This window comes from Klebsiella sp. Q2, assembly GCF_009900705.1.
Lineage (GTDB): Bacteria > Pseudomonadota > Gammaproteobacteria > Enterobacterales > Enterobacteriaceae > Klebsiella > Klebsiella quasipneumoniae.
On sequence record NZ_JAAABE010000001.1, the window covers coordinates 561,506 to 675,949 of the forward strand.

Genomic DNA, 114,444 nt, shown 5'->3' on the forward strand with positions numbered 1-114,444 from the left:
GTGAAGAGGATCAACCCTCCCACCAATGGATGCGCCAGAATTTCTCGCTCTTCCGCATCCAGTTCATACCCTTCAACATCCAACATCACTGGGCCCACACTGACCTCTCTTATCCTTTGCGTTCGTTGTCTAACTGACACCATGTTTCATCTGCCAGCATGATAAATTGCCGATCCCCGCTCTGCCGCCAGCGCATTTCATACCAGCCCGCCATGAGCAGCAGTACCCACGGACGCCAGCGCGCCACCTGCCGCCATAGCTGCTGCGCGTCGATAGCCGCCCGTCGGGCATATGCCGCCACCAGCTGGCGGCGCTCGTCCGGGGCGATCCACACGGCGGCCAGCTCCAGCGCGATATCGCCATCGCCGGCATATTCCCAGTCAATCAGCTTCAGACCGGCGTCGCTGTGGATAATATTGCCGGCATGGACATCCATATGCAGCGGCGCCAGCCGCAGAGGACGAGGCTCTCCCCGGCGGCACAGCCGCTGATGCCAACGTAGCCAGCGCGGCGTGCGCCGGGCCGGATCGCTCCTCTGCCAGTACTGCGCCAGCAGCGGCCCGAGACTAACACGCCAGCCGAACCGCGGTTGCTGATGCAAATCATACAATAAGCCAGACAGTTGCGGGCAGTCAGGTAACTCGCTTTTCACCTCACCCGCGCAATACTCCACCACCATCCAGCAGGGCGAGTAAAACAGAGGATTGGGCGCCAGCCTGGCAGGCAGCCGGCGCAGCGCACGATACTGACGGCGAAAATAACAGGCAGCGGCAGACGGGTCGTGCGGCTGACGCAGCACTCGTCGCTGGTCGCCATCGCTGATAATCACACTGCAGCCGCTGAGGCCGGTCTGGCTCAGCGAGGCGACAGGATGATTGTGGGGAAAGAAGCGCGACAAGAGCTCGTCGCGCGTTAGCTTATTGTTGCTGAACCGCACCTTTACCTGACCAGATAATCTCGCCGGTTTGCACCAGCATCAACTGCATCTTTAGCTCGGGCGCGTTGACGTTGCCAGTGGCATTGGAATAAAGCACATACTGCGCGCCCACGTTGCGGGCGATGCCCATGGCTTTGCTGCGGCTGCCGAGGCTGTCCTGCGGCGACAGGCCCAGCTGCTGCTTGGCGACCGCCAGCTGCTGCGGTGAAACAAGGGTAAATTTGCCGTTGCCCGCCAGCGCGTTACGTAACGCGGTGGTGGCTTCTCCGGCATTCAGCGAACCGTTGGTGCGGTTGTTCACGCTGTCAACCAGCAGAATACTGCCGGCATTGACCCCGCCCGCCTGCAGCATCTGTCCCACCATCGGCTGCACCGCGCCGTTCCAGTCATAATGACGCACGCGCGGCGCCGGCTGACCCGACTGCTGATCCTGATGCTCAATCGGTCCTGGCTGCGACGGGACGGAGGGCACCGCCGGTACCGTCGGCACCGTGGGCTGCGGCTGCGCAGGCTGCTGCGGCTGCGGTTTGGCCTCTTCTACCGGCGCGGGCTGCTCACGCAGCCCCGCACAGCCTGCGAGGAATATCGCCAGTGCTGTGATTAACGCATAGCGACACATTTTCATCATTATAATTACCCCTTACAGATAAAGATAAAGGCGGGCCTTATGCGCCCCCAGGATATTGGCGCTGCCATACAACGTCACCGAGGAGCGAGCCGGGACCACGATGGTGCGCGGCGCCTCCAGGGGGTGCATCTCCAGCCCTCGGGCGTCATACCAGAAAAAACGATAATGCACGGTGACCGGCTGTTGGCGCTCGTTATACAGCGTAGAGGAGGCGGTGGCCTGGATCTCCGTCGCCACGACGACAGGCTCGCTGGCGCTGATCCCGGCGGCCAGCACGCTCGACTCCATCACCAGCGCCTGCTGGTCAGAAACCGGGATCTCCGGGTGTGAACTACATCCGGCCAGCAGCCCCGCCGCCAGACACGCGCCCAAAAGGGTCCTTAGCATGGCGTTAGCCTTTGTGCGCCAGCATCGGACCCAGCGGACGACCGCCCAGCAGATGCATATGGATATGGTAAACTTCCTGGCCGCCGTGGCGGTTGCAGTTGACGATCAACCGGTAGCCATCGTCGGCGAGGCCTTCATCGCGGGCAATCTTCGCCGCGACGGTCATCATCCGGCCCAGGGCCAGTTCATGTTCGGTGGTGACGTCATTTACGGTAGGAATCAGAACGTTCGGGACAATCAGAATGTGGGTGGGCGCCTGCGGGGAGATGTCGCGAAAAGCGGTCACAAGCTCATCCTGATAAACAATATCCGACGGGATCTCCCGGCGAATGATTTTGCTGAAAATCGTTTCTTCTGCCATGACTGATTCCTTATTAGTTTTATCCCGTACGCTGGCCTGCTTCTGCAGATAAACGCAGACGCACAGGTTCCGGTAAGAGTATGAGCGACATCCTCCCTCTCTTTCAACCTGAAAGCTCTTTTTCTTATTCAACTATAGACTTAGCTGCTGAGGGAATAAGCATTTGGCGGACAGTTAGCAGGGTTATCGACTCTGGAAGGCCGATCTTGTCACGTAAAAAAGGCAGCCAGTTGGCTGCCTTAGTCTCCCCGATACTACGTCTTAACTGTTACGGATGTACTCATCCATTTCAGTTTTCAGGTTATCGGACTTGGTACCGAAGATGGCCTGTACGCCAGAACCTGCCACTACCACGCCAGCGGCGCCCAGTTTTTTCAGGCCAGCCTGGTCAACTTTCGCTACATCCGCCACGCTAACACGCAGACGAGTAATACATGCGTCGAGGTTGGTGATGTTCTCTTTACCGCCGAAAGCGGCGATCAGAGCCGGAGCCATCTCGCTGGTTGCGCCAGCTTTGCTCTCTTCGGTGGTATCTTCACGACCCGGTGTTTTCAGATCCAGGGCTTTAATCAGCACGCGGAAAATGACGTAGTACACGATCGCATAGCAGATACCGACGATCGGGAACAGCCACAGCTTGCTGCTGTTACCGGACAGCACGATAAAGTCGATCAGGCCGTGAGAGAACGAAGTACCGTCACGCATACCCAGCAGGATACAGATCGGGAACGCCAGACCCGCCAGGATGGCATGGATAACGTACAGGATCGGCGCCACGAACATGAACGAGAACTCGATCGGCTCGGTGATACCGGTCAGGAACGAGGTCAGCGCGGCGGAGATCATGATACCGCCCACTTTGGCGCGGTTTTCCGGTTTAGCAGAGTGCCAAATCGCGATAGCCGCTGCCGGCAGACCGTACATTTTGAACAGGAAGCCGCCAGACAGTTTGCCCGCGGTCGGGTCGCCTGCCATGTAGCGCGGGATATCGCCGTGGAATACCTGACCAGCCGCGTTGGTGTATTCGCCGATCTGCATCTGGAAAGGAACGTTCCAGATGTGGTGCAGACCAAACGGCACCAGGCAACGCTCGATGAAACCGTAGATACCAAACGCCACCACCGGGTTCTGATAAGCAGCCCACTGGGAGAAGGTCTGGATCGCGGAACCGATCGGCGGCCAAATGAAGGAGAGGATCACGCCGGTGAAGATAGCGGCCAGACCAGAGATAATCGGTACAAAGCGCTTGCCCGCAAAGAAGCCGAGATATTCTGGCAGCTTAATGCGATAGAAGCGGTTAAACATGTACGCGGCGATAGCACCGGAAATAATACCGCCAAGCACGCCGGTATCAGCCAGGTGTTTTGCCGCAATCTCGTCAGCAGGTAAATGCAGCACCAGCGGCGCAACCACCGCCATGGTTTTCACCATGATGCCGTAAGCTACCACTGCAGCCAGTGCGGATACACCGTCGTTATTGGTGAAGCCGAGGGCCACACCGATAGCGAAGATCAGCGGCATGTTGGCGAAAACTGAACCGCCTGCTTCTGCCATAACGTGGGAGACCACGGCTGGCAGCCAGCTGAAGTTTGCGGAACCGACGCCCAGCAGGATACCTGCGATAGGCAGTACGGATACCGGCAGCATCAGCGATTTACCGACCTTCTGCAGGTTAGCAAATGCATTCTTAAACATAATTGAGAGTGCTCCTGAGTATTTGGTACTTTTTTACGTTTTCACGCATTGGCCCGGGGGGAGAACCGCGCCGTGGACAGGACATCTAAGCGCCCTTTATTTATTACACAGAGTAAAATAATTAACGGGATGATTGTTTGACGGCTATCACGTTTCAATCAGCCTTCCGGTAAAAATTTACATCAGCTTACATAAGTTGTATCCAGATGTTGCCAAAAAACCTTCACCGCCACTTTTGTGGCGGTGAACTTTACTCGCTTTGGCTATTAATTACGAGCCTTAAAATAATAGGCAGATCAAGCAGGTTGCAAGCGGGCGGGGTCAATGTGGAACAGCGTGGCAAAATTGTCGGTGGTCTGCTGAGCCAGTTGCTCCAGCGACACACCCTTCAGTACCGCCATGTATTCAGCAACGTCACGCACCAGCGCCGGCTGGTTCTCTTTGCCGCGATGGGGTACCGGCGCCAGGTATGGCGAATCGGTCTCCACCAGCAGACGATCCAGCGGAACATAGCGCGCCGCATCGCGCAGCTGCTCGGCGTTACGGAAAGTGACGATACCGGAAAACGAGATATAGAACCCCATGTCGAGCAGCTTACCCGCCGTCTCCCTGTCCTCAGTGAAACAGTGTAGTACGCCTCCGCAATCCGTCACCTTTTCTTCGCGTAAAATGGCCAGGGTATCGGCGCGAGCGTCGCGGGTATGCACGATCACGGGCTTGTTCAGCTCCCGGCCGATGCGGATATGGTCACGGAACGAAGTTTGCTGCTGGACTTTGGTTTCCGGGGTATAAAAATAGTCCAGTCCGGTCTCTCCCATCGCGACGACGCCCTCTTCCGCCGCCAGCGTGCGCAGCGTCTCCACCTCGTAGGGCTCATCCTGGTTTAACGGGTGCACGCCGCAGGAGAAGACGACGTTGTCACGCCTTCCTACCAGCTCGCGCATACTGCGGTAGCCAGGTAGCGTCGTGGCGACCGCCAGGCAAAATTTCACATCGCGCGCGGCCGCTTTTGCCAGTACGTCATCGACGTTTTTGTGCAGGGTTTGATAATCCAGACCATCAAGATGGCAGTGGGAGTCGACTAAAAACATAATGTCTCACTCAGAGGTGGGAGACGGGTAAAACCGTCCCGGGTTGCAGGTAATGTTCCCAGCGCAGCAGGCGCTCGGTGAGCAGCAGTTCGCGGTTGACGCCGACGACGTTCAGCAATTGCTCGCGGCAGGTACAGACGTCATGGGCAATCGCCTGCAGCCGGGCGGCGGGCAGACTGTGCGCCAGCCGCTCCAGCAGCGGCCAGACATCCGGGTTACTCACCAGGGCAATTCCCTGCTGTCGTTTTTGCGCATCGACCAGCAGCGATGCCAGCCAGTGCAGGCGAACCGCCGCCTGTTCATGATTGAGTATCGGCAGCAGCGCCAGCCAGTCACCGCTCGCCAGTGTGGTCGCCAGCGCCTGACACAGCTGCTGTCGCGCCGTCCACTGCGGCTCTTTAAGCAGTTCGAGCGCGGCGGCCGGCGCGCTGGCGCACAGACGTAACGCGGTCAGCAGCGCCTCCTGCGGCAGGTTCACCTCACGCTCCAGCCAGGCCAGGGCATAAGATTCCGTCGGCGGCGACAGGTGGTGCAGGCGGCAGCGACTGCGCAGGGTGGTCAGCAGACGCGCCGGCTCCTCGCAGGCGAGGAAGAACCAGGTATTTTCCGGCGGCTCCTCCAGCGTTTTCAGCAACGCGTTGGCGGCAGCATCGGTCAGCAAGGCGGCATCGCTAATCCATACCACCTTCGCCCCACCGAGGCGCGCGCGCTCATAGAGCTTGTCGTTGACATCGCGCACCGCGTCAATACCCAGCGCGCTCTTGCCTTTCTCAGGGCTCAGCGGATAGTAATCGGGGTGCGTACCGGCCTGCATCAGCTGGCAGCTGTGGCAGTGACCGCAGCTTTTATGCCCTTCAGGCTGGCGGCACATCAGGAAGCGGCACAGCGCATAAATCAACGCCTCGCCGCCCATCCCGCTCAGAGACTGTAACAGTAAGGCGTGGTGGCCACGTCCGGCCTGATAGCTACCGACCAGTTGCTCGAACGAGGGGCGCAGCCACGGATACCATTTCATGCGTGTTGCTCCGCCATCCACTGGGCGATCGTGGCGCGAATATCGCGCGCGACGGCATCCAGCGGCTGCGTCGCGTCCACCGTGCGGATAGAAGGATCTGCCGCAGCCAGCTCAAGGTAGCGCGCGCGGGTACGATTGAAGAAGTTCATCGACTCCTGCTCAATGCGATCCAGTTCGCCGCGGGCGCGGGCGCGCTGCAGCCCCACTTCCGGCGTAACGTCGAGGTACAGCGTCAAATCGGGACGAAAATCGCCGAGAACGGCGTCGCGCAGCGTCGCCAGCATCGTGCGGTCAATGCCCCTGCCGCCGCCCTGATAGGCCTGGGTGGAGAGATCGTGACGATCGCCGATCACCCACTGGCCGCGAGCCAGAGCAGGCTTAATCACCGTCTCCACCAGCTGGACGCGCGCCGCGTAAAACATCAGCACTTCCGCTTTATCGTTAATCACTTCATCGCCCGTGGACTGGATATCCAGCACCAGGCTACGCAGTTTTTCAGCAAGGATTGTGCCCCCCGGCTCACGGGTAAACACCATATCGTGAATACCTGCCGACTGCAGCGTCTCCACCACCAGTTGACGTGCGGTGGTCTTCCCGGCGCCCTCCAGCCCCTCGATGACGATATAGTTACTGCGCATTTTTTTCCTTAAGTACTTTCAGATAGTCCTGCACCGCGCGGTTATGGCTGACCAGGTTTGTGGTAAACGTATGGCCCCCTTTCCCGTCGGCGACAAAATAGAGGTATGGTGTTTTCGCCGGATGGGCGGCCGCCTTCAGCGACGCTTCGCCCGGCACCGCGATAGGGCCTGGCGGCAGGCCGCTGATGGTATAGGTATTGTACGCGGTCGGCGTCTCCAGATCCTTACGCGTTAACTTTCCATTATACCCTTCGCCCATCCCGTAGATCACCGTTGGGTCGGTCTGTAAGCGCATGCCGATGCGCAGGCGGTTGATAAATACCGACGCGACGCGATCGCGCTCTTCCGCCACCGCGGTCTCTTTCTCAATAATCGAGGCCATGGTCAACAGCTGATTCTGATCGGCATAGGGCAGATTATCCATCCGTCCTTCCCAAATCTTCGCCACTTCAGTGACCATTTTCTGATGCGCGCGCTTGAGGATGGCGATGTCGCTAGTATTGGCGGTGTACATCCAGGTGTCCGGCCAGAACCAGCCTTCCACCCAGTCGGCATGGTCAAGACCTAACGCCTTAGCCACCGTCGCGTAGCTATCGTCTTCAAGCGTGTGCTTCACGTAGGGAGCATCGCGCAGCTGACGAAGGTAGTCGCTGACGCGCATGCCTTCGACAAAGCGCAGCGGAAACTGCGCCTCTTTGCCGCTGGCCAGCAGCTGCAGCATCTCGCGCACCGTCATTTGCGGCGTGAGGCGATAGGTCCCGGCCTTGAAGTGAGACAGCTCAGGCTCCATCCGCAGCAGCCACTGGAACACGCGCGGGCGATTGATCACCTTCTCGCGATAGAGATCCTGCCCCAGCGCCAGCCGGCCGGTGCCGGCTTCGAGGGTAAAGATGGTCTCTTCTTTAATCAGCAGCTTGCTGTCCGCCAGCTGGCGTACCTTCCACATTCCTGCCGCCGCGGCGATGCCCAACAGCACCACCAGCAACAGGATAAAACGTAACATTTTCTTCATACTAACCAGACAGCTCACACAAAGGGGCTAAAAAATGGTAAAGCTCGCGCGAGGACCAGACGGTCTCATCCCAGCGACGAACCGGCACCAGCGGCATCAGCGCATTGCAGATCAGCACTTCATCGGCCTCCCGCAACGCCTCGGGACGCGCTATCACTTCGACAACGCGAAACGTCGATGGTGCCAGCTGCGCGATACAGCGCTGCCGCATTATGCCGTTGACCCCGGCATAATCGAGTCGCGGAGTAAATACATCCCGTCCCTGACGCCAGAATAAATTCGCGGCACAGCATTCCGTAAGCCACCCGTCACTGTCAAGGACCAGCGCCTCATCGGCGTCCGTCTGTTCAAGATGAGAGCGAATCAGCACCTGCTCCAGACGATTAAGATGCTTCAGGCCAGCCAGCCAGGGGTTGCGCCCCAGGGTCACCGGGCTCCGGGTCAGGGTAATGCCCTCCTCCCGCCAGCGCGCGTAGTGCGCCGGAAGCGGAGAGACGCTCAGAATACGGGTGGGCGACGCACAGCCCGCCGTGCTGTATCCCCTTCCCCCAACGCCGCGGGTAAGGGTCACCTTAAGCACGCCCTGCGCGTGCGGTCGAGCCAGACGCTGCATCTCGTCGCTTAGCGTCAGCCAGTCGTCAAACGGGATGCGTAATTTTTCGCAGGTTGTCTGCAAACGCTGCAGATGGGTGTCCAGTAACGCAACCTGTCCATGCTGTATACGGGCAGTGGTAAAACAACCGTCGCCAAACTGGACGGCGCGATCGTTCGCCGCCAGCGTGTCCTGTTCAACGCCATTTATCAAGAACATAAAGGACTCCTTTTCACTGGTCGGTGAGTGTCTCAGGACACGGAGCAGAGGACAAGCGGAGAAAGCCGAATAAAAAAGGCCCGACAATCGGGCCTTTTGTTAAAGCAGTACCGGGGCAAGCCCTGTCACACTTTTTTGAAGATCAGCGAACCGTTAGTGCCGCCAAAGCCGAAGGAGTTGCACAGGGTGTACTCCATACCGGAAACCTGACGCGCTTCGTGCGGAACGAAGTCGAGGTCGCAGCCCTCATCCGGGTTGTCGAGGTTGATCGTCGGCGGAACCGCCTGATCGCGCAGCGCCAGGATAGAGTAAATCGACTCTACCGCCCCTGCCGCGCCCAGCAGATGCCCGGTCATGGATTTGGTGGAGCTCACCAGTACGCGGCTCGCCGCATCGCCGAAGACAGACTTAACCGCCTGCGCTTCCGCTTTATCGCCAGCCGGCGTCGAGGTGCCATGGGCATTGACGTAGCCGATCTGGCCCGGTTCGATGCCCGCATCGCGAATGGCATTCACCATCGCCAGCGCGGCGCCCGCGCCATCTTCCGGCGGTGATGTCATATGGTAAGCATCGCTGCTCATGCCGAAGCCGACGATCTCGGCGTAGATTTTCGCGCCGCGTTTTTTTGCGTGCTCGTACTCTTCCAGCACCACCATGCCCGCGCCGTCGCCCAGCACGAAGCCGTCGCGATCTTTATCCCACGGACGGCTTGCCGCCTGCGGGTTGTCATTGCGCGTGGAGAGCGCCCGCGCTGCGCCAAAGCCGCCCACGCCAAGCGGGGTACTGGCTTTTTCCGCACCGCCTGCCACCATCGCATCGGCATCGCCATAGGCGATGATGCGCGCAGCCTGACCGATGTTGTGCACGCCTGAAGTACAGGCGGTCGCGATGGAGATACTTGGTCCACGCAGACCAAACATGATGGTCAGATGGCCGGCCACCATGTTAACAATTGTGGAGGGAACGAAGAATGGGCTGATTTTACGCGGTCCGCCGTTGACCAGCGAACTGTGGTTTTCTTCGATCAAGCCGAGACCGCCAATACCAGAGCCGATTGCGGCGCCAATACGGGTAGCATTCTCTTCCGTCACTTCAAGGCCAGAATCCTGCATGGCCTGAACGCCAGCGACAATTCCATATTGAATGAAGGCATCCATCTTGCGCTGCTCTTTGCGCGAGATGATGTCATCACAGTTAAAATCCTTTACTAAGCCAGCAAATTTCGTTGCATAGGCGCTAGTATCGAAATGGTCGATCAGGCTGATGCCACTCTGACCGGCAAGGAGAGCTTTCCAGGTAGACTCTACGGTATTGCCGACAGGAGACAACATGCCCAGTCCGGTCACAACTACACGACGCTTAGACACGTTTGTCCTCCAGGGAGGGAAAATAGATTCTTGTGGGACAAATAAAGATAAAACTCAGGCGGTCGAATGACCGCCTGGAGATGTTCACTTACGCCTGGTGGCCGTTGATGTAATCAATGGCAGCCTGAACGGTGGTGATTTTCTCAGCTTCTTCGTCCGGAATCTCAGTATCAAACTCTTCTTCCAGAGCCATTACCAGCTCAACGGTGTCAAGAGAATCAGCGCCCAGGTCTTCAACGAAGGAAGCATTGTTGGTAACTTCTTCCTGCTTAACGCCCAGCTGCTCGCCGATAATTTTCTTAACGCGTTCTTCGATAGTGCTCATACTCTTAAATTTCCTATCAAAACTCGCTTTCGCGATGGTTTTCGTAGTGTATAAAATGTTGAAAAATTTGCAACTAAATCCCGGCAGGTCTTACCACGATTTTGCGCTATTTTGAGGCCGTTTGCCCTAAGAACGCAAATCTTTTCGCACAAAACCGCACAGAGAACCGTGCGAAGTGCGCGGTTCCTGAACGTTTTGCACAAATCTCGGTCAGACCATGTACATTCCGCCGTTGACGTGCAGGGTTTCACCAGTGATGTAACTTGCTTCGTCAGAGGCTAAAAATGCAACCGCGCTGGCGATTTCATTTGGGGTGCCAAGGCGCCCCGCAGGAACTGCCGCCAGCGTACCCGCACGCTGCTCATCGGTCAGCGCACGCGTCATGTCCGTTTCAATAAAGCCCGGAGCAACAACGTTTACAGTAATACCGCGGGACGCAACTTCACGCGCCAGTGATTTACTGAAGCCGATCAGACCCGCTTTCGCCGCAGCGTAGTTGGCCTGACCCGCATTTCCCATGGTACCAACCACAGAACCGATAGTGATAATACGTCCATGACGCTTTTTCATCATAGCGCGCATTACCGCTTTTGACAGACGGAAAACCGATGACAGGTTGGTTTCGATGATATCGTTCCACTCGTCATCTTTCATGCGCATTAACAGGTTGTCGCGAGTGATCCCGGCATTATTCACCAGGATATCCACTTCGCCAAACTCTGCGCGCACATTTTCCAGAACAGATTCAATAGATGCCGGGTCGGTCACATTCAACATCAGACCTTTACCGTTGGCGCCTAAATAGTCGCTGATCGCCTGCGCGCCGCTTTCGCTGGTCGCAGTACCGATAACTTTCGCGCCGCGGGCGACGAGCGTTTCAGCGATGGCGCGGCCAATACCGCGGCTTGCACCGGTAACCAGCGCGATTTTTCCTTCAAAACTCATGGTTTTCCTCTTTTATTGCTCAAGCGCCGCAGACATCGCCGCCGGCTCGTTAAGCGCGGAAGCGGTCAGGGTGTCAACAATACGTTTGGTCAGGCCGGTGAGGACTTTACCCGGGCCAACCTCATACAGATGCGTTACGCCCTGAGCAGCCATAAACTCAACGGTTTTAGTCCACTGAACCGGACTATACAGCTGGCGTACCAGCGCGTCGCGAATGGCGTCAGGCGCGGTTTCGCACTTCACGTCGACGTTATTTACCACCGGGATCGTCGGCGCGTTGAAGGTGATTTTCTGCAGCTCAAGCGCCAGTTTCTCCGCAGCTGGCTTCATCAGCGCACAGTGAGACGGCACGCTCACCGGCAACGGCAGCGCCCGTTTAGCGCCCGCGGCCTTACAGGCGGCGCCTGCGCGTTCAACGGCCTCTTTGTGACCGGCGATAACCACCTGGCCCGGGGAATTGTAGTTCACCGGAGAGACGACCTGCCCTTCGGCCGATTCTTCACAGGCTTTGGCAATAGCCGCGTCGTCCAGACCGATAATCGCTGACATGGCGCCAGTACCTTCCGGTACAGCTTCCTGCATGAATTTGCCGCGCAGTTCAACCAGGCGAACGGCATCAGCGAAAGCGATAACGCCCGCGCAAACCAGCGCGGAGTATTCGCCGAGGCTGTGGCCAGCCAGCAGCGCCGGCGCTTTGCCGCCCTGCTGCTGCCAGACGCGGTACAGCGCCACGGAGGCGGTCAGCAGCGCTGGCTGGGTCTGCCAGGTCTTATTCAGTTCTTCTGCCGGGCCCTGTTGCGTCAGCGCCCACAGATCGTAACCCAACGCTGCGGAAGCTTCACCGAAGGTCTCTTCAATGACCGGCCAGGTCGCCGCCATATCGGCCAGCATGCCTACGGCCTGCGAGCCCTGTCCCGGGAACACAAAAGCAAATTGCGTCATGTTTAAATCCTTATACTAAAAACGAACCAGCGCGGAACCCCAGGTGAAACCGCCACCAAAGGCTTCCAGCAAAATCAGCTGCCCACGTTGAATGCGGCCATCGCGGACGGCCTCATCCAGCGCGCAAGGGACTGACGCCGCGGAGGTGTTGCCATGGCGGTCGAGGGTCACTACGACGTTATCCATCGACATGCCCAGTTTCTTCGCCGTCGCGCTGATGATCCGCAGGTTTGCCTGGTGCGGCACCAGCCAGTCCAGCGCTGAACGTTCGAGATTATTCGCGGCCAGCGTCTCATCAACGATGTGCGCTAACTCGGTGACCGCCACTTTGAAGACTTCATTGCCGGCCATCGTCAGATAGATCGGATTTTCCGGATCGACGCGATCGGCGTTCGGCAGGGTCAGCAGTTCGCCATAGCTACCGTCAGCATGCAGATGCGTCGAGATAATGCCAGGCTCTTCGGAGGCGCCCAGCACCACCGCCCCGGCGCCATCGCCGAAAATAATAATCGTCCCGCGATCGGCCGGATCGCAGGTGCGCGCCAGCACATCAGCGCCGACGACCAGCGCATAGTCCACCGCGCCGTTCTTGACATACTGATCGGCGACGCTCAGCGCATAGGTGAAACCGGCGCAGGCGGCCGCGACGTCAAACGCCGGGCAGCCCTTGACGCCCAGCATAGACTGAATCTGGCATGCCGAACTCGGAAACGCGTGCGTGCCGGAGGTGGTCGCAACGATGATCAGACCAATTTGCTCCGCGGACACGCCCGCCATCGCCAGCGCCTGCTTTGCGGCTTCAAAGCCCATCGTAGCAACTGTTTCATGCGCTGCGGCAATACGACGCTCACGGATACCTGTGCGGGTGACAATCCACTCGTCAGAGGTCTCTACCATTTTTTCCAGGTCGGCGTTTGTACGCACTTGCTCGGGCAGATAGCTGCCGGTACCAATAATCTTCGTATACATGTACGCTCAGTCACTCTTGGGTAATATACCCGCCTCGTTCAACCGCCGCGGCGTCAGTGGTGTCCATTCGTCCCGCTTTGCTGTCGGGCGTTCACGTCACTGTCGCTTTCCGGCAGCTCGAAACCAGCTGGGTATAAAGATTCCAGGCGCGCGGCGATCCGTTGGGGAATTTGCCGCTGCACCGCCTGCACTGCCTGCTCTATCGCGACGCTAAAGGCGCGTTGATTGGCAGCACCATGACTCTTGATCACGGAACCGCGCAATCCTAACAGACAGGCGCCATTATACTGGTCGGGGTTGAGGTGACTGAATCGCCTCGCCAGGCTTTTTTGTAACCAACGTTTTAGTAACAGCAGCCACCACGACCGTTTTTTGCCCTCTCCCTGAGATTTCAGCAGTGAAAGGAACATTCTGACAACACCTTCCATGGTTTTTAATGTGACGTTGCCCGTGAATCCATCACAAACCAGCACATCGGTTTTTCCGGTCAACAGTTCATTGGCTTCAAGATAGCCGATGTAGTTGAGGGAAGGCAGCGTTCTGAGCACTGCGGCAGCATCGCGGATGCTGCTGAGGCCTTTCATCTCTTCTTCGCCGATGTTCAGCAAGGCGACGCGAGGATTGGCAATGCCAACCACCTCTTCCGCCAGCACTGACCCCATCACCGCGAACTGCACCAGCATCGTGCTGTCGCAATCGACGTTGGCGCCGAGATCCAGCACCACGGTTTTGCCCTTCTGCTGGTGCGGCAGCACCGTCACCAGCGCCGGCCGCTCAATACCTTCAATCGGTTTGAGCAGCAGTTTCGCCAGGCCCATCAGCGCGCCGGTGTTGCCGGCGCTGACGCAGGCTTCCGCCCGCCCTTCTTTCACAAGCTCCAGCGCCACGCGCATTGAGCTTCCGCGACTGCTGCGGATAGCCTGTGCGGGTCGCGCATCACTGGCAATAACTGACTGCGCAGGAATAATCTGCAGACGCGAACGTTGTTCGAAGTCAGCTTTGGCGAGTAATGGCGTGATGGCGTCGGGATCGCCGACTAAAAGAAGTGTGAGTTGCGAATTAGAGTTCAGTGCCTGCAGTGCTGCAGGCACTGTCACGGATGGGCCGAAATCGCCCCCCATGACATCTAACGCCAGGGTTAGACGTGTCAAGGTATCGTCGCTGCCCGGTTCGGTGATTCCCCAGTTGCCCGGGGAGTCCTCACTAAGCTTCATCACGCTGGCACCCGCGAATTTTCACGCTGCAGACGCAACAATCCGGGCATTGACGCCTCTGGTTATCGGGTTAACCGAGTGCCCAGGTACGTACAAACCCGCCATGGCCTGCAACGGGAAATCCTGCGAGTATCGCGTGATTACTTAGCGATAACCTTGCGACCGCGGTAGAAACCGTCGGCAGTGATGTGGTGACGCAGGTGTTTCTCACCAGAAGTTTTGTCTACAGACAGGCTGGTGACTGCGGTCAGCGCGTCATGGGAACGACGCATGCCACGTTTGGAACGGGTTGGTTTATTCTGTTGTACGGCCATGGACCTTACTCCTCAATTACTTACGCTTTAAGCTGGCTAATACGGCAAATGGGTTTGGTTTTTGTGCCTCTTCAGGCAGTTCGCCAAAGACCATGTCCGCGTCGGACACTTCACAGTGTTCAGAATCATGCACCGGAACTACGGGCAGGGAGAGGATAATTTCATCCTCGACCATTGCCTGCAGGTCGATTTCACCGAATTCGTTAACCTCAATCGGCTCATACGCTTCCGGTAGTGCTTCGGCCTGTTCGTCATTTCTGACGGGGCTAAAACAATACGTGGTGTGGACGTGATGGGAGAACGGTTTCCCGCAACGCTGGCATTCGAGGGTTACCGTCACCTTCGCATCGCCTGTAATAACGGCGAGACGCTGGTTATCGATAGCGAACGACATGCTGCATTCCACATCGCTGTCCACGCTGACTACAGAATCGGCTACACGTTCAACCTGATCGCGGGCATAGATGCCTTCGTAATCAAGGCGTTTTTGAGCCGTGCGTACCGGATCAAGAGTCAGGGGTAATTTTACCTTTTGCATAGGGCGCGCATATTAACTTTGTAATGTCATAGAGTCAAAGAAAAAGGCAGCCTCAGGTTGCCTTTTGCCATTTATTCGCACACATTGCGGCGCATAGTTTAAGATGATGCTCTGCGAAGCGCTATATGTGGATGAAAAAATATGTCTCAACTTATCCTGGCGTCAACCTCTCCCTGGCGGCGCATGCTGCTGGAAAAACTGGGGTTACCATTTGAATGTGCGGCGCCTGACGTCGACGAAACGCCCCGCCCTGAAGAATCCGCGCGTCAGCTTGTTACCCGGCTGGCGCAGGCCAAAGCGCAGAGCCTGGCTTCGCGCTACCCCAATCACCTTATTATAGGCTCCGATCAGGTTTGCGTATTGGACGGTGAGATCACCGGCAAACCGCACACCGAGGAAAATGCCCGCAGGCAGTTGAGAAAGGCGAGCGGGTCGATCATCACCTTTTATACCGGCCTCGCGCTGTACAACTCCGCCAGCGGTCATCTGCAAACCGAATGCGAGCCCTTTGACGTCCACTTCCGGCATCTCAGCGATAAAGAGATCGAAGGCTATGTGCGTAAAGAGAACCCGCTGCAGTGCGCCGGGAGTTTTAAGAGCGAGGGGTTAGGTATTACGCTGTTCGAACGGCTGGAAGGCCGCGATCCGAATACGCTGGTCGGTTTACCTTTGATCGCGCTCTGTCAGATGCTGCGCCGCGAAAATTACAACCCGCTGTTAGGCTGAGGTAAAAAAACGGCGGAACTGATTCCGCCGTTGCACTTATTTGCTCTTCCGTAGCACCTGTAGACAGTGCTTCAGCTGGTTATCCAGCGGCGCCTCAACGCGCATCACCTCCCCGCTCCCTGGGTGGGTAAACTTCAGCGCAGCAGCGTGGAGGAACAGGCGGTTTAAGCCGGTACCAGAGAGTTGCTTGTCAAATTCGCGGTCGCCATAGCGGTCGTCAAAGGCGATAGGATGGCCGGCATACTGGGTATGAACGCGAATTTGATGCGTGCGTCCGGTGACCGGACTGCAGCGCACCAGAGTGGCGAATTCATAACGCTCTTCCACTTTGAAGCGCGTCTCTGACGGCTTGCCTTCCTGACTCACGCGGACGATTCTCTCGCCGCTCTGCAGAATGTTCTTCAACAGCGGGGCCTGCACCACTTTGGTATGCGACTGCCACTGGCCGCGCACCAGCGCCAGATAGTCTTTCTGCATGCCTTTATCACGCAGCTGCTCGTGCAGCGAACGCAGCGCCGAGCGCTTTTTCGCCACCAGCAGCACGCCAGAGGTATCGCGGTCGAGCCGATGTACCAGCTCAAGGAAGCGCGCCTCCGGGCGCAGGGCGCGCAGCCCTTCAATCACGCCGAAGCTCAGGCCGCTGCCGCCATGTACCGCGGTACCGGATGGCTTATTGAGGACCAGAATATGATCGTCTTCATAGAGGATCACCTCAGAGAGCGCCGCCACTTTCTGCAGATGCGGCGATACCGCCTCTTCTTCACGTTCCGCCACACGCACCGGCGGGATACGGACTTCATCGCCCGCTTCCAGCTTATACTCCGGCTTCACGCGTTTTTTATTCACCCGCACCTCGCCTTTACGCAGGATGCGATAAATCATGCTCTTCGGTACGCCTTTCAATTGGGTACGCAAAAAGTTGTCGATACGTTGCCCCGCTTCATCAGCAGCAATGGCAACCATTTTTACGGTTGGGGTCTCAGTTTTCATGGTGCGCGATTCTAAATAGCCGGACGCATTAGCGCCACTCATTTTTATATGCTTATATTTATCATTATCCTGTTTTCACGGTTTGCCTGACCGCCATATTGTTTGTTATTAGAACAATCTGTATGGGCAGGTGATAAAACTGTGAGTAACCGGGTGATAAAAGGTGAAAGTCAACTTGCTATAACAAGGTTAGCAATGGAATAATGAGACCGTTTTCCGTATTGCATCTTGTTAGAACGAGACATTAGCGGAATGACCAGTTTTGTCTGACCGATCGCCCACGCAGCAATGGCGTAAGACGTTGTGATCTTTCAGACAGTTAGCGGGCTGCGGGTTGCAGTCCTTACCGGTACAGGCTCTATGGATTTCAAGTCGCAGGAAGGCGTCAACTCCGGGACTCCCGGGAGCTCATCTGGATCCGCTGATCGAGGTGAGCAGGTTAAGCCATCATGCCTGCAACGCGAAAGACGACGAGTATAAATGGAATATTCTCTGGTGATACATCCCAGGCTGTTCCCCTGAATAATTGCGCTGTGTTTCCGTTTGAAACACAGGCGACCGACACTCTGCGCCTCTTAAGCGCGCGACAACCGTGAGGTTGGCGACGTGAACCAGACACGAGGCCATCGGTTTTCCCCCGGAAAGGCATTACTCTGCCCGCAGCTTAGTCGTCAATGTAAGAATAATGAGTAAGTTACGATGAAAAGAATGTTAATCAACGCAACTCAGCAGGAAGAGTTGCGCGTCGCCCTTGTTGATGGGCAGCGCCTGTACGACCTGGATATCGAAAGCCCCGGGCACGAACAGAAAAAAGCGAACATCTACAAAGGCAAAATCACCCGCATTGAACCCAGCCTTGAAGCCGCGTTTGTTGATTACGGCGCCGAGCGTCATGGTTTCCTCCCCCTCAAAGAAATCGCCCGCGAATACTTCCCCGCCAACTACAATGCGCACGGCCGTCCTAATATCAAAGACGTACTGCGTGAAGGTCAGGAAGTTATCGTGCAGATTGATAAAGAAGAACGCGGCAACAAAGGCGCTGCGCTCACCACCTTTATCAGCCTGGCGGGCAGCTATCTGGTATTGATGCCGAACAACCCGCGCGCGGGGGGAATTTCACGCCGTATCGAGGGCGATGACCGTACCGAACTGAAAGAAGCGCTGGCGAGCCTGGAGCTTCCGGACGGCATGGGCCTTATCGTTCGCACCGCTGGCGTCGGCAAATCTGCCGAAGCCTTGCAGTGGGACCTGAGCTTCCGTCTGAAACACTGGGAAGCGATTCAGAAAGCCGCGGAAAGCCGTCCGGCGCCGTTCCTTATCCACCAGGAAAGCAACGTCATTGTCCGCGCCTTCCGTGACTATCTGCGCCAGGATATCGGCGAAATCCTGATCGATAATCCGAAAGTGCTCGAGCTGGCGCGCCAGCATATCGCCGCGCTGGGTCGTCCGGATTTCAGCAGCAAAATCAAACTGTACACCGGTGAAATCCCGCTGTTCAGCCACTACCAGATCGAATCCCAGATTGAATCCGCCTTCCAACGTGAAGTGCGTCTGCCGTCCGGTGGCTCTATCGTCATCGACAGCACTGAAGCGCTGACCGCGATCGATATCAACTCCGCCCGCGCCACCCGCGGCGGCGATATCGAAGAGACGGCGTTCAACACCAACCTCGAAGCGGCTGACGAGATTGCCCGCCAGCTGCGTCTGCGCGACCTCGGCGGCCTGATCGTTATCGACTTTATCGATATGACTCCGGTTCGCCACCAGCGCGCTGTGGAGAACCGTCTGCGCGAAGCCGTCCGTCAGGACCGGGCGCGCATTCAGATCAGCCATATCTCGCGCTTCGGCCTGCTGGAGATGTCCCGCCAGCGCCTGAGCCCGTCGCTGGGCGAATCCAGCCACCACGTCTGCCCGCGCTGCTCCGGCACCGGCACCGTGCGTGATAACGAATCGCTGTCGCTCTCTATTCTGCGTCTGATCGAAGAAGAAGCGCTGAAAGAGAACACCAAAGAAGTGCACGCCATCGTTCCGGTACCGATCGCCTCCTATCTGCTGAACGAAAAACGTGCCGCGGTGAGCGCTATCGAATCCCGTCAGGGCGATGTGCGCGTTATTATCGTGCCAAACGACGAAATGCAGACGCCGCACTACTCCGTCCTGCGCGTGCGCAAAGGTGAAGAGACCTCAACGCTGAGCTACCTGCTGCCGAAGCTGCATGAAGAAGAGATGGCGCTGCCGGGCGACGATGAGCCGGCAGAACGGAAACGTCCGGAACAGCCGGCCCTGGCCGCTTTTGTCATGCCTGACGCGCCGCCAGCCCCGATGCTTGAAGAGCCTGTCGCCGCTCCTGTCGCCGCAGCGGCACCGGTCGCGGCCACCGCACCGGCGCAGCCTGGCCTGCTCTCACGCTTCTTCAGCGCGCTGAAGAATATCTTCTCTGGCGCCGAAGAGGCCAAACCGGCTGAGGTTAAGGTCGAGAAGAAAGCGGAAGAAAAACCGGAGCGTCAGCAGGAGCGCCGTAAACCGCGCGCCAACAACCGCCGCGATCGCAACGACCGCCGTGAAAACCGCGACAATCGTGACAACCGCGATAACCGTGACAATCGTGACACTCGTGCGGACAATGCCGAGGGCCGTGAACCGCGCGAATCGCGTGAAGAGAACCGTCGCAACCGTCGTGAGAAGCCGTCGCAGAATGTGGAAGCCCGTGATGTTCGCCAGACCTCAGGCGACGACGCGGAGAAAGCGAAATCCCGTGACGAGCAGCAGCCGCGCCGCGAACGCACCCGCCGCCGCAATGACGACAAACGTCAGGCGCAGCAGGAAGCCAAAGCGCAGACTCGCGAAGAGCCGGTAGCGCAGGAGACGGAGCAGGAAGAGCGTGTGCAGACCCTGCCGCGTCGTAAACCGCGCCAGCTGGCACAGAAAGTACGCGTTGAGTCCGCTGTCGTTGAGCAGGTTGCCGAGATCGTGCCAGAAGCCGTAGTGGCGGAAGTTATCGCTCCGCGCAGCGAGCCGGTGAAAGCCGAGCTGCCAGCAGTAGTGGAGAGCGTGGCGGACCAGGACGAAAATGGCGAATCCCGTGAAGCGAACGGTATGCCGCGTCGCTCACGTCGTTCCCCGCGTCACCTGCGCGTCAGCGGTCAGCGTCGTCGTCGCTATCGTGACGAACGCTATCCGACCCAGTCGCCAATGCCGCTGACCGTGGCCTGCGCATCGCCGGAGATGGCTTCCGGTAAAGTCTGGATCCGCTACCCGGTGGTTCGTCCGCAGGATCAGCAGTCGGAAGAGGTTCAGGTTCAGAACGACAACCTCGTGGAAACCGTCGCGGCCGTCGCGACCCCGGTTGCCGTCGTTGAAACCGTTACCGCTGCCCCGGTCACCGTCGAGCCGGCTACCATGGAGCCGGTTACCGCCGAGCCTGTGGTCGTCGAGCCGGTCGTAGCCGCCGAGCCGGTGGTGGTTGATGCTGCGGAAGGTATCGCGCCAGCAGCCGTCGAGCCAGCGCCGCAGGAGCTGGTCACCGAAGCGCCGGCTGTCGAAGCGCCTCAGGCTATCGCGCCAGCGACGCTCGACGCCGAGCCGGTGGTGGTAGAACCTGAAGTGGTGGAAACGGCGCCTGTCGTTGAAGCGCCAGTGGAAACCATCGCGCCGGCGGCGGAAACCGCAGTTGAAGCACCGGTTGTCGAAGCCGCGCCTGTCGAGCCGGTCAAAGTCGAGCCTCCGGTGAGCAAGCCGGTAGTGGTGGCGGGTCATCGCCATGCCACCGCGCCAATGACCCGTGCGCCAGCGCCGGACTATGTCCCGGAAGCGCCGCGCCACAGCACCTGGGTGCGCCCGCCATTCGCTTTTGAAGGCAAAGGCGCCGCCGGCGGTCATAGCGCCACCCATAAAGCCACCGCTGAACCGACCCGCCCACAGCCCGTCGAGTAAGCGTGCTAAATAAAAAACCGGCCTCCTGGCCGGTTTTTTTATGCGCTTTGCGGAGGCTGCATGCCGGCGAGGTCCGGCATGATCTCCCGCATCAGGTCGAGGAATTTACGCAGCCGCGTCGGATAATAGCGCGCCCAGGGATAGACCAGGTGGACCGGCAGCGAGGCGGGACGCCACTGCGGGAACAGCTCTGTCAACCTTCCGGCAGCAAGATCCTCCGCCACAGCCCAGCTGGACACCATCGCCACCCCCAGCCCCGCCAGCGCAGTGTTACGCGCGACGTAAAGGCTGTCGGTGCTCAGACAGGGGGTGATCGCCGTGGAGACGAGCTGCCCGCTGACCTGATGTCGGAGCCGCACCTCATGCTGATAAAAGGTGTTAATGGCGATCCACGGCAGGCCGGATAACGCCTCCAGCGAGGTTAACGGCGGGTACTTCGCCAGCAGTTCAGGGGAGGCCACCACGCAGCGCGGCACTTCCGCCAGCAGCACGGAGACCGTGGCCGGATCCACCTCCGCCCCCACGCGGATGGCGCAGTCGATATTATCGCTGAGAAAGTCGACAGTATTATCATTCAGCATCCACTCCACCGACAGTTGCGGGTGGCGCTGGAGAAAGGCGACCAGCGGCCCCAGCAGCTGCTGCTGGCCAAAAGCGTGCGGCGCCCTCACCCGCAGCACCCCCACCGGCCGATCGTCGGCAATACGCAGGTCATCTTCCAGCGCCAGCCAGGCATCCACCAGCTGGCGGGCGTGACGGTAGCAGCGTTCGCCATCGTCAGTGAGCTTCATCGCATGGGTGGTACGCAGGATCAGCTTGACTCCCAGCAGCCCTTCAAGGGACTGCAGGCGGCGGCTGACGGTCGCCTGGGTGGTCTCCATCTGCCCCGCCGCGGCGGAGAGCGACCCTGCCTCTATAATACGAATATAGGTGCGCATCAGCTCAATGCGATCTATACGCTCCTGTCTTTTCATTTTTCTTTTGCCTATACGTGCTACGTATAACCGTTTTACCACCAGCCCGGCTACCGCGCCAGCCGCATTCAGGGAAAAATAGCCCCATCGCATTCACGAGGTATTGATCATGACACCGACTTCCCTTTCCACCCGCGACGCAGGCTGGATTATCTTCATTCTCGCGCTCGGCGCCGGCTTTAGCGTCGCCTCTATCTACTACGCGCAGCCGCTGCTGCCGTTGATGGGCGCCAACCTCCACCTGACGGTAGAAGGTATGGGTCTGGTCCCTACTCTGACGCAGGCGGGTTATGCGCTCGGCATTCTGTTCCTGCTCCCGCTCGGCGACCGCCACGATCGCCGCCGGCTGATTTTGGTGAAAAGCGCGCTGCTGGCGCTCCTGCTGCTCCTGTGCAGCCTCACCGGCCAGCTCAGCTCACTGCTGGTGGTCAGTCTGCTGATCGGTATGGCGGCGACCATGGCGCAGGATATCGTCCCTGCGGCGGCGATCCTCGCCCCGGCGGGCAAGCAGGGAAAAATGGTGGGCACGGTGATGACCGGGCTGCTGCTGGGGATCCTGCTTTCCCGGACGGTCAGCGGCGTGGTGGGCGCAGTGTTCGGCTGGCGGGTGATGTATCAGGCGGCGGCGGTCAGCGTGGCGCTGATTGGCCTGGTGATGTGGCGGGTGCTGCCGCGCTTCGCCATTCACTCGACGCTGAGCTATCCGCAGCTGATGGCCTCAATGGCGCATCTGTGGCAGCGCTACCCGGCGCTACGCCGCGCTGCGCTGGCTCAGGGGGCGCTCTCTGTCGCCTTCAGCGCCTTCTGGTCGACGCTGGCGGTGATGCTCTCCGAACACTATCACATGGGCAGTGCGGTAGCGGGCGGCTTTGGTATCGCCGGGGCTGCCGGGGCGCTGGCCGCGCCGCTGGCCGGCGGACTGGCCGATAAATTTGGCGCCGGTAAAGTGACTCAAATGGGGGCGGCGCTGGTCACCGTCTCCTTCGCCCTGATGTTTATACTGCCGCTGCTGCCACTGCATGGCCAGCTGGCGCTGATTGCCCTGTCGGCGATTGGCTTCGACCTTGGCCTGCAGTCAAGCCTGGTGGCGCATCAGAACCTGGTGTATGGCCTCGAGCCGCAGGCCCGCGGCCGCCTTAACGCCCTGCTGTTTACCGTGGTCTTCATCGGGATGTCGCTGGGGTCGGTGCTGGGTAGCAAGCTGTACGTGCTGGCCGGCTGGAACGGGGTGGTTACCCTGGCGGTGGTCAGCGGGGCGATCGCCCTGGCAATCCGCCTGCTGGAGAATGCCCGTATCGTCGCTGCCGAACGCCGCGCATCATAAAAAAACCCGCTTCGCCTGAGGCGAAGCGGGTTCATCCATTCCCGCACAACCGCTTAGGCTGTACGTCGGGCAAACTCTTTCACGCGGAAGCCCAACAGCAGCAGTGTGGCGAAATAGGCCACCACCCCGGCGACAACCACCACCAGCAGGCGCATCAGACGGAACGGCATCGTCCCCAGCGACCACTCCGGCATGATATGCATGACGCCCAGCAGCGCCGCAGCCATAACCAGCACCGCAGCAATCAGACGCAGCAGGAAGGCCAGCCAGCCCGGTTGCGGGGTAAAGATCTTCTGTTTACGCAACTGCCAGTAAAGCAGCGCGGCGTTCAGGCAGGCCGCCAGGCCAATGGACAGCGATAGACCCGCATGCTTCAGCGGGCCGATAAACGCCAGGTTCATCACCTGGGTCATAATCAGGGTGACAATAGCAATCTTGACCGGGGTCTTGATGTCCTGGCGGGAATAGAAGCCCGGCGCCAGCACCTTCACCACGATAAGCCCCATTAGTCCCACGGAATAGGCCACCAGCGCGCGCTGGGTCATTGCCGCATCAAAAGCGCTAAATTTGCCGTACTGGAACAGGGCCACGGTCAGCGGTTTGGCGAGGATCCCCAGCGCCACCGCGCTCGGCAGCGCCAGCAGGAAGCAGAGACGCAGCCCCCAGTCCATCAGCCGGCAATACTCGTCATGATTACCGCTGGCGAAGCTTTTTGACAGCGATGGCAGCAGGATAGTGCCGAGCGCCACTCCCAGGACACCGGACGGAAACTCCATCAGACGGTCGGCGTAGTACATCCAAGACACCGATCCCGACACGAGAAACGAAGCGAAGATAGTATTGATAATAAGGGAGATCTGGCTTACCGACACGCCAAGGATCGCCGGCCCCATCTGCTTCACCACCCGCATCGCGCCGGCATCTTTCAGATTGATGCGCGGCAGGACCAGCATGCCAATTTTCTTCAGGTGCGGCAGCTGGTAGGCCAGCTGTAGCACGCCGCCGACCGTGACCGCCCAGGCCAGGGCCAGCACCGGCGGATGAAAGTACGGTGCGGCAAACAGCGCAAAGCCAATCATGCTGACGTTGAGGAACGTCGGCGCAAAGGCCGGCACCGAGAAGCGGTTCCAGGTATTAAGGATCGCCCCCACCAGCGAGGCGAGGGAGATCAGCAAAATATAGGGGAAGGTAATGCGCAGCAATTGGGTAGTCAGCGCAAATTTATCGGCGGTATCAGCAAACCCGGGGGCGGTGATGGTGATCACCCACGGCGCCGCCAGCATCCCGATAACGGTGACGATCGCCAGGGCCAGGGTCAGCAATCCGGAGACATACGAGACAAACACCCGGGTGGCATCTTCGCCCTGCTTGCTTTTATATTCGGCAAGGATCGGCACAAACGCCTGAGAGAAGGCGCCTTCGGCAAAAATACGCCGCAGCAGATTAGGCAGTTTAAAGGCGACGAAAAAGGCGTCGGTCGCCATCCCGGCGCCAAAAATGCGCGCCACAATCGCATCGCGGGCAAAGCCCAGCACGCGCGAAAACATGGTCATCGAACTGACGGCCGCCAGTGATTTTAAAAGGTTCATTACGCTGTTATTCCAAACCCTGGAGTAAAACGCCCGCAAATGCGGGCGCTGGAAAGTGGCGATAGTCTACCGGGTTCAACATGAATTACTACTGTCAGTTGTTACAACGGATTATTCGCTGATGGCGTCGCGCCAAAGTTTGTCGACCACCCGCTGAGCCAGCAGCGCCTGTTCGCCTGCGGTTTCAGGAACCGTCTGATTTTGCACGCATTCGATAAAATGGCGCGCGCAGCCGACAAAGCCGCGCTGCTCAAGGGTGGTTTGCCAGCTGGCGACCGGGCGCTGGACCACGCCGTGACCGCACTCCTCCTGCCATTCGCGCATCTCGCTGACGGCATATAGCCCGCCATCCGTAACCGCCTGCACCCACTCGCGCTGGCTGCCTGCGCGGCGGTGCATGCTGGTGGTGACCTGCAGCCGGGGCGAACTGAACTGGTGTTCGGCATACAGCATCTCGCCCTGCGGAGTGATCTGTAGCGCGCCACCGCGCAGACGCGCCTGACCGTCGGCCAGCCATAGCGCGGTATCCACCACGTGCAGATAGTCATCAAGCAGGGTAAAGCGCAGATCGTTGCCCACGCTATCGCTGCGGTGCTTATCCATCCGCAGCGAGGCCGCCTCGCCCAGCCGCCCCTTTAGCTCCCGATAGAGCGGTGCGAAGCGACGATTGAAACCGACCATCAGCGTCAGACGACGCCGCGCCGCCAGCTCGACCAGCGTCTCCGCCTCACTCAGCTTGTCCGCCAGCGGTTTATCTACGCAAACATGAACCCCGGCATTCAGCAAATGATTCACCACTTCATAATGTGAAGCCGTCGACGTATGAACAAAGACCGCATCGCACTGCGCCGCCAGGGCATCCAGCGATTCAGCGTATGGCATCCGCCAGGTTTCGCAAACCCGCAGCGCCTTCTCTTTTCCCGGCGACCAGGCCGCCTGCAGCGTCCAGCTTTCCGCCGCCCCCAGAACCGGCAGCCACGCTTTCTGCGCAATACCGCCCAGGCCAACCACCCCGATGCGCAATCTTGTCCCCACGTTTAGTCCCCCAGATGGTGTAACAGCGAATCGAGGCGCGCTTTCAGCTCCGCCACCTCGCCTTCCAGCGCTTCAACCCTGGCACGCAGATCGTCTTCCTCTTCCAGCGGCGAGAGTGCTTCCACTGTCGTGATCAGTGTGTCCATGTCGTCGCAAAACAGATGCATATAGCGGCTTTCCCGTTTCCCCGGCTCCCGGGGCAGACGGGCGACAAAGGGACCATCTTCGCGGGTCGCCAGCCCTTCCAGCACGCTTTCCACTTCCGCCATATCGCTGAACTCATGCATCCGCTGCGCCCGACTGCGTAATTCACCCGGCGTCTGGGCGCCGCGCAGCAGCAGCGTCGTCACCACCGCCACCTCGCCGGCGCTGAGCTTCAGATCGCCAAATTCGGAGTTGCAAAAGCGCTGCTCATACTTAGTGACCCGATTGCCGAAGCCACTGACCGTACGCAGATAATGGCGTTTCACCAGGGTATCCAGCAGAGCCTGGACTTCGCCTTCGCTCAGCGACATCACCGGCTCGCGGTTGGTTTTCTGATTGCAGGCGGTCACTACGGCGTTCACCGACAGCGGATACTGCTCAGGCGTGGTGACCTGCTTTTCCAGCAGACAGCCAATGACGCGCGCTTCGTGCGCGGTTAACTGATATTTCATCCTCTCTCCTTAACGTCCCGCTGACCAGTCCGGCGTCGTTAGCGCCGTCAATACATGGTCACGCCACTGCCCGTCAATCAGCAGGTAATCTTTGGCGTAACCCTCTTTTTCAAACCCCAACCGCGCCAGCAGCGCGCCGCTGCGCTGATTATGCGGCATATAGTTGGCCATAATGCGATGAATATGCTGCGTACGCTGCATATAGCGAATCGCCGACGTCAGCGCTTCAAACATCAGTCCCTGCCCCTGCCACTTCTCGCCAATAGAGTAGCCGAGATAACAGGCATGGAATGACCCGCGCACCACGTTGGAAAAATTCGCCACGCCGACGATCTCCTTTTCCTCCGGATCGAGTAGCGCGAAATAAAAAGCAGACCCCTGCTTATGAAACTCGGCGATCATCGACAGACGCGCCTGCCATCCGGAAGGATAGCAGTGGCTGTCGTCACGAACCGGCTCCCAGGGTTTTAAGAACGCCTTATTCTCGGCGTAATAATCGGCCAGACGCCAGGCGTCACGATCGTGAACCAGGCGCACCACCAGCCGGTCCGTCGTCAAACGCACCTTCGGCACGTTACTGCGATAGCCAAACATTTCCTTTTCAGTCCCCCTGACTTCATTCTTGCTGCCTTCACTATACCTGTCCTGCGCGACGGTGTGAAAACAGCAACATACCATTTTCTGCGCCATCTCCTCTTTTCGATGAATAGCCTCAATCGAACTTGCATTTTGATAAAAAAATATTGTCGCAAGGGCGCTGGGAAAAGCAGCAGATTGCCCGCAGAATATCCACGCTTATCTCTATTTTTCCCTGGAGGGGAAATGTCCCGCGTCTCGCAGGCAAGGAGCCTGGGTAAATATTTCCTGTTAGTCGATAACATGCTGGTCGTGCTGGGCTTTTTTGTCGTCTTCCCGCTGATTTCCATCCGCTTTGTCGATCAGATGGGCTGGGCGGCGCTGATGGTCGGCATCGCGCTCGGCCTGCGCCAGCTCGTGCAGCAGGGATTAGGTATCTTTGGCGGCGCCATCGCCGACCGCTTTGGTGCCAAACCGATGATCGTCACCGGTATGCTGATGCGCGCCGGCGGCTTCGCGGCGATGGCCGTCGCCCATGAGCCGTGGGTGCTGTGGTTCTCATGCATACTTTCCGGGCTCGGCGGCACGCTGTTCGACCCGCCGCGGGCGGCGCTGGTGGTTAAGCTGGTGCGCCCGCATCAGCGCGGCCGCTTTTTCTCCATCCTGATGATGCAGGATAGCGCCGGCGCGGTGATTGGCGCGCTGCTGGGCAGCTGGCTGCTGCAGTATGATTTCCGCCTGGTGTGCAGCGCCGGCGCCGCGCTGTTTATCGCCTGCGCGGCGTTTAACGCCTGGTATCTGCCGGCATGGAAGCTCTCGACGGTAAAAACGCCGATCCGCGAGGGGCTGGGCCGGGTGCTGCGGGACAAGCGCTTCGTCACCTATGTCCTGACGCTGACGGGCTATTACATGCTGGCGGTGCAGGTGATGCTGATGCTGCCGATCATGGTGAATGACATCGCCGGCTCGCCGGCCGCCGTAAAGTGGATGTACGCCATCGAAGCCACCATTTCGCTGACCCTGCTCTATCCCATTGCCCGCTGGAGCGAAAAACGTTTTCGCCTTGAGCACCGGCTGATGGCCGGTCTGCTGGTGATGACCCTGGCCATGCTCCCCATTGGCATGACCAGCAGTATGCAGCAGCTGTTTACCCTGATCTGCCTGTTTTACATCGGTTCCATCATTGCTGAACCTGCCCGGGAGACGCTGGGCGCCTCGCTGGCGGACGCCCGGGCGCGCGGCAGCTATATGGGCTTCAGCCGCCAGGGGCTCGCCTTTGGCGGCGCGCTGGGATATGCGGGCGGCGGCTGGCTGTTTGATGCTGGTAAAGCCGCCGGCCAGCCCGAGCTGCCGTGGCTGATGCTCGGGGCCATCGGGGTTATCACCTTTCTGGCGCTGTGGTGGCAGTTTAGTCCGAAACGCTCTGCCTCCGGCATGCTGGAGCCGCGGACCTGATGCGCGCGGCGGCGGTTTCTCCTGCTTTCAGCCTATTCTGCTGGTATCGAGGATGCTGACAGGTCATGATGCTTTGTGTCAGGATGAATGAAGGTATGAGCCAGAGGAACCCCATGAAAAAGATTTTGATCGCCGCCGCGTTGATTGTCAGCGGCCTGCTGAGCGGCTGTAATCAGCTGACCCAATACACGGTAAGCGAGCAGGAGATTAACCAGGCCCTGCAGAAGCGAAACCATTTTGCCAAAGATATTGGTCTTAAAGGCGTTGCCGACGCCCATATCGAACTGCAGAATCTCACCAGCGCCATCGGGCGCGAGGAGCCGGGCAAAGTCACGCTGACCGGGATCGCTAACGTTGACCTGAACTCCCTGTTCGGCACGCAGAAAGCGACGATCGATCTGAAGCTCAAAGCGCTGCCAACCTTTGACAGAGAGAAAGGCGCCATCTTCCTGCAGGAAATGGAGGTGGTGGATGCCAAAGTGGCGCCCGAGAAGCTGCAGTCGGTCATTCAGGCCCTGCTCCCCTACCTGAATCAGTCGCTGCGCAGTTACTTCAGCCAGCAGCCGGCCTATGTCCTGCGTGAGGACGCCAGCACCGGTGAAGCGCTGGCGAAGAAATACGCCAAAGGCATTGAGGTGAAGCCGGGCGAGATTGTCATCCCCTTTACCAATTAATCTCCAGGGCGCCGCGGCGCCCTCAATTTTTTACGGAAATGAGTGCAAAGGAAAACGTTTACGCTTATCCTTAGTGCCCGGCAAAAAACAGCCCTGATGACTGAACCTATTAGCCGGAGCCTTCCATGACAGCACAATCCCAGGTATTGAAAATCCGCCGCCCAGACGACTGGCATATCCATCTACGTGATGACGATATGCTGAAAACCGTCGTGCCTTATACCAGTGAGTTTTATGGCCGGGCGATCGTGATGCCGAATCTGGTGCCGCCTGTCACCACCGTCGCGGCGGCTATCGCCTATCGCCAGCGCATTATGGACGCCGTCCCGGCCGGGCATGATTTTACCCCGCTGATGACCTGCTATCTGACAGACTCCCTCGACCCGGCGGAGCTGGAGCGCGGCTTTAACGAAGGCGTATTCACCGCCGCCAAGCTCTACCCGGCCAACGCCACCACCAACTCCAGCCACGGCGTCACCAGCACCGACGCCATTATGCCGGTGCTGGAGCGGATGGAAAAACTGGGGATGCCGCTGCTGGTACATGGGGAAGTCACCCACGCCGAGATTGATATATTCGATCGCGAAGCGCGCTTTATTGAAACCGTGATGGAGCCGCTGCGCCAGCGCCTGCCCGGACTGAAGGTGGTCTTTGAGCATATCACCACCAAAGATGCCGCCGAGTATGTGCGTGACGGCAATGAACTGCTGGCGGCCACTATCACCCCGCAGCATCTGATGTTCAACCGTAACCATATGCTGGTCGGCGGTATTCGTCCTCACTTATACTGCCTGCCGGTACTTAAACGCAATATTCATCAGCAGGCTCTGCGGGAGCTGGTCGCCAGCGGCTTCAGCCGCGCCTTCCTCGGCACCGACTCCGCACCGCATGCCCGCCACCGTAAGGAGGCCAGCTGCGGCTGCGCCGGCTGCTTCAACGCCCCGACCGCCCTCGGCAGCTACGCCACGGTGTTTGAAGAAATGAACGCTCTGCAGCACTTTGAGGCTTTCTGCTCGCTGAATGGCCCGCGCTTCTACGGTCTGCCGGTCAATGAGAGCTACGTTGAACTGGTGCGTGAAGAGACGACCGTTGTGGACAGCATTTCCCTGCCTGATGACACCCTGGTGCCTTTCCTGGCAGGTGAAACCGTTCGCTGGACCGTGAAGAAATAAAAACGTAGCCCCCTGTTGTCAACGCCAACCGGATACTGTATAAATAACCAGTATCGAACACAGGGGGCAATTATGCGCATTGAAGTGTCTATCGCCAAAACTACCGCCTTACCCAACGGCGCGCTGGAAGCGCTGAATAACGAACTCTCTCGCCGTATCGCCGAGCAATTCCCGGCCATCGACAGCCAGGTGAGCGTCCGCTACGCCACCGGCAATCAGCTCTCGGTGTTTGGCGCCCTGAAAGAAGACAAAGACCGGATAAGCGAAATCCTGCAGGAAACATGGGAAAGCGCGGACGACTGGTTTGTCCACGATCTCTCCTGAAGCATGGCGGGATCCAGTTACTCTGGTTTGCTCCCTCATTGTGCTTTTTTTTGCCGGGTCGCCCCGGCTTTTTTTAGCCCCTCTTCTGTTCAGAATAGTCCTGATTATTCTGCTCAATATCGACTAAAGTGGCCATTTTACGCGCTTATCTTGAATAAAAAAGCGGCAAAAGAAGAAAATCATGCTGCCTTTCATTTAATTTCTCGAGTTTATTCTTGATCCCTGATATAATTAACTTGCTTCAAAAAATATGCATTAAACCTCGAGAATTGTTGTCTTTTAACATATGAATAAGGGGTTATGATGGAAAAAAATAATGAAGTCATTCAGACCCATCCCCTCGTTGGATGGGACATCAGCACCGTTGATAGCTACGATGCGCTGATGTTGCGCCTGCACTACCAGAACCCCACTCAAGAAAACAGTAATGATGCTGAGATCGGCCAGACGCTATGGCTAACGACGGACGTCGCACGTCAGTTTATTTCAATCCTGGAAGCAGGCATTGCGAAGATTGAATCTGGCGAATACCAGGAAAACGAGTACCGCCGACATTAACGCGGCTTGCGAATGACTTAACATTAAACTTAACAGGCACCTGCGGGTGCCTGAATTATTTTCGGGCTTGTATAAGCACAGGGAGTTAATTACCCTGCTAACAAGGCAATTACCCGGAACTCACCATGCAATACGATCTTATCATTATTGGCAGCGGCTCCGTCGGCGCCGCCGCTGGCTATTATGCGCGCCGTGCCGGACTCAATGTTCTGATGACCGACGCCCATCAACCTCCCCACCAGGAAGGCAGCCATCACGGCAGCAGCCGTCTTATCCGTCACGCCTATGGCGAAGGTGAGAAATATGTTCCGCTGGTGTTGCGTGCCCAGCAGCTATGGGATGAACTGGCAGAGATCAGTGGCGAAGCCGTGTTTGAACGCACCGGCGTCATTAACCTCGGCCCCGCCAGCTCCGCTTTTCTCGCCAACGTCGCCGCCAGCGCCCGTGCGTTCAAGCTTGAGGTGGAAGAGCTGGATGCCCAGGCCGTGATGCAGCGCTGGCCAGAGATACGCCTCCCCGAGGACTATCGGGCGATTTTCGAACCCGCTTCCGGCGTACTGCGCAGCGAGCTGGCCGTCGAAACCTGGATCCGTCTGGCGCGGGAAGCAGGCTGCGCGCAGCTATTCAACTGTCCGGTCTCGGCTATTCATCACCATGCTGACGGGATCACCATCGATACCCTCGACGGTGAATATCATGGTAAAAAGCTGCTGGTCAGCGCCGGGACCTGGGTCACCCGCCTGCTCCCGGACCTCCCCATCCAGCCGGTACGTAAGGTGTTTGCTTGGTACCAGGCCGATGGCCGTTACAGCAGCAAGAATCACTTTCCGGCCTTCACCGGCGAGTTGCCCAACGGCGATCAATACTACGGTTTCCCGGCAGAAGATAACGAGCTGAAGATTGGCAAGCATAACGGCGGTCAACCGATCTCCATGCCGCAGGAGCGAGTGGCATTTGGCGCTGTCGCCAGCGATGGCTCCGAATCGTTTCCTTTTTTGCGCAACGTCCTGCCAGGGATCGGCGGCTGCCTGCACGGCGCCTCCTGTACTTATGACAATACCGTCGATGAAGATTTTATTATCGATACGTTACCCGGCAGACCAGACACGTTGCTAATCACCGGTCTGAGCGGGCATGGCTTTAAGTTTGCCCCGGTGTTGGGGGAAATTGCCGGTCAGTTTGCTCAGGGCGAAGCATCGAGCTTCAACCTGGCGCCCTTCTCGCTGGCGCGCTTTAACGCGTAATGGAATGCGGCACTTTTGCCGTCGGGCAAAAAAAAACGGCCTCTGTCGAGGCCGTTAGTCATTGAGAGCGATTATGCGTCGCCTGTTTAATTTGCTGGTCAATAACGTCCGCGAGCACTTTATGATCTACCTGGCGCTTTGGCTGCTGCTGGCGATCATCGATCTCGTCTGGTTATGGTTTTTCTGATGGCTCAGGATCGAGGATCCCGAGTTTGGTGTTCAGCCGACCACGCGATTTATTAAAGATTTTATTGCCGTTTTCACGCCCGGCGCGCAGCTTACGCTGCTCCTCTTCCGGTAGCTTATGCTCTTCCATGCAGGCTTCGCTACAGCAGCCGGCAAACTTCTCGGCGCAGCTCGGGCACTGGATAAACAGCAGATGGCAACCATCGTTCAGGCAGTTGGTATGGGTGTCGCACGGCACGCCGCACTGATGACAGTGCGCGATAACGTCATTGGAGATCCGCTCGCCCATCCGTTCATCAAAGACAAAGTTTTTGCCAATGAAACGCACAGGCAGCCCCTGCTCACGGGCGCGGCGGGCGTACTCGATGATGCCACCCTCGATGTGCCAGACCTTATTGAAGCCGTTATGCTTCATCCAGGCGCTGGCTTTTTCACAGCGAATACCGCCGGTGCAATACATGACAATTTTCTTGTCTTTATGGTCCTGCATCATTTCCACGGCTTTCGGCAATTGGTCGCGGAAGGTATCCGCCGGGATCTCCAGCGCGTTTTCGAAATGGCCCACCTCATATTCATAGTGGTTGCGCATATCGATAAACACGGCATCTGGATCGTCAAGCATCGCGTTGACCTCAGCCGCCTTGAGATAGTCTCCGACGTTGGAGGCGTCGAAGGAGGGATCGTCGATGCCGTCGGCAACGATGCGGTCACGCACTTTCAGGCGTAGTACCCAGAACGATTTACCGTCGTCCTCGAGAGCGATATTGAAACGCAGCCCCGCCAGCGCCGGATCGAAGCCATAGAGAAACTCACGCAGGGCTTCAACGTTGCTTTGCGGCACGCTGATTTGCGCGTTGATCCCTTCCCGGGCCAGATAGATGCGGCCAAAGACTTTCAGCTGGGTTAAGGCAACCCACAGCGCATCGCGGGTCGCCTGCGGATCGACAATGGTGAAATATTTATAGAACGAGATCGTCGTGCGCGGCTCGGTTTCAGCCAGCATTTGCGCCTTTAACGTCTCATTTGAAATGCGGTTGTGTAACACTGGCATGGTGTACCTGCTCGACATAGAAATGAGGAAATAAACGGCGGGCATGATATAGCAAAGCTTATTAATTTACATCCCTACATTTTACGCTACATTTTTCTCACCCGGTCGCCCCCCACTTAACAAAACAATGTGGCTGTCGCCGCCTTTGGCTGGCCGGTAAAAAAATGCGATAATATAAGATGTTGCTTACTGATACGGGTATGAAATGACTCATTTGCCTAAATTTTCTCCGGCGCTGCTGCATCCGCGCTATTGGCTGCTGTGGCTGGGTATCGGCCTGCTGTGGCTGGTTGTCCAACTGCCCTACCCGCTGATCTACCGCATCGGGAACGCCATCGGCCGCCTGGCCATGCGCTTTATGAAGCGCCGGGCGAAGATCGCCTATCGCAACCTTGAGCTCTGCTTCCCCGAGAAAAGCGAGCAGGAACGTCACCGGATGGTGGTGATGAACTTCGAATCGGTTGGCATGGGGCTGATGGAGACCGGTATGGCCTGGTTCTGGCCAGTTCGCCGAATCGCCCGCTGGACCGACACCATCGGCTTTGAGCATATTCGCGATGTGCAGGCGCAGCAGCGCGGCATTCTGCTGATCGGCATTCATTTCCTGACACTGGAAATGGGCGCGCGAATGTTCGGCATGAACGAGCCGGGGATTGGCGTCTATCGTCCCAACGATAACCCGGTCATCGACTGGCTGCAGACCTGGGGCCGGCTGCGCTCCAACAAGGACATGATCGACCGCAAGGATGTGAAAGGTATGATCCGCGCGCTGAAAAAAGGTGAGGTGGTGTGGTACGCGCCGGATCATGATTACGGCCCGACCGCCAGCGTCTTTGCCCCACTGTTTGCCGTTGACCAGGCGGCGACCACCTCCGGCACCTGGATGCTGGCGAAAATGTCCAAAGCCTGCATCGTGCCCTTTGTTCCACGCCGTAAACCGGACGGTAAAGGTTATGAACTGATTATCCTGCCGCCAGAGTGCTCCCCGCCGCTGGACGACGCGGAAACCACCGCCGCGTGGATGAACAAGATCGTAGAGCAGTGCATTATGATGGCCCCGGAACAATATATGTGGCTCCATCGCCGCTTTAAAACCCGTCCCGAGGGGACGCCCTCCCGCTACTGATCCCCTTTCCCGGCCGCGCGCCTCCCGGCCGGGAATCCCCACCGCTCAGGCTTTACGCTCTGCTTTAGCTTTAAAAGCTCTCCTCCATTGCGGCATTTATTTCCCAGGCGCATAATTAGCAGGCTCATATTTTCTCTTAATTTGACCTGCTGCGCAGGCCAGTGGAACCCTATGTCGTCTGCTGATACCCCCATCAACTGGAAACGAAACCTGACCGTCACCTGGCTTGGCTGCTTTTTAACCGGCGCCGCCTTCAGCCTGGTCATGCCCTTTCTGCCGCTTTATGTCGAACAACTCGGCGTCACCGGCCATAGCGCCCTGAACATGTGGTCCGGGCTGGTCTTTAGCATTACCTTTCTCTTCTCCGCCATCGCCTCGCCGTTCTGGGGCGGACTTGCTGACCGCAAGGGACGTAAAATCATGCTGCTGCGTTCAGCCCTCGGGATGGCCATCGTCATGATGTTGATGGGGATGGCGCAGAATATCTGGCAGTTTCTGCTGCTGCGCGCGCTGCTCGGCCTGCTGGGCGGCTTTATTCCCAACGCCAACGCCCTGATCGCCACCCAGATCCCACGCCATAAAAGCGGCTGGGCGCTGGGCACGCTGTCAACCGGCGCGGTAAGCGGCGCCCTGCTCGGCCCGCTGGCGGGTGGTTTCCTGGCAGACCACTGGGGCCTGCGTACCGTCTTCTTTATGACCGCCGCGGTGCTGTTTATCTGCTTTCTGTTTACCCTGTTTTTAATCCGTGAAAATTTTGTCCCAATTGCTAAAAAAGAGATGCTCAGCGCGAAGGCGGTATTCTCCTCTCTGCAGAATCCGAAACTGGTGCTCAGTCTGTTTGTCACCTCGCTGATCATCCAGGTCGCCACCGGCTCCATTGCGCCGATCCTGACGCTTTACGTGCGCGATCTGGCGGGTAATGTCAGCAATATCGCCTTTATCAGCGGGATGATCGCCTCAGTGCCGGGCATTGCCGCCCTGATGAGCGCCCCCCGTCTGGGCAAACTGGGGGATCGTATCGGACCGGAAAAAATCCTCATCGTGGCGCTGATTATCTCGGTGCTGTTGCTGATCCCGATGGCGTTCGTCCAGACCCCGCTGCAGTTAGGTATCTTGCGGTTCCTGCTCGGCGCCGCGGACGGCGCGCTGCTGCCGGCAGTGCAAACCCTGCTGGTGTATAACTCCACCAGCCAGATCTCCGGGTGGATCTTCAGCTATAACCAGTCATTTCGTGATATTGGCAACGTCACCGGCCCCCTGATCGGCGCCTCGGTTTCCGCCAACTACGGCTTTCGCGCCGTCTTCCTTGTCACCGCAGGAGTGGTATTGTTTAACGCGATCTATTCGACCCTTAGCCTGCGCCGACCAGCCGCGGACGCCTCGCAGCCCGACCGCCATTCAGTAAATTAACGTCCAGAGGGGCTCAGCCCCTTGACGCCTTGCCAAGCGCCTTCTATAGATTGAATCGTGTTCAATTCATATTCTTCTCAGGAGATTCGCTATGCCAAAGGATTCGATGTTCTATGCCACGCTCGAAGAAGCTATTGATGCAGCACGTGAAGAATTTCTCGCCAACAACCCTGACAGCGATGAAGAGAGCGCTAACGTTGAGCAGCTCAATATTCAAAAGTATGTGCTGCAGGATGGCGATATCGCCTGGCAGGCCGAATTTTTTGCTGACGAAGAGGAACAAGGCGAATGCTTACCGATGCTTAGCGGCGAAGCCGCGCAGAGCGTCTTCGATGGGGATTATGATGAGATAGAGCTCCGTCAAGAGTGGCTGGAGGAAAATACGCTTCATGAGTGGGATGAAGGTGAATTCCAGCTCGAACCCTCTCTGGACACCGAAGAGGGACAGACGGCGGCCGACGAGTGGGACGAGCGTTAATCAGTTATAGGGCCCATGGCTGGCGTCCAGCGGCAGCAGAAGCGTATCGAATACCAGCGAGAACGGCAGGTCCAGAATGGTGAGATAGCGCCATCCTGAATCGCGAACGTCCCACTGCACGCCCGGGTAATATTGATTGCCATGCCCCTGCCCGGGCACCGTCCGGCTGATAATGCTGCCGCAGCCGCTGAGCAGCAGCGCCATGGCAATGATCGGTAGTATTCGCATCCACAACCTCGTCTTTCAGATAAAAAAATACCGGCATCGCTGCCGGTATTTTCATTAACGTACGGCTTATTTTGTTTTCAGCGCCAGCGGGTTAAGCGCCAGCTGCTGATAGGCGTTCACCCACGAGGAGTATTTCTCCGGCGCGGCCCATACGCGATAGTGCAGACGCGACATGGTTACCGGGTCGCTCAACAGCACCAGTCGACGATCGCGGTTCAGCTTATCCGGCGTTTCATTCAGCGCCTGCTCGACATGACGCTCGCGGGCGATCTCCAGGATATGACCCTGACGGTGCCGCGCGGTGGCCATCGCGGTGGCAAGGGCGTTAAACGACGGGTTAAACACCGCGTGCATAAAGCCATCGTCCAGCGAACGCTGACGGTTCAGCGTCAGGTACGCATCGGTATCCTTGAGCACCTGCGGCGGCGAATACTCTTCCGGAATCAGGAACAGCTTCCAGCGCTTGGTGCGCAGGCCCACGGTCGCCCGGCTGGAGATAGCCGACACGAACGGCGACAGAATCAGCGATACGACAATCGGCGCCAGCCAGAACAGGAAGCGCAGATCCAGCCATGCCATTCCGACCGCCCATACCAGCCCCAGCAGCAGCTGCGAGCCGTGGCGCATAAAGGCTTCCCCCCACGGCGTGGAGTCATCATCACGCTGCGGCGAATTCCATACCACCTCCCAGCCGAGGAAGGCGCTGACCACGAAGACGGTGTGGAACAGCATACGGACCGGCGCCAGCAGGACCGAGAACAGGACCTCCAGCAGCAGTGAAAGCGTGACGCGGATAAATCCGCCGTACTCTTTCGGCCCTTTACACCACACCAGAATAATACTCAGCAGCTTCGGCAGGAACAGCAGCACCATGGTCGAGGCGAACAGCGCGATGGCCAGCTCAGGCCGCCACTGCGGCCACACCGGGAACAGCTGACGCGGCTGCAGGAAGTACTGCGGTTCGGTCAGGGCATGCACCACCTGCAACGCCGTCGACAGGGCAAGGAACATAAACCACAGCGGCGCCGACAGGTAGGACATCACGCCGGTAAGGAACACCGCCCGGTGAACCGGGTGCATCCCTCTGACTAGGAACAGGCGGAAGTTCATCAGGTTGCCCTGACACCAGCGACGGTCGCGTTTCAGCTCGTCCAGCAGGTTCGGCGGCAGCTCCTCATAGGAGCCCGGCAGATCGTAGGCAATCCACACCCCCCAGCCGGCACGGCGCATCAGCGCGGCTTCGACGAAGTCGTGCGACAGGATCGACCCGGCAAAGTTACCCTCGCCCGGCAGCGGCGCCAGCGCGCAGTGCTCAATGAACGGCTTCACGCGGATAATGGCGTTGTGGCCCCAGTAGTGGGACTCCCCCAACTGCCAGAAGTGCAGACCCGCCGTAAACAGCGGACCGTACACCCGGGTGGCAAACTGCTGGCAACGCGCATACAGCGTGTCCATGCCCGAGGCGCGCGGGGAAGACTGAATGATCCCGGCATTCGGGTTCGCTTCCATCAGGCGCACCAGGCTGCTCAGACACTCACCGGTCATCACCGAGTCAGCGTCCAGCACCACCATATAGCTATACTGGCTGCCCCAGCGGCGGCAGAAGTCATCGATGTTGCCGCTCTTACGCTTCACTCGACGACGACGGCGGCGGTAGAAGATCTGCCCTTCGCCCTGCACTTCGGCAATCAGCTCCATCCACGCCTTTTGCTCAGCCACACAGATATCGGGGTTATAGCTATCGCTGAGGATATAGACGTCGAAATGAGCGGCGTTACCGGTCGCTTTCACCGACTCCCAGGTCGCCCGCAGGCCGGCGAAAACGCGGTCAACGTCTTCGTTACAGATCGGCATTATCAGCGCCGTACGGTGCGCCGGGTTCAACGGTTCGTCACCGACCGTCGAGGCGGAAATACTGTACTTATCGCGGCCGATCAATAGCTGCAGGAAGCCCATTAACGCGGTCCAGAAGCCGGCGGAAACCCAGCAGAACAGCACCGCGAAGAGGATCAGAATGCCGCTCTGCAACACGTACGGCAGCAGCTGCATGAACGAGATCCACAGGTTCTGCCCCACCATGTCGGCCGGGTTGATCAGCGCCCAGCCCTGATAAGGCAGAATGGTTTTCATATACCAGGTGGCCACTACGGTCTGCGACAGCGTCAGCAGCAGCAGGATATAGCGACGAATGGTGCCGACGGTACGCCATTTTTGCTCGCTCTCGCGCTCTTCTTGCGTCAGGCGGGAGAGATAGCGCGGCGTGACATCGCGTCCGCGCAGACGGTCCCAGAAGCGGCCAACCGGGTTGGTACGCCACGGGTCCGGGATCATCGAGGAGCGCTTGGCTTTCGGCATCGCATGCAGCTGGGTGCGGCCTTCATCATCCTTCACCAGCTGATCGCCAGACAGCGAATCCGGCCAGCTGTGCGCCAGCCGCGCCTTTACCGACCCCAGCGGGGAGTCGTCTTCGCGGGCGAAGGTCTGATGTTCGTCATCCAGGGCCTGATGAACGGCCTGCAGGCTGGTGTCCGGCAGCGCCGATTTCTCGGCGTCCGACAGCGGCAATGCGTCAATGTACTTCGTTATCTTATTCATTGGCAGGCAGCTGATAGCTCCAGGTTTCGCTCAACGTGTCATCACCGTTAACCAGTGCGGCGCGCATTTCCGTCGTTTTCTTCGGATCTTTCACCTTCAAACGCAGGATCATACGCCAGCCTTTGGTCACCGGATTGTAACGCACGGTATTTTCAACGATTTCAGCGTTATCGCCGGTGCTCGCCTGGGCGGCGACCGGGGTATCCGCTGGCAGTTTTTTCATATCGGCGCCGGTAAAGTCGACAATGAAAGCAATGGTGCCGTCCGGCTGGCGGATCAGGTTCGACTGCTTCACGTCGCCGGTAGAGCGCCGGGTCTGCATAACGTACGCGTTATCGGGCGCATGCAGCTTGTCTTCATCGCGGCTGAAGGTGATGGTGTACTTGAAGTTCATCTCCTTGCCCGGCTCCGGCAGCTGATCCGGCGTCCAGTAAGTCACGATGTTATCGTTGGTTTCATCGTTGGTCGGGATTTCGACCAGTTCGATTTTCCCTTTGCCCCACTCCCCTTTCGGGGTGATCCAGGCGCTCGGGCGCAGGTCATAACGATCGTCAAGGTCCTCGAAGCGCGAGAACTGACGGCCGCGCTGCAGCAGGCCGAACCCTTGAGGGTTTTCCATCGCATAGCTGCTAACGGCCAGGTGTTTCGGGTTGTTCAGCGGACGCCAGATCCACTCGCCGTTGCCCGCCAGGATCGACAGACCATTGGAGTCGTGCAGCGCCGGACGATAGTTGAGCGCCGGAGAAGGCTGGTTGGAACCGAACAGGAACATGCTGGTCAGCGGCGCCACGCCCAGTTTGCCCACTTTGTCACGCAGGTAAACTTTGGACTGGACATCCACCACGGTGTCGCGTCCCGGCATGATCACAAAGCGATAGGCGCCGGTTGCCCGCGGCGAATCCAGCAGCGCATAGATAGTCAGACGCTTGTCGGTGGCTTTTGGTCGCTCGATCCAGAACTCACGAAAACGCGGGAACTCTTCGCCGGAAGGCAGCGCGGTATCGATAGCCAGACCGCGCGCGGACAGACCGTATACCTGACCCTGACCCAGCACGCGGAAGTAGCTGGCACCGAGCATGCTGACGATTTCATCGTTCTTATCTTTGCTGTTGATCGGATACAGTACTTTGAAGCCGGCGAAACCAAGGTCTTTCACCGTGTCTTTATCGTGCTGAACGTTACCAAAGTTAAAATAGTCCGGGCTATATTTAATTTTGCGCACGCTGGTGGCCGTCACTTCATTGATGGTGACCGGCGTGTCGAAGTACATACCCTGATGGTAAAATTCAAGCTTGAATGGGGTTTTCTGGTTATTCCAGTAAGCTTTATCGTGATTAAACTGAATTTGCTGGTAGTCCGCGTATTTCATATCGCGGAAAGCGGAGGGCAGGTTACTCTTTGGCGCTTCATAGCCTTTCCCGGCTAACGTTTTGGCCTCTTTTGCAACGTCATCAATGCTAAATGCCCATGCAGATGAAGTACACAGGGACAACATTACGGCTGCGCTTAACCAACGCATTTTCATCATCTGTGGTTTATGTTTCATATAAGTAAGCACTTCCCCCTTTGTGTGCTTAAATCGATCCGATCTATTTTAATGGAAACTCAGGCAATCCGACAACATAATCCCTGCTTTGTTCAGCGTAGCGGCGCAGGGAATAAACAGTTCGCAGTCCCGTTTGCACTTTGCGTGCTTATCCTGGAGACAGGTACCCCGAGTTCATGTAGGGTTGCTGATAATGTAAGCGTTATCATCTTGAGTGATAAGACGAATTATCTGAGATTGTCGTGAATCGTATGAATAATACTCCGGTACAGCGTGAATATTTTTTCGACAGCATCCGCGCCTGGCTGATGCTGCTGGGGATCCCTTTTCACATTTCGCTGATTTATTCCAGCCACAGCTGGCATGTCAACAGCGCTGAGCCCTCGTGGTGGCTGACGCTGTTTAATGATTTCATTCATGCCTTCCGCATGCAGGTCTTCTTCGTCATCTCCGGCTATTTTTCCTATATGCTATTCCTGCGCTACCCGCTGAAAAAGTGGTGGAAAGTGCGCGTCGAACGGGTCGGCATTCCGATGCTGACCGCCATCCCGCTGCTGACGCTGCCTCAGTTTATTATGCTGCAGTACGTCAACGGCAAGGCGGAAAACTGGCACACCCTTTCCGGGTACGACAAATTCAACACCCTGGCGTGGGAGCTCATTTCCCACCTGTGGTTTTTGCTGGTCCTGGTGGTGCTGACTTCGCTGGGCGTGGTGCTGTTCAAATGGCTGACGCGCCGCCCGGCAGGAGGTGCTCACGCTTTCGGTGACACTGTCACTATGGGCCAGCTGACGATGATTTTCCTTGCGCTAGGGGTGCTTTACGCGCTGATTCGTCGGTCATTGTTCGTGATCTATCCGCCCCTGCTAAGCAATGGTCTGTTTAACTTTGTGGTCATGCAGACGCTGTTCTATCTGCCCTTCTTTGTGCTGGGGGCGCAGACCTTTATTAATCCGCGCTTAAAGGCGATGTTCACCACTCCGTCGCCATGGTGCTGCGCGGCAGCGCTGCTGGGATTTATCGCCTATCGGCTGAACCAGCAGTACGGCTCCGGCGACGGCTGGATGTATGAAACGGAATCGGTGATCACCATGGTGCTGGGGCTGTGGATGGTCAATGTCGTCTTTTCGCTCGGCCATCGCCTGCTGAACTTCCAGTCGGCGCGGGTGACCTATTTCGTCAATGCTTCGCTGTTTATTTACCTGGTGCACCATCCGCTGACGCTGTTGTACGGGGCGTGGATCACCCCGGCCATCAAGTCAAATACCTTAGGCTTTATTGGCGGGTTGGTTTTTGTGGTGGGTATTGCCCTGATCCTGTACGAAATTCACCTGCGTATTCCGCTGCTGCGTTTCCTGTTCTCCGGTAAACCGATGAACAAACCGGCCAAAACCCCGGCCTCGGCCAGTTAACCTTTAGCTTTTGCGGCACGCCTGGCGTGCCGCGCTACGCTTGCTCCTCAAACAGCCGGTCGAAGATCATGTTATACAGGGCTTCTAAATCCGCTTTATCGACCGGGGTGGAGGCGCTCAGCTCACAGCGGTAGGCTGCCCCCTCCGTCAGAACGGCGATGAGCTCTGAAGCGGCATTGCGTCGCGCATCGCTGAGCCCGGGATGATAACGCTGCGACAAACGCCCGCCCTCCTCTTTCAACCGCCGGTCGGCCTGCACCAGGATCTCGCGCAAGCGTGGGTTGCGCGAGGCTTCGGCGTTAATTTCCATCAACAGATAATTGTCGCTTTTGGTGGCTGCCGAAGTCGGGATCCTGCCCGCCAGCACCGCCGCTTTTCGCGCCAGATTGTGGTTTTCATCGATCATCTCGCCGACTCTGGCGTTGACGATTTCGCTGACAATCGCTTCGATGATCGCTTCCTTGCTGGCAAAAATGCGATACAGCTGACCGACGCTCAGACCCGCCTCGCGGGCGATATCCGCGACAGAGGCGCCATGCAATCCCTTCGCCGCGAAACATCTTTGGGCAGCGGCAACGATCTCCGCGCGGCGCGCCTGCTGCTTCTGCTGTACTTTTCCTTCTGACACCCTGCTCCCTCCTGCAATCCATCATTCCTGTCAATATCGGCGGTTATCATAGCCTATTCTGCTGAATCAGGGGCATGCCGCCAGCAGGCGACGATAGATAGCTGCCGTTTCCCCGTCGAAACAGACGAACAGGACCCGTTCAAGCGGGTTATAGCGGGTGAGAAACGCGGTCACGGTGCGCACGGCGATCGCCGCCGCTTCCTCTTTCGGATAGCCATACACGCCGGTGCTGATCGCCGGAAACGCAATGGAGCGATAGTTGTTTGCCGCCGCCAGCTGCAGGCTGTTTTTGTAGGCATCGGCCAGGGTTTGCGCCTCCATGCGGTCGCCGCCGTGCCAGACCGGACCCACGGTATGGATCACCGCGCTGGCGGGAAGATCGCCCGCCATCGTGATCACCGCATGCCCAGGGGGACATTCGCCCTGCTGCTGCAACACCTGCTTGCAGGCCGCCAGCAGCGCGGGACCGGCCGCCCGGTGGATCGCGCCATCCACCCCGCCGCCGCCCAACAGCGAGGGGTTTGCCGCATTCACAATCACATCGACATCAAGCGTCGTAATATCGCCGAGAATTACTTCAGGTTGAACAGCCATTTCTCCTCCTGTCGGCATAGCGCGTGGGTACGGCTTTCTGCCGATACTAGGGCATACCCGCCCCCGGGAGCAAGATTATCCCGCAGCGCCGGCGACAAGATGGTAAAAAAAACAGGACCCTGAGGGTCCTGTTGATATCATCGTCCCGCCGTTCAGGCGTTGTCGTTGACGAACGATTTTTGCTTTTCCGCACGGGCCGCCAGCCACAGGCCACTATTCTTCATGGCATAGCCAAAGACCAAGCCCAGCGCCAGGGAAGGGATCACCAGACGCCAGTCGCCATCTGCCGCGAAGGTCGCGCAGGCGCCGATAAAGGTGCCGGGGACAAACGACAGCAGCGTCTGTCGCGCCTGGATGCACATCAGAAAGGCCACGACGCCGGTCATCATATAGCTGAGGATCTGCAGCTGTGGGGCCAGCGCGCTACCGTGGATAATCACCAACGCCCAGGCAACGCCGCTCATTACCGTGCAGGAGGAGATGGCCAGGCCTTTCAGACCGCCCTGCGGGCAGGCGAAATAGGCCGTACAGCCGAGGAAACCGGCCCAGCTCAGCAGGCCGAGGGCGACGGCCACCCATCCCCAAATCCCGGAGAGAATGCCCGTCGTTAATGCGATTGCGAAGAGTATGTTCATGGCGCGTATCCTAGCAGATACGCACCGAAAGAATGCGATCTAAAACACACTAAATGAATGAACTTGATTTCAGTTGCATTATAATAGTGACTTAAATCACATTTTATTGCTCATCTTCTTCCTGAAGCTCGTCCCACATCGCAGCGATGGCGTCGCGGGTTAACGGCGCCATGGTGCGCCAGAACGGTGTGTGCGCATGCGCTTCGACTTTCCCCAGCATCGTCCCGCACCACGGCAGGATATAGTCGGCAAACAGGAGCTCCAGCGTCTCGCTCTGCGCTTCTGTGGCATGATCCTCCAGCCAGGAGGCGGCCAGCAGCAGCGATCCGAGATGATCCGCCGGACCTTCTCCTGTCGGGATGCCGTGATTGCTCAGAAAAGACCGGACCTCCGCTTCAGAGGAACCCTCCACCCACGCGCTACGGTACGGCGGAACGCTGCAGGCTTCACCGACGAACAGCGCATTATAGTCCGTCGCCAGGGACTGCATTTCACAGCTTTTCTGCAGACGCGCCAGCAGCTCGTCCTGCTCAAGCGGCCAGCTGGCGGCCAGTTTGCCCTCGCGGATCAGGGTAAACAACGGCACCAGCAGCGGGTCCTGCGGTTGACGGTAATACAGCGAACCCAGCACGCGGCAGAGGATTGAAAACTCGTTCATTCAGTTATTCCAGTTATACAAATTAAAGGTCAGCAAATTCCGGGATCGCCGGCATACCACGCGACTCGAGGAAGTCGAGCAGGCGACGCGGAGAAACGTTGAGGATCCTCTCCTCCGGGAAATCGACAGCATCGAGGATCTTGCGGCACTCGGTAAACTCTCCGAGGGTAAACGCCGTATGAGAGTCCGAGCCCAGCGCCACCCACCCTCCCGCGTCGCGCACCGCGGCGGCGATAGCACGGCAGTTATCTTCACTGCCCACGCGCGATGAAACGAAAGAGGAGTTATTGATCTCCAGCGCCACCTGGTAACGGGCCGCCGCTTCGGCAATGGCCGGGATATCCACCGGGAATTTCGGATTACCGGGATGGCTAATCATATGCACTTTACCGCTGGCCATCGCGGCAATCATCGCCTGCGTATGGGTGGCGCTATCCTGCGGCGGAAACACCGGCTCGTGGAATCCGGCGATGATCAAATCGAGCGACGTCAACATCGGCCCGGAGCAGTCGATCTCACCTTCGATATTTTTAATATTCGACTCAATACCGCGCAGGATCCCCACCCCGTCTACCAGGCGGGGCCAAATGCGCATATTAACGAAGTGCCAGTAGTGCGGGGCATCCGCCATATCCGGGCCATGGTCGGTGATGGCGAAGAGTTTGATCCCTTTACGCTTTGCTTCCGCAATATAATCGTGCAGGGTGCTGTAGGCGTGGGTGCTGGCGACGGTATGCATGTGCAGGTCAACGGGATACATCACATTCTCCTCTTCTGTTTGCCGCAAGAATAGCAGGAAACCGGGCTATTGATTAGCAAAAACCCCGCCGTGGCGGGGTTCGCTTATCTTAATAACCGCGCTGACGATCGACCTGACCGCTAACCGATTCCCCTCGCTCCAGCCGGCTAATGGTCCCGGCGATATAGGCAATTGCCTCCATCGGGCGGGTGACTGCCGCCACGTGGGGAGTCATAGCCACCCGCGGGTGCGCCCATAGCGGACTCTCCTGCGGCAGCGGTTCGCGACTGAAGACATCGAGCATCGCGCCTTTGAGCTTACCGTTGTTCAGTGCCGCCAGCAGATCCTCTTCTACGACATGCACGCCGCGGGCAAGGTTGAGGAGATAACTCTCATCAGGCAGCTGCGCCAAAAGCGTCTGGTTGATAATACCGACGGTTTCGGCGGTATTCGGCAGCAGGTTGATCAGGACGCGAGTCCCCTGCAGGAATCCACCCAGCTCGGCCTGGCCGGCAAAGCTCTGTACCTGCGGCCAGGATTTACGGCTACGGCTCCAGACGCGAAGCGGGAATCCCCAGGGTTGCAGGCTTTCCGCAACCTTCGCCCCCAGCACGCCGGCGCCCATAATCCCGATGGTGAATTCGTCGGCGCGGTACTCGGGCAGCGGCTGCCAGCGGGAAGCCAACTTCAACGCCTGATAGTCATCGAACCGGCGGAACCAGTGGAGCACCTTGCTCACGGCATACTCCTGCATCTGCCGTCCCATACCGGTATCTTCGAGACGAAACAGCGGGATCGACAAGGGCAACATATCCGGATGATCGCGCAGCTTACTAAGGATCGAATCCACCCCCGCCCCAAGGGCGAACACGGCCTTCAGCGCCCTGCCTTGCAGCATCTCTACCGGTGGATGCCAGACCAGGGCATAGTCCGCCGGCTGGTTATCGCCCGCTTTCCATTCGCGTACTCGCGCGCCGGGTAACTGCTTTTCCAGCTCTCGGATCCAGTATTGGGTATCAAAGGTCGGATGGTAAAAAATAATCTCCATAGGGGCTCCTGATAGCAGACGCCCGGAGCAGGTTAATGCAGGCGTCTTATTTTACTCATTGTTTTCTATTGGTTTGCCAGCATAACAAATTTCCCCTTGTCGCAAAGTGAAAAGGGAGTGGCGACAAAAAAAACGGATTTCGCACGTTTAAGGAGCAAGTTGTTCGAAGTTTGTCTAAACGCGCTGATTTTGCAAAAAGTTGATTGACGGGCGATACGTATTTCCCTACATTAGCGCCCGTTCCCGACAACAACGGGAAAGACAATATGGTGAGGTGTCCGAGTGGCTGAAGGAGCACGCCTGGAAAGTGTGTATACGGCAACGTATCGGGGGTTCGAATCCCCCCCTCACCGCCATATTCGAGATGAGAGCCTGTACGCAAGTACGGGCTCTTTTCTTTTATATTCTCCGCTGGGGGGGATGAGAACCCCCGACCGGGGTCCGACAACTGGCGCAGCCAGTTGGACAGACCGCGAGCCCGCGAGCGGGCTGCCCCGCAGGGGCGAGCGAAGCGAGTCAATCCCCCCCTCACCGCCATATTTTAAGAAGAGCTCGTACGAAAGTACGGGCTTTTTTTTCGCATGTGGCACCTACCGGGGGGGGTAGAGAACCCCCGACCGGGGTTCGACAACTGGCAACGCCAGTTGGACAGACCGCGAGCCCGCGAGCGGGCTGCCCCGCAGGGGCGAGCGAAGCGAGTCAATCCCCCCCTCACCGCCATATTCGAGATGAGAGCCTGTACGCAAGCACGGGCTCTTTTCTTTTATATTCTCCGCCGGGGGGAGCCCCCGAGAAAAGCCAATCCCGAAGCTAATCCTCTTCCATTCGCTGATACTCTTCGCTGAGGTAATCCACCAGCGCCCTGACGGAGGGCAGCAGCCCGCGCCGTGAGGCAAATACCGCATGGATCACTTCCCGCCGCGGCTGCCACTCATCCAGTACCACCTCTAACTCCCCTGACGCCAGCTGATCGCGCACCATTAACAAAGGAAGCTGCACAACCCCTACGCCGGCCATCGCCGCCTCGCGCAGCGCCAGCATATCGGTGGTCACCATTCGCGGCGTGAAATACACCTCCGCCCTTGCCCCCTCAGGCCCGGTAAGCTGCCATTTATGCTGATGCTTGTTCGCCCCCAGGCTGAGCCCAGGCCAGGCGCTCAGCTCAGACGGCGCCTGCGGACGTCCGAGCCGGGAAATCAGCTCCGGACTGGCCACCAGCCGGTGCCCTCGGTCCGCCAGCACACGCATCACCAAATCGCTGTCCTCGATAGGCCGGGGCCGGACGCGGATCGCCACATCAATGCCCTCCCCGACCACATCCACCCGGCGGTTGGTCGCCTCAAGATGCAAAGTGACCCCGGGATAGCGCGCCATAAATCGCGCCAGCATCGGTCCGATATGGACATGCAGCAAGGTGACCGGACAAGTGATCCTGACGCTGCCGCGCGGCTCGGCGCGCAGCGTGTCGACCGCCTGCTGCGCCGCCTCGGCCTCTATCAGCATCGCTTTGCAATGCTGGTAAAAGGTCTGCCCGACCTCGGTAACCGCGAACTGGCGAGTGGTTCGCTGAATCAAACGCACGCCCAGCCGCTCCTCGAGTTGCGCAATGCGACGGCTGAGCTTGGATTTCGGCTGGTCAAGCGCTCGCCCTGCCGCGGCGAAACCGCCATGGTCCACGACCTGGACAAACCAGGCGAAGTCATTGAGATCCTGCATCCTTCCTCCATTGTTCCATTTTTGGAACAGTATAGGCCATTTTTGCTTACTACCGCACATGTCGTCCCGGATATAAGCTTATTCACATCAGATACCGATACACAGGAGAAAGCCATGAAACAGATTACAGGAGTCTACACCGCGCCCGCGCAGCATTGGGTAGGCGACGGCTTCCCGGTTCGTTCGATGTTTTCCTATCAGACGCACGGCCAGCAGCTGAGCCCCTTCTTACTGCTCGACTATGCCGGGCCGTACACCTTCCCGGCGGGCAGCGATAAACGCGGCGTCGGTGAGCATCCGCATCGCGGATTCGAAACCGTCACCATCGTCTACGCCGGAGAGGTAGAACATCGTGACTCCACCGGCCGTGGCGGGGTGATTGGTCCAGGCGACGTGCAGTGGATGACGGCGGGCGCCGGGATCCTGCACGAAGAGTTCCACTCGGAGGCCTTCACCCGCAGCGGCGGCGAGCTGAAGATGATCCAGCTGTGGGTCAACCTGCCCGCCAAAGACAAAATGGCGCCCCCCGGCTACCAGAGCATTACCGCCGGGACGATCCCCACCGTCGCGCTGGCGAATGGCGCCGGACAGGTTCGGGTTATTGCCGGCCAGTATGACGACGTCAGCGGCCCGGCCCATACCTTCTCACCGCTTAACGTGTGGGATATGCAGCTGAATCAGGGGCGCGACCTCACGCTGCGCCAGCCGGAAGGCTGGAGTACCGCGCTGGTGGTACTGGAAGGGGAAGTGATCATCAACGGTTCCGAATCCGCCCGCGAAGGACAGCTCGCCGTCCTGAGCCAGGCAGGAGAGACACTGCATCTGGAGGCGACCGCCCTGGCAAAAGTTCTGCTGATGGCCGGCGAACCGCTGCAGGAGCCGATTGTGGGCTATGGCCCCTTTGTCATGAATAACAAAACGCAGATCGTAGAAGCCGTTCGCGATTTTAACAGCGGCCGCTTTGGCCAAATCTAACTGATTGAGGTGAATACTATGTCTACTCCCGCTAATTTTAACGGTGCTCGTCCGGTGATTGATGTCAACGATACCGCAATGCTGTTGATTGACCACCAGAGCGGCCTGTTCCAGACCGTCGGCGATATGCCGATGCCAGAGCTGCGCGCTCGCGCCGCCGCGCTGGCGAAGATGGCCTCGCTTGCCGGGATCCCGGTGATCACCACCGCCTCCGTGCCGCAGGGGCCGAACGGTCCGCTGATCCCGGAGATTCATGAGAACGCGCCGCATGCGAAATACATCGCCCGTAAAGGCGAGATCAACGCCTGGGATAACCCGGAATTCGTCGCCGCGGTGAAAGCGACCGGTCGCAAAACGCTGATTATCGCCGGGACCATCACCAGCGTCTGCATGGCCTTCCCGGCGATTGCCGCCGTCGCCGACGGTTATAAAGTGTTTGCCGTGATTGACGCTTCCGGCACCTACAGCAAAATGGCGCAGGAGATCACCCTGGCTCGCGTGGTACAGGCTGGCGTAGTGCCGATGGATACCGCCGCCGTCGCCTCTGAGCTGCAGCGCACCTGGAATCGCCCGGACGCAGCAGAATGGGCGGAGGTGTACACCAAAGTCTTCCCGGCCTACCAGCTGCTGATTGAAAGCTACAGCAAAGCGCAGGACGTGGTGAAGAATAACGAACAGCTTGATTCCCAGCGCTAAAACACCCGCCCCACTGCGTCGCAGCGGGGCATTGTTCATTGCGTGAGCGGTCGGTAAAGAAAGAAGAAAATATGCTTGACCGTTTTAACGCAACTCCCTATAGTAGCGCCCCGTTGCCCACCCAAGGTGAGCAGCAAGACAATATGGTGAGGTGTCCGAGTGGCTGAAGGAGCACGCCTGGAAAGTGTGTATACGGCAACGTATCGGGGGTTCGAATCCCCCCCTCACCGCCATATTTTAAGAAGAGCTCGTACGCAAGTACGGGCTTTTTTTTCGCATGTGGCACCCACCGGGGGGATGAGAACCCCCGACCGGGGTTCGACTACTGGCAACGCCAGTAGGACAGACCGCGAGCCTGCGAGCGGGCTGCCCCGCAGGGGCGAGCGAAGCGAGTCAATCCCCCCCTCACCGCCATATTCGAGATGAGAGCCTGTACGCAAGTACGGGCTCTTTTCTTTTATATTCTCCGCCGGGGGGGATGAGACCCCCCGACCGGGGTTCGACAACTGGCATAGCCAGTTGGACAGACCGCGAGCCTGCGAGCGGGCTGCCCCGACAAAAACGCCGGGAGCGTTTTTGAACAACGCCTGCGTTGGCCCCGCAGGGGCGAGGCCCATGGATGGGCCGAGTAACGGCGAGCGAAGCGAGTCAATCCCCCCCTCACCGCCATATTTTAAGAAGAGCTCGTACGCAAGTACGGGCTTTTTTTTCGCATGTGGCACCCACCGGGGGGGATGAGAACCCCCGACCGGGGTTCGACAACTGGCGCAGCCAGTTGGACAGACCGCGAGCCCGCGAGCGGGCTGCCCCGCAGGGGCGAGCGAAGCGAGTCAATCCCCCCCTCACCGCCATATTCGAGATGAGAGCCTGTACGCAAGTACGGGCTCTTTTCTTTTATATTCTCCGCCGGGGGGGATGAGACCCCCCGACCGGGGTTCGACAACTGGCATAGCCAGTTGGACAGACCGCGAGCCTGCGAGCGGGCTGCCCCGACAAAAACGCCGGGAGCGTTTTTGAACAACGCCTGCGTTGGCCCCGCAGGGGCGAGGCCCATGGATGGGCCGAGTAACGGCGAGCGAAGCGAGTCAATCCCCCCCCTCGCCGCCATATTTTAAGAAGAGCTCGTACGCAAGTACGGGCTTTTTTTCGCATGTGGCACCGCAGACATCCCCGGGGTCGGCATCAATGCCTCTCCCGGGCTACCAGACCGTATCCGCCAGGTAGCCCGCTATGCGCAGCGCCGCCGGGAGGCCCCCAAAAACAACAAAGCCCGGGCTCGCCCGGGCCTTGCTCACTGTATGACGATTAATAATAGGCTTTCAGCGTCCGCTGGCAGAGGGCCGAGCGCACGCAGTCATCGGTGGTGAAACGCACGATGCCGATCATCTCGTCTTCCTCAAAACGCGCCAGCGCATCGCTCAGGCCGGACCGCACCCCTGAGGGCAAGTCGCACTGGGTGATATCGCCATTGACGATGACCGTCACGTTCTCCCCGAGGCGGGTTAAAAACATCTTCATTTGCGCTGCGGTCACGTTCTGGGCCTCGTCCAGAATCACCACCGCATTTTCAAAAGTACGTCCGCGCATATAGGCGAACGGCGCGATTTCCACCTTGCCGATTTCCGGACGCAGGCAGTACTGCATAAAGGAAGCCCCCAACCTTTTCACCAGCACGTCGTAAACCGGTCGGAAATAGGGCGCGAACTTCTCGGCGATATCTCCCGGTAAGAAGCCGAGATCTTCGTCGGCCTGCAGAACGGGACGGGTAACAATAATTCTGTCCACATCCTTATGGATCAGCGCTTCAGCTGCCTTCGCCGCACTGATCCAGGTCTTGCCGCATCCGGCTTCGCCGGTGGCGAAAATCAGCTGTTTATTGTCGATGGCATTCAGATAATGCGCCTGAGCCTCATTGCGCGCCTCAATTGGGGAAGTATCACGGCTGTCCCGCGCCATGCCAATTGCTTCTACGCCACTCATTTGCACAAGCGATGTGACCGATTCTTCTTCACGCTGCTTATGGCTGCGTGAATCCCGTCTCAGCACACGTTTTGCTTCACGACGAGCTTTGATCACTGCTTTTTGTCTTCCCATGGATAGCACCTTGCGTTGTAGGTTTACATCACACGCGTCAACATCGACGCGACTATGCGCACGAACGATTGAGGTTTGGCTTCCTTGTAAGCCATTGCTTGCCGGTAGAACTGACAACGAGTCGCGGCTACGCGCACCGCGTACCCTGCCAAGGTGGTAATAATTCGAAGCGGAGGGAGAAAGAGTGAGAAAATCGCTGCCGGAAGCGGGGCTTCCGTGCTGAAGAGTACGGTCTGTGGTTTTACGTTGTCCGGTACGGGACCTTACCATTCGCGATCTCCATAGTGAAACGTCACACTGCCGGGAACTACCGCGTATGTAATAAGTACATCAAAAAAGATTCTTAATGCAACTTATTTTTCACAATGACGCAACAAATAGTTCTTAAGCAAGTGTAGGAGACTATCGGTCATTTGTATTACAGAAATATAACACATGGCAGGAAATATAATAAAAAAGAGAAAAACAGCAGAAAACGCCCTGCCCTTGCGGACAGGGTCGGTATCAGGCCTGCAGCAGCGTCTGTCCCAGGTAGTGCTTATCATCCACCACGCCGGGTAAAACAAAGAAATAGCCCCCGCCGATGGGTTTGACGTACTCCTCCAGCGCCTCGCCGTTAAGCCGTTTCTGCACCGTCAGAAAACCCTTTTCCAGGTCGTGCTGATAGCAAACGAACAACAGCCCCATATCCAGCTGCCCGGCATTAGTGACTCCCAGCGAATAGCTGTAGCCGCGGCGCATCATCAGGCTGGACTGGGTTTCCGGCGTGCGAGGGTTGGCCAGACGAATATGGCTATCCAGCGCGATCGTCTCGCCGTTAGGATCTTTACTGTAATCCGGGGTATCGTGTTCGTTTTTCATCCCCAGCGGCGCACCGGTGTGCTTGTCGCGGCCGAAGATGGTCTGCTGCTCCTTGAGCGGCGTCCGGTCCCAGAACTCGACGTGGAACTGGATGATGCGCGCCGCCTGATAGCTGCCGCCCACCGCCCAGGCCGGCTCGTCCTGATCCGCCGTGACCCACACGACCTGATCCATCAGCGCGCTGTCATGGCTCGCCGGGTTAGCGGTACCGTCCTTGAAACCCAGCAGGTTGATGGGGGTTTCTTTGCCTTTGCTGCGCGCCGCGCTATCGGAGATAAATCCTTCCCGCTTCCAGCGCACGCTGAGCAAATCCGGCGTATGTTTGATGACATCGCGCAGGGCGTGGATCACCGTGTCCTGAGTATTGGCGCAGATCTGCAGCAGCAGGTCGCCATGGCACAGGGCGGCATCCAGTGAATCATTGGGGAAGCGAGTCATCGGCTGCAGCTTTTTCGGCGCTTTATCCGCGAGACCAAAGCGCTCATCAAACAGCGAATGGCCGACCGAGACGGTGATGGTCAGATTATCCGGGGCAATCCACGGCCCTAAGATGCCGGAATCCATCGGCGGCAGACGCGGATTAGGCGTATCCGGCGCGGGGCCGCCCTGGGTTAAAAAGGCGATACGCTGGGTCAGCAGCCGAAACAGACGCTCGAGGTCGGCTTTATCTGACGCCAGCACATCGAACGCCACCAGCATCATCGAGGCCTGCTGCGGCGTCAGAATACCCGCCTGATGCGGGCCATAGAATGGCTGTTTTTCCTGGCGCGCGTCAGGTGTGAGCGTCCCGGGGGAACTTTCCGCTTTTGCCGCATGCGCTACCGGGCAGCCGCCGGTGATGGCCAGCGCGCCGCCAAGCGCGCCGATCCCTTTCAGTAAGCGACGACGTGACGGCTCGTTCACGTCGTGTGGTTTCTGTTGTGCCATCGACTTAGTCCAGACCCAGGATCCCGCGCAGCTGAGCCAGATCTTCCGCCAGGGTGGTGATCGGCCCTTTCAGCGCATTACGGTCAGCGGTGGTCAGCTTATCGTAAGTTTCGAAACCCTCTTTGGTGCGGTATTTGCTGAGGATACTGTCCACTTTCTTAAAGTTGGCGTCCACTTTAGCCAGCAGTGCGCTGTTCTCTTTTTGCAGCTGCGGGCGCAGCAGATCGACAATTTTCTGCGCGCCGTCAATATTGGCCTGGAAGTCCCACAGGTCGGTATGGCTGTAGCGATCTTCTTCACCGCTGATCTTGCTGGCTGCGACTTCTTCAATTAATCCTGCCGCCCCGCCCACGACTTTTGACGGTGGGAACGCCAGCTCGCTGATGCGCTTTTGCAGCTCCAGCACATCGCTGTTCAGCTGATCGGCATATTTTTCCATGCCCTTGACGCTGTTATCGCCAAACAGCGCCTTTTCCAGACGGTGGAATCCGGTGAATTTCGGATCTTCCGCTTTTTTCTCGAAATCGTCTTCGCGGGCGTCGATGCTGCCGTCAAGGTCAGAGAACAGCTCAGCAATCGGCTCAATGCGCTCGTAATGCTGGCGCGTCGGGGCGTACAGCGCTTTCGCTTTTTCGATGTCGCCAGCTTTCACCGCGTCGGTAAAGGCTTTGGTGCCGCTGACCAGCTGCGCGGTTTCCGCCGTCACATAGGCTTTATAAGCGGTGATCGCTTCGCCGAGGCTCAGCACCGCATCCGCTTTCGCCGCGTCTTTGGTGGCGGCGCCGGTGACGATCAGTTTGCCTTTCGGGTTGGTGAGCAGACCGCAGGTCATGTCATATTCGCCCGGCTGCAGGTTTGCGGTGAGCTTCTGGGTAAAGCCCGGCGCGATGTTTTCGCGCTCTTCCACCACCATCACCCCTTTCAAAATCTCCCACTCCAGCGCTTTCTGGCTGTGGTTCTGAATAATAAACTGGGTTTTACCCGCGTTAACGGTCACCTGCATCGGCTCGCACTGTTTGTCGTTGACGGTGACTTTGACCTGCGGGATATCCGCAGCCTGAGCACCGAATGCAGAGCTGAGCAGCGCGGCCACGGTCACCCGCAGCGCATTACGGCGAAAATGAATCATCATGATCATCCCTTTCGGTAAGTAGAGTGTCGCTTATAAGCTCGCAGCGCCTGGTCAGGCAGCCCGCGAGGCAGTCGTATTATTTCGCGGCGGCAGCGCAAACAGCACCAGCGCCGGGATCAGATAAAGCAGATAGACAGCCACTTCGCTGACGCTTGGCGTCTCCTGGTAGCCGAAGATCCCTTCCAGCAGCGTGCCGAACAGCGTATGCGTCGACAGCACAGTGCTCAGATCGAAGGCGGTCTCCTGGAACAGGTTCCACAGGCCCGCCTCGTGGAAGGCGCGGATCGCCCCCGCCGCCAGGCCAGCGGCCACCAGCAGGATAAACAGGCTGGTCCATTTGAAGAACACGCCAAGGTTGAGACGGATACCGCCCCAGTAGAGGAGGAAACCCAGCACGATTGCCGTGGCCAGCCCCAGCATCGCCCCCAGCGGCGGCCAGATGCCAACGTCCTGCTGGAATGCCGCCAGCAGGAAGAAGACCGACTCCAGCCCCTCACGGGCGACCGCGAAAAAGACCATCATCACCAGCGCCCAGCCGTGGTGATTGCCGCGCTGTAGCGCCTTATCCACGGCCTGCTCCAGCTGCTGCTTGACGTTGCGTGAGACATTGCGCATCCAGAAGACCATCCACGTCAGGATCACCACCGCAATGACCGCGACGATCCCTTCGAACAGCTCCTGTTCGCGCTGAGGAAATTCCCCGGTGGTTTCGTTGATAAAGATGCCTAAGCCAAGACACAGCGCCGCTGCGAGGATCACGCCAATCCACATCACGCCAATCCAGTTGCCGCGCTGGGTGCGTTTCAGATAGCTGGCGATCAGGCTGACAATCAGCGCCGCCTCCAGGCCTTCGCGTAACATAATGAGAAATGGGACAAACATGCCAATACCCTTAAATGTAAAGCACCGTCAACGAATGCAAAAACAGGTAATATTTATGATAGTGATTATCATTACAATACTCAGAAACACAAGCGAAATGTTTAGAGAATGATGACTATCTGTAAATAAATCGCTGGCAAATAATGACTTATGAAAATATTCGCCTGTTATGAGGGAAAAGAATAAGCAAAGGATTTTTCACGCCAGATATTTACCCGTCGCGGCGGCTATGGCTAAATGGCGGCCTTATTGACCTGCGAAAAGAACAACATGACTGCATTTTTTCATTTCCTGCTGGCGCTGGCGGTGATCCTCGCCCTGGCCTGGCTTGTCAGCTACGACAGACAAAAAATTCGTATTCGTTATATTCTCCAGTTGATTATTATAGAAATAGCGCTCGCTTTCTTTTTCCTGCACGCCGAAAGCGGCCTGTGGCTGGTAAAAAATATTTCCGGCTTTTTTGCTTCGCTGTTAGGCTTTGCCGCCGAAGGGACCAATTTCGTCTTTGGCGGCATGAGCGAAAAAGGCTTAGCCTTTATTTTTCTTGGCGTCCTGTGTCCGATTGTGTTTATTTCCGCGCTGATTGGTATTCTCCAGCACTGGCGGATCCTGCCGATTTTTATTCGCGTGATTGGCACCCTGCTGTCGAAGGTCAACGGCATGGGTAAGCTGGAATCTTTTAACGCCGTCAGCTCCCTGATCCTCGGCCAGTCGGAAAACTTCATCGCCTACAAAGGCGTACTGGGCGACCTCTCCTCACGGCGTCTGTTCACCATGGCGGCGACGGCCATGTCGACCGTATCGCTGTCGATCGTCGGCGCCTATATGACCATGCTGGACGCCAAATATGTCGTCGCGGCGCTGATCCTGAATATGTTCAGCACCTTTATCGTGCTGTCGGTGATTAACCCGACGCGGCCGGGCAGCGAGCAGGAAATAAAGCTGGAGAAGCTGCATGAATCACAGAGTTTCTTTGAAATGCTCGGGGAATATATTCTGGCCGGCTTTAAAGTGGCGATGATTATTCTGGCGATGCTGATCGGCTTTATCGCCCTGATCAGCGCCATTAACGCGCTGTTCGCTACCCTGTTTGGCCTCAGCTTCCAGCAGATCCTCGGCTACGTCTTCTATCCGTTAGCCTGGCTTATCGGCATTCCGCTGAGCGATGCGCTGAACGCCGGCAGCATCATGGCCACCAAGCTGGTCGCTAACGAATTTGTGGCGATGATTGAGCTGCAAAAGATTGCCGCCAGCATGACGCCGCGCGGGCTCGGCATTCTCTCGGTCTTCCTGGTGTCGTTTGCTAACTTTGCTTCAATCGGCATTATCGCCGGGGCGATCAAAGGCCTGAATGAACCGCAGGGCAATATCGTCTCCCGCTTCGGCCTGCGGCTGGTGTTTAGCGCCACGCTGGTGAGCCTGCTTTCCGCCAGCTTCGCCGGGCTGGTGCTGTAAGACAAACGGCGGGGCTGCCCCCGCCGTTTACTCAGAACTGCACGCAGACCGGCTGGTCGACACGCATCACCGACTCCTGCGCGAAGCGCGATTTATAGCCCTCGCGCAGGGCCTCAATACCGGTCTCGCTCTGCGCGTCGTGGCCATGGATCACCATCAGCGCCTTGCTCTGCTCCCGCACCACCTGACCATTCTGGCCAAGCCACTGGCCGTGGGCATCAAACACCGTCAGCCCGTCGCGAAAGCGCGGCGTGACGTCGCGGTCGACAAACTGTTGCCACTCTTCAGCGGTGATGTCTTTCCCCGCCGGGCGGCTCAGACCGAAGTAAAGCGTGGTTTGCACCATGGACTGATCCGCCGGGCAGGCGCCGGGCTTCGGCGCGCTGGTCGATGAACTTCCACCCGCCGCGCAGCCGCTGAGTAACCCTGCCAGCACCAGCGCCATTACACCCTGTCTGAACGTCATCTTTGCTATCCTCATTGTTATTAGTCAGGAAATATCAGCGGATTTTCAAATAATTAGCAAGGGTTATAATATTCCGGCCCGGCAACAGGCAATAAAAAGCCCGCCAGCGGCGGGCTCGTGAGCGTCAGATGAGCTTACTCAGCCGTGGCGCGTACCGGCGGCGGCGTATGGTAGTGGGCATCCGCTTCAGCGAAGCGCTGCTGCATGCTGGCTGACGGCGCTTTATCCAGCAGGCTAAAGACCACAATCCCGATGCTGCCGAAGACAAAGCCCGGAATAATTTCATACAGGCCCAGCCAGCCAAACTGCTTCCAGACGATCACGGTCAGGGCGCCAATCACCATCCCGGCCAGCGCGCCGTTACGGGTCATACGCGACCACATCACCGAGAACAGCACCACCGGGCCAAAGGCGGCGCCGAAACCGGCCCAGGCATAGCTCACCAGACCCAGCACGCGGTTCTCCGGGTTGGCCGCCAGGGCAATGGCCACCAGGGCAACCACCAGCACCATCATACGGCCCACCCAGACCAGCTCTTTCTGACCGGCGTTTTTGCGCAGGAAGGCTTTATACAGATCTTCAGTAATCGCGCTGGAGCAAACCAGCAGCTGACAGCTCAGGGTGGACATCACCGCCGCCAGAATCGCCGACAGCAGGATCCCGGCAATCCACGGGTTAAACAGGATTTGCGCCAGCTCGATAAACACGCGTTCGGCGTTCTGGTTAACCGCGCCCGCCAGGCTCGGGTTGTTATTGAAGTAAGCGATGCCAAAGAAGCCGACGGCCACCGCCCCGCCGAGGCAGAGGATCATCCAGGTCATACTAATGCGACGCGCGTGGACGATGCTGTGGTGCGAATCCGCCGCCATAAAGCGCGCCAGAATATGCGGCTGACCGAAATAGCCCAGTCCCCAGCCCATCAGCGAAATAATCGCCACGAAGTTCAGCCCTTTCAGCATGTCGATATTTTCGATGCTCTTCTGCTTAATGACTTCCAGCGAATCGCCAAAACCGCCGACGGATATAATCACGATTACCGGGGTAAGGATCAGCGCGAAAATCATCAGGCTGGCCTGCACGGTATCCGTCCAGCTGACGGCGAGGAAGCCGCCGACAAAGGTATAGATAATTGTCGCCGCCGCGCCGGCCCACAGCGCGGTTTCATAACTCATGCCAAAGGTGCTTTCAAACAGACGCGCCCCCGCCACAATTCCCGAGGCGCAATAGATAGTAAAGAACAGCAGAATAACCAGCGCCGAAATAATTCTCAGCACCCGGCTTTTATCTTCAAAACGGCCGGTAAAATAATCAGGCAGCGTCAGGGCGTTATTATTCACCTCGGTATGCACGCGCAGGCGCCCGGCGACCAGCTTCCAGTTAATCCACGCCCCCAACGTTAAGCCGATGGCAATCCAGCTTTCGGAAATCCCGGAGAGGAAAATGGCACCCGGCAGGCCCATCAGCAGCCAACCGCTCATGTCCGAGGCGCCGGCGGAAAGCGCGGTCACAAATGGCCCCAGACTCCGCCCCCCGAGAATATAATCATCAAAGTTTTTGGTCGAACGCCAGGCAATAAACCCTATCAATACCATACCAAAAATATAAACAATAAATGTCACCAGCATCGGTGTGCTAATAGCCATGCAAAGTCTCCAGAATTTTTATCGACAGCGTCCAACTTCGTCGTTTTTTTCCACTACCGGAACGGGGTAATGGCGCATTGTTTAATTGGGCGACCGTATCCTGACGGAAGCTTCGGTTTTTCACAAACGATTTAACACAGCATTTACACGAAAATCCGACGGCGCAAAACGTCAATTTGCGAGAGGTTGCACTCTCTCACGTTTTTAAAGGTTGCACCAAACAAAAGTGTTAACTCACGCATACAAATACCCTATGAGCCCGGGGTTAAAATTCTGCTATTTTAGGCATTATTTTTAACAAATCCGCCATTTCACGGCTTTCGTCACAAGCCATAATTAACATGGTTGCACAAAGTTGCAACATAGTGGATATTTCCATGCAACCGCATAAGCTAACGATAAATGACAGGAGTTTTGAGCATGGGCACCACCACCATGGGTGTTAAGCTTGACGACGCAACCCGCGAGCGCATTAAGTCCGCCGCGAGCCGCATTGACCGCACGCCGCACTGGCTGATTAAGCAGGCCATCTTCAATTATCTGGAAAAACTGGAGAACGATGAGACGCTGCCCGAGCTACCGGCGCTGCTCTCCGGGGCCGCCAACGAAAGCGATGACGCCAGCGTATTAACGGAAGAGCCGTATCAGCCGTTCCTCGAATTCGCCGAGCAGATCCTGCCGCAGTCGGTAAGCCGCGCGGCGATCACCGCCGCCTGGCGTCGCCCGGAAACCGACGCGGTGCCGATGCTGCTGGAGCAGGCCCGACTGCCGCAGCCGCTGGGCGAGCAGGCGCATAAGCTGGCGTATCAACTGGCGGAAAAACTACGCAACCAGAAGACCGCCAGCGGCCGCGCCGGCATGGTGCAGAGTCTGCTGCAGGAGTTCTCCCTCTCCTCACAGGAAGGGGTGGCGCTGATGTGTCTGGCGGAAGCCCTGCTGCGTATTCCGGATAAAGCCACCCGCGATGCGCTAATCCGCGACAAAATCAGCAACGGCAACTGGCAGTCGCACATCGGCCGCAGCCCGTCGCTGTTCGTCAACGCCGCCACCTGGGGGCTGCTGTTCACCGGCAAACTGGTCTCCACCCACAACGAAACCAGCCTCTCCCGCTCGCTGAACCGCATCATCGGCAAGAGCGGCGAACCGCTGATCCGCAAGGGCGTGGATATGGCGATGCGACTGATGGGCGAACAGTTCGTCACCGGGGAAACCATCGCCGAAGCGCTGGCCAACGCCCGCAAGCTGGAAGATAAAGGTTTCCGTTACTCTTACGACATGCTAGGCGAAGCGGCCCTGACCGCCGCCGACGCCCAGGCCTATATGGTCTCTTATCAGCAGGCGATCCACGCCATCGGTAAAGCCTCTAACGGCCGCGGCATTTATGAAGGGCCGGGCATATCCATTAAGCTGTCGGCTCTGCACCCACGCTACAGCCGCGCCCAGTATGACCGGGTGATGGAAGAGCTCTACCCGCGTCTGAAATCGCTGACCCTGCTGGCGCGCCAGTATGACATCGGCATTAACATCGACGCCGAAGAGGCGGACCGTCTGGAGATCTCTCTCGACCTGCTGGAAAAACTGTGCTTCGAGCCGGAGCTGGCGGGCTGGAACGGGATTGGCTTCGTGATTCAGGCCTACCAGAAGCGCTGTCCGTTTGTCATTGATTACCTGATTGACCTCGCCACCCGCAGCCGCCGTCGCCTGATGATCCGTCTGGTGAAAGGCGCCTACTGGGACAGCGAAATCAAACGCGCGCAGATGGAAGGTCTCGAAGGCTATCCGGTCTACACCCGCAAGGTTTACACCGACGTCTCCTATCTCGCCTGCGCGAAAAAGCTGCTGGCGGTGCCGAACCTGATTTATCCGCAGTTCGCCACCCACAACGCCCATACCCTGGCGGCTATCTACCAGCTGGCGGGCCAGAACTACTACCCTGGCCAGTATGAGTTCCAGTGCCTGCACGGCATGGGCGAACCGCTGTACGAGCAGGTGGTGGGCAAAGTCGCCGACGGCAAACTGAACCGGCCGTGCCGGATCTACGCCCCGGTGGGCACCCACGAGACGCTGCTGGCGTATCTGGTGCGTCGTCTGCTGGAGAACGGCGCCAATACCTCCTTCGTCAACCGTATCGCGGACAATACCCTGCCGCTGGACGAGCTGGTGGCCGACCCGGTCAGCGCGGTAGAAAAACTGGCGCAGCAGGAAGGCCAGGCCGGCCTGCCGCATCCGAAAATCCCGCTGCCGCGCGATCTCTACGGCAGCGGCCGGAGCAACTCCGCCGGTCTGGATCTGGCTAACGAGCATCGTCTGGCCTCCCTCTCCTCTTCCCTGCTCAACAGCGCCCTGCATAAATGGCAGGCATTGCCGATGCTGGAGCAGCCGGTAGCCGAAGGCGAGATGCAGCCGGTAGTCAACCCGGCTGAGCCAAAGGACATTGTCGGCTACGTCCGCGAAGCCAGCGATGACGAAGTGCAGCAGGCGCTGACCAGCGCTATCAACAACGCGCCAATCTGGTTCGCCACCCCGCCGCAGGAGCGCGCCGCCATTCTCGAGCGCGCCGCGGTGCTGATGGAAAGCCAGATGCCGACCCTGATGGGGATCCTGGTGCGCGAAGCGGGTAAAACCTTCAGCAACGCCATCGCCGAAGTGCGCGAAGCCGTTGACTTCCTCCACTACTATGCCGGCCAGGTGCGCGACGATTTCGATAATGAAACCCACCGTCCGCTGGGTCCGGTGGTCTGTATCAGCCCGTGGAACTTCCCGCTGGCGATCTTCACCGGGCAGATTGCCGCCGCGCTGGCGGCCGGCAACAGCGTGCTGGCGAAACCGGCCGAGCAGACGCCGCTGATCGCCGCCCAGGGCGTGGCGATCCTGCTGGAAGCCGGCGTGCCGCCAGGGGTGATCCAACTGCTGCCGGGCCGCGGGGAAACCGTCGGCGCCGCGCTGACATCCGATGAGCGCGTGCGCGGCGTGATGTTCACCGGCTCCACCGAAGTGGCCACCCTGCTGCAACGCAATATCGCCAGCCGCCTTGACGCTCAGGGACGCCCGACGCCGCTGATCGCCGAAACCGGCGGGATGAACGCGATGATCGTCGACTCGTCGGCGCTCACCGAGCAGGTGGTGATCGACATCCTGGCCTCCGCATTCGACAGCGCCGGCCAGCGCTGCTCCGCCCTGCGCGTCCTCTGCCTGCAGGAAGAGGTAGCCGACCACACCTTAACCATGCTGCGCGGCGCGATGAGCGAGTGTCGGATGGGCAATCCGGGCCGCCTGACCACCGATATCGGTCCGGTTATCGATGCAGAAGCGAAAGAGAATATCGAACGCCATATTCAGACGATGCGCGCCAAAGGCCGCACCGTCTATCAGGCGGTGCGCGAGAATAGCGAAGACGCCCGCGAATGGAACCACGGGACCTTCGTGCCGCCGACGCTTATCGAACTCGACAGCTTTGACGAGCTGAAAAAAGAGGTTTTCGGCCCGGTGCTGCACGTGGTGCGCTATAACCGTAACGAGCTGGATAAACTGGTGGAGCAGATTAACGCCTCCGGTTACGGCCTGACCCTCGGCGTGCATACCCGCATCGACGAGACCATCGCCCAGGTCACCGGCAGCGCGAAGGTGGGCAACCTGTACGTCAACCGCAATATGGTTGGCGCCGTGGTCGGCGTGCAGCCGTTCGGCGGCGAAGGGTTGTCCGGTACCGGTCCGAAAGCCGGCGGCCCGCTGTACCTTTACCGTCTGCTTTCCAGCCGTCCGCAGGGCGCCGTTGGCGTGACCTTCGCCCGCCAGGATGCAGAGCGTCCGCTGGACGCCCAGCTGAAAACGCTGCTGGAAAAACCACTGCAGGCGCTGCAGCAGTGGGCGGCGGGCCGACCTGAGCTGCAGGCGCTGTGCCAGCAGTACAGCGAGCAGGCGCAAAGCGGCACCCAACGCCTGCTGCCGGGGCCAACCGGCGAGCGCAACACCCTGACGCTGATGCCCCGCGAGCGCGTGCTGTGCGTGGCGGATAATGAGCAGGATGCGCTGATCCAGCTGGCGGCTGTGCTGGCGGTCGGTTGTGAAGTGCTGTGGCCGGACAGCGCCCTGCAGCGCGATCTGGCGAAGAAACTGCCGCGGGACGTCAGCGAGCGGATCCGTTTTGCCAAAGCGGATCAGTTGCCCGGTCAGGCCTTCGACGCGGTTATCTATCACGGCGATTCCGACCAGCTGCGCGAGCTGTGCGAGCAGGTGGCGGCGCGCGACGGGGCGATTGTCTCCGTGCAGGGCTTCGCCCGCGGCGAAACCAATCTGCTGCTGGAGCGGCTGTATATCGAGCGTTCGCTGAGCGTCAACACCGCGGCGGCAGGCGGTAACGCCAGCCTGATGACCATCGGCTAACCCGGGCCCCCCGGTGGCGCTGTGTTACCGGGGCTACATAACACCGTAAAGGGTAGCCCGGATAAGGCGTTGTGCGCCGCCATCCGGGAGAGCGGCGCTGTGATCATCCCCGGTGGCGCTGCGCTTACCGGGGCTACCTGTCTCATGGCACGGGGGGCGGCCAGTATTGTAGGTCGGGTAAGCGTAGCGCCACCCGACAACATAACAATACAACGAGGTAGCCCGGATAAGGCGCTGTGCGCCGCCATTCGGGCAATCAATCTGCGATGCGATCAGCTAATGACAGCCGACGTCAGCTGTGCTTAATTAGGGCTCCCTGACGGGAGCCTTTTTTATGGGAGCAGAACAATGAAACGCATGTTATTTGCCGTGGCGGCCCTGCTGGCCAGCGGCGCGGCGCTGGCGGACGAGTGCAGCAACGCCAACACCCAAACCGAAATGAATCAGTGCGCGGCCGCGCAGTTTCAGGCGGCCGACAAAAAACTGAACGACACCTGGCAGCAGGCTCTGCAGCGGGCGGTGGGTAAACAGCAAACATTACTGAAGCAGGCGCAGCAGGCATGGATCGCCCTGCGCGACGCCGACTGCGCCTTCCTCGCGTCCGGCGCCGAAGGCGGCAGCATGCAGCCGATGCTGCTGAGCCAGTGCATGACCGATAAGAGCGTGGAGCGGGAATCTTTCCTCGCCTCGCTGCTGCAGTGCGAGGACGGCGATCAAAGCTGCCCGCTGCCGCCGGCCAATTAACTAACGGACGCGAATGCCTTCGATAATCATCCGCTGGACATTATCGACCGTTTGCTCAAAAAAGGCCGCGTCCTGCAGCGTGGCGCCGGTGACCGCCTCTACCTGGGTGGCGAAGTCGGCGTAATGCTGGGTAGTGGCCCAGATCATAAAGATTAAATGCTGCGGATCGACCGGCGCCAGCTTGCCGCGGTCGATCCAGCCGGAGACAATCGCCGATTTCTCATCGACCAGCGCTTTCAGATCCCCGGTCAGCTCACCCATCAGCAGCGGCGCGCCCTGCAGCATCTCAAGGCAGAAGAGCTTCGAGGCCTGGGGGTGATCGCGGGACACCTCCAGCTTCAGGCGAATATACTCGCGGATCGCCACCAGCGGGCTGATATCCTCGCGAAAGGCCTTCAGCGGCGCCAGCCAGATGGCGAGGATCTGCTGCAGAACGGCCACGTACAGCGCCTCTTTCGAAGGGTAGTAATAAAGCAGATTGGTTTTCGACACCCCGGCGCGCTCAGCTACCTGCTCCAGCCGCGTACCGTGAATACCAAATTGCGAAAATGCCTCCAGCGCGGCGGCCAGGATGGCCTCCTTTTTGGCGCTGACCGCTTGTGAACGTTTGCCGTTTTTCTTCACCGCGCCCTGTGCCATACATCCTCTCCTTCAGTTGACGCCACCAGCATAGCAAAAGCCCTTCGCCGACACGACCCCATGCACCCTGATTGCGCATGACTGCCGTTTTTTCGTGCACTGATTTTGACCATCCAGTCCACTTTTTTATCGTCCTTTTTAGCAACCCAATAGCAACACATTAATAACATTAACATTTATAAAACTGGCATCGCGTTTGCTTTACCTGTTCTGCGAGGTGGTCCAGGGAGAGGCAGGATGCCGCACCACCGCAACCCATCTTCCATGACTGTAGAGAGGTAGGTATGAAAATTGGTGTTTTCGTTCCCATTGGCAACAACGGCTGGCTGATCTCCACCCATGCTCCGCAGTATATGCCGACCTTCGAACTGAATAAGGCTATCGTGCAGAAAGCCGAGCACTACCATTTCGACTTCGCGCTCTCCATGATCAAGCTGCGCGGCTTCGGCGGGAAAACAGAATTTTGGGATCACAACCTGGAGTCCTTCACCCTGATGGCCGGCCTGGCCGCGGTGACCTCGAAGATCCAGATCTACGCCACCGCCGCCACCCTTACGCTGCCGCCGGCGATCGTCGCCCGGATGGCCTCCACCATCGATTCCATCTCCGGCGGCCGGTTTGGCGTCAATCTGGTGACCGGCTGGCAAAAACCGGAATATGACCAGATGGGCATGTGGCCGGGGGATGACTATTTCGCCAGCCGCTATGACTATCTCACCGAATACGTTCAGGTGCTACGCGACCTGTGGGGCACCGGGCGCAGCGATTTCAAAGGCGATTACTTCACCATGAACGACTGCCGGGTCAGCCCGCGCCCTTCGCAGCCGATGAAGGTGATCTGCGCCGGGCAGAGCGACGCCGGGATGGCCTTCTCCGCCCAGCACGCGGACTACAACTTCTGCTTTGGCAAAGGGGTCAACACGCCGACGGCCTTCGCGCCGACCGCCGCACGCATGATGCAGGCGGCGGAAAAAACCGGCCGTGACGTAGGCTCCTATGTGCTGTTCATGGTGATCGCCGACGAAACCGACGAAGCGGCGCGCGCCAAATGGGAGCACTACAAAGCGGGCGCCGATGAAGAAGCGCTGGCGTGGCTCACCGAGCAGAGTCAGAAAGACACCCGCTCCGGCAGCGATACCAACGTGCGCCAGATGGCCGACCCAACCTCGGCGGTCAATATCAACATGGGCACCCTTGTCGGATCGTATGCCAGCGTCGCCCGTATGCTTGATGAAGTAGCGAGCGTGCCCGGCACCGACGGCGTGCTGCTGACCTTTGATGATTTTCTTGCCGGCATCGACGCCTTTGGCGAACGCATTCAGCCGCTGATGCGCTGCCGGGACCACATTGCTCCTGTTACCCGTGAGGTGGCCTGATGATTACCCTTCCCGCTCGCCCGGAATCCCTGACCTTCGCGCCGCAGCAGAGCGCGCTGATTGTTGTCGATATGCAGAACGCCTACGCCAGCCAGGGCGGCTATCTGGATCTTGCCGGCTTTGACGTCTCCGCCACCCGGCCGGTTATCGACAATATTAATACCGCCGTCGCCGCCGCCCGCGCCGCGGGCATGCTGATTATCTGGTTCCAGAATGGCTGGGATGACCAGTATGTTGAAGCCGGCGGCCCGGGCTCGCCGAACTACCACAAGTCCAATGCGCTGAAAACGATGCGTCAGCGCCCGGAGCTGCAGGGCAAGCTGTTGGCGAAAGGCGGCTGGGATTATCAGCTGGTGGACGAACTGACGCCGCAGGAAGGCGACATCGTGTTGCCGAAACCGCGCTACAGCGGCTTCTTTAACACCCCGCTCGACAGCATTTTGCGCAGCCGCGGTATACGCCACCTGGTGTTCACCGGGATCGCCACCAACGTCTGCGTCGAATCGACGCTGCGCGACGGCTTCTTCCTCGAATACTTCGGCGTGGTGCTGGAGGATGCCACCCATCAGGCCGGCCCGGCCTTCGCCCAGCAGGCGGCACTGTTCAATATTGAAACCTTTTTCGGCTGGGTCAGCGACGTTGAGAGCTTCTGCCGCGCGCTATCCCCTGCCACCCCGCTGTCTTTAGCCAAGGAGAAACGTTATGCCTAAACAGGTGATCATTCCGCCAGGCACCACCACGCCGATTGCCCCCTTTGTTCCGGGGACGCTCGCCGATGGCGTGGTCTACGTCTCCGGCACTCTGCCGTTTGATAAGCAAAATAATGTGGTGCACATCGGCGACCCAAAGGCGCAAACCCGCCACGTGCTGGAGACCATCAAGAGCGTTATCGAAACGGCGGGCGGGAGTATGGCGGATGTGACTTTCAACAGCATCTTTATCACCGACTGGACAAATTACGCCGCGATTAACGAGGTTTACGCCGAGTTTTTCCCCGGCGATAAACCCGCGCGCTTCTGCATTCAGTGCGGTCTGGTGAAGCCCGATGCGCTGGTGGAAATCGCCAGCGTCGCCCATATCGGCCCCCCGACATGATGAGGCTCAATATTGCTCCAGCCCCATGGCCCGGCGCGCCGGTGGTGGTCCTCAGCGCCGGTCTGGGCGGCGGCGGCGGCTACTGGCTGGCGCAGCGCGCGGCGCTGGAGGAACAGTATCAGCTGGTGAGTTATGACCATAACGGGACCGGGGAGAACGCCGGTCCGCTGCCCGCCGACTACAGCATGGCGACGATGGCCGGAGAGCTGTTCAGCGCTCTGCAGGCGGCGGGGATCGCCCGCTTCGCGCTGGTGGGCCACGCGCTGGGGGCGCTAATTGGCCTGCAGCTGGCGCTCGATCGCCCCGAGGCGGTAAGCGCCCTGGTGCTGGTCAACGGCTGGCTGTCGCTGTCGCCGCACACCCGCCGCTGCTTCCTGGTGCGCGAGCGTCTGCTGCATGCCGGCGGCGCGCAGGCGTGGGTCGAAGCACAGCCGCTGTTTCTCTACCCGGCGGAATGGATGGCCGCGCGCCTGCCGCGCCTCGAAGCGGAAGATGCGCTTGCCATCAGCCATTTTCAGGGCAAGGAGAACCTGCTGAAGCGGCTGCAGGCCTTGAAGCAGGCTGATTTTTCGCGTCGCGCGGCGGCCATCGCCTGCCCGACGCTGATTATCAGCGCCGCTGACGATCTGCTGGTCCCGGCCTCCTGCTCCCGCGTGCTGCAGACGGCTATCTCCGGCAGCCAGCACGTGGAAATGCCATGGGGCGGCCATGCCTGTAACGTCACCGACGCCGATACCTTTAATACCATTTTACGCGACGGGCTGGCCGCTATGCTGCCGGTCGCCACGGAGACCCGATGAACGACGCGATAAACCAGACGGCCTGCGAGACGCTGTTTACCCAGGCCCGAACCCACAACGGCTGGCTGGATAAGCCAGTGAGCGATGCGCAGCTGCAGGCAGTCTGGGACCTGATGAAAATGGGGCCGACTTCCGCCAACTGTTCGCCGGCGCGCATCGTGTTTGTGCGCAGCGCGGAAGGCAAAGAGAAACTTCGCCCGACGCTCTCCAGCGGCAATCTGCAAAAAACCATGCAGGCGCCGGTGACCGCCATCGTGGCGTGGGACAGCGCCTTTTACGACCGGCTACCGACCCTCTTTCCCCACGGTGACGCCCGCAGCTGGTTCACCTCCAGCCCGCAGCTGGCGGAGGAGACCGCGTTTCGCAACAGCTCCCTGCAGGCGGCATATCTGATTTTCGCCTGCCGGGCGCTGGGTCTCGACACCGGGCCAATGTCCGGCTTCGACCGGGAAAAAGTCGATGCGGCGTTTTTCGCCGACAACGGCTGGAAAAGCAACCTGCTGGTGAACATCGGCTATGGCGACCCCGGCAAACTGTACGGCCGCCTGCCGCGTCTGTCCTTTGATGAAGCCTGCCTGCTGGCATAAGGAGTTTACGATGGAGTTAGCGGACAAAGCGAGTTTCCGTGACGCCATGGCCCACGTCGGCGCCGCGGTTAACATTATTACCACCGATGGCCCGGCGGGCCGGGCGGGATTTACCGCCAGCGCGGTCTGCAGCGTTACCGACACGCCGCCGACCCTGCTGGTCTGCCTGAACCGCTCGGCCTCGGTGTGGCCGGTGTTCAGCGAACATCACACGCTGTGCGTCAATACCCTGGCGGCGGGACAGGAGGCGCTGTCGACGCTGTTTGGCGGAAAAACGGCGATGGACGAGCGCTTTGCTGCCGCCGACTGGCAGACCGGCGCCACCGGCTGCCCGCGGCTGGAGGCGGCGCTGGTCAGTTTTGACTGCCGCATCGACCAGCGCGTCAGCGTCGGCACGCACGACATCCTGTTTTGTCACGTCGTGGCCATTACCCGTCACCCGGAACCCCGGGGTCTGATGTGGTTTGACCGCGGCTATCACACGCTTATGCGACCCGCTTGTTAACCTCTAACCCGGGATATCATCATGGCACTCTTCGATTTTCCTCGCTGGAAGCTGACCTCCCCCGCCGCCGAATCCGGCGTCGTCGCGCCCGATGAACGCTTATCGGCCGGGCAAACGCTGGTGATGGGCGTGCAGCACGCCGTTGCGATGTTCGGCGCGACGGTGCTGATGCCGTTGCTGATGGGGCTCGACCCTAACCTGTCGATACTGATGTCGGGAGTCGGCACCCTGCTGTTCTTTGTCGTCACCGGCGGACGGGTGCCGAGCTATCTCGGCTCGAGCGCCGCCTTTGTCGGGGTGGTGATCGCCATTACCGGCTTTAATGGCCAGGGGCTGAACCCTCATCTAAGCGTCGCCCTTGGCGGGATCATCGCCTGCGGGCTGGTCTACACCCTGATCGGTCTGGTGGTGATGAAGATCGGCACCCGCTGGATCGAGCGCCTGATGCCGCCGGTGGTGACCGGGGCGGTGGTGATGGCTATCGGCCTGAACCTGGCGCCGATTGCTGTGCGCAGCGTGTCCGCCAGCGCCTTCGACAGCTGGATGGCGGTGTTGACCGTGCTCTGTATCGGCATAGTCGCGGTATTTACCCGCGGGATGCTGCAGCGTCTGCTGATCCTGGTCGGCCTGATCGTCGCCTGCGCGCTGTACGCCCTGCTGGCTAACGGCTTTGGCCTCGGCAAACCGCTGGACTTCTCCCCCCTCGCCCAGGCGGCGTGGTTCGGGCTGCCGCACTTTACCCCCCCATCCTTTAACGGCCAGGCGATGATGTTGATTGCCCCGGTCGCGGTGATCCTGGTGGCCGAGAACCTCGGGCACCTGAAAGCCGTCGCCGGGATGACCGGGCGCAATATGGACCCGTACATGGGGCGCGCCTTCGTCGGCGACGGTCTGGCGACCATGCTCTCCGGCTCGGTGGGCGGCAGCGGGGTCACGACCTATGCGGAGAACATCGGCGTCATGGCGGTGACCAAGGTCTACTCGACGCTGGTGTTTGTCGCCGCGGCGCTGATTGCCATGCTGCTGGGCTTCTCGCCTAAATTCGGCGCATTAATCCACACCATTCCCGGGCCGGTGATCGGCGGCGCCTCGATCGTGGTCTTTGGCCTGATCGCCGTCGCCGGGGCGCGGATCTGGGTGCAAAACCGCGTCGACCTCAGCCAGAACAGCAATCTGATCATGGTGTCTGTGACCCTGGTGCTGGGCGCCGGCGATTTCGCGCTGTCGCTGGGCGGCTTTACGCTGGGCGGGATTGGTACCGCCACCTTCGGGGCGATCCTGCTGCACGCGCTGCTTCATCGCGGGACGCGGGAGGCGAAGGAGGCCAGAGTAACGCCGGTTTAAGCTACATTAGCGCGGCGTTGGCGCAGGGAGCGGGTGGGCCGGATAAGGCATTTATACCGCCATCCGGCCTGCCGGGAACGTCTCAGCGATGTTGAGGCCGTCAGCACCGGCAGTTTCAGCAACAATGGTGAATAAATTAACGACAGGTCGTACGAACGTAGGCCGGGTAAGGCGCAGCCGCCACCCGGCGAAATAACGGTACAACCGAATATTTCCCTGCTCGCGCTGCGCTTAGCAGGGCTACAACTTCTATGTTAATGCCGGGCAGATTGCGCTCCCGGTTAATTTTTCTGCACTCTGTTTTCCATAGCGCAGGGAGCGCACAGGGGGCGGCCAGTCGCCACCGCCCCCTGTACCCCCGGGCTCCGGCCAGCAACATCGCCACTGCGTGGTACCTTCGACTTATCCCTGCAGGCTGCGGGTCGGGCCGAGGCAGCGTCCATGCAAAACACGGCCCTCAGCCCGCATCCATGCGGGCTGCCCCGGCCTTCCGGGAACGTCTCAGCGATTTTGAGGCCGTCAGCACCGGCAGTTTCAGTCACGCAAGTGGTTAAATTAATAACAGGTCGTACGAACGTAGGCCGGGTAAGGCGCAGCCGCCACCCGGCATAAAAACGACGCCGTGCCTGATGCTATCGCCCGGCGGCGCTGCGCTTGCGCGGGCCTGGAGACGATCAGAGCCGGACGAGTAGGCCAGCCAGGATAAGCGCCGCTGTAGGATCAGAAGCGTAAAATTACGGCTCGCGACGATCGGCCAGGTCCGGGAGCGGCTGCGCATCGTCATTCGTTGACAACTTCGGCGGCGGTTTGCGCTTCCACTTCAGCTCGCTCACCAGCACTCCCGCGAGGATAAAGAAGCAGCCAAGGAGGGCCAGCAGCGGCAGACGCTCGCCGGCCAGCCGGCCAAAAATACCGGCCCATACCGGTTCGCCGGTATAGATCAGCGTGGCCCGCGTCGGCGAGACGCTGCGCTGCGCCCAGTTCATGGTCACCTGAATGATCGCGCTGAAAATGCCCAGCCCCAACGCCACGCCGAGCAGCGTCGGCGTCAACGGCGGCACCGACTCACCGGCCGGCTTCATGGCAGCGAAAGCCACCAGCGACGCGGTCGCCAGCTGCACCACCGTCACCCGTCGGACATCCACTTTTCCGGCCCAGGCGCTGATAAGGATAATCTCCGCGGCGATCGCCAGCGCACTCGCCAGAGTGATCATCTCCCCCACGCCAAGCGCCAACAGATTGTTTTCCGGCCCGGCCAGCAGGATCAAACCGATAAAGGCCAGCACAATCCCCACGCAGGACATCACCCCCGGCATACGCCCCAGGCACAGCCACTGCAGCAGCGGCACCAGCGGCACATACATCGCCGTGATAAAGGCAGACTTGCTGCTGGAGATCGACTGCAGCCCCCAGGTCTGCAGGCCATACCCCAGCGCAATCGCCACGCCAATCGCCACCCCCGCCTTCACCTCCAGCCACGTCAGGCCGCGCAGGGTGCGGAGCGAGAGCAGGCCCACCGCCAGCGCGGCGGTCGCGAAACGCAGGCCGACAAAAAACAGCGGCCCACTGAGGCTGACCGCATACTGTACGGCAAGGAAAGTCCCTCCCCAGAACATGGTGATCATGATAAGGAGCGCTTCCTGGCGGCTAACGGAGAATTTTAACGAAGACATAAGACAGCCATGACGATAAACGGGCGACCAGTGTGCAATCGGCCCGGCGGGAGCGCAACCTCCGACAGCTAAAAAAAACCGCCGGCAGATGCCGGCGGCGAGGGCGATGCGGTTGGGTCGGGGAGATTAACACCGCATCAAAGAGAACAGTGCCAGTCGCGCGTTAACTCTCACGACTTCCATGACTGTTTTTACCCCCTTTTTTGCCAGCCTCAGAGGCGCGCTGAGGGTCATTTTTAAAATTCCCCCCGCTATGCTGGCCACCTTTACGTCCTGCTTCTGATGCTCTTTCACGGTCTTCAGCAAAGTTGCCAGAACCGCCACGATGGTTTGCCATTACTGACCTCCATTAGGTTAGACATCATAGTGCATTACGCGGGAGCGGCGACGCCGCTGTTCTGCCGCGTATCTATAAGGTTAGTGAATGACTGCCGCTGACGATGGCAAATGTCACATTCAGAAACAAAGCCTGGCCAAAAAAATCCCCTCGCGCCGCCTGATGGCGCTAACCTGCTCTGCTGCCGAAGAAAAAATAGTCAGCAAAAAATGTATCCTGATGCTACATCCTCGCCGCACCGGCCAGTATAACGGAGGCATCGCTTCCCGCTTCTCAGCCGCTCAGGCCGCGCTGCGCAAGGAAAAGTAAATAATGTTTTGTCATTTTGTTATAAATCAAATAAATGCCCGTTGGATTTGCACTCTTCGGCAGAGGCTTTATCTTTAAAGGTACCAGCTATTTGGCTGGCTTATAATGCAACCGAGGAGTGATGGAAATGGCTAAAATTCTGGTGCTTTATTATTCCATGTATGGACACATTGAAACCATGGCTCACGCCGTCGCCGATGGGGCGAACCGGGTGGACGGCGTTGAGGTGGTTGTGAAGCGCGTGCCGGAAACCATGCAGGCAGAAGCGTTTGCCAAAGCAGGCGGGAAAACGCAAAACGCGCCTGTCGCCACGCCGCAGGAGCTGGCTGAGTATGACGCCATCATCTTTGGTACCCCGACTCGTTTCGGCAATATGTCCGGACAAATGCGCACCTTCCTCGATCAGACCGGCGGCCTGTGGGCATCCGGCGCGCTGTACGGTAAGATCGCCAGCGTATTCAGCTCAACCGGCACAGGTGGCGGCCAGGAACAAACCATTACCTCCACCTGGACGACGCTGGCCCACCACGGGATGATCATCGTCCCAATCGGCTACGGCGCACAGGAGCTGTTCGACATCTCCCAGGTCCGCGGCGGGACGCCTTATGGCGCCACCACTATTGCCGGCGGCGACGGTTCGCGTCAGCCAAGCGAGGAAGAGTTAGCCATCGCCCGCTATCAGGGTGAACATGTCGCCAAACTGGCCGTTAAACTGCACGGCTAATCTTCCGCAGGAGGAGCACTATGCCAACTCAAGAAGCAAAAGCACATCGCGTCGGCGAATGGGCAAGTTTACGTAACACCTCGCCGGAGATCGCCGAGGCGATTTTCGAAGTTGCCCACTACGATGAAAAACTGGCTGAGCAAATTTGGGAGGAAGGCAGCGACGAAGTGCTGGCACTGGCCTTTGCCAAAACCGATAAAGATGCGCTGTTCTGGGGTGAACAGACGATTGAGCGTAAAAACGTATAGGGTGTTTATCCCTGCTGAGTCTCACCCTAACCTGCTAAAAACCCGGATTGCTCCGGGTTTTTTCATTATTTCGCCGCCTCGTTGATCACCTTTTTAAAGGTCTCCATCGGGCAGAATCCCTGGTCATCGACCGGGCAGCCGTTAAGCGCCAGCGTGACCCGCTGCGGCGGGGTCTGTAACGTCAATGGGTCGGCATTACGCAGCTGCTCAGTGCTCTGATAGACATACTCAATCTTCATCAGATCGCGGTTGCTGCCGCTGTCGTGCCAGCGCTGAAACAGCAGTTTGCCGCCGATAGGCGTGCGCTCGTACTGGCCAGGAAGTTGATAGGGCTTAAAGTCCAGCGCCGTCAGCAGCGAGGCGATATTCGAGTCGTGTCCCACCAGCAGGGTGACTTTCGCCTTGCTGGCTCCCTCGCCCACCAGCGCGTTATCGATATATTTAACCAGCGGTTTGGCCACGTTTTGCGCCACTGCCGTCGAGGTGAACAGACTATCCTGGTAGCCGTTTTTCAGCTTCGACAGCACCTGCCACTGCTTATCGCTGGTGATTTCCCCCCACGCCACCTGATCTTTCGGGAAGCCTTCATAGTATTGCAGGGTGAAGGCGTCTACCAGCGAGTTGCCCACCTTCAACGATCCGGACACTCCCGGCTCCTGCTGATAACCGGCGCTAAAGGTATCTTTACCCTCGCTCAGGGAACAGACCTGCTTCTCTTTGCAGGAGGGCGAGTTGCGGTAATCGATCATCGTCTCCAGCAGCTTGTAGCTCTCGGTCAACTGCATCCCCTGGCGCTCTTTTTCCATCGCCTGCAGCGCTTTCTCGCGAAACGCCGGGGAGTCGTCGGTGATAACCGGGTTGAAGGTCGGGTCCATGGTGCCCATCTGCGGCTGATGATGCACCGCAATGCCGCAGCCCGGGAACGCGCCGGTGATAAAGAACTGCGCAGTGGCGACGGTGCGCTGCAGGCTGTTAGCGTAGGCGTAAACGGCGTTTTCCGGCGGGCACTCCCCGCTGGTCACCAGCTTCTGTTGCGCCAGCCATTCGCGCATATAGTGGCCCATATACACCTCCAGCACGCCTCCCTTGGTGGTCAGCTGGCCGCCCGGCACATCCCACTGCGGCCAGGCTTTGGCGGTGGACTGCTCCAGCACGCTGCCGTTATTGGCCAGCGGCGCGCGAAGGTTGTGACGACTCATGATCAGCACCTGCTGCAGCTGATACCCCTCTGGGGCGGCCGTGTCCTGCGCCTGGGCGCCAGCGGATAACATGACCGCGCCGGCTACGGCGGCGGCGAGTAGACATATTTTCATCCCTTCATCCTTAGTCATTTATTATCATCGGGTTAATTGTGACGGATTTAGGCCATTTTTCCTGGCATTCGCTCGCAAACTTAGACCGGAGCCGAAAATTTCCTCTGCCGACCAAATAGTTTTATAATGAAACAACTAACCTGGAGGCTTTCGTGAAACGTACCCGTCTGGAAAACAGCTGCTGTCCTGTCGCCCGCTCCCTCGACGTTATCGGCGACTGGTGGTCGCTGCTTATCGTCCGTGATGCCCTCCGCGGGGTACGCCGTTTTAGCGAATTCCAGAAAAACCTCGGCATTGCCAAAAATATGCTCGCCGGACGCCTGAAAATGCTGGTGGATGAAGGCATCCTGCATTTGCAGCCGGCCTCCGACGGCAGCGCCTGGCAGGAGTATGTCCTGACGGATAAGGGCCGCGCCCTGCAGACCGTGCTGGTCGCCCTCTCCCAGTGGGCGGACGACTATCTGTTCGACCCGGACGAACCGGCGACGCGGCTCATTGACCGCCAGCAGCGCCAGCCCCTGCGTAAGCTGGTCCTGCAGGCGGCGGATGGCCGTGAGCTGGCCCCGACGGATATCACCATCGCCGTTCCGCTGAACGACTAAACGCGGCCCGCGGTAGGCAAAAATAAAAAAAGTCCGGCAAAATGGTTGCATTATTAAACCAAGTATCTCATGCTGAATTTGGTTTAATCATGCAACCTTTTAAGAGGCAATACTCATGTCCCAGTCATCGCACACTGCTTTTATCACCGGCGCTTCCTCAGGTATCGGCGCGATCTATGCCGAACGACTCGCCTCCCGCGGCTACGATCTGATCCTCGCCGCCCGTCGTGAAGATCGGCTGCAGGCGCTCGCCGGGCAACTGCAGGCGCGCTACGCCATCCGGGCCAGCATCCTCAAGGCCGACCTGAGCGAGGAGCAAGGCATTGAAGCCGTAGAGCAACGTCTGCAGCAGGATCCCGCCGTTGACCTGTTCATCAACAACGCCGGAACGGCAAAAATGGCGGGCTTTCTCGCCAGCACGTCGCGCGAGCACCAGGCGATTCATACGCTCAACACCACCGCGCTTCTGCGCCTGAGCTATGCCGCACTGGCCGCTTTCGCTCCCCGGGGCCGCGGAACGCTGATCAATATTGCCTCTATTCTTGCGCTGCATACGCTGCCGGGCAGCGCGGTCTACAGCGCCAGCAAAGCCTGGGTGTTGAGCTTTACCCGTGGCCTGCAGGATGAGTTCGCCGACAGCGGCGTGCGTATTCAGGCAGTATTGCCGGCGGCGACCGCCACCGATCTGTGGCCGACCTCCGGCGTGGCGCTCGACGCCCTGCCCACCGGTACGGTAATGACCACCGAGGATCTGGTTGACGCCGCTCTCAGGGGACTCGAAATGGGGGAAAAGGTCACCTTACCGCCAGTGCATGATCTGGGACTGTGGGAGGCTTTCGAGCAGACGCGACTGGCGCTGTTTACCAGCGCGCGAACCGGGCAACCGGCGCCGCGGTATCGCTAACTCGCCCCGGCGGCGGGCATTATTCCGGCAGCGGAACCGCCGCCAGGGTACAGATCGCCTCGTGCTCCCCGCCGCGGCGATCGGTGATCACTACCTTATCGCCCGCTTTTTTGCCTTCACAGGGTTTCAGGACCTGCTCCACGATCCGCTCGCGGCTCGCCTGACGTTCATTTTCAGCCTGACTGGCGAAGGCCGTCAGCGCCAGCGCCACGCCCAGCAGGCTGAGGGTTGTCTTATACATGTCTTACTCTCAGATCATTCTTATTCGCGGTCAGCGTAACCCGTTGCTGGCCGCACTTCTGTAAAATCACTTAACGGAGTGTTACGCCATTTCAGCTGAAAGCCAGGCTGTCACATTCCTGCGGGAAATATTTTATCACAACCCCGACAGCAGATATTCTCGCGATGAGGCGTCATCTTTCAGACATATCCCGATGTTATCTTCACACAGAGCCCTGTATCTTTTTCCCTTTCTAAACAGAATATTAGGTTGGTCTATGTCGGGTCTTATTCTCTTTATCGTCGCGGTGGCGCTGCTGGGCGTCGCCATCTACAGCCTGGTGTCGTACCTCAAAGAGCGGCGCGCCAGTCAGTTACCTGTCCATAAAAAGAAGAAATAATACCTTCCGTTCTCCGCCGTTTTCTGCTGATTGCTTTACCATCCTGTACTGTCCCTTACCGAACCAAAAACAAAGGCAGGCCTGCGGGCCTGCCTTCGTTCGGTTTCAGCGTCAGGTTCTAGGACTCCCAGGCCTGCTCCGCCTTGGCGGCATCGAACTGCGGCGGCGGTTTACGGAAGCGTCGGGTCAGATAAGCCAGATACAGAAGACCAAGCGCCGCCCACACCAGGCCGAGCGTCAGGGAAGTGGCCTCGAGGTTGATCCACAGCACCCCTACCGTCAACGCCCCGACCATCGGCAGCAGCAGATAGTGCAGTCGATCCTTCCAGGTTTTGTTGTATCCCTTGCGCCGCCAGAAGTGGTTGAACACCGACAGGTTAACGAAGGTGAAGGCCACCAGCGCGCCGAAGTTAATCAACGCGGTGGCAGTCACCAGGTCGAAGAACAGCGCCGACAGCGCGACAATACCCACCATAATCACGTTCAACGCCGGGGTGCGCCATTTCGGATGCACATAGCCGAAAATGCGCTCCGGGAAGACGTTATCGCGACCCATCACGTACAGCAGACGGGAGACGCTGGCATGGGACGCCAGGCCGGACGCCAGGGTGTTAACAAAGGTGGTGCAGAGGAATATTGACTGGAACAGCTTGCCGCCCACGTACAGCGCAATCTCCGGCAGCGCGGCGTCCGGGTCTTTAAAGCGATGAATATCCGGGAAAAACAGCTGCATAAAGAACGACGCGACGATGAAAATAATGCCGCCGTACATCGCGGTGAGAAAAATAGCCTTCGGGATCACCCGCGCGGCGTCAGGCGTCTCTTCCGACAGCGTGGTCACGGCGTCGAAGCCAAGAAACGAGAAGCAGACGATGGTCGCCCCGGTAATAATCGGGATCAGATGCGCATTCTGACTGATAAACGGCTGCAGCGACCAGACGGTCCCTACCCCCTCGCCTTTGTGCAGCCCCTGAACCACCAGAATGACGAATACCACCATAATCGAGATCTGCACCAGCACGAACAGGGTGTTGAAGTTGGCCACCAGGTTAACGCTTTTCAGGTTTGCGGCGGTCAGAATGGCGACAAAGGTCACCACCCACACCCATGGCGGCACCTCAGGGAACAGCGCCGAGAGATAGATCTTCGCCAACAGGACGTTGATCATCGGCAGGAACAGATAATCCAGCAGCGAGGACCAGCCGACCATAAAGCCGACGTGCGGACTGATGGATTTTTGCGCGTAGGTGTAGGCGGAGCCGGCTTCCGGGAACTGGCGCACCAGTTTGCCGTAGCTGATGGCGGTGAACAGCACGCCAGCCAGCGCCAGCAAATACGACGCCGGGACGTGGCCGTTGCTGATACCGGAGACGATGCCGAAGGTATCAAACACCGTCATCGGCGTCAGATAGGCCAGCCCCATCATCACCACTTGCCAGAGTTTGAGGGATTTACGCAGACGCGGTCTGCCCGCCTGAGCGGCGTTATGCGCAGGAAGATTAATAGCCATCGCCCATTCCCCCCTTGCGGATAACAGTTTGCGGACACAACGTTCGCGTGACAAACCTGCTTAGCAAGGGGATAAGGCATAAATAAAAGGGTAAGACGGACCGGTGAGCGGTTGCTGGCTGGCATCCAATGCGGCCTGAGCGGCCTCCCTCTCCCTGCGGATATTTGAACATCTGCATCATCTCATTTCCTCGTCACACACTGTGTCGTTAACTGAAGCCCCGTTGCCGCCTGCGCTCCTTAACGCGACATCCGGGAAATGGCTGGGCTCCCAGCAAAAAGGACGACCAGGCTCCGCTCAGGCCGTATGATGCTACTCATGACTCAACTCATGCGCCCCTTGCGGGGCGACCATCAGGCGTTTTTCAACATCCACTCAATTTCAGTTTCTGTGATAAGACGCTCAAACTGCAGTAATTCATCATGCTTGCAGGCATGGAAAACGTGGCAGAAACGCTCGCCGAGACGCTCACGCAGGTGATCGTTCTGCATAAACTCCCACAGCGCATCGCTCTGGCGGATCGGGAACGGCAGACCCTCTTGTTCCAGGCCGTTACCTTCCACCTCTTCCTGCAAAGGCAGCTGAGGGTTATCCAGCCCGTGCAGAATGCCGGCGAAAATCGCCGCCATCACCAGATACGGGTTGGCGTCCGCCCCCGCCACGCGATACTCCACGCGGTGGTTCTGCCGCTCGCCGCACGGGATCCGCAGCGCCACGGTACGGTTGTTATGCCCCCAGGAAGCCTGCGTCGGGACATACATCCCCGGCTGGAAGCGGCGATACGAGTTCACGTTCGGCGCCAGCAGCGCCATCGAGGCCGGCATCAGATCGATCATCCCGGCCAGCGCGCGTTTAAGCAGCGCGGAGTCTTCCCCGTCGCCGTCCACCAGCACGTTTTCCCCTTTATTGTTCAGCATGCTGATGTGGATATGCATTCCGCTGCCCGCATGCTCTTCATAAGGCTTAGCCATAAAAGTGGCGTGCATCTTATGCTTCTCCGCCATTAAACGCACGAGACGTTTTAACGCCAGCGCATCATCGCAGGCGTCCAGCACGTTATCGGTATGGTGGAGGTTGATTTCAAACTGGCCCGGCGAGGCTTCGGCCACCGCGCCGTCGGCGGGGATCAGCTGCAGTTTCGCCAGCTCGTCGATGTCGTTGAGCACGTCGGCAAAGTGGTTCAGGTTATCGACCGAGTAGACCTGGCTTTGGGTGTTGCGATCGTCGGTGCCCGGCGCGCACGGCGGCTGCAGGTAGCCTTCGGCATCGCGTTTGCGGTCCAGTAAATAGAACTCCAGCTCTACCGCTACCACGGGGAACAGCCCGCGCTGGCGCAACTGCTGCCAGAGGCGGTTGAGTACGTTCCGCGGCTCAACGTCAAAGGGAGCGCCATCTTCATCAACCATGGTCAACTGTACCTGGGCTATCGACTGCGGATCGGCCGCTGAAGGCGTTAAGGTGCCGGGCACCGGAATGCAGCTGCGATCCGGCTCGCCCATCTCCTGGCCCAGACCGGCCTCTTCCACGACGTTGCCGAGAATATCCATCGCAAACACCGAGGCCGGGAAATAACAGCCTTTCTCCAGCTTGCTCAGGCCGGCAACCGGGATGCGCTTGCCGCGGAAGCAGCCGTTCAGGTCAGTGAGGAGGACATCGACATATTGGGTATCAGGGTAGGTTTCGAGGTAGCGCTTCACTTCTTTCGCGAACGCGCTGACCCGTCTCTCTTCCGTTTGCTGAACAAAATTCTCAACTTCTACGATATTGGTTTCCATGATTCACCGCCGTTGGTTTGGTTTCGGTCCTGCACTCAGACCGTTAAATATAATGTCCACCCCATCGACTGTGTATGCAAATAAATTGTTTGTCAAATGTTAAATTAAGTTTGCAAAGGGCTATTTCCACTGCTAGATTGAGAAAATATTGAACGATATGGCCGTTAAACCCGCTATAGCGGTCATAATTTAGTCCACTTTGTGAGGGCGATCATGGAAAATATAATGTACAAGCCAGTTATTGGCGTCGTGATGTGTAGAAACAGGCTTAAGGGTCACCAGACCCAGACCTTGCAAGAAAAGTACCTGAATGCAATTGTTAACGCCGGCGGACTGCCGATCGCCCTGCCACATGCGCTGGCAGAGCCGGATCTGCTGAACGCGTTAGTCGATAAACTGGACGGGATATACCTGCCAGGCAGCCCCAGTAACGTGCAGCCGCACCTTTATGGTGAAAACGGCGATGAGCCTGACGCCGACCCCGGGCGTGATCTTCTGAGCATGGCGCTGATTAACGCCGCACTCGAAAGGCGCATCCCCATTTTCGCCATCTGTCGTGGACTGCAGGAACTGGTTGTCGCCACCGGTGGGACTCTGTATCGTCGTCTGTTCGAGCAGTCCGAGCTGCTGGAGCATCGCGAAGATCCTGAACTGCCCGTCGAGCAGCAGTATGCGCCGTCCCATCAGGTTGAGGTTCAGGAAGGAGGATTGCTGTCGCAATTGATACCGGGCTGCAACACGTTTTGGGTAAACTCGCTACATGGGCAAGGGGCAAAAACCCTCAGTCCGCAGCTGCGCGTGGAGGCGCGAGCGCCGGATGGACTGGTGGAAGCGGTCAGCGTGAACGATCACCCTTTCGCGCTGGGCGTACAGTGGCATCCTGAATGGAACAGTAGCGAATACGCCCTGTCGCGTATGTTGTTTGATGGTTTTATCACCGCCTGTCAGGGCCATCATGCTGAAAAGCGGCGGCGCTGACCACTACCGTTAAGGAAATGCAAATATGAGCGATGACGGACTGGCGCCAGGGAAACGTCTGTCAGAGATCCGCCAACAGCTGGGTCTTTCGCAGCGTCGTGCCGCCGAACTGTCTGGGTTAACACATAGTGCCATCAGCACCATAGAGCAGGACAAAGTCAGTCCTGCCATCAGTACGCTGCAAAAGCTGCTGAAAGTCTATGGGCTGTCGCTCTCGGAATTCTTTTCTGAACCCGAAAAGCCGGACGAACCCCAGGTGGTCATTAATCAGGATGACCTTATCGAAATGGGCAGTCAGGGCGTTTCCATGAAGCTGGTTCATAACGGAAATCCGAACCGTACGCTGGCGATGATTTTTGAAACTTACCAGCCTGGAACCACGACCGGGGAGAGGATCAAGCATCAGGGTGAGGAGATAGGCACCATACTGGAGGGTGAGATTGTGCTGACGATTAACGGTCAGTCGTACCACCTGGTGGCTGGACAGAGCTATGCCATTAATACCGGCATCCCGCACAGCTTCAGCAACACCTCGGCAGGCATCTGCCGCATCATCAGTGCCCACACCCCCACCACATTCTGAATATTTAGCCTGAACGAGGTTCAGGCTTTCTTCAGACCTGCGGCGGCGGAAATTTTATTTTCGTCGCCGCGAAAAACTCGCAGTCATAACGTTGGTGCCGGAAGGGAATCTTATTTCCTGCTGGCCCTGAAATAATTAACGCCGTGAATGGCGACTCACCCCTGAATTATTCGGCATGCAGACAACCTGTCGAAATTTAGGGTGATAAAACGGTATTCAACTCCGGGGATACACTATGCCCTGCGCCTGGCGCAGCGCCCCCGTGCAGCCTGAAAACGCCGAAATGATTAATTTGCCGATAATGTTTTTAAGGAGTCATGATGAATTTTCAGCACCTGGCTTACTGGCAGGAAAAAGCGAAAAGCCTGGCCATTGAAACACGATTATTTATTAACGGCGAATATTGCGCCGCGGTCGATAATACCACCTTTGAAACCATTGACCCTGCCGCGCAGCACACGTTAGCCCATGTCGCTCGCGGCAAAAAAGCCGACGTTGAGCTGGCGGTGAAGGCCGCGCGTCGGGTCTTTGATAACGGCGACTGGTCACAGGCCGCTCCCACGCAGCGTAAAGCGGTTCTCACACGCTTTGCCGACCTGATAGAGGCCCACTGCGAAGAGCTGGCGCTGCTGGAAACGCTGGATACCGGTAAGCCGATTCGCCACAGCCTGCGCGACGATATTCCCGGCGCCGCCCGCGCCATCCGCTGGTATGCCGAAGCGCTGGATAAAGTCTATGGCGAAGTGGCTCCTACCGGCAGCAACGAGCTGGCGATGATCGTCCGCGAACCGATTGGCGTCATCGCCGCGGTGGTGCCGTGGAACTTCCCGCTGCTGCTGGCCTGCTGGAAGCTCGGCCCGGCGCTGGCGGCGGGCAACAGCGTGATCCTTAAGCCCTCGGAAAAATCGCCGCTCACCGCGCTGCGCCTCGCCGGGCTGGCGAAAGAGGCGGGCCTGCCGGACGGCGTGCTGAACGTGGTCAGCGGCTTTGGTCACGAAGCCGGACAGGCGCTGGCCCTGCATCCAGACGTGGAGGTCCTTACCTTTACCGGCTCCACCCGCACCGGCAAGCAGCTGCTGAAAGACGCCGGCGACAGCAATATGAAACGCGTGTGGCTGGAAGCGGGCGGCAAGAGCGCCAACATCGTCTTCGCCGACTGCCCTGATCTGCAAAAAGCGGTCAGCGCCACCGCCGGCGGCATCTTCTACAACCAGGGGCAGGTGTGCATCGCCGGCACTCGCCTGCTGCTGGAGGAGAGCATCGCCGACGAGTTCCTGGCACGACTGAAAACCGAAGCGCAACACTGGCAGCCGGGCAACCCGCTCGACCCAAACACCACCATGGGCATGCTGATTGACAACACCCATGCCGACAGCGTGCACAGTTTTATTCGCGGCGGCGAAAGCAAAAGCACGCTGTTCCTCGACGGGCGGAAAAATCCGTGGCCTGCCGCCGTCGGCCCGACCATTTTTGTTGACGTCGACCCGGCCTCCACCCTCAGCCGGGAAGAGATCTTCGGCCCGGTGCTGGTGGTGACTCGCTTCAAAAGCGAAGACGAGGCGCTGCGGCTTGCCAACGACAGCGACTACGGCCTCGGCGCTGCGGTATGGACCCGCGATCTCTCACGCGCCCACCGCATGAGCCGCCGCCTGAAGGCCGGTTCGGTCTTCGTCAACAACTATAACGATGGTGATATGACCGTCCCCTTCGGCGGTTACAAACAGAGCGGCAACGGACGCGATAAGTCGCTGCACGCGCTGGAAAAATTCACCGAACTGAAAACCATCTGGATTGCCCTGGAGTCTTAATCATGACCGAACATACCACCAGCTATTACGCCGCCAGCGCCAACAAATATGAACCCTTTCCGACGCTGGACGAATCGATAAGCTGCGACGTCTGCGTCGTCGGCGGCGGCTACACCGGACTCTCGTCTGCCCTGCATCTGGCCGAAATGGGCTACGACGTGGTGGTGCTGGAAGGGGCGCGCATCGGCTTCGGCGCCAGCGGCCGCAATGGCGGTCAGCTGGTTAACTCCTACAGCCGCGATATCGACGTGATTGAAAAAAACTACGGCCCGGATGCCGCTAAAATGCTCGGCAGCATGATGTTCGAAGGCGGCGATATTATTCGCGAACGTATCCAGCGCTACCAGATCCAGTGCGATTATCGCCCGGGCGGCCTGTTCGTGGCGATGAATCACAAACAGCTGGAGACGCTGGAAGAACAGAAAGCCAACTGGGAGCGCTACGGCAACACGCAGCTGGAGCTGCTGGACAGAGAGGCGATTCGTCGCGAAGTGGACAGCGACCGCTACGTCGGCGCCCTGCTCGACCACAGCGGCGGCCATATTCATCCGCTCAACCTCGCCATCGGCGAAGCGGACGCCATTCGCCTGAACGGCGGCCGGGTCTATGAGCAGTCGCCGGTCACCCGCATTCAGCACTCCACTCCGGCAGTGGTCAGCACCGCCCGCGGCCAGGTCACTGCCCGCTATGTGATCGTCGCCGGCAACGCCTATCTCGGCGACAAACTGGAGCCGGAGCTGGCGAAGCGCAGCATGCCTTGCGGCACCCAGGTGGTCACCACCGCTCCGCTGTCGGAGGAGGTCGCTCGCTCGCTGATCCCGAAAAACTACTGTGTGGAAGACTGTAACTATCTGTTGGATTACTACCGCCTCACCGGCGACAACCGCCTGCTGTATGGCGGCGGCGTGGTCTACGGCGCCCGCGACCCGGACGATGTGGAACGGCTGATTATGCCGAAGCTGCTGAAAACCTTCCCGCAGCTGAAAGGGGTGAAAATCGACTACCGCTGGACCGGCAACTTCCTGTTGACCCTCTCAAGGATGCCGCAGTTTGGTCGCCTCGATACCAACATCTACTACATGCAGGGCTACAGCGGGCATGGGGTCACCTGTACCCACCTCGCCGGACGGTTGATTTCGGAACTGCTGCGCGGTGACGCTGAGCGTTTCGACGCCTTTGCCAAACTGCCGCACTACCCGTTCCCGGGCGGCCGCAGCCTGCGCATTCCCTTCACCGCCATGGGCGCCGCCTACTACAGTCTGCGCGACCGCCTGGGGGTTTAATCGCCTCTGCCGACGGCGCTGGCCGTCGGCTCATGCTGCGGATAGTGCTGCTGAAAGTAGTGGCGCAGAAACTCCACAGTGGTGCGAATTTTAGCCGACGTCGCCAGCCGGGAGACATAGACTGCCCAGACGTTGGCAGGCTGAAAGAATTCCGGCAGCACATGCACCAGATGGCCGCTGGCGATATTCTCCCGGACGTCCCACCATGAACGTAACGCAATTCCTTGCCCGTCCAGACACCACTGATGCACAATTTCACCATGGTTGGACGACAGCGGCCCGGTCACCTTGATCGCATGCTGCCCCTCTTTGCTGTGCAACTGCCAGATGCCAAACGGATGATCGCGTTCTTTAATCACCAGGCAGGGTAAGGCGGCCAGATCGCTCAGCTGTTTCGGCGGTGGATGGCGGGCAAGGAATTGCGGCGAGGCGCAGAGCACGCGGTGGTTGGCCGCCAGCTGGCGGGCAATCAGATTCGGCGCGATATCATCGCCCACACGAATATCGAGATCCACCCCTTCATTGACTAAATCCACCAGCCGGTCCTGGACATCGAAACGCAGTTCCAGCTGCGGGTACTGAAGGGCCAGCGCCGACAGCGCCGGGGCCACCACCCGGCGGCCAAAGCCGAAGCTACTGATAATACGCAGCGTTCCCTGCGGCACCTGGCGCACGTCGGAAAGCTCGTCCATCATCTCATCGACATCCTGCAAAATGCGCTGCGCCCATTCGTAGATCCGCTCCCCCTCCTCGGTAATGGTGACCCGGCGGGTGGTCCGGTGCAACAACACCACATTCAGGGTTTGCTCCAGCAGCGAAACCCGCTTGCTGACGAACGCCGGTGATACGCCAAGCTCTTCGGCGGCGGCGGCGAACCCGGCCCGGCGAGCGACCAGCATAAAGACGCGTAAATCATTTAGCAGCGGCAGATTATTCATGATCTGTGTTTTATGTTTCACCAGTTAGCGTGATTAATTATGAACCAGTCAATTATAGGATAGGCAGGTGGTCAAACATCATCGCTAAAAAGTGAGAACCGGAATGAAAAAAAACTATCGTATTGCCGCCATCCCGGGTGACGGAATTGGCAAAGAAGTTCTGCCTGAAGGGATTCGCGTGCTGCAAGCCGCCGCACAGCGTTGGGATCTGTCATTGAGCTTCGAGCAGATGGAGTGGGCAAGCTGCGAATATTATGCCCATCACGGCAAGATGATGCCGGACGACTGGCGCGAGCAGCTGCAGGGCTTCGATGCCATCTACTTCGGCGCCGTCGGCTGGCCGGATACCGTTCCCGACCACATTTCGCTGTGGGGGTCGCTGCTGAAGTTCCGCCGTGAGTTTGACCAATACGTCAACCTGCGTCCGGTGCGTCTGTTCCCCGGCGTCCCCTGCCCGCTGGCGGGCAAAAAGGCCGGCGATATCGATTTTTACGTGGTGCGCGAAAATACCGAAGGCGAATATTCCGCCCTCGGCGGGCGCGCCAATGAAGGCACCGAGCATGAAGTGGTGATTCAGGAGTCGGTCTTTACCCGCCGCGGCGTGGACCGGATCCTGCGCTACGCCTTCGAACTGGCGCAAAGCCGCCCACGCAAAACGCTGACCTCCGCAACCAAATCCAACGGTCTGGCGATCAGCATGCCCTACTGGGATGAGCGGGTGGAAGAGATGGCCAAAAACTATCCGGATATTCGCTGGGACAAGCAGCATATCGATATCCTGTGCGCCCGCTTCGTGCTGCAGCCGGAGCGTTTTGACGTGGTCGTCGGCTCCAATCTGTTCGGTGATATTCTCTCCGATCTCGGCCCGGCCTGTACCGGCACCATCGGTATTGCGCCATCGGCGAATCTCAACCCGGAGCGCACCTTCCCGTCGCTGTTCGAACCGGTTCACGGGTCGGCGCCGGATATCTATGGTAAAAATATCGCCAACCCGATCGCCACCATATGGGCCGGGGCGATGATGCTCGATTTTCTCGGCAACGGCGATGAGCGCTATCACGCCGCGCACAACGGCATTCTGGCGGCGATTGAGCAGGTGATTGCCAGCGGGCCGAAAACCCCGGATATGAAAGGCAGCGCGTCAACGCAACAGGTCAGCGACGCTATCTGCAAAGCCATTTTGGCGTAATTACCCAAGCCGCTCCCCGGTCGCGCGGCGCTTACCGGGGCTACAAAAGGCACGATAATGTAAAAACACGGCCCTCAGCCCGCATCCCTGCGGGCTGCCCCGACCTGCCGGGAACGTCTCAGCGATGTTGAGGCCACCAACACCGGCAGTTTCAGCAACAATGGTGAATAAATTAAAGGCAGGCCGCACGGACCGTAGCCCGGGTAAGGCGCAGCCGCTACCCGGGAAGACCTGCGCCAACTTCCCTCTCTTTTCGCTATGCAGAATCCCCCACGATTGACAAGTGGACCGCATCACAGCGTCAAACTTTATTAATTCCTGAAAAGACAGAACCTGCGCCAATTCACCTTTTATTATTTCCGTTCCGTGTTTTATTGCTTCACGAAACGGCCAATTGTTTAATTCATGTAACGAAGAAATAATCCGATTGTTAATAGCTTTTGCTACGAACCATGACCCTACAGCGTGATAACAACGACAGGCTAAAGCCACCGACGGGCAATCATGCCCAGGAGATCACCCATGTTGAGCAACGTAAAGAAAAAAGATGTGCCGCTGATTGCCATCAGCCTGGCGGCCATTGTTTTCATCGCCGCTACATTAAGTCTCTTCCCGCAGCAAACCGCGCAGGCGGCTGATTCGATTTTTAACGGCGTGACCCGCCTGCTGGGTTCCACGGTACAGGTACTGGTGCTGCTGGCGCTGGGACTGGTGCTCTATCTGGCGACCAGCAAATACGGCAATATCCGTCTCGGCGAAGGTAAAGTCGAATACAGTACCCTCTCATGGCTGTTTATGTTTATCTGCGCCGGGCTCGGCTCCTCCACGCTGTACTGGGGCGTCGCCGAATGGGCTTATTACTACCAGACCCCGGGCCTGAACATTGCCCCGCAATCGCCGAAAGCGCTGGAATACAGCATCCCTTATTCTTTCTTCCACTGGGGGGTTAGCGCCTGGGCGACCTACACTCTCGCCTCGCTGATCATGGCCTATCACTTCCACGTGCGGAAAAATAAAGGCCTCAGCCTCTCCGGGATCATTTCAGCGATCACCGGAGTGAGTCCGCAGGGCTTCTGGGGCCGTCTGGTCGATCTGATGTTCCTGATCGCTACCGTCGGCGCGTTAACCATTTCGCTGGTGGTCACTGCCGCCACCTTCACCCGCGGCCTGTCAGCGCTGGCCGGGCTGCCGGATAACTTCACCGTGCAGGCGTTTGTGATCCTGCTCTCCGGCGGTATTTTCTGCATGAGTTCGTGGATTGGCATCAACAACGGCCTGCAGCGCCTGAGCAAAATGGTCGGCTGGGGGGCATTTCTGCTGCCGTTGGTGGTATTACTGGTTGGCCCAACCGAATTCATCACCAATAACATCATTAACGCCGTCGGCCTGACGACTCAGAACTTCCTGCAGATGAGCCTGTTTACCGATCCCCTCGGCGACGGCGCCTTTACCCGCAACTGGACCGTCTTCTACTGGCTGTGGTGGATCTCCTATACCCCGGGCGTGGCGATGTTCGTCACCCGCGTCTCCCGCGGGCGCAAAATCAAAGAGGTGATATGGGGACTGCTCCTTGGTAGCACCGCCGGCTGCTGGTTCTTCTTTGGGGTGATGGAAAGCTACGCCATGCACCAGTTCGTTAACGGCGTGATTAACGTACCGCAGGTGATGCAGACTCTTGGCGGCGAAACCGCCGTCCAGCAGGTCCTGATGTCGCTGCCGGCAGGTAAGCTGTTCCTCGCCGCCTATCTGTTCGTGATGATTGTTTTTCTCGCCTCGCACATGGATGCGGTGGCCTACACCATGGCGGCGACCAGCACCCGCAACCTGCGCGAAGGCGACGATCCGGATCGCGGCATGCGCCTGTTCTGGTGCGTGGTAATCACCCTCATCCCGCTATCGATTCTGTTTACCGGCGCTTCGCTTGAGACCATGAAAACCACCGTGGTGCTGACCGCCCTACCATTCCTGGCCATTTTACTGATTAAAACCGGCGGCTTCGTGCGCTGGCTAAAACAGGACTACGCCCACGTGCCGGTCAATCAGATAGAAACCCATACGCCCGAGCCAATGATTAAAGCCGAGACGCTACCGGTTGGCACGGTACTCAAAGGCGACGGCCAGTCGCTGTAAAACTTCTTACTGACAATAATCACAAGGTGACCTTACATGAGCAATTTGAGCCCTGACTTTACTCTGCCGATTAACTTTTGCGCCAATCCGCAGGATGCCTGGACCATTCCGGCCCGTTTTTATACCGACAGCCAGGCGTTTGAACACGAGAAAGAGCGCATCTTCGCCAATAGCTGGATTTGCGTCGCCCACGGCAGCGAGGTCGCCCGGCCGAACGACTACATCACCCGGGAGATCATTGGCGAAAATATCGTTATCGTCCGCGGCCGCGACAACATTCTGCGCGCTTTCTATAACGTCTGCCCGCACCGCGGCCACCAGCTGCTGAGCGGTGAAGGTAAAGCCAAAAACGTGATTACCTGCCCCTATCACGCCTGGGCCTTCAAGCTTGACGGCAATCTCGCCCACGCCCGCAACTGCGAAAACGTGGCGAATTTCGATAGCGAAAAGGCGCAGCTGGTGCCGGTTCGCCTGGAAGAGTATGCCGGCTTTGTGTTTATCAATATGAATCCGCAAGCAGAGAGCGTGGAAACGCAGCTGCCGGGCCTGCAGGACAAAGTGTTGGAAGCCTGCCCGGACGTGCATGATCTGAAACTGGCGGCGCGCTTTACCACTCTCACCCCGGCGAACTGGAAAAATATCGTCGATAACTATCTGGAATGTTACCACTGCGGCCCGGCGCACCCGGGCTTCTCGGATTCCGTACAGGTTGACCGTTACTGGCACACCATGCACGGCAAATGGACGCTGCAGTATGGCTTCGCCAAGCCGTCCGAGCAGTCGTTTAAATTCGAAGAAGGTACCGACGCCGCGTTCCACGGTTTCTGGCTGTGGCCGTGCACCATGTTCAACGTGACGCCGATCAAGGGCATGATGACCGTGATCTATGAATTCCCGGTGGATGAAGAGACCACTCTGCAGAATTACGACATCTATTTCACCAACGAAGAGCTGACTGACGATCAGAAAGCGCTGATTGAGTGGTATCGCGACGTGTTCCGCCCGGAAGATTTACGCCTGGTGGAAAGCGTGCAGAAGGGGCTGAAGTCCCGCGGCTATCGCGGCCAGGGGCGCATTATGGCGGATAACAGCGGCAGCGGTATCTCCGAGCACGGTATCGCGCATTTCCACAATCTGGTGGCCCAGGTGTTCCAGCCGTAATCGTTGAAGGAGTTGGCTATGTCCGTGTTTCACTCAGATCTGTTTCGCCAGCAGGCGCTGATTGCCGGAAGCTGGCGCGACGCCGCCGACGGCACGACGCTTGCCGTCAGCAACCCTTCCACCGGCGCGACGCTCGGCCAGATCCCCAATATGGGTCGGGCGGAAGCGCAGCAGGCGGTGGATGCCGCCGCTGCCGCGCTGCCGGCATGGCGCGCGCTTACCGCCGCCCAGCGCGCCGCGTTATTGAAGAACTGGCACCGCCTGATCCTCGAAAACAAGACCGCGCTGGCGCAGATAATGACCGCCGAGCAGGGCAAGCCGCTGGCGGAAGCGGAAGGCGAAATCGCCTATGCCGCCTCATTTATCGAGTGGTTTGCCGAACAAGGGAAACGTGCCAACGGCGAGATAATCCCCTCCCCCAGCGCCGATAAACGCCTGATGGTGATCCGCCAGGGAGTGGGGGTCTGCGCGGCGATCACCCCGTGGAACTTCCCGGCGGCGATGATCACCCGTAAGGCCGGCCCGGCGCTGGCCGCGGGTTGTACGATGGTGATAAAGCCCGCCAACGAAACACCGTTTACCGCGCTGGCGATGGCGGAACTGGCGAATCAGGCCGGGATCCCGCAGGGCGTTATTAACGTTGTCACCGGACAGTCGCGTGAGATTGGCGCGGTTCTCACTGGCGATGAACGGGTGCGTAAGCTCTCCTTTACCGGCTCGACCGAAGTTGGCCGCGTGCTGATGCGCCAGTGCGCGGAATCCATCAAAAAGCTCTCTTTAGAGCTCGGGGGTAACGCGCCGTTTATCGTCTTTGATGACGCCGATATCGATAAAGCGGTCGAGGGAGCGCTGATCGCCAAGTTCCGCAACGCCGGGCAAACCTGCGTCTGCGTCAATCGCTTCTATATTCATCGCGCCGTCTACGACCAATTCTGCGATAAATTCGTCGCCCGCGTCGCCGCCCTGAAAGTGGGCGATGGCAGCGAGTCCGATGTCCAGATTGGCCCGCTGATCAACGCCGACGCCGGGCGCAAAGTCCAGTCCCTGCTCGACGACGCCCTGAGCCGCGGCGCCACGCTGTTAACCGGCGGTAAAGCGCACCCACTGGGCGGTAATTTTTTCACCCCTACGGTGATCGGCGACGTACAACCGGGGTCACTGCTGCTGCAGGAAGAGATTTTCGGCCCGGTGGCGGCGCTGGTGAAATTTGACGATGAGCAGCAGGTCATCGAGCAGGCGAATAACACCATCTACGGTCTCGCCTCCTATTTTTACAGCAACGATGCCGCCCGTATCTGGCGCGTCTCCGAGCAGCTGGAATACGGCATGGTCGGCATCAATACCGGACTGATTTCCAACGAAGTCGCGCCATTTGGCGGGGTGAAACAGTCGGGTCTTGGCCGCGAAGGCTCGGAACACGGAATCGAAGATTACCTGGAGATGAAGTATCTCTGCCAGGGGTTATAAATGTATTCTCCCGGCGGCGGCTCTGGCCACGCCGGGATTTTTGATGGAGTTCAGCGATGTCTGATTATCAAATGTTTGAGACGATCGTTCGCGATGTTGAACAGATCACCGCCCAGGTGAAGCGTTTTACGCTGGTGTCGCCGACCGGCGCCCCGCTGCCGGGATTCAGCGGCGGTAGCCATATTATCGTCCAGATGCAGGATGGCGAGCAGCGCTACAGCAATGCTTATTCGCTGATGAGCTCGCCGCTGGATACCACCAGCTGGCAGATTGCGGTGCGTCTTGAGTCGCCTTCCAAAGGCGGCTCGCGCTTTATGCACCAGCAGGTGCGCCCGGGCGATACCCTGACGGTGTCCACGCCCAACAACCTGTTCGCCATCGAACCACAGGCGCGAAAACATCTGCTGATCGCCGGCGGTATCGGCATTACGCCATTCTTGTCGCATATTCCGGAACTGGAACAACAGCAGGCCGACTGGCAGCTGCACTACTGTTTCCACGACGCCGACAATAATGCTTTCGTCGATGCGCTCAGCGCCGCGCCGTGGCGCGATCGGGTCAATATTCATGTATCAGCGCTCGGCAGCCGTCTCGACCTGCCGCGCCTGTTCGCCGACCTCGAGCCCGGAACCCACGTGTATACCTGCGGCCCGGCGGCGCTTAACGAGGCGGTGAAAGCCGCCGCCGAACGCCATCAGGTGCCCGCCAGTCAGCTGCACTTTGAGCAGTTTATCGTTGAGGATAAAGGCGGAGAGGCGTTTACCCTGGTGCTGGCGCGTTCCGGCCGCGAGTTTACCGTACCGCAGGACATGACCATTTTGCAGGTTATTGAGAATAACAAAGCGGCGAAGGTGGAATGTCTGTGCCGCGAAGGGGTCTGCGGCACCTGCGAAACGATGATTCTGGAAGGGGAAGCGGACCACCGCGATCAGTATTACAGCGAGGAAGAAAAAGCCAGCCAACAGAGTATGCTGATCTGCTGCTCGCGCGCCAAAGGCGGCCGGTTAGTGCTGGATTTATAGCTCGCTCTCCGGCCAGCGCCGCTGGCCGGAAAACTGATCATAGCTCCAGCTCGCGGCGCAGCAGTTGCGCGATATCTTCGCGGCTCTCTGCGGATACCAGAGATTGACGGAACTCCGCGTGCATAATGCGCCGCGCCAGCCGCGAGAAGATGCGCATATGCTGATCGCCCGCCGAGTGCTTATTCAGCGTCAGCATAATCACAAACTGCGCCTCTTCATCGCCCCACATCACCGGCTGCGCCAGCCGGGCGACGCTGATGGTCGACTGCTCAATATGCTCGGATTTACTGTGCGGTATGGCGAAGCTAAAGCCAAGCCCGGTGGAGAACACCGCCTCACGGGCCCACAGGTCAGCCTCCAGCTTGCGTGGGTAGCGGCAGCGACCGGCCAGCAGCAGGTTATCCGTCATCCCCTTCAGCACTTCTTCCTTACTACGCCAGTCGCTGTTGAGCGTAATGCACTCGGCGCTCACCAGCGGCACCTCCTGCTGGCGCATACGGAACTGGGCCAGCAGATGCTCCACTTCCAGCGAGGTACGGCACTGCATCGCCTGATTCAGCAGCTGACGGCAGGCGCGGCTGTCCAGCTGCGCCAGACGCGCTTTGGTCGCCGGGATCGCCGGCGCGCTCATACTCAGTTCATCCAGGCCGAGGCCGACCAGCAGCGGCAGCACCGAACCTTTGGCCCCCAGCTCGCCGCACAAGCCGATCCATTTCCCCTGCCGGTGCGCCGCCTGCACGGCATAGTCCAGCGCACGCAGGAAGGCCGGGTTGAGACTGTTGTAATGGCGCGTCACTTTCGCGTTATCGCGGTCGACCGCCAGAAGATACTGCGTTAAGTCATTGCTGCCGATGCTAAAGAAGTCCACCTCTTCGCAGCACTGATCGATGATGAACATCACCGACGGCACCTCCAGCATGATGCCCAGCGGGATTTTTTCATCAAACGGGATCTGTTCAACGCGCAGCGACTGTTTGGCCTCCGCCAGCCGCTCTTTCACCCACAGGATCTCTTCCATGGAGGAAATCATCGGGATCATGATCTTCAGCGCGCCGTGCGCCGAGGCGCGTAGAATCGCCCGCAGCTGAGTATGAAACAGCGCCTGGTACTCTTCATAAATGCGCACCGCGCGGTAGCCGAGGAAGGGGTTATTTTCCGCAGGAATGTTGAGATAGGCCACCGGCTTATCACCGCCGATATCCATAGTCCGCACAATAATGCTGCGCCCGGCGGCAGGCTCCAGTGCCTGACAGAAGATGTTGTAAAGCTCATCTTCCGATGGCGCGCCGGGCCGGTCCATATACAGCATCTCTGTGCGGAACAGGCCAACCGACTGCGCACCATTGTTGAATGCCGCCACCGCCTCTACCGAATGGGCGATGTTCGCCGCGATCTCGACGCGGATACCGTCTTCCGTCTGCCCTGGCTTATCCAGCCATACCTGCTGCTGTTGCTGGATCTGCGCCTGAACCCACGCCTCCTGCTGATAGTAGCGCGCCACCGCCGGACTCGGATCCACCACCAGCAGTCCGGCGGTGCCGTCGATCTGCACCTGGGTACCCTCCCACGGCAACAGTGCGTCGAGGTCAACCCCCACCAGGGTCGGAATATTGAACGAGCGGGCGAGGATCACGGTGTGCGACGTGGTGCCGCCGCCGCGCAGCAGCAGCCCTTTGAGATGCGCTTTATCCAGTTCGAGAAACTGGCTGGGGGTCAGCTCGTCGGCAAGGCAAATGGTGGCCTCCCGCAGCTGGCCCGGGGGCGGAAAGCGGGCTTCGCCATAGATATGTTGCAACAGCTGGAAGCAGACATCGCGCACATCGAGCACCCGCTCCTGTAGATAAGTGTTGCCGGAGTCGCGGAACCGTGCGCAGAAGTGGTCGCTGGTGGCGACAATCGCCTGCGCGCAGCTGAGGCCGGTAAGAATGCCGTCGAGCAGGTGCTGGCGCAGCGAGGCATCCGTCGCCAGCGAACGGTGGGCATCGAGGATTGCGCTGGCGGTGCCGTCGTTGTCCAGCAGCCGCAGCTCAATATCTTTTACCAGCAGGCGCAGGCCATTATCCAGCGCCGCCTGCTCCTGTTCAGGAGCGACGGCGCCCGGCAGTTCCCCCAGCTCATGCAGATCGCGGGATTTCAGGTGTATTAGCCTGCCCCCCGCGCTGCCGGCGCACACCGGGCGGGCATGAAACAGCGTCGGGTTCAGCCGCGAGAGCGACGCAGGCACCGGCTGGATCTCCAGCGCATGCGCAGCGGGCAGCGGCGCGTCGCACTGCGGGAATTCATTTTCGATAAAGGCGCTTAAGGCGGCGAACGCATCGGCTTCATCTTCGCCATGAATGACCAGCTGGCAGGCGTCGCCCTTCAGGGTATTGCTGCCGATGATCGCCAGCGCGCTCTTGGCATTTCCGCTGGTCTCGCGGCGCAGATTGCGCCACTCAATCGCCGATGAAAAACGGTTACACAGCGTTTCGACCAGACTGGCCGGACGCGCATGCACGCCGTTTGGCAAATCACATGTAAACTCAATGACCAGAGCCATCGCCTTCCTCCTGAGCAATCCATTATTTACCCAAAAGGTAATGAATGAAGGGGCCGGGGACTAGGTGATAAAACTGGCAATTACTGGACTATTGTACACACGATACTTTTTTATGCCCGCCATCACAATTCCATCCATTTAGCGCTCATCCTTCCTGCCATCATTAAGATTTGAGGTGGATCGCAATTCCTTTCTAACATTACAAATGTCCAGTAAATGCACTTTTTCTCTACTGTTTTATGCGGCGCCCTTTTTCTAATGTTGAGCCATCAATACTGTCACGGGCCCTACAGCGCTCAGGAGCAAACAATGAACGAACTGGTGCAAATACTAAAAAATACCCGCCAGCATCTGATGACCGGCGTGTCACACATGATCCCCTTTGTGGTCTCCGGTGGGATCCTGCTGGCGGTGTCCGTCATGTTGTATGGCAAAGGCGCAGTTCCCGATGCCGCCACCGATCCCAACCTGAAGAAGCTGTTTGACATCGGCGTCGCCGGGCTGACGCTGATGGTCCCTTTTCTCGCCGCCTACATCGGGTACTCCATCGCCGACCGCGCCGCGCTGGCGCCCTGCGCCATCGGCGCCTGGGTGGGCAACAGCTTCGGCGCCGGCTTCTTCGGCGCGCTGATCGCCGGCATGATCGGCGGCCTGGTGGTCTACTACCTGAAAAAAATACCGGTCCACAAGGTGCTGCGCTCGGTGATGCCGATTTTCATTATTCCCATCATCGGCACCTTTATTACCGCCGGGATCATGATGTGGGGGCTCGGCGAACCGGTGGGCGCGCTAACCGCTAACCTGACCGGCTGGCTGCAGGGTATGCGTGAAGGCAGCATCGTGGTGCTGGCCATCATTATGGGCCTGATGCTGGCCTTTGATATGGGCGGCCCGGTGAACAAAGTGGCCTACGCCTTCATGTTGATCTGCGTCTCGCAGGGGATCTACAGCGTGGTGGCTATCGCCGCCGTCGGCATCGCCGTGCCGCCGCTGGGGATGGGGTTGGCGACGCTGATCGGCCGTAAATATTTCACCGCCGAAGAGCGGGAAACCGGCAAAGCGGCGCTGGTGATGGGCTGCGTCGGGGTCACTGAAGGGGCGATTCCCTTTGCCGCTGCCGACCCGCTGCGCGTTATTCCGGCCAATATGATTGGCGCTGCCAGCGGCTGCGTCACCGCGGCGCTGTTGGGGGCCCAGTGTTACGCCGGCTGGGGCGGGCTCATCGTGCTGCCGGTGGTTCAGGGCAAACTCGGCTTTATCGCCGCGCTGTTGGTCGGTGCCTGCGTCAGCGCCGCCTGCGTCATTGTGCTGAAAGCGCTGGCTAAAAAGAAATCGTCTGACGCTAAAGCCGACGACGAATTAGATCTTGATTTCGAAATTAACTAACAGACTGGAAGGAACAGATTATGACCCACATTATCGCTGTCACCGCCTGCCCGTCGGGCGTGGCTCACACCTACATGGCCGCCGAGTCGCTGGAAAGCGCCGCCAAAGCCAAAGGCTGGCAGGTTAAAGTCGAAACCCAGGGCTCAATCGGCATTGAAAACGAACTGACCGCCGAAGAGATCGCCACCGCCGATATGGTCATCCTGACCAAAGATATCGGTATCAAATTCGAAGAGCGTTTTGCCGGGAAAACTATCGTGCGCGTCAATATCAGCGATGCAGTCAAGCGCGCCGACGCCATTATGAACAAGATAGACAGCCATCTTTCTCAGCGTACCTGAAGCCTTACAAGGGGCGCCCTCGCGCCCTTCGCCACCACATGGAGTTTGTCATGACGAATCGTACTCAACGCCTGAAAGCCAGCCTGTTCGCCCAGCCGCGCGAAATCTCCCTGGAGCGCGCTCTGCTGTATACCGCCAGTCATCAGCAAACGGAGGGCGAACCGGTGATTATTCGCCGGGCGAAGGCCACCGCCTGGATCCTCGATAAGGTAGACATTTCGATTCGTGATGATGAACTGATTGCCGGCAACCGGACCATCAAACCGCGGGCAGGCATTATGTCGCCGGAGATGGATCCCTACTGGCTGCTCAACGAACTCGACGCCTTTCCGACCCGGCCGCAGGACCGCTTCGCGATAAGCGAAGAAGATAAGCAAATATACCGCGAAACGCTGTTCCCCTACTGGGAAAAGCGCTCAATGAAGGATTTTATCAACGGCCAGATGACCGACGAGGTCAAGGCCGCCGTCAGCACCCAGATATTCAGCGTGAACCAGACCGATAAGGGCCAGGGCCATATCATCATCGACTATCCGCGTCTGCTCAATCATGGCCTCGGGGCGCTGGTGGCGGAGCTAAAAGCCCACTGCGAGCAGCAACCCGGGAACCACTTTTATCAGGCGGTGCTGATCCTGCTGGAAGCCTCCCGGCGCCATATTCTGCGCTACGCCGCGCTGGCCGAGGAGATGGCTGGGCACTGTCAGGACCCGCAGCGTCAGCAGGAGCTGTTAACCATCGCCGCTATTTCGCGCCACAACGCGGAGCACCGGCCAACGGACTTCCCCCAGGCCTGCCAGCTGTTCTGGTATATGAACATCATTCTGCAGTACGAATCCAACGCCAGCTCAATTTCACTGGGGCGTTTTGATCAGTATATGCTGCCGTTTTATCAGGCGTCGCTGAATGAGGGTCAGGATCCGGCGTATCTCAGGGAGCTCCTGGAGTCGCTGTGGGTGAAATGCAACGATATCGTGCTGCTGCGCTCCTCGAGCAGCGCGCGCTATTTCGCTGGTTTTCCCACCGGCTACACTGCCCTGCTCGGCGGACTGACGGAAACCGGGCGCAGCGCGGTCAATGCGCTGTCGTTTTTATGCCTTGATGCCTATCAGAACGTGCAATTGCCGCAGCCGAATCTTGGCGTGCGGGTCAACGAGCTGATTGACCGCCCGTTCCTGCGTAAAACCGCTGAAACCATCCGCCTGGGCACCGGCATTCCACAGATTTTCAACGACGAGGTGGTGGTCCCCGCCTTCCTCAATCGCGGCGTGTCGCTGGAAGACGCCCGCGACTACGCGGTGGTCGGCTGCGTCGAGTTGTCGATCCCTGGCCGCACCTACGGCCTGCATGATATCGCCATGTTCAACTTGCTGAAGGTTATGGAACTGGTCCTGCAGGAAAATGAAGGGCAACCTGATGTCAGCTGGGAAGGACTTATCAGTCAGATCCGTGACAAAATTCGTTATTACATCAAGCTGATGGTCGAGGGCAGCAATATCTGCGATATCGGCCATCGCGACTGGGCGCCGGTCCCCCTGCTCTCCTCGTTCATTGAAGATTGCGTCCGGCACGGCAAAGATATCACCGCCGGCGGCGCGCGCTATAACTTTTCCGGCGTCCAGGGCATCGGGATCGCCAACCTGAGCGATTCACTGCACGCCCTGAAGGGGATGGTTTTCGATCAGCAGCGTCTCAGTTTTGACCAACTGATGGCGGTCCTGAAGGCCAACTTCCGCACGCCGGAGGGGGAAAAGATCCGCGCCCGGTTGATTAACCGTTTTGAGAAGTACGGTAACGACATCGACGAAGTCGATAATATTAGCGCCGATCTGCTGCGCTTTTACTGCAAAGAGGTGGAGCAGTACCTGAACCCGCGCGGCGGCCATTTTACTCCCGGCTCCTATACCGTCTCGGCGCATGTGCCGCTGGGCTCGGTAGTGGGGGCTACCCCGGACGGGCGGCTGGCCGGCGAACAACTGGCGGACGGCGGCCTGTCGCCGATGGTCGGTCAGGATGCTCAGGGGCCGACGGCGGTGCTGAAATCGGTCAGCAAGCTGGATAACTATCTGCTGTCGAACGGTACGCTGCTTAACGTCAAATTCACCCCGGCAACGCTGGCCGGCGACGGCGGGCTGAACAAGCTGGCAGACTTTTTACAGGCTTTCTGCAAGCTCAAGCTGCAGCATATTCAGTTTAACGTGGTCAATGCCGACACCCTGCGTGAAGCGCAGCAGCGGCCGCAGGACTTTGCCGGCCTGGTGGTGCGCGTCGCGGGCTACAGCGCCTTCTTTGTTGAGCTGTCGAAGGAGATTCAGGATGACATCATCCGCCGCACCGCGCATCAGCTGTGAGGTGATCGAGACGCGCGCCGATCGGGCGCGTATTTTTAACCTGCAGCGCTACTCGCTCAACGATGGTCAGGGGATCCGCACGGTGGTCTTTTTCAAAGGCTGCCCCCACACCTGCCCGTGGTGCGCCAACCCGGAGTCAATGTCGCCGAAGATCCAGACCCTGCGCCGGCAGAGCAAATGTCTGGGCTGCACCCGCTGTCTGCAGGACGTCGCCGAGTGTCCCTCCGGGGCATGGGAGCAGATCGGTCGCGACGTGACGCTGGAGAACCTCCTTCAGGAGGTGCTCAAAGATGAAGTCTTCTTCCGCGCCTCCGGCGGCGGTGTCACCCTCTCCGGCGGGGAGGTGCTCATGCAGGCCGGGTTTGCCGCCCGTTTTCTTCAGCGCCTGCGCCAGTGGGGGATCCGCACCGCCATCGAGACCGCCGGCGACGGCGCCTTTGACCGTTTGCTGCCGGTGGCTGAATCCAGCGACGAAGTGCTGTTTGATTTTAAAATCATGGATCCTGAGCTGGCGCGGTCGCTGCTGCGAATGAATCAGCCGCGGGTACTGGACAATTTTCGCCAGCTGGCGACAAGAAACATCAATCTGATCCCGCGGGTGCCGCTGATCCCGGGTTACACCATGAGCGTGGATAATTTTCGCCAGATACTGGCGTTTCTCGCGCCGTTCGCGCTAAAAGAAATGCACCTGTTGCCGTTTCATCAATATGGCGAGCCAAAATACCGTCTGCTGGGCAAACCCTGGGCGCTGGCCAGCGTGAAAGCGCCTGGCGAAGCGGACATTCAACCTTATCGGATAATGGCCGAAGCGGCCGGATTCCACGTCACTATCGGCGGTTAACGCCAGGAGGATGTTATGGACTTCAATATTGTCGCCGTCACCGCCTGCGTCAGCGGGGTGGCGCACACCTATATGGCTGCCGAACGGCTGGAAAAGGTCGGTCATCATGAAAAATGGCACCTGAAGGTGGAAACCCAGGGCGCGCTCGGCGTTGAAAATCGCATTACCGCAGAAGATATCGCCCGCGCCGAAGTGGTGCTGCTGGTGACGGATATCGAAATTGACGACGCCCAGCGCTTTAGCGGCCTGCGGACGATTAAAACCAGCATCAAGAGCTTCCTGCTGCAGCCGCAGCAGATCGTCGAGGCCGTGAAAAGCATCATGAAAAAGCCGGTCGTCTATGTAGAACTTCCCTGACCGGCGACGAGTCTTACTCTACATCCAGCAGCCACTTTTGCGCTGGCGTCAGGCGGCTTGCCGTTTCCGGCGTCAGCCAGCGCCGCTGGTCCTGCTGCGGCGTATCCGCGCGATCGATATATAACCCATGCAGCACGCGTCGTCGGCTACCCTCACGATTACGGGTACCGCCGTGCCAGGCGTGGGCGTTGTAGATCATCACGCTGCCGGCCGGCGCAGCAAACACAATCTCGTCTGGGTGGGCCTGTTCCGGGTCGTCCAAGACTTCTTCCGGCAACTCCGGCCGCAGGTGGGTTCCAGGGATAATCCGCGGCGCGCCGTTAGCGGCGCTTAAATCGTCTATCGCCCAGATGGTATTCACCAGGTGGACTTTGGGAAAATCCGAGCGCGGCTTTTTCCAGTCGGCGTGCAGCGGCTGGTGACCGCCGTTATACAGCGCCTCACGCGCATTAAGGCTGGAGACTTTAAAATCACCGTTGAAGATATAGCGGCAGGCGGAGAGGATCAGCGGGTGGGACCAGACTTTCTCCCAGATAACCCCCTTATTCACCAGGTTGGCGATCCGCGTCGCAGTCGCTTCCTGATGGTGTTCCATCGCCAGATTGTCGCCTTCACGCTCAACCAGGGTATCAATTAGCCGGCGCATTTCGCTCAGCCACTGGGCGTCAACGACGTTATGCACGACGGTGTAGCCGAGGGTGTCGAGTTCATGTTTCATTTGCGCACTAAGCACCTGACTGGCGCCTAACGCATCGAGAAAACTAGCCGATGGTGAGTTCATTTTGCGTTCCTTTTTAACGTTTCGATAACACAAACAAACTCTACTGGTCCATCCGCGGCATGACAGGAGGCGAGCGCTACGAAAAACTGGACATACGTACGCGAGCCACCGAAGTGTGATGGGCATCAACAATCGCCTCTCCGGCGATGCATGCGCGGCGCCTGGCAGGGAATTCGCTGCGCAAATTGACGAAACAAACGCTGTCTGGGGATAAAAAATAGATTACCATCAACAGGATAATGCGCATGCTGAGGGCAAAGAATGATTGAAGATCTGCCAGATATTCTGCATCGGTTAATCAGTCAAAAAGATCATTTACAGGTGAGATTTCCTGAGCCGGATATCTCCGTCCCTGCCCTCGCCCTCAACGTGCCGTTTCCGCGTCTGGAAATAGTGCTGGAGGGCCAGCTCAGTGAACAGGGGCTGCCACTGGCCGCCTCGACGTTAACCACTTTACAGGTGCTGTACGTGCAGGCGGGAAAATGGACGCTGCCGCAGTGGACCGGCCCGGCCACCACCCTGAGTATTCTGTTTGGTCGACAGAAGCTGGGGTTCAGTATTCAGCGCTGGGACGGGAAAAGCCTGCACACGGAAAAGCAAAGCGTTGCCCGCCTTGGACCGCGCGTGGGCTCTTACCTGTTGCTGAGCCTGAACGAAGTCAGCCTGCAGCCCGATCCGCTGACCGCGCGGTTGGTGGTCGCCGCGCTGCTGAGTCACTGTCGCGAACAGCTGGTTGGGCTGGAAATGCGCGTCAGTCGCAGCCGGGATCTGTTTCTCGCCGTTCAGGACTACCTCGAGGAAAATCTTAGCCTGCCGCTGACGCGGGAATCGGTGGCCAGACGTTTTCACATCACGCCCAACTATCTTTCGCATATTTTTCAGAAATCAGGCTCGGTGGGATTTAACGAATATCTGACCCGGGTGCGTCTGGAAAAGGCAAAACAGCTGCTGCGCGGCTACGACCTGAAGGTGAAAGAGATCGCCCATAACTGCGGCTTTGTCGACAGCAACTATTTTTGCCGGGTCTTCAAACGCTACACCGAGCGTTCGCCGTCAGAGTATCGGCGACACTGCCGCAGCACGCAGCAGACCTAACCTGCCGTGTCGGAATATTACGCCCACTCCACGCGCCCACGCCCGTTGTGCTTGGCCTTGTACAGTGCCTCGTCGACTTTGCGGATAAACGTCTCCTGCGCTTCACCCGGCCGCCAGGTTCCCACGCCAATGCTGATCGACAGCGGCGCCTGATGATTGATCAGGATGGTGCGGGCATTGTCGAGGATCGACTGCGCCAGGGCGTGCAGTTCAGGCTCCGACAGGCCATCGACGATAATGGCAAACTCTTCCCCACCAATACGCGCCGGCAGGACCTGCTCGCTGGTCAGTTTCGCCAGCTGTTTCCCCAGGGAAAATAACACTTCATCCCCCACCAGGTGGCCCCAGGTATCGTTGATTTTCTTGAAAAAATCGATATCCAGAATCATGAGCCCCAGCGCATGCCCGGACTTTTCGCGAATGGTATCGATGAAAAAACGGCGATTGGGCAACTGAGTGAGCTCGTCCTTCAGTGATTGCGAGCGCGCATCAACGTACAATAGGTTGATGCGCTCAATAATTTTGTAGACGCCCACCACGGTCAGCAGCATCCCGGAGAGGCGCAGCAGATCTTCGCAGTAATAACCCATCCAGCGCGGCTGAACCACTATCTCATCCATCACATCGAACGTGCCGCCAGCAATCCACAGCAGCAGCCCATAGCGCACCCAGTTGACGGCGATATGGCTCATCCGCACCTTTGCTGAGCTCCACAGCATAAACACCAGAAACAGCAGCGCCAGCAAATCGATATAGAGCCCGGGGTTGGCCAGGATCTCACGCCACGTGCCGATCGGCGGCGACACCAGCGCACAGCCGACAGCGACGGCGACGATGACCAGCAGCGCAGGCAGCAACGTACCCCGCGCCAAAGCGGACGGAATGGAGCGATTCGCAGGAGTATGGCATTCAGGCATAACGATGTCTCACGGTAACAACAGGGCCGATCGCGGGACAGGATAGCAGTTAAGCGCAGCGGGACGAATGAAAAAGCGACGCGCCGACAAAACGGCGATGAGGTAGACTGACCCCGCGGAATTGTTCCAACGTACTACCACTCCATGGCGACGAGGTCAGTGGCGCGGATACTATCGGCTAAATCCGCCAGTTGATTAGCTTTCCGTGCGGCGCCACCGATATCCGGCGGCGCCTGCTCAGAGATTAGCCGCTGAACACGCGCGCCTTGCCGCTGACCGTCAGTCGCACCGTCGCGCCTGGCTGCCACGCCGGCTGGCTTACGGTTCGCAGAACAATCGGCCGATCGTGCCCGGACATCGACAGCGTCAGCGTGGAGAGCTGGCCGGAGAAATCAACATCGCGGATGGTGGCAGTACTTTCCTGTGGTCCGCTCACGCTGACGCTCAGCTGCTCCGGACGCAACATCACCTTACCTTCACCAGCAGGATGCGCTGCGTCTGTCGCCAGGTCGCCCAGCGCGCAGCTGGCCCGCCCGGGGCTCAGCCGTGCGGGGAGGATCAGGGCATCGCCGAGAAACAACGCTGTCTCTTCGTCCACCGGCTGCGAGTAAACCGCCAGCGGGGTACCCACCTGGGCGAAACGTCCCTGGCGCATCACCGCCACCTGTGTGGCGAACGACAGCGCTTCGGTCTGGTCATGAGTCACCAGAATCGAGGCGATGCCGGTCTCCGCCAGCAGATCGGCGGTCGCTTTGCGTGTGCTGGCGCGCAGTCCAGTGTCCAGGGCAGAAAAGGGCTCATCGAGCAGCATCAGCGCCGGCTGCTGGGCCAGGGCGCGAGCCAGGGCCACACGCTGCTGCTGGCCGCCGGAGATCTCATGCGGCCAGTGGCGCGCCAGGCTATGGTCAAGGGCGACCATCTCCATCAGTGCGCCCACCCGACGACGTTTTTCCTCGCGGCTGGCGTCCAGCCCCCAGGCGATATTGTCCGCGACATTGAGGTGAGGAAATAGCGCCCCCTCCTGCGGAACGTAGCCGATCCGTCGCTGGTGGGCAGGAACAAACACGCCCTCGGCAAACAGAGGCGCGCCGTGCATCACGATGCGTCCGCTGTCGGGCGTTTCGAAACCGGCAAGGATGCGCAGCAGCGTGGTTTTTCCCGAACCCGACGGACCCACAATTGCCGTCCGGCTACCCGGAGCCACCTGAAGATGAATATTATCGAGGACCTGCGCATCGGCGAAGGATTTCGAAACAGAAGACAATTCCAGCATGTTACAACCCTGCCATTTTTTTCGACTGCATATAGAGAACCGCCGTCAGCGGCAGCGAAATGATGATCATCAACAGCGCGTAGGGCGCCGCCGCCACATAGTCGATCTCGCTGGTTAACGCCCAGAAACCGGTCGACAACGTGCGGGTGCCTAACGGCGAGAGAAGCAGCGTGGCGGTAAGCTCATTGCTGACGCCAAGGAACACCAGCGCGGCCCCGGCGGCCGCCCCCGGGGCGGCAAGTCGCATGGTGATACTCCACAGGGCGCGGGCCGGGCTGCGTCCGAGACTGCGGGCGACGTTTTCCAGCTCCACCGGCGCCTGGGCGATACCGGCGCGCAGGTTAATCAGCGCCCGCGGCATAAACATTAACAAATAGGCCAGAAACAGCGTCACTTCGGTCTGGTACACCGGACGGGCATAGTGGATGGTGACGGTGACCAGCGCCAGCGCGGTCACAATGCCGGGCAGCGAGCTGGTGATGTAATTACACCCCTCCAGCAGGCGGAACAGCGGACGCGGATAGCGCACGCCGAGCCAGGCGATGGGGATCGCGCAGACCGTCGTCAGCAGCGCCCCGCCCGCCCCCAGCAACAGAGTCTGGCGCAGGGAATGCCACAGATCGGCATGTAGCCAGTTATCGATACCGCCCAGCCACAGCCAGCGCCCCAGGACCAGCAACGGCACCCCCATCGCCAGCAGCACCAGCAGCAGAAGCAGCAGCTGCGCGCCGAAGGCGGCCCCTTTCCCCAGCACCAGGCGCTTCTGCTCGCGCGCCGCCCCGGCGCCGATACGCGCATAGCGCGCTTTACCACGCGAAGCGCTCTCCAGCAGCAGGATCGCCAGACAGCACAGAGCCAGCACGCCCGCCAGCATATTGGCGGCCGGACCGCTGAAGGTCGACTGGAACTGATCGTAAATGGCGGTAGTGAAAGTATCGAAGCGGATCATCACATACAGACCATATTCCGCCAGCAGATGCAGGGCCACCAGCAGCGCACCGCCGCAGACGGCCAGCCGCAGCTGCGGAAGCACCACCCGGAAAAACACTTTCCACGGCGGCGTGCCCAGCGACGCGGCGACATCCTCAAGGGTGGGATCGAGTCGGCGCAGCACGGCCGCCACCGGCATATAGATAAACGGATAGTAGGCCAGCACCGAGAGAAACACCCCAGCGCCCAGGCCATGCAGCGAGGGCACAGCGCTGATCCAGGCGTAGCTCTGGACAAAGGCCGGAATGGCCAGCGGGGCTACCGCCAGCGCCGACCACAGCTGCCGCCCGGCAAGCGCGGTACGTTCCGTCAGCCAGGCCAGCGTCACGCCAAGCACAATGCTGATGGGGACAGTCAGCACCGTCAGCCACAGGGTATTGCTGAGCAGTTCGCCTACCCGCGGGCGAAAGACCAGCGCTTTGATTGTCGGCCAGCCGGTATCGAATCCGACCGCCACCACAAACCCTAACGGCAACAGCGCCAGCAATGAAAACAGGAGCGCTAAGGCAACCATCGGAAATGCAGGACGCCTGCGCTCAGGCAGGCGTCCTGTTTTCTTTCCGAGCGACAGACTCAGAACAGACATAGCAACATCACTTCCTCAGGATCAGAGCAGGCCAGCCTGCGTCATCAGTTCAATGACCTTTTTACTGTTCAGCGAGGAAGGTTCCACCTTCGGGGCATCCAGATCTTTCAGCGGGGTCAGTTTCGGGTTAGAGGCCGCGTCTACCCCCACCGCATATTCGAAGGCGTTATTGGTGCGCAGCGCATCCTGTCCCTGCTTACCGGTGATCCATTTAATAAAGGCCTGCGCCTGTGCTTTATGTTTGCTGGAGGCCAGCACGCCGCCGCCGGAAATGCTGACGAAGGCCCCCGGATCCTGGTGTTTGAAGTAATACAGTTGGGTGTTTTTGCTGTTCTCGCCGGTTTTTGACTGGTCAACGAAGCGATAGTAATGATAGATCACTCCGCCGTCGATCTGCCCGGCGTTGACCGCTTTCATCACCGTGCTGTTGCCTTTATAGGCGACAAAGTTGGTTTTCATCGCCTTCAGCCAGTCGAGGGTCGCCTGCTCACCCTTCAGCGCCAGCATCGCGCTGACGATAGCCTGGAAATCAGCCCCCGATGGCGAAGCCGCCCAGCGGCCCTTCCACTCCGGTTTTGCCAGATCCATCAGCGAGTGCGGCAGCTTCGCCTCGCTGATTTTTGCCGGGTTATAGACGAACACGGTGCTACGCGCGGCGATGCCAATCCAGCGACCGTGCTGAGGGCGATATTGTGCCGGAACCTGCTGCAGGGTGGCCGCATCCAGCGGGGCAAAAAGTTTGGCGTTATCAACCAGCACCATCGACGGTGAGTTCTCGGTCAGAAACACATCAGCTGGCGACGCGGCGCCTTCCTGAACCAGCTGATTACCCAGCTCGCTGTCATCGCCATTGCGCAGCGTGACTTTAATACCAGTCTCTTTCGTAAATCCATCCACCCACGACTTCACCAGATTTTCGTGTTGGGCGTTGTAGACCACAATCCCGTCCTGACCGTCAGCCGCCATCCCCTGCGGCGCCAGAAACAGAGAAGCGGCAACCAGCGCTGCCGTACAGAGGGGCGATAAGCGAGATTTCATGAACGCATCCTTAATGAACCAGGGAAATTAATGGTAAATAGCCTGAGCGGAGAGGATTAAATCACAGCAAAAAAAGAATGATAATGAAAACAATTATCATAAACTTAAAAAAGCAAAAAATAGCGCAAGCACGCCACTACGGACTGGAAAATGCTAATAACCAGCCGGCCCAGAAAAATATATTAAGAAAACATTAATTTTTTATTTTTATTACCGGCAGAAGAGGTACGTAGCGTCAACGCGATATAACCGGCCTTTGTCGGCAGGTATTGTGATAGCGATCATATTTTTATGATGCACCGTCATCGCGGAAGTTATCTCCCTTCTACGATCATAGAAAAGCCTTTACTGCCAGAGAGATGGTTCACTTTATGCACAAACACCATTGCATGCCCAACAAATGAAAGAGATAAAGCGACGAAACGCATGGATTGCCTTTTCCCTGGCGCTGGTGGTATTTCTGGCTGGCGTGTTCGTAATAAACTGGCAACTGTGGCATTCCGATCAGGCCTCGCATGTCGCCACCGCCCGTCAGGCGGCAAAGAAAATCGCCGTTATTCTGGATGAGGCCCGCGCAGCAACGATGACGGCGATGAACGTTAGCCGCGGCGGTTGCTCCGTGCAGGGCCAGTTTCAGCTCGGGACCGAGGCCGCCCTGCAGCCGCATCTGCGCACAATTGTGCTGGTAAAACAGGGCCAGGTGTGGTGCTCGTCGCTGCCGGGCAATCGGGTACTGATGCTCCATCCTGAGTCTTTACCCGATGAGCCACTGCAGCTGCTGCCCGCCAGAATGATGGTGAATAAGCGGCCAGTGCTGATCTATCACACTCGTTCGGCGCAGGTAAGAGTCATTGTCAGCATCAGCGATATCCATTTGCGCGATGCCTTGTATAGCGATGAGGATAACGGCGGGCTGGCACTTTTGGTTCAAAATCAAATGATTGCCAGATATGGCGATGTGAAGCCACTCAACGCTGGTCCGAACCAGGATATTTTTAGCTCACCAGACTATCCATTTCATATTGCCTATCCTGAGTCGCCTTTTTTTAGCCCCGGCCGCTTATTTCATAATGGGTCCGGGCTGCTGATTTTTATTTTCTCTGTTTCGTTGCTGTTTTATTTTCTGTTGCGCAAATACCTCAATGTCTATACCTCAGAAGAGGAGAGGCTGCGCTACGCCATCGCTCAGGGCGCTATCGTTCCCTACTATCAACCGCTGGTGAACGGCAAAACCGGAGAGATCTATGGCGTGGAAATCCTCGCCCGCTGGCCAAACACCACGGCGCAGTGGCGTTCGCCCGCTGAATTTATTCCGCTGGCCGAGCGTACTGGGTTGATTATCCCACTCACTTGTAGCCTGATGGCGCAGGTCGCCGCCCAGATGAGGCCGATCTTCAGTAAGCTGCCGGACGGGTTTCATATCGGCGTCAATATCAGCGCATCACATATCAACGCTCCGTCGTTTATCGATGACTGCCTGCACTTTCAGCGCGGCTTTGAGGGCACAGCGGTGAAGCTGATGCTGGAGATCACCGAACAGGAGCCGCTGTTGCTCAACGAGGCGGTTGTCGACAAGCTCAACGCGTTACACTCCCGCGGGTTTTCCATCGCGCTGGACGACTTTGGCACCGGCTATTCCGGGCTTTCCTATTTGCATGAGCTGGTTTTCGACTATATCAAAATCGATCAGAGCTTTGTCGGCCGGGTGACTGACGAGGCGCCGTCAAGCAAACTGCTGGACTGCGTGATAGAGATGGCGCGGACGTTGTCACTGCGCATCATTGCCGAGGGGGTCGAAACTCAGGCTCAGCTAGAGTATCTCAATCGCCAGAATATTCATCTGTTGCAGGGCTACTTTTTCTGGAAGCCGATGCCCTACGTCGCGCTGGTGATGCTTCTGCTGAGCAAACCAAAGGCGCGGATTATCGAAGAATGAACGGGCGATCGATAATCCGCGGCCTTCCAGGCCTGCCTGAGCGTCATTTCGCAGTCAACAGGTTCAGTGCATCCTGACGAGTCTCTTTAATCGAAAAGACGCGATCCATGCGGGTGAGCTTGAACAGGTTTTGGATTGTCCCATTGACCGAGCAGAGCACCAGCTCTCCCTGCCCACTGACGCTCTTGAGAATGGATACCAGGGCGCCCAGGCAGCTACTGTCTATGAAATCGACGTGGCTCAGGTCCAGCACCAGTTTTTTCGTCTGACCGTCAAGGGCCACAAGAACCTGCTGCTTAAACGCTGATGCGACGGAAGCATCCAGCCGGCGAACCAGGGGGACAATGACCTTGACGCCCTGCTCAGTATGTAATTCAACGTTCATGTTCATCCTCAATGTTGGCTGATAACCGTCGACGCGTCCCTGCTCTGTTCGGCATGTGTTCTCTTTAGCACCTGATACCCCAAATATCCCTGGCGTAGCCGCGGATGGTTCGGTCGCTGGAAAATTCCCCCATCCGGCAAATATTGAGCAAGGCCCGGCGATGCCACTGATCCGGCTGTTCAAAATCGGCCATTGCCTGCCGTTGCACCAGACAATAACTGTCGAAATCCAGCAGATGGCAGTAATGATCGGCCCCTGTCAGCATCTGATGCAGCGGCGCAAACAGCTCGCGATCGGCTGAAAACAGCCCGGACACCAGGCTATCGACAACACGCGCGATAGCCGGGTTGTCATGATAGAACCCATGATGCCGCCCAAGGCGTCGGCTCTCTTCAATCTCTTCCGCCACCGCGCCAAACAGATAAAAATTCTCGCTCCCCACCGCCTCGCGGATTTCGATGTTCGCCCCATCATAGGTGCCAATAGTTAACGCCCCGTTCATGGCAAACTTCATATTGCTGGTGCCGGACGCCTCGGTGCCGGCGGTGGAAATTTGCTCAGAGAGATCCGTGGCGGGAATGATTTTCTCCGCCAGCGAGACTTTATAATCTTCGAGGAATACCACTTTAAGCTGCCCGGCAACCTGCGGGTCACTGTTAATTTTTCGGGCAACGGTATTAATCAACTGAATAATCAGCTTTGCCATCCGATAGCCTGGCGCCGCTTTACCCGCAAACAGATGCACCTTTGGCGCGATAGTGCGCCCGTTCTCTTTGATATCCAGATACAGCGCGATCACGTGCAGAATATTGAGCAACTGGCGCTTGTATTCATGAATACGTTTGACCTGACAGTCAAACATCGCCAGCGGATCCAGCGCGATGCCGTAGCGTTGAGCCACCAGCTCGCTGAGTGCGGTTTTATTGGCAAATTTTATGGCCCGGATACGCTCAATCACGGCTGGCTCGCTGGCCAGCTCCTCCAGGCGGGAAAGCAGGGGTAAATCAGTTGGCCACCCTTCCCCCAGTTGTTGCTGTAAAAATTCTGCCAGGCCCGGGTTAGCCTGCTGCACCCAGCGACGCGGCGTGACGCCGTTGGTCTGATTAATGAATTTCTCCGGGGTCATAAAATAGAAGTCGGGCACCAACTGTTTTTTGACCAGTTCCGAATGCAGCCACGCTACTCCGTTAACGCGGTGGCTACCGACAATGGCCAGATTAGCCATGCGAATTTGCTTATCGTGATGCTCGTCAATTAAAGACAGTGAAGATAACAGATGAGGTTTATCCGGCCAGCGCCGGGCCACCTCTTCAAGGAAACGATGGTTAATCTCAAAGATAATCTGCAAATGACGCGGCAGTAGTTTCTCAAACAACGACACCGGCCAGGTCTCCAGCGCTTCCGGCATCAGCGTATGATTGGTATAGGCGCAGGTATTTTGCGTTATCTCCCACGCCTGCTCCCATGGCAGTCGGTATTCATCGACCAGGATCCGCATCAGCTCCACCACCGCTAATGCCGGATGGGTGTCATTAAGCTGTATAGCCACATGCTGCGCTAGCAAAGTAATGTCGTCATTAACCTCGGCATAGTCACGAAAAATATCCCGTAGCGTACAGGCCACCAAAAAATACTCCTGCGTCAGACGCAGCTCTTTTCCGGTCAGGACCTCATCGGAAGGATAGAGTATTTTTGAAATATTCTCCGAGGCGATTTTCTCACTTACTGCCTTAATATAATCCCCGCGATTAAAAATATGGATATTAAAGGAGTCAGAGGCCACCGCGCTGTAAAGGCGCAGCGTGTTAGTTGATGTATCCCGGTAGCCGGAAACAAAATAATCATGGGGAATACCGATGATGGTTTTCCAACCGAGCCACATCGGATTGTAGTTGCCATCAATATCTTCGCTGTGCTCAATATATCCCCCCAGCGGGATCAGAATTTGCTGAGCGTGATGCTCCACCAGCCATGGGGAATGCATGGAGTGCCAGTCATCAGGATGCTCGACCTGCTGATCGTTTTGAAAGGACTGGCGAAAAAGCCCATATTCGTATTTGATGCCATGCCCGGATGCGGCAATATCAAGGGTGGCCATCGAGTCGATAAAGCAAGCGGCTAAACGGCCTAACCCGCCGTTACCCAGCGCGGCGTCAGGCTCCTCGTCAAGGATCAGTTCAAGATCAAACCCCAGGTCATTGACCACCAGGCGCATCTCGTCCAGTAAATTCATATTCACCAGGTTATTACGCAGCGACTGGCCGAGTAAAAATTCCATCGACAGGTAGTAAACGCGCTTTTTTCGCTCTTCGCGCTGCCGCGCCTGGCTCGTCAGAAAATGGTCCTGCTGAAAATGACGAATGGCTAGCGCCACCGCGTTAAAAATATCGCCATTTGTCGCTTTATTTAAGCTAACACACAGCGTGTATTTTAATTTCTGTTCAACCAACGCCCGTAATGCTTTGATATCTTGCGGGTTAATGACAGGCATGCTGACCTCACTGGTCTCTGTTTCTGCGAAAGCACCATGGCAGGTAAATCATCGTTTTCCAAGTATAGACGAAGATATTTTGCACCAGGTTTTTTATTCCTGAGCACCATTTCCGTTTATAATGTGAGACTGAATAATTAAAATAACAACAATTTGAAATGGATTAATCGTCACATTTTCACCAGCGATAACGCTGCAGGCAGGGTGGGTTTGCGCAGTCGTGACGTGAAGATGACGCGCCGTCAGAACGGCCAGGGGAAAAGTAAAAAGGGGTTACCTTTCGGTAACCCCTTCTTTTATATGGCGGAAGCGCAGAGATTCGAACTCTGGAACCCTTTCGGGTCGCCGGTTTTCAAGACCGGTGCCTTCAACCGCTCGGCCACACTTCCGGTGTGAGGCGCACTATAAACACCTCGGCGGATGCTGTAAAGCACCATTTTGTTCAACTGCCTTAAAAACAAACAATTTTGTGTTATTCGTCTGAATTTCAGGCAGTTCGCGCAGAAAATCAGCGCCCGTCGCCGCTAGCGGATGGGTGTTTTTTAATGTACATGTCTTTGGTGTAGTAATACCCCAGCTTATCCGGCGTGAAGCCTCCCACCCAGGGTTTCACTAAATGGGTACGCACATAGTGATAGACCGGAATGGCGGGAACATCCTGCGCCAGCAGATCTTCCGCCTGTTGATAGTATTTGCCCCGGCTCGCCACGTCGGAGGCTTTCGCCGCATTGCGCAGCGCCTCATCGTAAGTCGGGTTGCTGTACTGACTGGTGTTCTCGCTATCCCCGGTACGGAAAGTGTTGAGGAAGGTGGCGGCATCGTCGTAGTCGGCGGTCCAGGCATAGCGGACAGCGTCAAAGTTATGCGTATGCATGGTATCCAGCATCGTCTTCCACTCCTGGTTCTGCAGCTTCACCTCGACGCCGAGGTTTTTCTTCCACATAGAGCTGGCGGCGATGGCGATACGCTGGTGCGACTCATAGGTGTTATACAGCAGGGTAAAGACCAATGGGTGACTGTCATCATACCCCGCCTGCGCCAGCAGTTTTTTCGCCTCGGCAATCCGCTTCTCGCGCGGCCAGCTGGCGTAATCCGGGTTGTGCAGCGTCACACCGCCGATATCCGGCTGGCTGATCACCCAGGCCGGGCGCTGCCCCTGGCCAAGTACTTTTCCGGCAATGATATCTTTATCAAGCGCCATATTCAGCGCGCGACGCACTCGGGCGTCGTTAAACGGCGGCCGGGTAGTATTGAATTCGTAGTAATAGGTCGCCAGCTGCGGCGAAACGTCCAGCTGGTCGCCCATGGTTTTCTGCAACTGCGCAAACTGATTGATCGGCACCGTATAAACAATATCGATCTCCCCCGCTTTGTAGCGGTTGACATCGGCAGCCTCGGAAGAGATGGGCAGGTAAGTCACTTTATTAATAACGGTGTGCGCATTATCCCAGTACTTCGCATTACGTTCAGCCACCAACCGCTCATTCACCACC

Annotated in this window: 106 protein-coding genes, 3 tRNA genes and 2 pseudogenes (2 of these 111 only partly in view); 51 read left to right on the forward strand and 60 right to left on the reverse strand. The window is 58.5% G+C overall.

What is annotated here, in order from left to right:
- From nagZ to yceD, 19 genes are all read right to left on the reverse strand, one after another.
- Window positions 1-86: the start of a beta-N-acetylhexosaminidase gene (gene nagZ, locus GT756_RS02930; RefSeq protein WP_072140424.1), read on the reverse strand. The gene continues 925 nt to the left of window position 1, outside the view; 86 of the gene's 1,011 nt are visible here — the first part of the coding sequence; its start codon is at window positions 84-86; its stop codon lies beyond the left edge, outside the window.
- A 23-nt stretch (window positions 87-109) separates the two neighbouring features.
- On the reverse strand, window positions 110-937 hold the full coding sequence (gene thiK / locus GT756_RS02935) for a thiamine kinase (RefSeq protein ID WP_160124550.1): 828 nt from the start codon (window positions 935-937) through the stop codon (window positions 110-112).
- Entirely contained in the window at window positions 918-1,556 is a 639-nt protein-coding gene (gene lpoB, locus GT756_RS02940) for a penicillin-binding protein activator LpoB (RefSeq protein ID WP_072096711.1), read from the reverse strand. The genes thiK and lpoB overlap by 20 nt, the downstream gene beginning before the upstream one ends.
- 21 nt (window positions 1,557-1,577) lie before the next feature.
- Window positions 1,578-1,952: a YcfL family protein gene (locus GT756_RS02945; protein WP_004204572.1), complete on the reverse strand. Its 375-nt coding sequence runs from the start codon at window positions 1,950-1,952 to the stop codon at window positions 1,578-1,580.
- A gap of 4 nt (window positions 1,953-1,956) precedes the next feature.
- Window positions 1,957-2,313 (reverse strand): purine nucleoside phosphoramidase, encoded by a 357-nt coding sequence (gene hinT, locus GT756_RS02950; RefSeq protein WP_004204571.1) that lies wholly within the window; start codon window positions 2,311-2,313, stop codon window positions 1,957-1,959.
- Between the two features lie 261 nt (window positions 2,314-2,574).
- On the reverse strand, window positions 2,575-4,008 hold the full coding sequence (gene ptsG, locus GT756_RS02955; RefSeq protein WP_004204570.1) for a PTS glucose transporter subunit IIBC: 1,434 nt from the start codon (window positions 4,006-4,008) through the stop codon (window positions 2,575-2,577).
- A 296-nt stretch (window positions 4,009-4,304) separates the two neighbouring features.
- Complete coding sequence (locus tag GT756_RS02960) at window positions 4,305-5,099, reverse strand: metal-dependent hydrolase (protein WP_004204569.1); 795 nt, start codon at window positions 5,097-5,099, stop codon at window positions 4,305-4,307.
- A 10-nt stretch (window positions 5,100-5,109) separates the two neighbouring features.
- Window positions 5,110-6,114, reverse strand: a complete 1,005-nt coding sequence (gene holB / locus GT756_RS02965; RefSeq protein WP_160124551.1) for a DNA polymerase III subunit delta' — start codon at window positions 6,112-6,114, stop codon at window positions 5,110-5,112.
- Window positions 6,111-6,752 (reverse strand): dTMP kinase, encoded by a 642-nt coding sequence (gene tmk, locus GT756_RS02970; RefSeq protein ID WP_048294475.1) that lies wholly within the window; start codon window positions 6,750-6,752, stop codon window positions 6,111-6,113. Before tmk ends, holB begins: the two co-directional genes overlap by 4 nt.
- Entirely contained in the window at window positions 6,742-7,764 is a 1,023-nt protein-coding gene (yceG, locus tag GT756_RS02975; RefSeq protein ID WP_004204565.1) for a cell division protein YceG, read from the reverse strand. The genes tmk and yceG overlap by 11 nt, the downstream gene beginning before the upstream one ends.
- Before the next feature lies 1 nt (window position 7,765).
- Window positions 7,766-8,575 (reverse strand): aminodeoxychorismate lyase, encoded by an 810-nt coding sequence (gene pabC, locus GT756_RS02980; protein ID WP_064183056.1) that lies wholly within the window; start codon window positions 8,573-8,575, stop codon window positions 7,766-7,768.
- A 125-nt stretch (window positions 8,576-8,700) separates the two neighbouring features.
- The gene (gene fabF, locus GT756_RS02985; protein ID WP_002900666.1) at window positions 8,701-9,942 is read right to left on the reverse strand and encodes a beta-ketoacyl-ACP synthase II; all 1,242 of its coding nucleotides are present in this window, start codon (window positions 9,940-9,942) and stop codon (window positions 8,701-8,703) included.
- Window positions 9,943-10,030: 88 nt separating this feature from the next.
- Window positions 10,031-10,267, reverse strand: coding sequence for an acyl carrier protein (acpP, locus tag GT756_RS02990; protein WP_000103754.1), 237 nt, complete (start codon window positions 10,265-10,267; stop codon window positions 10,031-10,033).
- Window positions 10,268-10,477: 210 nt separating this feature from the next.
- Window positions 10,478-11,212, reverse strand: a complete 735-nt coding sequence (gene fabG / locus GT756_RS02995; protein ID WP_002899294.1) for a 3-oxoacyl-ACP reductase FabG — start codon at window positions 11,210-11,212, stop codon at window positions 10,478-10,480.
- 12 nt (window positions 11,213-11,224) lie between these two features.
- Window positions 11,225-12,154 (reverse strand): ACP S-malonyltransferase, encoded by a 930-nt coding sequence (gene fabD / locus GT756_RS03000; protein ID WP_004204563.1) that lies wholly within the window; start codon window positions 12,152-12,154, stop codon window positions 11,225-11,227.
- A 15-nt stretch (window positions 12,155-12,169) separates the two neighbouring features.
- Window positions 12,170-13,123, reverse strand: a complete 954-nt coding sequence (locus tag GT756_RS03005; RefSeq protein ID WP_002899288.1) for a beta-ketoacyl-ACP synthase III — start codon at window positions 13,121-13,123, stop codon at window positions 12,170-12,172.
- Window positions 13,124-13,176: 53 nt separating this feature from the next.
- Window positions 13,177-14,274: a phosphate acyltransferase PlsX gene (plsX, locus tag GT756_RS03010; RefSeq protein WP_162544122.1), complete on the reverse strand. Its 1,098-nt coding sequence runs from the start codon at window positions 14,272-14,274 to the stop codon at window positions 13,177-13,179.
- Window positions 14,275-14,477: 203 nt separating this feature from the next.
- Window positions 14,478-14,651, reverse strand: a complete 174-nt coding sequence (gene rpmF, locus GT756_RS03015; RefSeq protein WP_000290724.1) for a 50S ribosomal protein L32 — start codon at window positions 14,649-14,651, stop codon at window positions 14,478-14,480.
- Window positions 14,652-14,667: 16 nt separating this feature from the next.
- Window positions 14,668-15,189: a 23S rRNA accumulation protein YceD gene (gene yceD, locus GT756_RS03020; protein WP_017900733.1), complete on the reverse strand. Its 522-nt coding sequence runs from the start codon at window positions 15,187-15,189 to the stop codon at window positions 14,668-14,670.
- Between the two features lie 141 nt (window positions 15,190-15,330).
- Between yceD and GT756_RS03025 the strand changes: the two genes are divergently transcribed.
- A complete protein-coding gene (locus tag GT756_RS03025; protein ID WP_004204559.1) occupies window positions 15,331-15,915 on the forward strand; it encodes a nucleoside triphosphate pyrophosphatase in 585 nt (194 codons plus the stop codon).
- Window positions 15,916-15,951: 36 nt separating this feature from the next.
- Here GT756_RS03025 and rluC read toward each other — a convergent pair whose 3' ends face one another.
- Window positions 15,952-16,905 carry a 23S rRNA pseudouridine(955/2504/2580) synthase RluC gene (gene rluC, locus GT756_RS03030; RefSeq protein ID WP_012542245.1) on the reverse strand — a complete coding sequence of 318 codons (954 nt, stop codon included), beginning with the start codon at window positions 16,903-16,905 and terminating at the stop codon, window positions 15,952-15,954.
- Between the two features lie 699 nt (window positions 16,906-17,604).
- Between rluC and rne the strand changes: the two genes are divergently transcribed.
- A complete protein-coding gene (gene rne, locus GT756_RS03035) occupies window positions 17,605-20,838 on the forward strand; it encodes a ribonuclease E (RefSeq protein WP_048323660.1) in 3,234 nt (1,077 codons plus the stop codon).
- A 38-nt stretch (window positions 20,839-20,876) separates the two neighbouring features.
- On the opposite strand, the gene GT756_RS03040 is transcribed toward rne, so the two are convergent.
- Window positions 20,877-21,905 (reverse strand): LysR family transcriptional regulator, encoded by a 1,029-nt coding sequence (locus GT756_RS03040; protein WP_072140423.1) that lies wholly within the window; start codon window positions 21,903-21,905, stop codon window positions 20,877-20,879.
- Between the two features lie 16 nt (window positions 21,906-21,921).
- Here GT756_RS03040 and GT756_RS03045 point away from each other — a divergent pair, with 16 nt between their 5' ends.
- A complete protein-coding gene (locus tag GT756_RS03045) occupies window positions 21,922-23,136 on the forward strand; it encodes an MFS transporter (RefSeq protein ID WP_004204552.1) in 1,215 nt (404 codons plus the stop codon).
- A gap of 53 nt (window positions 23,137-23,189) precedes the next feature.
- On the opposite strand, the gene murJ is transcribed toward GT756_RS03045, so the two are convergent.
- From murJ to rimJ, 4 genes are all read right to left on the reverse strand, one after another.
- On the reverse strand, window positions 23,190-24,725 hold the full coding sequence (murJ, locus tag GT756_RS03050) for a murein biosynthesis integral membrane protein MurJ (protein WP_004204551.1): 1,536 nt from the start codon (window positions 24,723-24,725) through the stop codon (window positions 23,190-23,192).
- Window positions 24,726-24,836: 111 nt separating this feature from the next.
- Window positions 24,837-25,748, reverse strand: a complete 912-nt coding sequence (locus tag GT756_RS03055) for a Gfo/Idh/MocA family protein (RefSeq protein ID WP_072140422.1) — start codon at window positions 25,746-25,748, stop codon at window positions 24,837-24,839.
- Window positions 25,749-25,762: 14 nt separating this feature from the next.
- Window positions 25,763-26,416 (reverse strand): YceH family protein, encoded by a 654-nt coding sequence (locus tag GT756_RS03060; RefSeq protein ID WP_004204549.1) that lies wholly within the window; start codon window positions 26,414-26,416, stop codon window positions 25,763-25,765.
- A 9-nt stretch (window positions 26,417-26,425) separates the two neighbouring features.
- Entirely contained in the window at window positions 26,426-27,010 is a 585-nt protein-coding gene (rimJ, locus tag GT756_RS03065; RefSeq protein WP_017900738.1) for a ribosomal protein S5-alanine N-acetyltransferase, read from the reverse strand.
- A gap of 228 nt (window positions 27,011-27,238) precedes the next feature.
- On the opposite strand from rimJ, the gene mdtH reads away from it, so the two are divergent.
- From mdtH to GT756_RS03100, 7 genes are all read left to right on the forward strand, one after another.
- On the forward strand, window positions 27,239-28,447 hold the full coding sequence (gene mdtH / locus GT756_RS03070; RefSeq protein ID WP_160124552.1) for a multidrug efflux MFS transporter MdtH: 1,209 nt from the start codon (window positions 27,239-27,241) through the stop codon (window positions 28,445-28,447).
- A 113-nt stretch (window positions 28,448-28,560) separates the two neighbouring features.
- A complete protein-coding gene (locus tag GT756_RS03075; protein ID WP_004204546.1) occupies window positions 28,561-29,121 on the forward strand; it encodes a lipoprotein in 561 nt (186 codons plus the stop codon).
- Window positions 29,122-29,246: 125 nt separating this feature from the next.
- Window positions 29,247-30,293 carry a dihydroorotase gene (gene pyrC, locus GT756_RS03080; protein WP_048294471.1) on the forward strand — a complete coding sequence of 349 codons (1,047 nt, stop codon included), beginning with the start codon at window positions 29,247-29,249 and terminating at the stop codon, window positions 30,291-30,293.
- A 72-nt stretch (window positions 30,294-30,365) separates the two neighbouring features.
- Complete coding sequence (dinI, locus tag GT756_RS03085) at window positions 30,366-30,617, forward strand: DNA damage-inducible protein I (protein WP_002898994.1); 252 nt, start codon at window positions 30,366-30,368, stop codon at window positions 30,615-30,617.
- A 303-nt stretch (window positions 30,618-30,920) separates the two neighbouring features.
- Complete coding sequence (gene bssS / locus GT756_RS03090) at window positions 30,921-31,175, forward strand: biofilm formation regulator BssS (RefSeq protein WP_002898992.1); 255 nt, start codon at window positions 30,921-30,923, stop codon at window positions 31,173-31,175.
- A gap of 125 nt (window positions 31,176-31,300) precedes the next feature.
- The gene (gene solA / locus GT756_RS03095) at window positions 31,301-32,419 is read left to right on the forward strand and encodes an N-methyl-L-tryptophan oxidase (protein WP_094334170.1); all 1,119 of its coding nucleotides are present in this window, start codon (window positions 31,301-31,303) and stop codon (window positions 32,417-32,419) included.
- A gap of 73 nt (window positions 32,420-32,492) precedes the next feature.
- On the forward strand, window positions 32,493-32,606 hold the full coding sequence (locus GT756_RS03100; RefSeq protein ID WP_004204539.1) for a DUF2770 family protein: 114 nt from the start codon (window positions 32,493-32,495) through the stop codon (window positions 32,604-32,606).
- On the opposite strand, the gene GT756_RS03105 is transcribed toward GT756_RS03100, so the two are convergent.
- The gene (locus tag GT756_RS03105; protein WP_004204538.1) at window positions 32,592-33,656 is read right to left on the reverse strand and encodes a rhodanese-related sulfurtransferase; all 1,065 of its coding nucleotides are present in this window, start codon (window positions 33,654-33,656) and stop codon (window positions 32,592-32,594) included. The two genes, GT756_RS03100 and GT756_RS03105, sit on opposite strands and share 15 nt — an antisense overlap.
- 205 nt (window positions 33,657-33,861) lie before the next feature.
- Here GT756_RS03105 and GT756_RS03110 point away from each other — a divergent pair, with 205 nt between their 5' ends.
- From GT756_RS03110 to GT756_RS03120, 3 genes are all read left to right on the forward strand, one after another.
- The gene (locus GT756_RS03110; RefSeq protein WP_065697213.1) at window positions 33,862-34,782 is read left to right on the forward strand and encodes a Kdo(2)-lipid IV(A) acyltransferase; all 921 of its coding nucleotides are present in this window, start codon (window positions 33,862-33,864) and stop codon (window positions 34,780-34,782) included.
- A 171-nt stretch (window positions 34,783-34,953) separates the two neighbouring features.
- Window positions 34,954-36,192, forward strand: a complete 1,239-nt coding sequence (gene mdtG, locus GT756_RS03115; protein ID WP_160124553.1) for a multidrug efflux MFS transporter MdtG — start codon at window positions 34,954-34,956, stop codon at window positions 36,190-36,192.
- A 91-nt stretch (window positions 36,193-36,283) separates the two neighbouring features.
- On the forward strand, window positions 36,284-36,670 hold the full coding sequence (locus tag GT756_RS03120) for a MysB family protein (protein ID WP_002898981.1): 387 nt from the start codon (window positions 36,284-36,286) through the stop codon (window positions 36,668-36,670).
- On the opposite strand, the gene GT756_RS03125 is transcribed toward GT756_RS03120, so the two are convergent.
- The 3 genes from GT756_RS03125 to mdoG all read right to left on the reverse strand — a co-directional run bounded on the left by GT756_RS03125 (window position 36,671) and on the right by mdoG (window position 41,039).
- Window positions 36,671-36,898 (reverse strand): YceK/YidQ family lipoprotein, encoded by a 228-nt coding sequence (locus tag GT756_RS03125; protein ID WP_004204534.1) that lies wholly within the window; start codon window positions 36,896-36,898, stop codon window positions 36,671-36,673.
- Between the two features lie 66 nt (window positions 36,899-36,964).
- Window positions 36,965-39,493 (reverse strand): glucans biosynthesis glucosyltransferase MdoH, encoded by a 2,529-nt coding sequence (gene mdoH, locus GT756_RS03130; RefSeq protein WP_004204533.1) that lies wholly within the window; start codon window positions 39,491-39,493, stop codon window positions 36,965-36,967.
- Window positions 39,486-41,039: a glucans biosynthesis protein MdoG gene (mdoG, locus tag GT756_RS03135; RefSeq protein ID WP_004140751.1), complete on the reverse strand. Its 1,554-nt coding sequence runs from the start codon at window positions 41,037-41,039 to the stop codon at window positions 39,486-39,488. Before mdoG ends, mdoH begins: the two co-directional genes overlap by 8 nt.
- A gap of 251 nt (window positions 41,040-41,290) precedes the next feature.
- Between mdoG and mdoC the strand changes: the two genes are divergently transcribed.
- Window positions 41,291-42,451 (forward strand): glucans biosynthesis protein MdoC, encoded by a 1,161-nt coding sequence (gene mdoC / locus GT756_RS03140; RefSeq protein ID WP_004204532.1) that lies wholly within the window; start codon window positions 41,291-41,293, stop codon window positions 42,449-42,451.
- A 34-nt stretch (window positions 42,452-42,485) separates the two neighbouring features.
- Here the strand turns inward: mdoC and GT756_RS03145 are convergent, their stop codons facing one another.
- From GT756_RS03145 to ghrA, 6 genes are all read right to left on the reverse strand, one after another.
- Window positions 42,486-43,079 carry a TetR/AcrR family transcriptional regulator gene (locus tag GT756_RS03145; RefSeq protein WP_023317905.1) on the reverse strand — a complete coding sequence of 198 codons (594 nt, stop codon included), beginning with the start codon at window positions 43,077-43,079 and terminating at the stop codon, window positions 42,486-42,488.
- A gap of 66 nt (window positions 43,080-43,145) precedes the next feature.
- Window positions 43,146-43,673, reverse strand: a complete 528-nt coding sequence (gene ymdB / locus GT756_RS03150) for an O-acetyl-ADP-ribose deacetylase (protein WP_049004595.1) — start codon at window positions 43,671-43,673, stop codon at window positions 43,146-43,148.
- 152 nt (window positions 43,674-43,825) lie between these two features.
- A complete protein-coding gene (locus GT756_RS03155) occupies window positions 43,826-44,308 on the reverse strand; it encodes a DUF1097 domain-containing protein (RefSeq protein WP_106939255.1) in 483 nt (160 codons plus the stop codon).
- 103 nt (window positions 44,309-44,411) lie between these two features.
- Window positions 44,412-44,966 carry a molecular chaperone gene (locus tag GT756_RS03160; RefSeq protein WP_004204526.1) on the reverse strand — a complete coding sequence of 185 codons (555 nt, stop codon included), beginning with the start codon at window positions 44,964-44,966 and terminating at the stop codon, window positions 44,412-44,414.
- Window positions 44,967-44,988: 22 nt separating this feature from the next.
- Window positions 44,989-45,726: a phosphatase gene (locus tag GT756_RS03165; protein WP_004204525.1), complete on the reverse strand. Its 738-nt coding sequence runs from the start codon at window positions 45,724-45,726 to the stop codon at window positions 44,989-44,991.
- 88 nt (window positions 45,727-45,814) lie between these two features.
- Window positions 45,815-46,753, reverse strand: coding sequence for a glyoxylate/hydroxypyruvate reductase GhrA (ghrA, locus tag GT756_RS03170; RefSeq protein ID WP_117263666.1), 939 nt, complete (start codon window positions 46,751-46,753; stop codon window positions 45,815-45,817).
- A 268-nt stretch (window positions 46,754-47,021) separates the two neighbouring features.
- Between ghrA and GT756_RS03175 the strand changes: the two genes are divergently transcribed.
- Window positions 47,022-47,109: transfer RNA gene (locus tag GT756_RS03175), tRNA-Ser, on the forward strand.
- Between the two features lie 454 nt (window positions 47,110-47,563).
- Here GT756_RS03175 and GT756_RS03180 read toward each other — a convergent pair.
- Window positions 47,564-48,469, reverse strand: coding sequence for a LysR family transcriptional regulator (locus GT756_RS03180; RefSeq protein ID WP_004204523.1), 906 nt, complete (start codon window positions 48,467-48,469; stop codon window positions 47,564-47,566).
- A gap of 114 nt (window positions 48,470-48,583) precedes the next feature.
- Here GT756_RS03180 and GT756_RS03185 point away from each other — a divergent pair, with 114 nt between their 5' ends.
- The 3 genes from GT756_RS03185 to GT756_RS03195 all read left to right on the forward strand — a co-directional run bounded on the left by GT756_RS03185 (window position 48,584) and on the right by GT756_RS03195 (window position 50,373).
- Window positions 48,584-49,444: a pirin family protein gene (locus GT756_RS03185; protein ID WP_065802221.1), complete on the forward strand. Its 861-nt coding sequence runs from the start codon at window positions 48,584-48,586 to the stop codon at window positions 49,442-49,444.
- Window positions 49,445-49,462: 18 nt separating this feature from the next.
- Window positions 49,463-50,140: an isochorismatase family protein gene (locus GT756_RS03190; RefSeq protein ID WP_002898927.1), complete on the forward strand. Its 678-nt coding sequence runs from the start codon at window positions 49,463-49,465 to the stop codon at window positions 50,138-50,140.
- Between the two features lie 145 nt (window positions 50,141-50,285).
- Window positions 50,286-50,373 (forward strand) — tRNA-Ser (locus tag GT756_RS03195).
- Window positions 50,374-51,445: 1,072 nt separating this feature from the next.
- Here GT756_RS03195 and phoH read toward each other — a convergent pair.
- The 4 genes from phoH to efeU form a co-directional block, all read right to left on the reverse strand.
- Complete coding sequence (gene phoH / locus GT756_RS03200) at window positions 51,446-52,234, reverse strand: phosphate starvation-inducible protein PhoH (RefSeq protein WP_002898923.1); 789 nt, start codon at window positions 52,232-52,234, stop codon at window positions 51,446-51,448.
- A gap of 504 nt (window positions 52,235-52,738) precedes the next feature.
- Window positions 52,739-54,022: an iron uptake transporter deferrochelatase/peroxidase subunit gene (gene efeB / locus GT756_RS03205; RefSeq protein WP_048323645.1), complete on the reverse strand. Its 1,284-nt coding sequence runs from the start codon at window positions 54,020-54,022 to the stop codon at window positions 52,739-52,741.
- A gap of 4 nt (window positions 54,023-54,026) precedes the next feature.
- Window positions 54,027-55,154, reverse strand: coding sequence for an iron uptake system protein EfeO (gene efeO, locus GT756_RS03210; protein WP_017901109.1), 1,128 nt, complete (start codon window positions 55,152-55,154; stop codon window positions 54,027-54,029).
- Window positions 55,155-55,205: 51 nt separating this feature from the next.
- Window positions 55,206-56,036, reverse strand: a complete 831-nt coding sequence (efeU, locus tag GT756_RS03215) for an iron uptake transporter permease EfeU (protein ID WP_004204515.1) — start codon at window positions 56,034-56,036, stop codon at window positions 55,206-55,208.
- Between the two features lie 270 nt (window positions 56,037-56,306).
- On the opposite strand from efeU, the gene GT756_RS03220 reads away from it, so the two are divergent.
- Window positions 56,307-57,491 carry a NupC/NupG family nucleoside CNT transporter gene (locus GT756_RS03220; protein WP_004204514.1) on the forward strand — a complete coding sequence of 395 codons (1,185 nt, stop codon included), beginning with the start codon at window positions 56,307-56,309 and terminating at the stop codon, window positions 57,489-57,491.
- A 31-nt stretch (window positions 57,492-57,522) separates the two neighbouring features.
- Here the strand turns inward: GT756_RS03220 and GT756_RS03225 are convergent, their stop codons facing one another.
- Together GT756_RS03225 and putP are read right to left on the reverse strand one after the other, a co-directional pair.
- Window positions 57,523-57,957: a DUF3574 domain-containing protein gene (locus GT756_RS03225; RefSeq protein WP_004204513.1), complete on the reverse strand. Its 435-nt coding sequence runs from the start codon at window positions 57,955-57,957 to the stop codon at window positions 57,523-57,525.
- Between the two features lie 134 nt (window positions 57,958-58,091).
- Entirely contained in the window at window positions 58,092-59,600 is a 1,509-nt protein-coding gene (gene putP / locus GT756_RS03230; protein ID WP_004147889.1) for a sodium/proline symporter PutP, read from the reverse strand.
- 420 nt (window positions 59,601-60,020) lie between these two features.
- Here putP and putA point away from each other — a divergent pair, with 420 nt between their 5' ends.
- Window positions 60,021-63,983 (forward strand): trifunctional transcriptional regulator/proline dehydrogenase/L-glutamate gamma-semialdehyde dehydrogenase, encoded by a 3,963-nt coding sequence (putA, locus tag GT756_RS03235; protein WP_108433019.1) that lies wholly within the window; start codon window positions 60,021-60,023, stop codon window positions 63,981-63,983.
- A gap of 348 nt (window positions 63,984-64,331) precedes the next feature.
- Complete coding sequence (locus GT756_RS03240; RefSeq protein ID WP_017901106.1) at window positions 64,332-64,727, forward strand: lysozyme inhibitor LprI family protein; 396 nt, start codon at window positions 64,332-64,334, stop codon at window positions 64,725-64,727.
- Here GT756_RS03240 and rutR read toward each other — a convergent pair whose 3' ends face one another.
- Complete coding sequence (gene rutR / locus GT756_RS03245; protein WP_004204508.1) at window positions 64,728-65,366, reverse strand: HTH-type transcriptional regulator RutR; 639 nt, start codon at window positions 65,364-65,366, stop codon at window positions 64,728-64,730.
- A 284-nt stretch (window positions 65,367-65,650) separates the two neighbouring features.
- Between rutR and rutA the strand changes: the two genes are divergently transcribed.
- The 7 genes from rutA to rutG are packed head-to-tail and all read left to right on the forward strand — an operon-like array spanning window position 65,651 to window position 71,073.
- Window positions 65,651-66,742, forward strand: a complete 1,092-nt coding sequence (rutA, locus tag GT756_RS03250; RefSeq protein WP_004204507.1) for a pyrimidine utilization protein A — start codon at window positions 65,651-65,653, stop codon at window positions 66,740-66,742.
- Window positions 66,742-67,452 (forward strand): pyrimidine utilization protein B, encoded by a 711-nt coding sequence (gene rutB, locus GT756_RS03255; RefSeq protein WP_004204506.1) that lies wholly within the window; start codon window positions 66,742-66,744, stop codon window positions 67,450-67,452. The genes rutA and rutB overlap by 1 nt, the downstream gene beginning before the upstream one ends.
- A complete protein-coding gene (gene rutC, locus GT756_RS03260) occupies window positions 67,445-67,837 on the forward strand; it encodes a pyrimidine utilization protein C (RefSeq protein ID WP_096834914.1) in 393 nt (130 codons plus the stop codon). Before rutB ends, rutC begins: the two co-directional genes overlap by 8 nt.
- Window positions 67,834-68,637, forward strand: coding sequence for a pyrimidine utilization protein D (gene rutD / locus GT756_RS03265; protein WP_049093322.1), 804 nt, complete (start codon window positions 67,834-67,836; stop codon window positions 68,635-68,637). Before rutC ends, rutD begins: the two co-directional genes overlap by 4 nt.
- Complete coding sequence (locus GT756_RS03270; protein ID WP_017901103.1) at window positions 68,634-69,224, forward strand: malonic semialdehyde reductase; 591 nt, start codon at window positions 68,634-68,636, stop codon at window positions 69,222-69,224. The genes rutD and GT756_RS03270 overlap by 4 nt, the downstream gene beginning before the upstream one ends.
- 10 nt (window positions 69,225-69,234) lie before the next feature.
- Window positions 69,235-69,729 (forward strand): NADH-dependent FMN reductase RutF, encoded by a 495-nt coding sequence (gene rutF / locus GT756_RS03275; RefSeq protein ID WP_012968592.1) that lies wholly within the window; start codon window positions 69,235-69,237, stop codon window positions 69,727-69,729.
- A gap of 21 nt (window positions 69,730-69,750) precedes the next feature.
- Window positions 69,751-71,073: a pyrimidine utilization transport protein G gene (gene rutG / locus GT756_RS03280; protein WP_004204500.1), complete on the forward strand. Its 1,323-nt coding sequence runs from the start codon at window positions 69,751-69,753 to the stop codon at window positions 71,071-71,073.
- Window positions 71,074-71,807: 734 nt separating this feature from the next.
- Here rutG and GT756_RS03285 read toward each other — a convergent pair.
- Window positions 71,808-72,746: a DMT family transporter gene (locus GT756_RS03285; RefSeq protein ID WP_032455806.1), complete on the reverse strand. Its 939-nt coding sequence runs from the start codon at window positions 72,744-72,746 to the stop codon at window positions 71,808-71,810.
- Between the two features lie 163 nt (window positions 72,747-72,909).
- Complete coding sequence (locus tag GT756_RS03290) at window positions 72,910-73,083, reverse strand: general stress protein (protein WP_002898708.1); 174 nt, start codon at window positions 73,081-73,083, stop codon at window positions 72,910-72,912.
- A gap of 87 nt (window positions 73,084-73,170) precedes the next feature.
- On the opposite strand from GT756_RS03290, the gene GT756_RS03295 reads away from it, so the two are divergent.
- From GT756_RS03295 to GT756_RS03305, 3 genes are all read left to right on the forward strand, one after another.
- Complete coding sequence (locus tag GT756_RS03295) at window positions 73,171-73,392, forward strand: hypothetical protein (protein ID WP_004204497.1); 222 nt, start codon at window positions 73,171-73,173, stop codon at window positions 73,390-73,392.
- 127 nt (window positions 73,393-73,519) lie between these two features.
- On the forward strand, window positions 73,520-74,116 hold the full coding sequence (gene wrbA, locus GT756_RS03300; protein WP_002898704.1) for an NAD(P)H:quinone oxidoreductase: 597 nt from the start codon (window positions 73,520-73,522) through the stop codon (window positions 74,114-74,116).
- 20 nt (window positions 74,117-74,136) lie between these two features.
- On the forward strand, window positions 74,137-74,364 hold the full coding sequence (locus GT756_RS03305; RefSeq protein WP_008805934.1) for a YccJ family protein: 228 nt from the start codon (window positions 74,137-74,139) through the stop codon (window positions 74,362-74,364).
- 65 nt (window positions 74,365-74,429) lie between these two features.
- Here the strand turns inward: GT756_RS03305 and agp are convergent, their stop codons facing one another.
- Window positions 74,430-75,677, reverse strand: coding sequence for a bifunctional glucose-1-phosphatase/inositol phosphatase (agp, locus tag GT756_RS03310; protein ID WP_160124554.1), 1,248 nt, complete (start codon window positions 75,675-75,677; stop codon window positions 74,430-74,432).
- 152 nt (window positions 75,678-75,829) lie between these two features.
- Here agp and GT756_RS03315 point away from each other — a divergent pair, with 152 nt between their 5' ends.
- Together GT756_RS03315 and GT756_RS03320 are read left to right on the forward strand one after the other, a co-directional pair.
- Window positions 75,830-76,279, forward strand: a complete 450-nt coding sequence (locus tag GT756_RS03315) for a helix-turn-helix domain-containing protein (RefSeq protein ID WP_023317887.1) — start codon at window positions 75,830-75,832, stop codon at window positions 76,277-76,279.
- 115 nt (window positions 76,280-76,394) lie between these two features.
- Window positions 76,395-77,183, forward strand: coding sequence for an SDR family oxidoreductase (locus GT756_RS03320; RefSeq protein WP_023317886.1), 789 nt, complete (start codon window positions 76,395-76,397; stop codon window positions 77,181-77,183).
- Window positions 77,184-77,202: 19 nt separating this feature from the next.
- On the opposite strand, the gene GT756_RS03325 is transcribed toward GT756_RS03320, so the two are convergent.
- A complete protein-coding gene (locus tag GT756_RS03325) occupies window positions 77,203-77,424 on the reverse strand; it encodes a hypothetical protein (protein WP_004201478.1) in 222 nt (73 codons plus the stop codon).
- 256 nt (window positions 77,425-77,680) lie between these two features.
- Here GT756_RS03325 and GT756_RS03330 point away from each other — a divergent pair, with 256 nt between their 5' ends.
- The gene (locus GT756_RS03330; RefSeq protein WP_002898600.1) at window positions 77,681-77,803 is read left to right on the forward strand and encodes a small membrane protein; all 123 of its coding nucleotides are present in this window, start codon (window positions 77,681-77,683) and stop codon (window positions 77,801-77,803) included.
- A gap of 118 nt (window positions 77,804-77,921) precedes the next feature.
- Here GT756_RS03330 and GT756_RS03335 read toward each other — a convergent pair whose 3' ends face one another.
- Entirely contained in the window at window positions 77,922-79,313 is a 1,392-nt protein-coding gene (locus GT756_RS03335; RefSeq protein WP_023289089.1) for an APC family permease, read from the reverse strand.
- A gap of 353 nt (window positions 79,314-79,666) precedes the next feature.
- On the reverse strand, window positions 79,667-81,088 hold the full coding sequence (locus tag GT756_RS03340; RefSeq protein ID WP_002898595.1) for a glutamine synthetase family protein: 1,422 nt from the start codon (window positions 81,086-81,088) through the stop codon (window positions 79,667-79,669).
- A 225-nt stretch (window positions 81,089-81,313) separates the two neighbouring features.
- Here GT756_RS03340 and puuD point away from each other — a divergent pair, with 225 nt between their 5' ends.
- From puuD to GT756_RS03360, 4 genes are all read left to right on the forward strand, one after another.
- Window positions 81,314-82,066: a gamma-glutamyl-gamma-aminobutyrate hydrolase gene (puuD, locus tag GT756_RS03345; RefSeq protein WP_164727412.1), complete on the forward strand. Its 753-nt coding sequence runs from the start codon at window positions 81,314-81,316 to the stop codon at window positions 82,064-82,066.
- Between the two features lie 25 nt (window positions 82,067-82,091).
- Entirely contained in the window at window positions 82,092-82,649 is a 558-nt protein-coding gene (gene puuR, locus GT756_RS03350) for an HTH-type transcriptional regulator PuuR (RefSeq protein ID WP_002898590.1), read from the forward strand.
- A gap of 320 nt (window positions 82,650-82,969) precedes the next feature.
- Window positions 82,970-84,457 (forward strand): aldehyde dehydrogenase PuuC, encoded by a 1,488-nt coding sequence (gene puuC / locus GT756_RS03355; RefSeq protein WP_017899483.1) that lies wholly within the window; start codon window positions 82,970-82,972, stop codon window positions 84,455-84,457.
- Between the two features lie 2 nt (window positions 84,458-84,459).
- Window positions 84,460-85,740 (forward strand): FAD-binding oxidoreductase, encoded by a 1,281-nt coding sequence (locus GT756_RS03360; protein WP_004201473.1) that lies wholly within the window; start codon window positions 84,460-84,462, stop codon window positions 85,738-85,740.
- On the opposite strand, the gene GT756_RS03365 is transcribed toward GT756_RS03360, so the two are convergent.
- Window positions 85,737-86,699, reverse strand: coding sequence for a LysR substrate-binding domain-containing protein (locus GT756_RS03365; protein WP_008805923.1), 963 nt, complete (start codon window positions 86,697-86,699; stop codon window positions 85,737-85,739). The two genes, GT756_RS03360 and GT756_RS03365, sit on opposite strands and share 4 nt — an antisense overlap.
- An 82-nt stretch (window positions 86,700-86,781) precedes the next feature.
- On the opposite strand from GT756_RS03365, the gene GT756_RS03370 reads away from it, so the two are divergent.
- The 5 genes from GT756_RS03370 (at window position 86,782) to GT756_RS03390 (ending at window position 93,647) form a co-directional block, all read left to right on the forward strand.
- Complete coding sequence (locus GT756_RS03370) at window positions 86,782-87,867, forward strand: tartrate dehydrogenase (RefSeq protein WP_017899481.1); 1,086 nt, start codon at window positions 86,782-86,784, stop codon at window positions 87,865-87,867.
- Window positions 87,868-88,389: 522 nt separating this feature from the next.
- A complete protein-coding gene (locus GT756_RS03375) occupies window positions 88,390-89,997 on the forward strand; it encodes a BCCT family transporter (RefSeq protein ID WP_160124555.1) in 1,608 nt (535 codons plus the stop codon).
- Between the two features lie 36 nt (window positions 89,998-90,033).
- Window positions 90,034-91,158 carry a carnitine monooxygenase, oxygenase subunit YeaW gene (gene yeaW, locus GT756_RS03380; protein WP_004201468.1) on the forward strand — a complete coding sequence of 375 codons (1,125 nt, stop codon included), beginning with the start codon at window positions 90,034-90,036 and terminating at the stop codon, window positions 91,156-91,158.
- Between the two features lie 18 nt (window positions 91,159-91,176).
- Window positions 91,177-92,625, forward strand: a complete 1,449-nt coding sequence (locus GT756_RS03385) for an NAD-dependent succinate-semialdehyde dehydrogenase (RefSeq protein ID WP_064189307.1) — start codon at window positions 91,177-91,179, stop codon at window positions 92,623-92,625.
- Window positions 92,626-92,681: 56 nt separating this feature from the next.
- Entirely contained in the window at window positions 92,682-93,647 is a 966-nt protein-coding gene (locus tag GT756_RS03390) for a PDR/VanB family oxidoreductase (protein ID WP_017899478.1), read from the forward strand.
- Between the two features lie 37 nt (window positions 93,648-93,684).
- Here the strand turns inward: GT756_RS03390 and ptsP are convergent, their stop codons facing one another.
- Window positions 93,685-96,186 (reverse strand): phosphoenolpyruvate--protein phosphotransferase, encoded by a 2,502-nt coding sequence (ptsP, locus tag GT756_RS03395; protein ID WP_064189308.1) that lies wholly within the window; start codon window positions 96,184-96,186, stop codon window positions 93,685-93,687.
- Between the two features lie 309 nt (window positions 96,187-96,495).
- Between ptsP and GT756_RS03400 the strand changes: the two genes are divergently transcribed.
- From GT756_RS03400 to GT756_RS03420, 5 genes are read left to right on the forward strand one after another with little or no spacing between them, the layout of a single operon-like run.
- A complete protein-coding gene (locus GT756_RS03400; RefSeq protein WP_004201464.1) occupies window positions 96,496-97,572 on the forward strand; it encodes a PTS fructose transporter subunit EIIC in 1,077 nt (358 codons plus the stop codon).
- Window positions 97,573-97,592: 20 nt separating this feature from the next.
- Window positions 97,593-97,913 (forward strand): PTS fructose-like transporter subunit IIB, encoded by a 321-nt coding sequence (locus GT756_RS03405; RefSeq protein WP_064189309.1) that lies wholly within the window; start codon window positions 97,593-97,595, stop codon window positions 97,911-97,913.
- Between the two features lie 50 nt (window positions 97,914-97,963).
- Window positions 97,964-100,261: a formate C-acetyltransferase gene (locus tag GT756_RS03410; protein ID WP_048294455.1), complete on the forward strand. Its 2,298-nt coding sequence runs from the start codon at window positions 97,964-97,966 to the stop codon at window positions 100,259-100,261.
- Complete coding sequence (locus tag GT756_RS03415) at window positions 100,227-101,102, forward strand: [formate-C-acetyltransferase]-activating enzyme (RefSeq protein ID WP_064189310.1); 876 nt, start codon at window positions 100,227-100,229, stop codon at window positions 101,100-101,102. Before GT756_RS03410 ends, GT756_RS03415 begins: the two co-directional genes overlap by 35 nt.
- Window positions 101,103-101,117: 15 nt before the next feature.
- Window positions 101,118-101,459, forward strand: a complete 342-nt coding sequence (locus tag GT756_RS03420; RefSeq protein ID WP_004201460.1) for a PTS fructose-like transporter subunit IIB — start codon at window positions 101,118-101,120, stop codon at window positions 101,457-101,459.
- Window positions 101,460-101,472: 13 nt separating this feature from the next.
- Here the strand turns inward: GT756_RS03420 and GT756_RS03425 are convergent, their stop codons facing one another.
- Window positions 101,473-102,240, reverse strand: a complete 768-nt coding sequence (locus tag GT756_RS03425) for a phytanoyl-CoA dioxygenase family protein (protein ID WP_064189311.1) — start codon at window positions 102,238-102,240, stop codon at window positions 101,473-101,475.
- A gap of 261 nt (window positions 102,241-102,501) precedes the next feature.
- On the opposite strand from GT756_RS03425, the gene GT756_RS03430 reads away from it, so the two are divergent.
- A complete protein-coding gene (locus GT756_RS03430; protein WP_032455802.1) occupies window positions 102,502-103,335 on the forward strand; it encodes a helix-turn-helix transcriptional regulator in 834 nt (277 codons plus the stop codon).
- Between the two features lie 17 nt (window positions 103,336-103,352).
- Here the strand turns inward: GT756_RS03430 and GT756_RS03435 are convergent, their stop codons facing one another.
- The 4 genes from GT756_RS03435 to GT756_RS03450 form a co-directional block, all read right to left on the reverse strand.
- Window positions 103,353-104,252 (reverse strand): GGDEF domain-containing protein, encoded by a 900-nt coding sequence (locus GT756_RS03435; RefSeq protein WP_017899473.1) that lies wholly within the window; start codon window positions 104,250-104,252, stop codon window positions 103,353-103,355.
- A 244-nt stretch (window positions 104,253-104,496) separates the two neighbouring features.
- A complete protein-coding gene (locus GT756_RS03440; RefSeq protein WP_004201455.1) occupies window positions 104,497-105,525 on the reverse strand; it encodes an ABC transporter ATP-binding protein in 1,029 nt (342 codons plus the stop codon).
- A 1-nt stretch (window position 105,526) separates the two neighbouring features.
- Window positions 105,527-107,101 carry an iron ABC transporter permease gene (locus GT756_RS03445; protein ID WP_023317876.1) on the reverse strand — a complete coding sequence of 525 codons (1,575 nt, stop codon included), beginning with the start codon at window positions 107,099-107,101 and terminating at the stop codon, window positions 105,527-105,529.
- A 21-nt stretch (window positions 107,102-107,122) separates the two neighbouring features.
- Window positions 107,123-108,139, reverse strand: a complete 1,017-nt coding sequence (locus GT756_RS03450; protein ID WP_064189314.1) for an iron ABC transporter substrate-binding protein — start codon at window positions 108,137-108,139, stop codon at window positions 107,123-107,125.
- 400 nt (window positions 108,140-108,539) lie between these two features.
- On the opposite strand from GT756_RS03450, the pseudogene GT756_RS26105 reads away from it, so the two are divergent.
- Window positions 108,540-109,154 (forward strand): annotated as a pseudogene (locus GT756_RS26105) (CSS-motif domain-containing protein); the annotation flags it as partial.
- A 159-nt stretch (window positions 109,155-109,313) separates the two neighbouring features.
- Window positions 109,314-110,075: pseudogene (locus GT756_RS26110) on the forward strand (EAL domain-containing protein); the annotation flags it as partial.
- 43 nt (window positions 110,076-110,118) lie between these two features.
- Here the strand turns inward: GT756_RS26110 and GT756_RS03460 are convergent.
- From GT756_RS03460 to GT756_RS03475, 4 genes are all read right to left on the reverse strand, one after another.
- Complete coding sequence (locus GT756_RS03460; protein ID WP_064189367.1) at window positions 110,119-110,460, reverse strand: STAS domain-containing protein; 342 nt, start codon at window positions 110,458-110,460, stop codon at window positions 110,119-110,121.
- 64 nt (window positions 110,461-110,524) lie between these two features.
- Window positions 110,525-112,951, reverse strand: a complete 2,427-nt coding sequence (locus GT756_RS03465; protein WP_048294451.1) for a glycogen/starch/alpha-glucan phosphorylase — start codon at window positions 112,949-112,951, stop codon at window positions 110,525-110,527.
- Between the two features lie 301 nt (window positions 112,952-113,252).
- A tRNA-Ser gene (locus tag GT756_RS03470) sits at window positions 113,253-113,340 on the reverse strand.
- Between the two features lie 119 nt (window positions 113,341-113,459).
- Window positions 113,460-114,444: the 3' portion of an ABC transporter substrate-binding protein gene (locus GT756_RS03475; protein WP_048294450.1), read on the reverse strand. The gene runs 668 nt beyond the window's last position; 985 of the gene's 1,653 nt are visible here — the last part of the coding sequence; its start codon lies off the right edge, out of view; the stop codon is at window positions 113,460-113,462.

Excerpts from the sequence above, each read along its gene's own strand:
- GT756_RS03285 (WP_032455806.1), bottom strand. The coding sequence starts at position 72,746 with ATGTCTTCGTTAAAATTCTCCGTTAGCCGCCAGGAAGCGCTCCTTATC.
- GT756_RS03100 (WP_004204539.1), top strand. The coding sequence starts at position 32,493 with ATGCGTCGCCTGTTTAATTTGCTGGTCAATAACGTCCGCGAGCACTTT.
- GT756_RS03400 (WP_004201464.1), top strand. The coding sequence starts at position 96,496 with ATGAACGAACTGGTGCAAATACTAAAAAATACCCGCCAGCATCTGATG.
- dinI (WP_002898994.1), top strand. The coding sequence starts at position 30,366 with ATGCGCATTGAAGTGTCTATCGCCAAAACTACCGCCTTACCCAACGGC.
- GT756_RS02960 (WP_004204569.1), bottom strand. The coding sequence starts at position 5,099 with ATGTTTTTAGTCGACTCCCACTGCCATCTTGATGGTCTGGATTATCAA.
- GT756_RS03415 (WP_064189310.1), top strand. The coding sequence starts at position 100,227 with ATGACATCATCCGCCGCACCGCGCATCAGCTGTGAGGTGATCGAGACG.
- GT756_RS03155 (WP_106939255.1), bottom strand. The coding sequence starts at position 44,308 with ATGAACATACTCTTCGCAATCGCATTAACGACGGGCATTCTCTCCGGG.
- GT756_RS03125 (WP_004204534.1), bottom strand. The coding sequence starts at position 36,898 with ATGCGAATACTACCGATCATTGCCATGGCGCTGCTGCTCAGCGGCTGC.
- GT756_RS03110 (WP_065697213.1), top strand. The coding sequence starts at position 33,862 with ATGACTCATTTGCCTAAATTTTCTCCGGCGCTGCTGCATCCGCGCTAT.
- rutD (WP_049093322.1), top strand. The coding sequence starts at position 67,834 with ATGATGAGGCTCAATATTGCTCCAGCCCCATGGCCCGGCGCGCCGGTG.
- holB (WP_160124551.1), bottom strand. The coding sequence starts at position 6,114 with ATGAAATGGTATCCGTGGCTGCGCCCCTCGTTCGAGCAACTGGTCGGT.
- GT756_RS03370 (WP_017899481.1), top strand. The coding sequence starts at position 86,782 with ATGAAAAAAAACTATCGTATTGCCGCCATCCCGGGTGACGGAATTGGC.
- GT756_RS03045 (WP_004204552.1), top strand. The coding sequence starts at position 21,922 with ATGACACCGACTTCCCTTTCCACCCGCGACGCAGGCTGGATTATCTTC.
- GT756_RS03060 (WP_004204549.1), bottom strand. The coding sequence starts at position 26,416 with ATGAAATATCAGTTAACCGCGCACGAAGCGCGCGTCATTGGCTGTCTG.
- GT756_RS03240 (WP_017901106.1), top strand. The coding sequence starts at position 64,332 with ATGAAACGCATGTTATTTGCCGTGGCGGCCCTGCTGGCCAGCGGCGCG.
- mdoG (WP_004140751.1), bottom strand. The coding sequence starts at position 41,039 with ATGAAACATAAACCACAGATGATGAAAATGCGTTGGTTAAGCGCAGCC.
- GT756_RS03325 (WP_004201478.1), bottom strand. The coding sequence starts at position 77,424 with ATGTATAAGACAACCCTCAGCCTGCTGGGCGTGGCGCTGGCGCTGACG.
- bssS (WP_002898992.1), top strand. The coding sequence starts at position 30,921 with ATGGAAAAAAATAATGAAGTCATTCAGACCCATCCCCTCGTTGGATGG.
- GT756_RS03440 (WP_004201455.1), bottom strand. The coding sequence starts at position 105,525 with ATGCTGGAATTGTCTTCTGTTTCGAAATCCTTCGCCGATGCGCAGGTC.
- puuR (WP_002898590.1), top strand. The coding sequence starts at position 82,092 with ATGAGCGATGACGGACTGGCGCCAGGGAAACGTCTGTCAGAGATCCGC.
- putP (WP_004147889.1), bottom strand. The coding sequence starts at position 59,600 with ATGGCTATTAGCACACCGATGCTGGTGACATTTATTGTTTATATTTTT.
- GT756_RS03320 (WP_023317886.1), top strand. The coding sequence starts at position 76,395 with ATGTCCCAGTCATCGCACACTGCTTTTATCACCGGCGCTTCCTCAGGT.
- puuC (WP_017899483.1), top strand. The coding sequence starts at position 82,970 with ATGAATTTTCAGCACCTGGCTTACTGGCAGGAAAAAGCGAAAAGCCTG.
- acpP (WP_000103754.1), bottom strand. The coding sequence starts at position 10,267 with ATGAGCACTATCGAAGAACGCGTTAAGAAAATTATCGGCGAGCAGCTG.
- GT756_RS03025 (WP_004204559.1), top strand. The coding sequence starts at position 15,331 with ATGTCTCAACTTATCCTGGCGTCAACCTCTCCCTGGCGGCGCATGCTG.
- GT756_RS03420 (WP_004201460.1), top strand. The coding sequence starts at position 101,118 with ATGGACTTCAATATTGTCGCCGTCACCGCCTGCGTCAGCGGGGTGGCG.
- ymdB (WP_049004595.1), bottom strand. The coding sequence starts at position 43,673 with ATGGCTGTTCAACCTGAAGTAATTCTCGGCGATATTACGACGCTTGAT.
- GT756_RS03465 (WP_048294451.1), bottom strand. The coding sequence starts at position 112,951 with ATGCCTGTCATTAACCCGCAAGATATCAAAGCATTACGGGCGTTGGTT.
- lpoB (WP_072096711.1), bottom strand. The coding sequence starts at position 1,556 with ATGTGTCGCTATGCGTTAATCACAGCACTGGCGATATTCCTCGCAGGC.
- pyrC (WP_048294471.1), top strand. The coding sequence starts at position 29,247 with ATGACAGCACAATCCCAGGTATTGAAAATCCGCCGCCCAGACGACTGG.
- rutB (WP_004204506.1), top strand. The coding sequence starts at position 66,742 with ATGATTACCCTTCCCGCTCGCCCGGAATCCCTGACCTTCGCGCCGCAG.
- solA (WP_094334170.1), top strand. The coding sequence starts at position 31,301 with ATGCAATACGATCTTATCATTATTGGCAGCGGCTCCGTCGGCGCCGCC.
- hinT (WP_004204571.1), bottom strand. The coding sequence starts at position 2,313 with ATGGCAGAAGAAACGATTTTCAGCAAAATCATTCGCCGGGAGATCCCG.
- putA (WP_108433019.1), top strand. The coding sequence starts at position 60,021 with ATGGGCACCACCACCATGGGTGTTAAGCTTGACGACGCAACCCGCGAG.
- GT756_RS03105 (WP_004204538.1), bottom strand. The coding sequence starts at position 33,656 with ATGCCAGTGTTACACAACCGCATTTCAAATGAGACGTTAAAGGCGCAA.
- fabG (WP_002899294.1), bottom strand. The coding sequence starts at position 11,212 with ATGAGTTTTGAAGGAAAAATCGCGCTGGTTACCGGTGCAAGCCGCGGT.
- GT756_RS03425 (WP_064189311.1), bottom strand. The coding sequence starts at position 102,240 with ATGAACTCACCATCGGCTAGTTTTCTCGATGCGTTAGGCGCCAGTCAG.
- rimJ (WP_017900738.1), bottom strand. The coding sequence starts at position 27,010 with ATGTTTGGCTATCGCAGTAACGTGCCGAAGGTGCGTTTGACGACGGAC.
- rne (WP_048323660.1), top strand. The coding sequence starts at position 17,605 with ATGAAAAGAATGTTAATCAACGCAACTCAGCAGGAAGAGTTGCGCGTC.
- ghrA (WP_117263666.1), bottom strand. The coding sequence starts at position 46,753 with ATGGAGATTATTTTTTACCATCCGACCTTTGATACCCAATACTGGATC.
- mdoC (WP_004204532.1), top strand. The coding sequence starts at position 41,291 with ATGAATAATACTCCGGTACAGCGTGAATATTTTTTCGACAGCATCCGC.
- mdoH (WP_004204533.1), bottom strand. The coding sequence starts at position 39,493 with ATGAATAAGATAACGAAGTACATTGACGCATTGCCGCTGTCGGACGCC.
- GT756_RS03385 (WP_064189307.1), top strand. The coding sequence starts at position 91,177 with ATGTCCGTGTTTCACTCAGATCTGTTTCGCCAGCAGGCGCTGATTGCC.
- pabC (WP_064183056.1), bottom strand. The coding sequence starts at position 8,575 with ATGTTCTTGATAAATGGCGTTGAACAGGACACGCTGGCGGCGAACGAT.
- mdtH (WP_160124552.1), top strand. The coding sequence starts at position 27,239 with ATGTCCCGCGTCTCGCAGGCAAGGAGCCTGGGTAAATATTTCCTGTTA.
- efeO (WP_017901109.1), bottom strand. The coding sequence starts at position 55,154 with ATGATGATTCATTTTCGCCGTAATGCGCTGCGGGTGACCGTGGCCGCG.
- rluC (WP_012542245.1), bottom strand. The coding sequence starts at position 16,905 with ATGAAAACTGAGACCCCAACCGTAAAAATGGTTGCCATTGCTGCTGAT.
- GT756_RS03410 (WP_048294455.1), top strand. The coding sequence starts at position 97,964 with ATGACGAATCGTACTCAACGCCTGAAAGCCAGCCTGTTCGCCCAGCCG.
- rutC (WP_096834914.1), top strand. The coding sequence starts at position 67,445 with ATGCCTAAACAGGTGATCATTCCGCCAGGCACCACCACGCCGATTGCC.
- GT756_RS03040 (WP_072140423.1), bottom strand. The coding sequence starts at position 21,905 with ATGCGATGGGGCTATTTTTCCCTGAATGCGGCTGGCGCGGTAGCCGGG.
- efeB (WP_048323645.1), bottom strand. The coding sequence starts at position 54,022 with ATGGCACAACAGAAACCACACGACGTGAACGAGCCGTCACGTCGTCGC.
- yeaW (WP_004201468.1), top strand. The coding sequence starts at position 90,034 with ATGAGCAATTTGAGCCCTGACTTTACTCTGCCGATTAACTTTTGCGCC.
- puuD (WP_164727412.1), top strand. The coding sequence starts at position 81,314 with ATGTACAAGCCAGTTATTGGCGTCGTGATGTGTAGAAACAGGCTTAAG.
- GT756_RS03270 (WP_017901103.1), top strand. The coding sequence starts at position 68,634 with ATGAACGACGCGATAAACCAGACGGCCTGCGAGACGCTGTTTACCCAG.
- GT756_RS03360 (WP_004201473.1), top strand. The coding sequence starts at position 84,460 with ATGACCGAACATACCACCAGCTATTACGCCGCCAGCGCCAACAAATAT.
- murJ (WP_004204551.1), bottom strand. The coding sequence starts at position 24,725 with ATGAACCTTTTAAAATCACTGGCGGCCGTCAGTTCGATGACCATGTTT.
- GT756_RS03450 (WP_064189314.1), bottom strand. The coding sequence starts at position 108,139 with ATGAAATCTCGCTTATCGCCCCTCTGTACGGCAGCGCTGGTTGCCGCT.
- GT756_RS03340 (WP_002898595.1), bottom strand. The coding sequence starts at position 81,088 with ATGGAAACCAATATCGTAGAAGTTGAGAATTTTGTTCAGCAAACGGAA.
- rutA (WP_004204507.1), top strand. The coding sequence starts at position 65,651 with ATGAAAATTGGTGTTTTCGTTCCCATTGGCAACAACGGCTGGCTGATC.
- GT756_RS03180 (WP_004204523.1), bottom strand. The coding sequence starts at position 48,469 with ATGCAGGATCTCAATGACTTCGCCTGGTTTGTCCAGGTCGTGGACCAT.
- rutF (WP_012968592.1), top strand. The coding sequence starts at position 69,235 with ATGGAGTTAGCGGACAAAGCGAGTTTCCGTGACGCCATGGCCCACGTC.
- efeU (WP_004204515.1), bottom strand. The coding sequence starts at position 56,036 with ATGTTTGTCCCATTTCTCATTATGTTACGCGAAGGCCTGGAGGCGGCG.
- GT756_RS03220 (WP_004204514.1), top strand. The coding sequence starts at position 56,307 with ATGACTGCATTTTTTCATTTCCTGCTGGCGCTGGCGGTGATCCTCGCC.
- GT756_RS03460 (WP_064189367.1), bottom strand. The coding sequence starts at position 110,460 with ATGAACGTTGAATTACATACTGAGCAGGGCGTCAAGGTCATTGTCCCC.
- ptsP (WP_064189308.1), bottom strand. The coding sequence starts at position 96,186 with ATGGCTCTGGTCATTGAGTTTACATGTGATTTGCCAAACGGCGTGCAT.
- GT756_RS03305 (WP_008805934.1), top strand. The coding sequence starts at position 74,137 with ATGCCAACTCAAGAAGCAAAAGCACATCGCGTCGGCGAATGGGCAAGT.
- wrbA (WP_002898704.1), top strand. The coding sequence starts at position 73,520 with ATGGCTAAAATTCTGGTGCTTTATTATTCCATGTATGGACACATTGAA.
- GT756_RS03435 (WP_017899473.1), bottom strand. The coding sequence starts at position 104,252 with ATGCCTGAATGCCATACTCCTGCGAATCGCTCCATTCCGTCCGCTTTG.
- mdtG (WP_160124553.1), top strand. The coding sequence starts at position 34,954 with ATGTCGTCTGCTGATACCCCCATCAACTGGAAACGAAACCTGACCGTC.
- GT756_RS03295 (WP_004204497.1), top strand. The coding sequence starts at position 73,171 with ATGACTGCCGCTGACGATGGCAAATGTCACATTCAGAAACAAAGCCTG.
- fabD (WP_004204563.1), bottom strand. The coding sequence starts at position 12,154 with ATGACGCAATTTGCTTTTGTGTTCCCGGGACAGGGCTCGCAGGCCGTA.
- GT756_RS02945 (WP_004204572.1), bottom strand. The coding sequence starts at position 1,952 with ATGCTAAGGACCCTTTTGGGCGCGTGTCTGGCGGCGGGGCTGCTGGCC.
- GT756_RS03330 (WP_002898600.1), top strand. The coding sequence starts at position 77,681 with ATGTCGGGTCTTATTCTCTTTATCGTCGCGGTGGCGCTGCTGGGCGTC.
- GT756_RS03160 (WP_004204526.1), bottom strand. The coding sequence starts at position 44,966 with ATGAACGAGTTTTCAATCCTCTGCCGCGTGCTGGGTTCGCTGTATTAC.
- agp (WP_160124554.1), bottom strand. The coding sequence starts at position 75,677 with ATGAAAATATGTCTACTCGCCGCCGCCGTAGCCGGCGCGGTCATGTTA.
- yceG (WP_004204565.1), bottom strand. The coding sequence starts at position 7,764 with ATGAAGAAAATGTTACGTTTTATCCTGTTGCTGGTGGTGCTGTTGGGC.
- GT756_RS03075 (WP_004204546.1), top strand. The coding sequence starts at position 28,561 with ATGAAAAAGATTTTGATCGCCGCCGCGTTGATTGTCAGCGGCCTGCTG.
- GT756_RS03290 (WP_002898708.1), bottom strand. The coding sequence starts at position 73,083 with ATGGCAAACCATCGTGGCGGTTCTGGCAACTTTGCTGAAGACCGTGAA.
- GT756_RS03430 (WP_032455802.1), top strand. The coding sequence starts at position 102,502 with ATGATTGAAGATCTGCCAGATATTCTGCATCGGTTAATCAGTCAAAAA.
- yceD (WP_017900733.1), bottom strand. The coding sequence starts at position 15,189 with ATGCAAAAGGTAAAATTACCCCTGACTCTTGATCCGGTACGCACGGCT.
- tmk (WP_048294475.1), bottom strand. The coding sequence starts at position 6,752 with ATGCGCAGTAACTATATCGTCATCGAGGGGCTGGAGGGCGCCGGGAAG.
- phoH (WP_002898923.1), bottom strand. The coding sequence starts at position 52,234 with ATGGGAAGACAAAAAGCAGTGATCAAAGCTCGTCGTGAAGCAAAACGT.
- GT756_RS03335 (WP_023289089.1), bottom strand. The coding sequence starts at position 79,313 with ATGGCTATTAATCTTCCTGCGCATAACGCCGCTCAGGCGGGCAGACCG.
- GT756_RS03190 (WP_002898927.1), top strand. The coding sequence starts at position 49,463 with ATGTCTACTCCCGCTAATTTTAACGGTGCTCGTCCGGTGATTGATGTC.
- GT756_RS03165 (WP_004204525.1), bottom strand. The coding sequence starts at position 45,726 with ATGTATCCCGTTGACCTGCACATGCATACCGTCGCCAGCACCCACGCC.
- ptsG (WP_004204570.1), bottom strand. The coding sequence starts at position 4,008 with ATGTTTAAGAATGCATTTGCTAACCTGCAGAAGGTCGGTAAATCGCTG.
- rutR (WP_004204508.1), bottom strand. The coding sequence starts at position 65,366 with ATGGCACAGGGCGCGGTGAAGAAAAACGGCAAACGTTCACAAGCGGTC.
- rutG (WP_004204500.1), top strand. The coding sequence starts at position 69,751 with ATGGCACTCTTCGATTTTCCTCGCTGGAAGCTGACCTCCCCCGCCGCC.
- GT756_RS03225 (WP_004204513.1), bottom strand. The coding sequence starts at position 57,957 with ATGACGTTCAGACAGGGTGTAATGGCGCTGGTGCTGGCAGGGTTACTC.
- GT756_RS03390 (WP_017899478.1), top strand. The coding sequence starts at position 92,682 with ATGTCTGATTATCAAATGTTTGAGACGATCGTTCGCGATGTTGAACAG.
- GT756_RS03375 (WP_160124555.1), top strand. The coding sequence starts at position 88,390 with ATGTTGAGCAACGTAAAGAAAAAAGATGTGCCGCTGATTGCCATCAGC.
- GT756_RS03445 (WP_023317876.1), bottom strand. The coding sequence starts at position 107,101 with ATGTCTGTTCTGAGTCTGTCGCTCGGAAAGAAAACAGGACGCCTGCCT.
- GT756_RS03185 (WP_065802221.1), top strand. The coding sequence starts at position 48,584 with ATGAAACAGATTACAGGAGTCTACACCGCGCCCGCGCAGCATTGGGTA.
- rpmF (WP_000290724.1), bottom strand. The coding sequence starts at position 14,651 with ATGGCCGTACAACAGAATAAACCAACCCGTTCCAAACGTGGCATGCGT.
- GT756_RS03120 (WP_002898981.1), top strand. The coding sequence starts at position 36,284 with ATGCCAAAGGATTCGATGTTCTATGCCACGCTCGAAGAAGCTATTGAT.
- GT756_RS03405 (WP_064189309.1), top strand. The coding sequence starts at position 97,593 with ATGACCCACATTATCGCTGTCACCGCCTGCCCGTCGGGCGTGGCTCAC.
- GT756_RS03005 (WP_002899288.1), bottom strand. The coding sequence starts at position 13,123 with ATGTATACGAAGATTATTGGTACCGGCAGCTATCTGCCCGAGCAAGTG.